General features: G+C 71.5%; 98 protein-coding genes, 3 tRNA genes and 2 pseudogenes (1 of these 103 cut by a window edge). 49 read left to right on the forward strand and 54 right to left on the reverse strand.

What is annotated here, in order from left to right:
- The first annotated feature begins 132 nt into the window (after positions 1-132).
- Together BJ964_RS41215 and BJ964_RS41220 are read left to right on the forward strand one after the other, a co-directional pair.
- Positions 133-1,167, forward strand: a complete 1,035-nt coding sequence (locus tag BJ964_RS41215; protein ID WP_188125731.1) for an FAD-dependent monooxygenase — start codon at positions 133-135, stop codon at positions 1,165-1,167.
- A gap of 147 nt (positions 1,168-1,314) precedes the next feature.
- On the forward strand, positions 1,315-2,454 hold the full coding sequence (locus tag BJ964_RS41220; RefSeq protein WP_188125732.1) for a hypothetical protein: 1,140 nt from the start codon (positions 1,315-1,317) through the stop codon (positions 2,452-2,454).
- A 25-nt stretch (positions 2,455-2,479) separates the two neighbouring features.
- On the opposite strand, the gene BJ964_RS41225 is transcribed toward BJ964_RS41220, so the two are convergent.
- From BJ964_RS41225 to BJ964_RS41270, 10 genes are all read right to left on the reverse strand, one after another.
- Entirely contained in the window at positions 2,480-3,793 is a 1,314-nt protein-coding gene (locus BJ964_RS41225; protein ID WP_188125733.1) for a DUF6114 domain-containing protein, read from the reverse strand.
- Positions 3,784-4,389 (reverse strand): DUF6230 family protein, encoded by a 606-nt coding sequence (locus BJ964_RS41230; RefSeq protein ID WP_188125734.1) that lies wholly within the window; start codon positions 4,387-4,389, stop codon positions 3,784-3,786. Before BJ964_RS41230 ends, BJ964_RS41225 begins: the two co-directional genes overlap by 10 nt.
- A 12-nt stretch (positions 4,390-4,401) precedes the next feature.
- Positions 4,402-5,217 carry an oxygenase MpaB family protein gene (locus tag BJ964_RS41235; protein WP_188125735.1) on the reverse strand — a complete coding sequence of 272 codons (816 nt, stop codon included), beginning with the start codon at positions 5,215-5,217 and terminating at the stop codon, positions 4,402-4,404.
- An 86-nt stretch (positions 5,218-5,303) separates the two neighbouring features.
- Positions 5,304-6,305 (reverse strand): nitronate monooxygenase, encoded by a 1,002-nt coding sequence (locus BJ964_RS41240; RefSeq protein WP_188125736.1) that lies wholly within the window; start codon positions 6,303-6,305, stop codon positions 5,304-5,306.
- A gap of 53 nt (positions 6,306-6,358) precedes the next feature.
- Positions 6,359-7,585: a vWA domain-containing protein gene (locus BJ964_RS41245; RefSeq protein WP_188125737.1), complete on the reverse strand. Its 1,227-nt coding sequence runs from the start codon at positions 7,583-7,585 to the stop codon at positions 6,359-6,361.
- Positions 7,575-8,753, reverse strand: coding sequence for an AAA family ATPase (locus BJ964_RS41250; RefSeq protein WP_188125738.1), 1,179 nt, complete (start codon positions 8,751-8,753; stop codon positions 7,575-7,577). The genes BJ964_RS41245 and BJ964_RS41250 overlap by 11 nt, the downstream gene beginning before the upstream one ends.
- Positions 8,750-10,246 (reverse strand): ankyrin repeat domain-containing protein, encoded by a 1,497-nt coding sequence (locus BJ964_RS41255; protein WP_188125739.1) that lies wholly within the window; start codon positions 10,244-10,246, stop codon positions 8,750-8,752. The genes BJ964_RS41250 and BJ964_RS41255 overlap by 4 nt, the downstream gene beginning before the upstream one ends.
- Positions 10,247-10,312: 66 nt before the next feature.
- Positions 10,313-10,387 (reverse strand) — tRNA-OTHER (locus BJ964_RS41260).
- A 24-nt stretch (positions 10,388-10,411) separates the two neighbouring features.
- Positions 10,412-11,941 (reverse strand): ankyrin repeat domain-containing protein, encoded by a 1,530-nt coding sequence (locus BJ964_RS41265; protein ID WP_188125740.1) that lies wholly within the window; start codon positions 11,939-11,941, stop codon positions 10,412-10,414.
- Positions 11,942-11,992: 51 nt separating this feature from the next.
- Positions 11,993-12,068: transfer RNA gene (locus BJ964_RS41270), tRNA-Arg, on the reverse strand.
- A 178-nt stretch (positions 12,069-12,246) separates the two neighbouring features.
- Between BJ964_RS41270 and BJ964_RS41275 the strand changes: the two genes are divergently transcribed.
- Complete coding sequence (locus BJ964_RS41275; protein WP_188125741.1) at positions 12,247-12,885, forward strand: GAP family protein; 639 nt, start codon at positions 12,247-12,249, stop codon at positions 12,883-12,885.
- Positions 12,886-12,918: 33 nt separating this feature from the next.
- Here the strand turns inward: BJ964_RS41275 and BJ964_RS41280 are convergent, their stop codons facing one another.
- From BJ964_RS41280 to BJ964_RS49390, 7 genes are all read right to left on the reverse strand, one after another.
- Positions 12,919-13,878, reverse strand: coding sequence for a quinone oxidoreductase family protein (locus tag BJ964_RS41280; RefSeq protein WP_188125742.1), 960 nt, complete (start codon positions 13,876-13,878; stop codon positions 12,919-12,921).
- Entirely contained in the window at positions 13,878-14,123 is a 246-nt protein-coding gene (locus BJ964_RS41285) for a hypothetical protein (RefSeq protein ID WP_188125743.1), read from the reverse strand. The genes BJ964_RS41280 and BJ964_RS41285 overlap by 1 nt, the downstream gene beginning before the upstream one ends.
- A gap of 257 nt (positions 14,124-14,380) precedes the next feature.
- Positions 14,381-14,842, reverse strand: coding sequence for a hypothetical protein (locus tag BJ964_RS41290; protein WP_188125744.1), 462 nt, complete (start codon positions 14,840-14,842; stop codon positions 14,381-14,383).
- A 156-nt stretch (positions 14,843-14,998) separates the two neighbouring features.
- Positions 14,999-16,699, reverse strand: a complete 1,701-nt coding sequence (locus tag BJ964_RS41295; RefSeq protein ID WP_188125745.1) for an ankyrin repeat domain-containing protein — start codon at positions 16,697-16,699, stop codon at positions 14,999-15,001.
- Positions 16,696-17,790: a leucine-rich repeat domain-containing protein gene (locus BJ964_RS41300; RefSeq protein WP_188125746.1), complete on the reverse strand. Its 1,095-nt coding sequence runs from the start codon at positions 17,788-17,790 to the stop codon at positions 16,696-16,698. Before BJ964_RS41300 ends, BJ964_RS41295 begins: the two co-directional genes overlap by 4 nt.
- Positions 17,791-17,822: 32 nt before the next feature.
- Positions 17,823-17,895: transfer RNA gene (locus BJ964_RS41305), tRNA-OTHER, on the reverse strand.
- Positions 17,896-17,959: 64 nt separating this feature from the next.
- Positions 17,960-18,475 carry a helix-turn-helix transcriptional regulator gene (locus BJ964_RS49390; protein WP_188125747.1) on the reverse strand — a complete coding sequence of 172 codons (516 nt, stop codon included), beginning with the start codon at positions 18,473-18,475 and terminating at the stop codon, positions 17,960-17,962.
- Between the two features lie 76 nt (positions 18,476-18,551).
- Between BJ964_RS49390 and BJ964_RS41315 the strand changes: the two genes are divergently transcribed.
- From BJ964_RS41315 to BJ964_RS41325, 3 genes are all read left to right on the forward strand, one after another.
- Entirely contained in the window at positions 18,552-19,475 is a 924-nt protein-coding gene (locus BJ964_RS41315) for an NADH-quinone oxidoreductase subunit B family protein (RefSeq protein WP_229807039.1), read from the forward strand.
- Positions 19,476-19,677: 202 nt separating this feature from the next.
- Positions 19,678-20,271 (forward strand): hypothetical protein, encoded by a 594-nt coding sequence (locus BJ964_RS41320; RefSeq protein WP_188125749.1) that lies wholly within the window; start codon positions 19,678-19,680, stop codon positions 20,269-20,271.
- Positions 20,272-20,393: 122 nt separating this feature from the next.
- On the forward strand, positions 20,394-21,560 hold the full coding sequence (locus BJ964_RS41325; protein ID WP_229807040.1) for an acyltransferase family protein: 1,167 nt from the start codon (positions 20,394-20,396) through the stop codon (positions 21,558-21,560).
- Here the strand turns inward: BJ964_RS41325 and hypB are convergent.
- Both hypB and BJ964_RS41335 read right to left on the reverse strand, forming a co-directional pair.
- Positions 21,502-22,161, reverse strand: a complete 660-nt coding sequence (gene hypB, locus BJ964_RS41330; protein ID WP_188125751.1) for a hydrogenase nickel incorporation protein HypB — start codon at positions 22,159-22,161, stop codon at positions 21,502-21,504. The genes BJ964_RS41325 and hypB overlap by 59 nt on opposite strands.
- 1 nt (position 22,162) lies before the next feature.
- Positions 22,163-22,492, reverse strand: coding sequence for a hydrogenase maturation nickel metallochaperone HypA (locus BJ964_RS41335; protein ID WP_183218721.1), 330 nt, complete (start codon positions 22,490-22,492; stop codon positions 22,163-22,165).
- A 123-nt stretch (positions 22,493-22,615) separates the two neighbouring features.
- Between BJ964_RS41335 and BJ964_RS41340 the strand changes: the two genes are divergently transcribed.
- The 8 genes from BJ964_RS41340 to BJ964_RS41375 all read left to right on the forward strand — a co-directional run bounded on the left by BJ964_RS41340 (position 22,616) and on the right by BJ964_RS41375 (position 31,729).
- Positions 22,616-24,385, forward strand: a complete 1,770-nt coding sequence (locus BJ964_RS41340; protein ID WP_188125752.1) for a nickel-dependent hydrogenase large subunit — start codon at positions 22,616-22,618, stop codon at positions 24,383-24,385.
- Positions 24,382-25,614, forward strand: coding sequence for a hypothetical protein (locus BJ964_RS41345; protein WP_188125753.1), 1,233 nt, complete (start codon positions 24,382-24,384; stop codon positions 25,612-25,614). The genes BJ964_RS41340 and BJ964_RS41345 overlap by 4 nt, the downstream gene beginning before the upstream one ends.
- The gene (locus tag BJ964_RS41350; protein WP_203832566.1) at positions 25,611-26,063 is read left to right on the forward strand and encodes a hydrogenase maturation protease; all 453 of its coding nucleotides are present in this window, start codon (positions 25,611-25,613) and stop codon (positions 26,061-26,063) included. Before BJ964_RS41345 ends, BJ964_RS41350 begins: the two co-directional genes overlap by 4 nt.
- Before the next feature lie 5 nt (positions 26,064-26,068).
- Positions 26,069-28,549 (forward strand): carbamoyltransferase HypF, encoded by a 2,481-nt coding sequence (gene hypF / locus BJ964_RS41355; protein ID WP_188125754.1) that lies wholly within the window; start codon positions 26,069-26,071, stop codon positions 28,547-28,549.
- Positions 28,549-28,800 carry a HypC/HybG/HupF family hydrogenase formation chaperone gene (locus BJ964_RS41360; protein WP_183218725.1) on the forward strand — a complete coding sequence of 84 codons (252 nt, stop codon included), beginning with the start codon at positions 28,549-28,551 and terminating at the stop codon, positions 28,798-28,800. The genes hypF and BJ964_RS41360 overlap by 1 nt, the downstream gene beginning before the upstream one ends.
- Complete coding sequence (hypD, locus tag BJ964_RS41365) at positions 28,787-29,878, forward strand: hydrogenase formation protein HypD (RefSeq protein ID WP_188125755.1); 1,092 nt, start codon at positions 28,787-28,789, stop codon at positions 29,876-29,878. Before BJ964_RS41360 ends, hypD begins: the two co-directional genes overlap by 14 nt.
- A complete protein-coding gene (gene hypE / locus BJ964_RS41370; protein ID WP_188125756.1) occupies positions 29,875-30,924 on the forward strand; it encodes a hydrogenase expression/formation protein HypE in 1,050 nt (349 codons plus the stop codon). Before hypD ends, hypE begins: the two co-directional genes overlap by 4 nt.
- Before the next feature lie 160 nt (positions 30,925-31,084).
- The gene (locus tag BJ964_RS41375; RefSeq protein WP_188125757.1) at positions 31,085-31,729 is read left to right on the forward strand and encodes a DUF6390 family protein; all 645 of its coding nucleotides are present in this window, start codon (positions 31,085-31,087) and stop codon (positions 31,727-31,729) included.
- Between the two features lie 32 nt (positions 31,730-31,761).
- Here BJ964_RS41375 and BJ964_RS41380 read toward each other — a convergent pair whose 3' ends face one another.
- The 4 genes from BJ964_RS41380 to BJ964_RS41395 form a co-directional block, all read right to left on the reverse strand.
- Positions 31,762-33,363, reverse strand: a complete 1,602-nt coding sequence (locus BJ964_RS41380; RefSeq protein WP_188125758.1) for an acyl-CoA dehydrogenase family protein — start codon at positions 33,361-33,363, stop codon at positions 31,762-31,764.
- The gene (locus BJ964_RS41385) at positions 33,360-34,787 is read right to left on the reverse strand and encodes a patatin-like phospholipase family protein (protein ID WP_188125759.1); all 1,428 of its coding nucleotides are present in this window, start codon (positions 34,785-34,787) and stop codon (positions 33,360-33,362) included. Before BJ964_RS41385 ends, BJ964_RS41380 begins: the two co-directional genes overlap by 4 nt.
- Entirely contained in the window at positions 34,784-35,422 is a 639-nt protein-coding gene (locus tag BJ964_RS41390; protein WP_188125760.1) for a TetR family transcriptional regulator, read from the reverse strand. The genes BJ964_RS41385 and BJ964_RS41390 overlap by 4 nt, the downstream gene beginning before the upstream one ends.
- Before the next feature lie 85 nt (positions 35,423-35,507).
- Positions 35,508-36,656, reverse strand: a complete 1,149-nt coding sequence (locus BJ964_RS41395; protein ID WP_188125761.1) for a PucR family transcriptional regulator — start codon at positions 36,654-36,656, stop codon at positions 35,508-35,510.
- A gap of 127 nt (positions 36,657-36,783) precedes the next feature.
- Here BJ964_RS41395 and BJ964_RS41400 point away from each other — a divergent pair, with 127 nt between their 5' ends.
- Both BJ964_RS41400 and BJ964_RS41405 read left to right on the forward strand, forming a co-directional pair.
- Complete coding sequence (locus tag BJ964_RS41400) at positions 36,784-39,003, forward strand: aminotransferase class III-fold pyridoxal phosphate-dependent enzyme (RefSeq protein ID WP_188125762.1); 2,220 nt, start codon at positions 36,784-36,786, stop codon at positions 39,001-39,003.
- Positions 39,004-40,596, forward strand: a complete 1,593-nt coding sequence (locus BJ964_RS41405) for a xylulokinase (RefSeq protein ID WP_188125763.1) — start codon at positions 39,004-39,006, stop codon at positions 40,594-40,596.
- Positions 40,597-40,663: 67 nt separating this feature from the next.
- Here BJ964_RS41405 and BJ964_RS41410 read toward each other — a convergent pair whose 3' ends face one another.
- The 3 genes from BJ964_RS41410 to BJ964_RS41420 are packed head-to-tail and all read right to left on the reverse strand — an operon-like array spanning position 40,664 to position 44,365.
- Complete coding sequence (locus BJ964_RS41410) at positions 40,664-41,698, reverse strand: hypothetical protein (RefSeq protein WP_188125764.1); 1,035 nt, start codon at positions 41,696-41,698, stop codon at positions 40,664-40,666.
- 28 nt (positions 41,699-41,726) lie between these two features.
- Positions 41,727-42,845 (reverse strand): aminopeptidase P family protein, encoded by a 1,119-nt coding sequence (locus BJ964_RS41415; protein ID WP_188125765.1) that lies wholly within the window; start codon positions 42,843-42,845, stop codon positions 41,727-41,729.
- Positions 42,842-44,365 carry an MFS transporter gene (locus BJ964_RS41420; RefSeq protein WP_188125766.1) on the reverse strand — a complete coding sequence of 508 codons (1,524 nt, stop codon included), beginning with the start codon at positions 44,363-44,365 and terminating at the stop codon, positions 42,842-42,844. Before BJ964_RS41420 ends, BJ964_RS41415 begins: the two co-directional genes overlap by 4 nt.
- A gap of 138 nt (positions 44,366-44,503) precedes the next feature.
- Between BJ964_RS41420 and BJ964_RS41425 the strand changes: the two genes are divergently transcribed.
- From BJ964_RS41425 to BJ964_RS41440, 4 genes are all read left to right on the forward strand, one after another.
- Positions 44,504-45,766: a threonine/serine exporter family protein gene (locus BJ964_RS41425; protein WP_188125767.1), complete on the forward strand. Its 1,263-nt coding sequence runs from the start codon at positions 44,504-44,506 to the stop codon at positions 45,764-45,766.
- Between the two features lie 92 nt (positions 45,767-45,858).
- Entirely contained in the window at positions 45,859-47,298 is a 1,440-nt protein-coding gene (locus BJ964_RS41430; RefSeq protein WP_188125768.1) for an APC family permease, read from the forward strand.
- A gap of 97 nt (positions 47,299-47,395) precedes the next feature.
- Positions 47,396-47,815 (forward strand): hypothetical protein, encoded by a 420-nt coding sequence (locus BJ964_RS41435; RefSeq protein WP_188125769.1) that lies wholly within the window; start codon positions 47,396-47,398, stop codon positions 47,813-47,815.
- Positions 47,812-49,143 (forward strand): dipeptidase, encoded by a 1,332-nt coding sequence (locus BJ964_RS41440; RefSeq protein WP_229807041.1) that lies wholly within the window; start codon positions 47,812-47,814, stop codon positions 49,141-49,143. The genes BJ964_RS41435 and BJ964_RS41440 overlap by 4 nt, the downstream gene beginning before the upstream one ends.
- Positions 49,144-49,197: 54 nt before the next feature.
- On the opposite strand, the gene BJ964_RS41445 is transcribed toward BJ964_RS41440, so the two are convergent.
- The 4 genes from BJ964_RS41445 to BJ964_RS41460 all read right to left on the reverse strand — a co-directional run bounded on the left by BJ964_RS41445 (position 49,198) and on the right by BJ964_RS41460 (position 51,579).
- Positions 49,198-49,719, reverse strand: coding sequence for an HdeD family acid-resistance protein (locus tag BJ964_RS41445; protein ID WP_188125770.1), 522 nt, complete (start codon positions 49,717-49,719; stop codon positions 49,198-49,200).
- An 11-nt stretch (positions 49,720-49,730) separates the two neighbouring features.
- Positions 49,731-50,369, reverse strand: coding sequence for a potassium channel family protein (locus BJ964_RS41450; protein ID WP_229807042.1), 639 nt, complete (start codon positions 50,367-50,369; stop codon positions 49,731-49,733).
- A 32-nt stretch (positions 50,370-50,401) separates the two neighbouring features.
- Entirely contained in the window at positions 50,402-50,554 is a 153-nt protein-coding gene (locus tag BJ964_RS41455) for a hypothetical protein (protein ID WP_239163860.1), read from the reverse strand.
- 161 nt (positions 50,555-50,715) lie between these two features.
- Positions 50,716-51,579 carry a M48 family metallopeptidase gene (locus BJ964_RS41460; RefSeq protein ID WP_229807043.1) on the reverse strand — a complete coding sequence of 288 codons (864 nt, stop codon included), beginning with the start codon at positions 51,577-51,579 and terminating at the stop codon, positions 50,716-50,718.
- A 155-nt stretch (positions 51,580-51,734) separates the two neighbouring features.
- Between BJ964_RS41460 and BJ964_RS41465 the strand changes: the two genes are divergently transcribed.
- Positions 51,735-53,030, forward strand: coding sequence for a diacylglycerol/lipid kinase family protein (locus BJ964_RS41465; protein WP_188125774.1), 1,296 nt, complete (start codon positions 51,735-51,737; stop codon positions 53,028-53,030).
- Between the two features lie 107 nt (positions 53,031-53,137).
- Here BJ964_RS41465 and BJ964_RS41470 read toward each other — a convergent pair whose 3' ends face one another.
- Positions 53,138-53,686, reverse strand: coding sequence for a hypothetical protein (locus BJ964_RS41470; RefSeq protein WP_188125775.1), 549 nt, complete (start codon positions 53,684-53,686; stop codon positions 53,138-53,140).
- A 165-nt stretch (positions 53,687-53,851) separates the two neighbouring features.
- Here BJ964_RS41470 and BJ964_RS41475 point away from each other — a divergent pair, with 165 nt between their 5' ends.
- From BJ964_RS41475 to BJ964_RS41485, 3 genes are read left to right on the forward strand one after another with little or no spacing between them, the layout of a single operon-like run.
- Positions 53,852-54,349 (forward strand): DUF1269 domain-containing protein, encoded by a 498-nt coding sequence (locus BJ964_RS41475; protein ID WP_188125776.1) that lies wholly within the window; start codon positions 53,852-53,854, stop codon positions 54,347-54,349.
- A gap of 1 nt (position 54,350) precedes the next feature.
- The gene (locus tag BJ964_RS41480) at positions 54,351-54,776 is read left to right on the forward strand and encodes a hypothetical protein (RefSeq protein WP_188125777.1); all 426 of its coding nucleotides are present in this window, start codon (positions 54,351-54,353) and stop codon (positions 54,774-54,776) included.
- A gap of 1 nt (position 54,777) precedes the next feature.
- On the forward strand, positions 54,778-55,686 hold the full coding sequence (locus BJ964_RS41485; RefSeq protein ID WP_188125778.1) for a YihY/virulence factor BrkB family protein: 909 nt from the start codon (positions 54,778-54,780) through the stop codon (positions 55,684-55,686).
- Here BJ964_RS41485 and BJ964_RS41490 read toward each other — a convergent pair.
- The gene (locus BJ964_RS41490) at positions 55,671-57,080 is read right to left on the reverse strand and encodes an MFS transporter (RefSeq protein WP_203832564.1); all 1,410 of its coding nucleotides are present in this window, start codon (positions 57,078-57,080) and stop codon (positions 55,671-55,673) included. The genes BJ964_RS41485 and BJ964_RS41490 overlap by 16 nt on opposite strands.
- Positions 57,081-57,137: 57 nt before the next feature.
- Entirely contained in the window at positions 57,138-57,710 is a 573-nt protein-coding gene (locus BJ964_RS41495; protein ID WP_188125780.1) for an Rv1733c family protein, read from the reverse strand.
- Between the two features lie 109 nt (positions 57,711-57,819).
- Here BJ964_RS41495 and BJ964_RS41500 point away from each other — a divergent pair, with 109 nt between their 5' ends.
- Positions 57,820-58,314, forward strand: coding sequence for a hypothetical protein (locus tag BJ964_RS41500; RefSeq protein ID WP_188125781.1), 495 nt, complete (start codon positions 57,820-57,822; stop codon positions 58,312-58,314).
- Here the strand turns inward: BJ964_RS41500 and BJ964_RS41505 are convergent.
- The 4 genes from BJ964_RS41505 to BJ964_RS41520 form a co-directional block, all read right to left on the reverse strand.
- Complete coding sequence (locus BJ964_RS41505; RefSeq protein WP_268248032.1) at positions 58,286-59,047, reverse strand: metallophosphoesterase family protein; 762 nt, start codon at positions 59,045-59,047, stop codon at positions 58,286-58,288. The two genes, BJ964_RS41500 and BJ964_RS41505, sit on opposite strands and share 29 nt — an antisense overlap.
- A gap of 8 nt (positions 59,048-59,055) precedes the next feature.
- Positions 59,056-60,276: an arginine deiminase gene (locus tag BJ964_RS41510; RefSeq protein WP_188125783.1), complete on the reverse strand. Its 1,221-nt coding sequence runs from the start codon at positions 60,274-60,276 to the stop codon at positions 59,056-59,058.
- 110 nt (positions 60,277-60,386) lie between these two features.
- On the reverse strand, positions 60,387-61,223 hold the full coding sequence (locus BJ964_RS41515; protein WP_188125784.1) for a class II glutamine amidotransferase: 837 nt from the start codon (positions 61,221-61,223) through the stop codon (positions 60,387-60,389).
- 58 nt (positions 61,224-61,281) lie between these two features.
- Positions 61,282-63,228, reverse strand: coding sequence for a phage holin family protein (locus BJ964_RS41520; RefSeq protein WP_188125785.1), 1,947 nt, complete (start codon positions 63,226-63,228; stop codon positions 61,282-61,284).
- Positions 63,229-63,277: 49 nt separating this feature from the next.
- Between BJ964_RS41520 and BJ964_RS41525 the strand changes: the two are divergent.
- A pseudogene (locus BJ964_RS41525) lies at positions 63,278-64,111 on the forward strand (YhjD/YihY/BrkB family envelope integrity protein); the annotation flags it as partial.
- An 81-nt stretch (positions 64,112-64,192) separates the two neighbouring features.
- Here BJ964_RS41525 and BJ964_RS41530 read toward each other — a convergent pair.
- Both BJ964_RS41530 and BJ964_RS41535 read right to left on the reverse strand, forming a co-directional pair.
- Positions 64,193-64,762, reverse strand: a complete 570-nt coding sequence (locus BJ964_RS41530; protein ID WP_188125786.1) for an HdeD family acid-resistance protein — start codon at positions 64,760-64,762, stop codon at positions 64,193-64,195.
- Positions 64,763-64,817: 55 nt separating this feature from the next.
- Entirely contained in the window at positions 64,818-67,409 is a 2,592-nt protein-coding gene (locus BJ964_RS41535) for a LuxR C-terminal-related transcriptional regulator (RefSeq protein ID WP_229807044.1), read from the reverse strand.
- Between the two features lie 333 nt (positions 67,410-67,742).
- Here BJ964_RS41535 and BJ964_RS41540 point away from each other — a divergent pair, with 333 nt between their 5' ends.
- Positions 67,743-68,204, forward strand: a complete 462-nt coding sequence (locus BJ964_RS41540; RefSeq protein WP_188125787.1) for a DUF7144 family membrane protein — start codon at positions 67,743-67,745, stop codon at positions 68,202-68,204.
- A 5-nt stretch (positions 68,205-68,209) separates the two neighbouring features.
- Here the strand turns inward: BJ964_RS41540 and BJ964_RS41545 are convergent, their stop codons facing one another.
- From BJ964_RS41545 to BJ964_RS41565, 5 genes are all read right to left on the reverse strand, one after another.
- Positions 68,210-70,858: a LuxR C-terminal-related transcriptional regulator gene (locus BJ964_RS41545; protein WP_229807045.1), complete on the reverse strand. Its 2,649-nt coding sequence runs from the start codon at positions 70,856-70,858 to the stop codon at positions 68,210-68,212.
- A gap of 110 nt (positions 70,859-70,968) precedes the next feature.
- Positions 70,969-72,435, reverse strand: coding sequence for an alpha-amylase family protein (locus BJ964_RS41550; RefSeq protein WP_188125788.1), 1,467 nt, complete (start codon positions 72,433-72,435; stop codon positions 70,969-70,971).
- Complete coding sequence (locus BJ964_RS41555; protein WP_188125789.1) at positions 72,432-75,104, reverse strand: MGH1-like glycoside hydrolase domain-containing protein; 2,673 nt, start codon at positions 75,102-75,104, stop codon at positions 72,432-72,434. Before BJ964_RS41555 ends, BJ964_RS41550 begins: the two co-directional genes overlap by 4 nt.
- A gap of 30 nt (positions 75,105-75,134) precedes the next feature.
- Entirely contained in the window at positions 75,135-76,823 is a 1,689-nt protein-coding gene (locus tag BJ964_RS41560) for a SulP family inorganic anion transporter (RefSeq protein ID WP_188125790.1), read from the reverse strand.
- A 78-nt stretch (positions 76,824-76,901) separates the two neighbouring features.
- Positions 76,902-77,396, reverse strand: coding sequence for a DUF1269 domain-containing protein (locus tag BJ964_RS41565; RefSeq protein WP_188125791.1), 495 nt, complete (start codon positions 77,394-77,396; stop codon positions 76,902-76,904).
- Between the two features lie 183 nt (positions 77,397-77,579).
- On the opposite strand from BJ964_RS41565, the gene BJ964_RS41570 reads away from it, so the two are divergent.
- The 5 genes from BJ964_RS41570 to BJ964_RS41590 are packed head-to-tail and all read left to right on the forward strand — an operon-like array spanning position 77,580 to position 81,404.
- Positions 77,580-77,825: a hypothetical protein gene (locus BJ964_RS41570; protein WP_229807046.1), complete on the forward strand. Its 246-nt coding sequence runs from the start codon at positions 77,580-77,582 to the stop codon at positions 77,823-77,825.
- 43 nt (positions 77,826-77,868) lie between these two features.
- The gene (locus tag BJ964_RS41575; protein ID WP_188125792.1) at positions 77,869-78,306 is read left to right on the forward strand and encodes a DUF7144 family membrane protein; all 438 of its coding nucleotides are present in this window, start codon (positions 77,869-77,871) and stop codon (positions 78,304-78,306) included.
- Positions 78,307-78,357: 51 nt separating this feature from the next.
- Positions 78,358-79,500, forward strand: coding sequence for an AI-2E family transporter (locus tag BJ964_RS41580; protein WP_188125793.1), 1,143 nt, complete (start codon positions 78,358-78,360; stop codon positions 79,498-79,500).
- A gap of 22 nt (positions 79,501-79,522) precedes the next feature.
- Positions 79,523-80,017, forward strand: coding sequence for a DUF1269 domain-containing protein (locus BJ964_RS41585; protein ID WP_188125794.1), 495 nt, complete (start codon positions 79,523-79,525; stop codon positions 80,015-80,017).
- Positions 80,001-81,404, forward strand: a complete 1,404-nt coding sequence (locus BJ964_RS41590) for a DUF2252 domain-containing protein (protein WP_188125795.1) — start codon at positions 80,001-80,003, stop codon at positions 81,402-81,404. Before BJ964_RS41585 ends, BJ964_RS41590 begins: the two co-directional genes overlap by 17 nt.
- A 23-nt stretch (positions 81,405-81,427) precedes the next feature.
- Here the strand turns inward: BJ964_RS41590 and BJ964_RS41595 are convergent, their stop codons facing one another.
- Positions 81,428-82,876 carry a hypothetical protein gene (locus tag BJ964_RS41595; RefSeq protein WP_229807047.1) on the reverse strand — a complete coding sequence of 483 codons (1,449 nt, stop codon included), beginning with the start codon at positions 82,874-82,876 and terminating at the stop codon, positions 81,428-81,430.
- A 249-nt stretch (positions 82,877-83,125) separates the two neighbouring features.
- Here BJ964_RS41595 and BJ964_RS41600 point away from each other — a divergent pair, with 249 nt between their 5' ends.
- Both BJ964_RS41600 and BJ964_RS41605 read left to right on the forward strand, forming a co-directional pair.
- Complete coding sequence (locus BJ964_RS41600; protein WP_188125796.1) at positions 83,126-83,584, forward strand: DUF6325 family protein; 459 nt, start codon at positions 83,126-83,128, stop codon at positions 83,582-83,584.
- 5 nt (positions 83,585-83,589) lie between these two features.
- Positions 83,590-83,880 (forward strand): SHOCT domain-containing protein, encoded by a 291-nt coding sequence (locus BJ964_RS41605; RefSeq protein ID WP_188125797.1) that lies wholly within the window; start codon positions 83,590-83,592, stop codon positions 83,878-83,880.
- 70 nt (positions 83,881-83,950) lie between these two features.
- On the opposite strand, the gene BJ964_RS41610 is transcribed toward BJ964_RS41605, so the two are convergent.
- From BJ964_RS41610 to BJ964_RS41625, 4 genes are read right to left on the reverse strand one after another with little or no spacing between them, the layout of a single operon-like run.
- Positions 83,951-84,385, reverse strand: coding sequence for an RDD family protein (locus tag BJ964_RS41610; RefSeq protein WP_188125798.1), 435 nt, complete (start codon positions 84,383-84,385; stop codon positions 83,951-83,953).
- Positions 84,382-84,819, reverse strand: a complete 438-nt coding sequence (locus BJ964_RS41615; RefSeq protein ID WP_188125799.1) for a hypothetical protein — start codon at positions 84,817-84,819, stop codon at positions 84,382-84,384. The genes BJ964_RS41610 and BJ964_RS41615 overlap by 4 nt, the downstream gene beginning before the upstream one ends.
- Positions 84,819-87,515 (reverse strand): cation-translocating P-type ATPase, encoded by a 2,697-nt coding sequence (locus tag BJ964_RS41620; RefSeq protein WP_229807048.1) that lies wholly within the window; start codon positions 87,513-87,515, stop codon positions 84,819-84,821. Before BJ964_RS41620 ends, BJ964_RS41615 begins: the two co-directional genes overlap by 1 nt.
- A gap of 33 nt (positions 87,516-87,548) precedes the next feature.
- Positions 87,549-88,046, reverse strand: coding sequence for a DUF6069 family protein (locus BJ964_RS41625; protein ID WP_188125801.1), 498 nt, complete (start codon positions 88,044-88,046; stop codon positions 87,549-87,551).
- Positions 88,047-88,234: 188 nt separating this feature from the next.
- On the opposite strand from BJ964_RS41625, the gene BJ964_RS41630 reads away from it, so the two are divergent.
- On the forward strand, positions 88,235-89,482 hold the full coding sequence (locus BJ964_RS41630; RefSeq protein ID WP_188125802.1) for a polyamine ABC transporter substrate-binding protein: 1,248 nt from the start codon (positions 88,235-88,237) through the stop codon (positions 89,480-89,482).
- A 2,071-nt stretch (positions 89,483-91,553) separates the two neighbouring features.
- Here the strand turns inward: BJ964_RS41630 and BJ964_RS41635 are convergent.
- The gene (locus BJ964_RS41635) at positions 91,554-92,087 is read right to left on the reverse strand and encodes a DUF6817 domain-containing protein (RefSeq protein ID WP_188125803.1); all 534 of its coding nucleotides are present in this window, start codon (positions 92,085-92,087) and stop codon (positions 91,554-91,556) included.
- A gap of 67 nt (positions 92,088-92,154) precedes the next feature.
- On the opposite strand from BJ964_RS41635, the gene BJ964_RS41640 reads away from it, so the two are divergent.
- The 4 genes from BJ964_RS41640 (at position 92,155) to BJ964_RS41655 (ending at position 94,376) form a co-directional block, all read left to right on the forward strand.
- Positions 92,155-92,502: a S24/S26 family peptidase gene (locus tag BJ964_RS41640; protein WP_188125804.1), complete on the forward strand. Its 348-nt coding sequence runs from the start codon at positions 92,155-92,157 to the stop codon at positions 92,500-92,502.
- Between the two features lie 16 nt (positions 92,503-92,518).
- Positions 92,519-93,082, forward strand: coding sequence for an RNA polymerase sigma factor (locus BJ964_RS41645; protein WP_188125805.1), 564 nt, complete (start codon positions 92,519-92,521; stop codon positions 93,080-93,082).
- The gene (locus BJ964_RS41650; RefSeq protein WP_188125806.1) at positions 93,079-93,831 is read left to right on the forward strand and encodes a hypothetical protein; all 753 of its coding nucleotides are present in this window, start codon (positions 93,079-93,081) and stop codon (positions 93,829-93,831) included. Before BJ964_RS41645 ends, BJ964_RS41650 begins: the two co-directional genes overlap by 4 nt.
- A 71-nt stretch (positions 93,832-93,902) precedes the next feature.
- Positions 93,903-94,376 carry a carboxymuconolactone decarboxylase family protein gene (locus tag BJ964_RS41655; protein WP_188125807.1) on the forward strand — a complete coding sequence of 158 codons (474 nt, stop codon included), beginning with the start codon at positions 93,903-93,905 and terminating at the stop codon, positions 94,374-94,376.
- 83 nt (positions 94,377-94,459) lie between these two features.
- Here BJ964_RS41655 and BJ964_RS49395 read toward each other — a convergent pair whose 3' ends face one another.
- Positions 94,460-95,161, reverse strand: a complete 702-nt coding sequence (locus BJ964_RS49395) for an arsenate reductase/protein-tyrosine-phosphatase family protein (protein WP_188125808.1) — start codon at positions 95,159-95,161, stop codon at positions 94,460-94,462.
- Between the two features lie 119 nt (positions 95,162-95,280).
- Between BJ964_RS49395 and BJ964_RS41665 the strand changes: the two genes are divergently transcribed.
- Complete coding sequence (locus tag BJ964_RS41665) at positions 95,281-98,439, forward strand: penicillin acylase family protein (protein ID WP_188125809.1); 3,159 nt, start codon at positions 95,281-95,283, stop codon at positions 98,437-98,439.
- A gap of 199 nt (positions 98,440-98,638) precedes the next feature.
- Here the strand turns inward: BJ964_RS41665 and BJ964_RS41670 are convergent, their stop codons facing one another.
- Positions 98,639-99,001 (reverse strand): VOC family protein, encoded by a 363-nt coding sequence (locus BJ964_RS41670; protein WP_183218778.1) that lies wholly within the window; start codon positions 98,999-99,001, stop codon positions 98,639-98,641.
- Between the two features lie 80 nt (positions 99,002-99,081).
- On the opposite strand from BJ964_RS41670, the gene BJ964_RS41675 reads away from it, so the two are divergent.
- Positions 99,082-100,053, forward strand: coding sequence for a helix-turn-helix transcriptional regulator (locus BJ964_RS41675; RefSeq protein WP_188125810.1), 972 nt, complete (start codon positions 99,082-99,084; stop codon positions 100,051-100,053).
- A 131-nt stretch (positions 100,054-100,184) separates the two neighbouring features.
- On the opposite strand, the gene BJ964_RS41680 is transcribed toward BJ964_RS41675, so the two are convergent.
- The gene (locus BJ964_RS41680) at positions 100,185-103,262 is read right to left on the reverse strand and encodes an NACHT domain-containing protein (RefSeq protein ID WP_188125811.1); all 3,078 of its coding nucleotides are present in this window, start codon (positions 103,260-103,262) and stop codon (positions 100,185-100,187) included.
- Positions 103,263-103,320: 58 nt separating this feature from the next.
- On the opposite strand from BJ964_RS41680, the gene BJ964_RS41685 reads away from it, so the two are divergent.
- The 7 genes and pseudogenes from BJ964_RS41685 (at position 103,321) to BJ964_RS49645 (ending at position 112,847) form a co-directional block, all read left to right on the forward strand.
- Positions 103,321-104,355: a hypothetical protein gene (locus BJ964_RS41685; protein ID WP_188125812.1), complete on the forward strand. Its 1,035-nt coding sequence runs from the start codon at positions 103,321-103,323 to the stop codon at positions 104,353-104,355.
- Between the two features lie 153 nt (positions 104,356-104,508).
- Positions 104,509-105,252 (forward strand): SDR family oxidoreductase, encoded by a 744-nt coding sequence (locus BJ964_RS41690; protein ID WP_188125813.1) that lies wholly within the window; start codon positions 104,509-104,511, stop codon positions 105,250-105,252.
- 281 nt (positions 105,253-105,533) lie between these two features.
- On the forward strand, positions 105,534-107,003 hold the full coding sequence (locus BJ964_RS41695) for a pyridoxal phosphate-dependent decarboxylase family protein (RefSeq protein WP_229806719.1): 1,470 nt from the start codon (positions 105,534-105,536) through the stop codon (positions 107,001-107,003).
- On the forward strand, positions 107,003-108,283 hold the full coding sequence (locus BJ964_RS41700) for a lysine N(6)-hydroxylase/L-ornithine N(5)-oxygenase family protein (RefSeq protein WP_188125815.1): 1,281 nt from the start codon (positions 107,003-107,005) through the stop codon (positions 108,281-108,283). The genes BJ964_RS41695 and BJ964_RS41700 overlap by 1 nt, the downstream gene beginning before the upstream one ends.
- Complete coding sequence (locus BJ964_RS41705; RefSeq protein WP_188125816.1) at positions 108,280-110,481, forward strand: GNAT family N-acetyltransferase; 2,202 nt, start codon at positions 108,280-108,282, stop codon at positions 110,479-110,481. The genes BJ964_RS41700 and BJ964_RS41705 overlap by 4 nt, the downstream gene beginning before the upstream one ends.
- Positions 110,478-112,259, forward strand: a pseudogene (locus BJ964_RS41710) (penicillin acylase family protein); the annotation flags it as partial. The gene BJ964_RS41705 and the pseudogene BJ964_RS41710, both read left to right, overlap by 4 nt.
- Before the next feature lie 12 nt (positions 112,260-112,271).
- A complete protein-coding gene (locus BJ964_RS49645) occupies positions 112,272-112,847 on the forward strand; it encodes a GNAT family N-acetyltransferase (RefSeq protein WP_407650864.1) in 576 nt (191 codons plus the stop codon).
- A gap of 125 nt (positions 112,848-112,972) precedes the next feature.
- Here BJ964_RS49645 and BJ964_RS41715 read toward each other — a convergent pair whose 3' ends face one another.
- Positions 112,973-114,565, reverse strand: a complete 1,593-nt coding sequence (locus BJ964_RS41715; protein ID WP_188125818.1) for a cellulase family glycosylhydrolase — start codon at positions 114,563-114,565, stop codon at positions 112,973-112,975.
- Between the two features lie 281 nt (positions 114,566-114,846).
- On the opposite strand from BJ964_RS41715, the gene BJ964_RS41720 reads away from it, so the two are divergent.
- Positions 114,847-114,856 carry the 5' end (the start) of a M4 family metallopeptidase gene (locus BJ964_RS41720; protein ID WP_188125819.1) on the forward strand. 3,035 nt of this gene lie beyond the right edge of the window, so only the first 10 of its 3,045 coding nucleotides appear in the window; its start codon is at positions 114,847-114,849; its stop codon lies off the right edge, out of view.

Raw genomic sequence — 114,856 nt, forward strand, 5'->3', positions numbered from 1 at the left:
CCGCGCGCACAGTTCACGTACATCCAGCGGCGGCCGGATATCGAGTTCCCGCAGCATCGCCCGGCACCGTTTGCGTAGCCTGCGATCGTTCATCCCGAATCCGTTCACGACCGCGAAGGATATCGAACATTGATGACGAGGGTTCTCATCGTCGGCGGCGGAGTCGCCGGCGCCGCCACCGCGCTCGCCCTGCGACAGGTCGGCATCGCCGCGACCGTCTACGAGGCACACGAGTCCGGGGGCGACGACGCCGGCGCGTTCCTGACCGTGATGGCCAACGGCATGGCGGCCCTCGACACGATCGGCGCCGCGCAGGCCGTGATCGACGCGTCGTACCCCGCTGCGGCGGTCGAGTTGTTCGACGCCTCCGGGAACCATCTGCAGCATCGGGCGATCGAGGGTCCTGCCCGCACGCTGAGCCGGGCCACCCTCTACCGCGTGATGCAGGATCTGGCGATCGACCGGGGCATCCCGGTACTGCACGGCAAACGCCTGGTCGCCGCGGACGCCACCGACGGCGGCGTCATCGCGCGCTTCGCCGACGGCGACGTCGCAGAGGGCGAACTGCTGATCGGTGCGGACGGCATCCACTCACGGGTCCGGCAGCTCATCGACGCCGCGGCGCCGACGCCGCGGTACACCGGCCAGCACGTGGTTTACGGGTACGCCGCGGGCAACCCGGCGGGCGGCGCCCCCGATGCCTACCACATGGTCTTCGGCAGCCGGGCGTTCTTCGGCTTCACCGCCCCCGGCGACGGCCGGACCTGGTGGTTCGCGCGGATCCCGGGGGACAGCGTCCCCGGTGGGACGACCGTCGAACAGTGGCGCGAACTGGCCCTCGCGGCGGTCCGTGACGACGCCACCCCGGCGGCGGCGATCGTCGAGGCGACCGGCACGGACGTGGTCGGCGGCGAATCCTACGACATCCCGACGACGCCGAACTGGCACAACGAGCGCATGGTGCTGGTCGGCGACGCCGCGCACGCCGCCTCGCCGGCGGCGGCGCAGGGCGCATCAATGGCGCTGGAGGACGCGGTCGCCCTGGCCACGGCGATGCGCGAGCAGGCCGATCTGACGGCGGCGCTCACGGCGTACGAGAAGAAGCGTCGCGCCCAGACGGAACAGACCGTGGCTGCCAGCGCTCGGATGGGCCGCAATTCCGGCTGATCGCCCGGACACCTCGAGGTCGGGTGCCCGCCACGGTCGGGCATCCGATCTTGTATGCGCGATCGGGATTCTGGACCTGCCGTTGCCGGATCCAGTGCCGGACGGTGCGCAGTGGATCGAGGCGTACCGGTGGTGGGCGGGGGCACGGTGAGCGAGTACCAGTACTACGAGTTCGTGGCGCTTGACCAGGCTCTGACGGCGAAGCAGCAGGGTGAGCTGCGGGCGGTGTCGTCCCGGGGACGGATCACGTCGTCGAGTTTCGTCAACGACTACCAGTGGGGCGACCTGAAGGCCGATCCGGCAAAGTGGATGGAACGGTACTTCGACGCGCACCTGTATCTGGCGAACTGGGGCACGCGGCGGATCATGCTGCGGTTGCCCAGGGCGGCGCTGGCCCCGGAGACGGCGGAGGCGTTCTGTGTCGGCGAGTCGGCCGGCTGCTGGACGACCCGTACCCATGTGATCCTCGATCTTCGTAGTGAGGACGAGGACGGTGACGAGGAAGGGTGGGACGAGGAAGGGCGGCTCGCGGCGATCGCGCCGGCCCGGGCGGAGCTGGCCGGCGGTGATCGGCGGCTGCTGTATCTGGCCTGGCTGCTGTGTGTGCAGAACCGTGAGTTGGGCGACGACGAGCCGGAGCCTCCGGTCCCGGCCGGGCTGGCGAAGCTGAGCGGGCCGTTGCGGGCCTTGGCCGACTTCCTTCGCCTCGACCCCAACCTGCTGGACGTGGCGGCATCGGTGAGCCGGCCGTTGACCGAGAAGGAGCCTTCCGCCGCCGTGTTGCGCAGCTGGGTGAAGGGCCTGCCCGTGGCGGACAAGGACGAGGTGCTGCTACGGGTTCTGCGTGGTGAGGCCGGGTTGCTGCGGTCGGAGTTGCTGCGGCGGTTCCACGGTGTGACGGACGAAGAGCATTCCGGAGCAGGGCGGACCGCCGGGGACCTGCTCGCCGCCGCCGAGGATCGCTGGGCTGGGCGGCAGCAGCAGATCCGGAAGCGTGAGGCGGCCGAGCAGAAGCGTCGTGAGGAAGCGGCGGCCGCGGCCCGTGAGCAGCGCCTGGACAAGCTGGCACGGAACCCGGTCCGCGTTTGGGATCAGGTGGACGAGCTGATCGCGACGAAGCGCCCGAAGGACTACGACACGGCGGTCACCCTGCTGCTGGATCTTCAAGCGCTGGCGGTACGGGAAGGCGAGATCTTCGAGTTCGCGCAGCAGATGATCCGGCTACGGGAGCGGCACGCCCGTAAGCCGAGCCTGATCGACCGTTTCGACCGGGCCCGGCTCGACTGACTCGGCCCCGTTCGCTGTCGAAATCTCAGTCGGGCCGGGTGGCGCTGCCGCCGGAGCGGACTTCGGCGGACAGGTCGCTGCCCCGGACCGTGCCGGCGCGGATGAAGACCTGGCCGGCCTTGACGTCGTTGCCGGAGAAGGCGGGCAGCCAGATGTTCAGGGGCAGCCAGGTGGGGATCAGGTCGGCGGTGATCTCGACCGGGAGCAGCGGGACGTTCAGGTACGGGACGGTGATCAGGCCGCCCAGGTGGGTGGCGTAGATGTCGACGTCGTCGATGTCCAGGTCGATGCCGAGTTCCAGGCGGGCGCCGGGGTCGGTGGTGCGGATCCGGTAGTTGCCGGCTTTCAGGTTGTCGGCGTGGAAGACCAGGGCCTTGACCGTGCCGTCGCCGGTGGTGGGCAGGTCGACCGTGCCGCGGAAGGTGAAGCCGGTGGCCGTCAGGGTGTCGGCGGCCACCTCGGGGACGTTCCTCCCGTACCGGATCTCCAGCAACTCGCCGGGGTTCGCCATCGCCGGCGCGGCCGTGACGGACGCCGACGCGGAGGCCGAAGGCGACACCGATCCCGACGGGGACTTCGAAGTGGAGCCGCTCGGCGACGGCTGCGGCGGTGTGGAAGTGGGGGTGGGCTGCGACGGGCTGGTTGACGGGTTCGGGCAGGCCAGCCAGAGCCGTTCCGGGATCCACCAGGGGCGGGTCGCGCCGGGCACCGGGACGCAGGACACCTCCGGAGCCGCCGCCCGCGCAGCGGCCGCGGGACGGTGCGCCGCGACCGTTGCCACCAGGCTCGCGGCCACCACCACCGGCAGCGTCACCATGAGGTTGGTCCATCGGCCCTGGGCCGGTGCACGGTGCGAACCGTCCGGCCGGCCGGGCCGATTCCGCTCCGGCCCGGCCGGCGTGACGGCATCGCGCCGCGGAGGCGACGGCTCCTCGCCGGCCGGGCGCGGACCGGGGCGCCAGCCGAAGCCCATCGCGGCGCCGAGCAGGGCGAGCAGGGCGCCCAGCCCGCCGCCGCCCAGGTTGGTGGTCACCACCGAGACCAGGGCGCAGATGGCGGCGACCACCGACACGAAGGCGCGCTGGGCCGGGGCGAACCAGAGGAACAGCCCGGCCAGGACGAGGATCGCGCCGATGGCGACGCCGGACACCGCCGCCATCCCGACGTGGATCATGACGGGGAGCGGGGCCAGCGGCAGGGCGGTGATCACCGTGCCGCCGAGCAGGAGGGCGGCGCCGCCCCAGAACGGGCGGGTCCGCCGCCAGCGCCGGAGGGCCGGGCGGGCGGGGACCCGTTCGTCCACGCGGTTGCTGAGCTCGCGGAGACCGGTCAGAAGCATTCGTCCACACCGGACGTGACGTTGACCTCCAGGTCACCGGCGAGCTCGATGGTGGCGCCGTTGGCTGACCACGCCGTACTGCGTACGTCCTCGGTTCTGAGAGACCCGGCCTGGAGGCCGAACCGGCCCGCCGGGCCGGACACCCCCGGAACCCGGTCCAGGGTGGACGCGTCGCGGCCGGCTTCGACGTCCGTGACGACGCCGCCCCCGCCGAGCAGCGAGTCGGCGTCGGCGACCACGTTGGTGCCGGTGATCGCCTCGGTGGTGCCGCCCAGGACCTTGAGCGAGATCTTGCCGACCACCGGCACGTCGACGACCGCCGAGGTGCAGACGTCGCGCATGCTGGCCCGGCCGACGCCGGCGAGCATGACCGGGTGGTGGGTGCCGTCGACGCTCTGGACGGTGTCGAGGTAGGCGGCCACGTCGGTGCCCTCGACGCTGCCCGCGCGGACCTTGATGTACTGGCCGGAGACCCCGAACGAGGCGGCCAGCGCCCCCTCGGCGATGCCGACGGTGAGACCGCCGAGGACGGCCAGGGAGGGAAGCAGCAGCCAGCAGGCCCGGCCCCAGGAGGTACGCCCTTCGTCTGCGTTCATTCTCCAGCTGTCCTATCGGCCGTCGGCGGTCAGGGGGTTGCGCCGCCGGGCCAGCCGTCGTCGCAGGTCGTTGAGGTAGTAGTCCTTCACCACGTCGCGCAGCCGCAGGGGCAGGCGTGGATAGACGACCTTGGTGGTGGCGAGGAACCCGTCGAGGATCCGCTGCCGCCCAGGTGACCAGGTGTAGCCGAATCCGGCCCGGATCGGCTCCGGCAGCAGCCCGATGGTGACCAGGCGGTTGAGCGGTTTCGCGGGGCGCAGGACGGCCGGGATGTTCTTCGGTCTCATGAGCGCGGCCGCGATCTCCCGGGCCTGGTCACTGACGTGGAGCGTGGTGACGGTGCGGTGCCAGTACGCGTCGAAGGTGGCGCGGTCGGCGGGCCAGGCGTCCTCGGGGCAGCCGATCGAGGTGGCGAGCACCGCGTACTGGCGGTAGCACTCGTCCAGTTCGGACGGGCTGAGCGGCACGAATATGCGCTGGTAGAGCAGGATCGCGGTGTCGTACAGGGTGGCGTTGACCCAGACCTGGAGGTCGGGGTCGTCGGCGTGGTAGCCGGGGCCGGTCACCCTGCGGTGCATCCCGGCCACGGCGCGGCTGATGGCCCGGCCCTCGTCGACGGTGCCGAACAGCACGCCGAAGATGTAGCTCATCGTGGTGCGCAGCCGGTCGAGGGGGCGTTCGGCGAAGTTGCTGTGGTCGTACACGCCCGCGGCGACGCCCGGGTGTGCGATCTGTAGAAGCGTGGCGCGGCCGCCACCGGCGAGCAGGAGCCCCTCTCGGGCCACCCGCCGAATGACAGCGGCGTCATCGAAGAGACCGTCGTCCATGTCGAGACGGTAAACTCTTATTAACTTGTTGTGAAGAGTGCCGAGCTTATCGCGCGATTATTCGTCTTTGACAACCGGCAGGCTGGTTAACTTAGTGACTGGATGATGTCCGCGGCCGGAGCCGGGCGGGCCGCCGCGAAGCCGGTACCGGCCCACAGGTTGAGCGCCCCGGCATCGCCCTGCTCGGCGGCCGCCGCCCGGATCGGCGCGGTCAGATGATGAACGGCCGGATAGCCGACCGGAGCGACCGCCGAATACTCGTCGGTGAACCGGTTCCGCAGCGCCCGCGCCGGCTGGCCGGTGAACGCCCGGGTCACCACGGTCTCGTGGGCGCCCGCGGACAGCATGGCGGCACGCTGCGCCGGCCGGGTGCCGGCCTCCTCTGCCAGCAGGAACACGGTGCCCGCCTGCACCGCGGCCGCGCCCGCCGACAGCAGTCCGTGCACATCCGACGCGGATCCGGTGCCACCCGCCACGATCACCGGCACATCCGTCACCGACCGGATAGCGGCCAGGATCTCTGGGGCCGTCGTGACGCCCCGGTAGGTGGCCGGGCTGGTCGTGGAGGCGTGGCCGCCCGCCGTGCCGGCCTGGGCGATCAGCAGGTCGGGGGCCACGGCCAGGGCTGGAGCGGCTTCCGCCGCGGACGTCACGGTCACCGCGACGAGGCTTCCGGCAGCCTGCAACGCGGCCACCACCAACCTGTCCGGTACGCCGAACGTGAAGCTGACCAGCGGTGGCGCGTACGCGGTGGCGAGGTCCACCTTGGCGTCGAAGTGGTCGTCGTCGCGCAGGCGCAGCGGGGGCAGGTCCACCCCGTACCGGTCGGCCTCGGCCTGGAGCAGGCGACGGTAGCGCTCCAGGGCGGCGACGTCGGACGGCGGGCGCGACGGGACGAAGATGTTCAGCCCGTACCCGATCCCCGCGGACCGCACCGCGCGCAGGTCGTCCTCCACCGCCTCCGGCGTCCGGTATCCGGCGGCCAGCAGGCCGAGGGCACCGGCCCGCCCGGCGGCGATCACCAGAGCAGGGGTGGACGGGCCGCCGGCCATCGGGGCGACCAACAGGGACGGGATCGGAGCACGCATCCGCCGACCCTATTACGCCTGCTCAACACCGGGTCAACGCCCGCAGGCAGCCGTCACCGGCCGGGGGCGCCGACCTCCAGCGGGATACGGATCGTCTCGATCCAGGACGGCGGGTCGCCGCCGCCCTCGCCGATCACCCCGGCGATGACCCGGACCTGGCCGGGCTGGACCTCCGGCCACGGGGTGTAGCCGTCGGTCAGGACGATGACGATGTGTGGTCGCTCCGGGCCCTTCAGCGCCTGCTCGATGCCGACCCGCATGTCGGTGCCACCGCCACCCGCCAGGACGACGTCACCGATCGTGGCGGCACGGCGCACCGCATGGACGTCGGCGTCGCAGGCCAGCACGGCGACCCGGTTGCGGCCGATGCCGACCGCCCGGAGCACCCCGGCGACCTCACCCAGCACCGCGCGGAGTTCGTCGTCGCCCATCGATCCGGAGGTGTCGACGACCACCGCCACCCGCGGCATCGGGCGGCGCAGGCTGGGCAGCACCACCCGGGGAACGGCCGCCCCACGCCGGGACGGGCGCTGATAGGTGTAGTCGACCGCCCCGGAAGCCCACGACGCGGCCTCCCGGACGGCGCCGGTGAGAGCCCGCCGCCAGTCGACGGTGGGTTCCAGGATCTCGTCCGCCCAGCGGCGCCAGCCCGCCGGGATCCGGCCCCGGGCCTTGGCCTGCGCTCGCAGCTCCTGCGCGGTCTGCCGGCGGATCGCGGCGGCCTCGACCGGACTGACCCGGGCCGCATCCGACAACTCCCACGGCTGCGGGCGGCCGTGCGCTCCGGAGCCGCACTCGTGGTGCCGGTGACCCGCCGGGATGCCGGGCAGGTACTGCTCGAACAGCTGCCCCTCGGGAAGCCCGAACATCTCCGGGCGCATGGCGCCCGACGGCAGCGACGACAGATCGTCGTTGATCTCGCAGTCCTGGGCGATGTTGACCCGCTGATGATCGTGCCGGTACTCGGGAACGAGCAGCGTGGCCCGCGCGTGATGGTCCCGCAGCAGATGGGCGGCCTCGTGCACCCAGACGGCGGCGAGCTCGTGGACCGGCGTGGCCTCGACGAACCCCGGATTCACGTAGCAGCGCCAATGCTTGTCCACCCCCATCGTGGGGACGTCGAGGCTCGGCACCACGGTCAGGCTGTAGAGGGCGGACGCCAGGTAGGGCTGGCTGCCGGCAGCCCTGAGCCGCGCGGCCAGCAGTTTCGTCCGGTCCAGCCGCCGCGCCGCCTCCCCGTGAGCCGGCGCCGAGCCGGTGGGGTTCTGGTCAGGCGCCACCGGTCAGCATCCCGGAAGCGGTGAGGACGTCCAGGAAGGCGTCGATCGACGACGGGACCGGCCACTTCGGATCGCGCATGCGGGCCAGGTCGAAGGCGGCCCGGGCGGCCACGTCGGGCACCCCGGCGTCGACGGCCTTCGCCAGCACGGTCCAGCCCGCCTCCCAGCGGTCCCGGGTCACCGAAGCCTCGATGGCGGCCACGACCGCGGTGAGGAACGCCAGCTGGCGGTCACCCCGGTCGGGCAGCGCGAACGCGGCCGGGTTGGCGAGGACCCGCTCGGGGTCGGGCAGGTCCAGCTCGTCGAGGTAGGTGGTCAGCTCCAGGCCGGGACCGTCCCCGACCGCGCCGATGATCGCGGTGGCCAGCGCCTCCCGCCCGGTGCCGGCGCAGAAGTGGAAGACCAGCAGGCGCAGGGCCATGTCCCAGGTCCGCGGCGACGGCCAGGCGCCACCACGCGCCTCGGCGTCGGTGGGCAGGTGGTGGGTGAGACCGGGGCGGGCGGTCAGGAACCCGGCGATCACACCGCGGGCCCGGGCCAGCGCGCTGGGCGCCCGGTCCAGCGACACCGCCGGTACGTCGATGCGCGGCCACACACCGGACAGTCCTCGGGCGACGACCCGCGGATCGTGCGCCCAGTGCAGGTGGATGAACCGGTTGGCCAGCGGTGGGCTGAGATGCCAGCCGTCGGCGGCGCTGGACGGCGGGTTCGCGGCGGCCACGATCCGCACCTCGTCGGGCAGGACGAGGCTGCCGACCCGCCGTTCCAGCACGACCCGGAGCAGGGCGGCCTGCACGGCCGGCGGCGCCGACGACAGCTCGTCGAAGAAGAGCAGGCCGCGCCCGTGCCGGGCGAGCCGGACCGCCCAGTCGGGCGGCGCCATCGGCACACCCTGAACGGCCGGGTCGTCGCCGACGATGGGCAGACCGGCGAAGTCGGACGGCTCGTGCACGCTGGCGATGACCGTCTCCATCGGCGCGTCCAGGCCCTCGGCGAGCTGGGCGAGGGTCGCCGACTTGCCGATGCCCGGCTCGCCCCAGAGCAGCACCGGAAGGTTCGCGGCCACGCACAGGGCCAGCGCGGCGGCCCGGTGATCGGTGACCGGTTCGGTCCGGGTGACCCTGATCTGGCGCAGCAGCTCGTCGGCGGCGTCGAGCCCGGTCGTCATGCCTTCTTCTCCTTGAGATAGCCCAGCGCGGCGGTGAGGTCGGGAGTCATGTCCCGTGCTCTGATCGTCTTGAGGTATCGCAACGGCGAGACGCCCTGCACCGGCAGGCGCGGATCGGCGCCGGCGTCGACCAGGGCGATGATCAGCTCGATCGGCCACCGCCGGGTCAGCGCCTCGAACAGCGGCGTGATGCCCTCCCGGTCACGGGCGTCCACGTCGAGGCCGGCGGCCAGCAGCCGGGGCAGCACCGCGGGATCCCCGAACGCGCCCAGCAGGTGCACCAGGGTCCGGCCGCCGCCGTCGCACAGCCGCGGCTCGAGCCCGGCGTCGAGCAGGGCGGTCACCACACGCGAGCCACCCGACTCCAGCCGCAGCCACAGGTCGCGGCGATGCTCACGCAGGGCTTTCGGCAGCCACCGTGCGAGGCCGCGCCAGCCCAGGTCGGCTTTGAAACAGCCGCCGATCTCCCCGCCGAACGCCCGGAGGGACAGCTCACGCTGCCATTCGTCGTCGCTGTGCTCGGGCAGCGCGAGCCGCCCGCCACGGACCGACACCCAGTGCCAGACACCGCGGCAGCGGACCCGGAACACCCGCTCGTCGAGAAGCCCGGCAGGCACGAGCGACGGGTCGGGATCGCCCGTCACCCCGGGGGCCAGCACGTCGCGAACCAGCGGATGCAGGTCGGCAGGATCCAGGCGGCCCGTCTCGATCAACGCCCGGTCGATCGGCGGGCGCAGCACGTCGGCCAGCAGACGCAGCTCGGCCCGGCCCGTCTCCTCCGGCCGGCTCGCCGGGACGATGACCCGGATCCGGTCACCGGACGCCAGCAGGTGCAGCTCGCTGGAGTTCCAGCGGCCCAGCAACCCCCACGACGCGCGGCCGAACTGCGCCGAGACCCGGCGCAGCTCGCGCGCGGCCAGCACCGGATCCATGCTGCCCAACAGCGAGAGGTGCCACCGGCGCCGACCGTCGTCGAGCTCCCAGCCGGCCGCGGTCCAGGCCGCGACCACGTCGCTGTCGGCGAGACCGGCGACCCCGGTGAGCGGCAGCTCGGCGGCCCGGCGGACATCCCACAGGTACGGCGGAAGCGGGCAGATCAAGCGCCCCTCGACGTCGCCGGCCCGCACCGCGTCGAGAGTCAGACGGTTCGCCCCGTTCTCGATGTCGGGCGTCCGGACCACCAGGACCATGGTGTCCGGCTCGACCGGCCCGTCGCCGGCCAGCAGATAGGTCCGCCAGCCTGCGAGATGGACGGTGCCGCCCATGGCCCGCGGGAGATGCCAGCGCAGCAGGTCGGGCGCGAACCCGGCGAGCAGCTCGGCGACCGGCCCGGCATCGTCGAAGGCGACGTCGATCAGGGCCGCCTCGCACGCCGCACGCCAGTCGCCACGCTCCCGGGCCGCGGTGCACTCGGCGATCATCCAGCCGGGAACCGCATATCTCCGGATGCGCTCCCCATCGGACAGCTCGAGCCGGTCACGGTGCAGGCTCACCGGAACGCCCCCACCCCATGACTCGTCCCGATCACGCCGGCTCCTCCCCCGTGCCGAAATCCCAGGTGGCGGGGCCGACCGGATTCGAACCGGCGTCCTCCCGGTTGATGCCGGGCGCGACGACCTCTGCGCTACGACCTCGCCGCGCCGGAGCATACGCGAGCCCTACGACATTTCCGCCGGGCCACGATCCCGCCCGCCGACAGCAGGCGCGGGCATGGTGGGGCGTCGGGCCGGCGAGGCGGCCCACTCCGCCGGGCCGGTCAAAGAGAGCTGAGGGTACGCGCCAGCAGCGTTCAACGCATGGAGCAACTCAGCCGGCGCGGAGTGAACCAGCGCCTCGCACATCGGCGTCCAGCCCCGCCGGCTGACGGCGTTGATGTCGAGACCTTCGGCGAGCAACCGGGGCAGCAACTCCTCGTGGTCGAACAGGTGGATCCGGTGCAACAGGGTCCGCCCCTGACCGTCGCGGATGTGCGGGTCGAGCCCCGCGTCGAGCATGGCGAGCACCACCCGGCTGCCCCCGTGCTCCATCCGCCGCCACAGGTCCCGCCGGTGCTCGAGAAGGCCGCGTGGCACGGCGCCCTCACCTCCGTACCATGCGGATTCGGCCCGGAAACATCCGGCGAGCGACCCGCCGAAGGCGCGGAGCGCCTGCTCCCGCATCCGATCGGCGTCGGTGTGGTCGAGCAGGTCGAGATCGTTGCCGCGAAGGCCGATCCAGTGCCACTCCCCGCCACAACGAACCCTGACCCGTACGTCGTGGGCGTCCCGCCGAGGCGGAGCAGAACCGGCCGGAACATCCGGGAACAGCGCCGCCCGAACCAGCGGATGCACCTCCCGAACCGGGATCAGCCCTCGCGCGACCAGGCCGATCTCCACCGGCTGCCGCAGAAGTACCGGATGCAGACATGGTCGCGCCGGAGTCATCCCCGGCTGAGGTGGGTCCGACAGCGACCGGGTGATCCCGTTCCGCTCCCCCGCCACCTCGAGACGGACACACCGCGACGGCCGCCGGTGACCGTCCGCCCACACGGGAAACGACCAGCCCCGGAACCGGTCGGCGATCCACCGAAGCGTGCGCGCGGCCACCCACGGATCCGCGCCGTCCAAAATGGCCCGACCGTCCCGTGGCCAGGATCGGGCGTCCGCCTGGTCGATCAACCACCCGGCCGAGGCCCACAGATCGATCGCCCCCGCCCCACGTGGCCTCGCGGCTCCACCCGCCCCGGCCCCGGCCACCGTAAGGAGACCGGCTGCGCCGCCCGCCGCTGGCGCCGCCAGATCACGCAGCTCGGTGGATCGGCGGGCATCCCACAGGTAGGGCGGAAGCGGAAAGACCGGCCCCTCCTCCAGATCCCCGGCACGCGCCGCTTCGAGGGTGAGCCGCTGGGTCCCGGTCACCCACCGGGGCGAGCGCACCACGAGGACCCAGGTGTCCGGTGTGATCGGACGGTCCGGGGCCAGCAGGAACCGCATCCCGGCGGCCAGGGCGGCGTTTCCGCTGGCCGACCGCGGCAGATGCCAGCGCAGCAGGTCGGGCGCGAACCCGGCCAGCAGCCCGGCGACCGGACCGGCGCCGGTGAACGCGACGTCGATCCGGGCCGCGGCACAGGCGGCCCGCCAGTCGCCGCGCTCCCGGGCCTCCGCGCACGCGGCGATCATCCAGTCGGGGACCGCGTAGCGGCGGACCATCCGCCAGTCTCCCAGTGCAGAAATCGGTCCACCCCCGTGTCGTCGCTGAGGTGGCGGAGCCGACCGGATTCGAACCGGCGTCCTCCTGCGTGCGGTCAAGGCGCGACGACCTCTGCGCTACGACTCCGCCGCGCCGGAGCATACGGCGACCCACCGACATTTTTCGGCGGGCCGCCCTAGCGCGAGCAAGGGCCGGGATTTGAATGCCCCGCCGCGCCCGGGGGGTGATCCGAAAGGACCTGATCGGGCAAACGACGTCCGGGACAGGCTCCGCTTGGGAAGGATGAGGCCGAAAGGAGGAAGCCGTGAATTGGCTGAGCGTCCTGCTGCTCTCGGTGGTGATGATCGCCGGCCCGCAGATCATCAGTGCCGTCTTCCTCGCCTCCAGCCGGGAGGCGAGGCGCAGCTCGCTCGCCTACCTGGCTGGGGCCGGGCTCGCCGGGCTCATCGGGCTGACCGTCTGGCACTTCGCCTTTCACGTCGTACGAGGTACGTGGGGCGGCCAAGGCAAGCATGACGGTACTGCCCGCCTGGTCGACTGGGTGGTGTTGGCCGTGCTGCTGGCGCTGATGGTGATCGTCTTCGCCCGCCGCAAACGGAGCCAGCCGCCGAAGTGGATGAGTAGATTGCAGGCGGCCAGCCCTCGCTTCGCCTTCGGCTTGGGTTTTCTGTTGTTCATCGCCATGCCCAGCGACGAGGCCACCATGGTGGCGGTCGCCGGAAGCCTCGACAGCCACGACAAGCCCTGGTGGCACCTGCTGCCGTTCCTGGCTCTGACGCTGCTGTTCCTGGCGTTGCCGCTACTCGTCCTGCTCGCGTTCGGTCAGCGCGCGGTGGCGGTGCTGCCGAAGGTCCGGGACTGGGCCAACGAGCACTCGTGGCTGGTGAGCGAGGCAGTCATCCTGATCTTCTTGACCATCGTCGTGTCCGATCTGCTCAAGTGACCCGCGGGTTCAAGTTGGCCGGCCACCCGCCTGTCACGGCACAATGACCAGCCTGCTGCCCCGTAGGTCGGTGCGTTGCCAGGCGGTCTCGATGTCGCTCAGTGGGACCTTCACCACGTCGAAGGTCAGCTCGCCGGATCGGGCCCATGTCACGACCTGGCCGTACACCTCCTGCATGGTCTGTGGGCCGAGTCCTTTGGCCGCGCCGTAGATCTCGACACCGGAGGTGCGCAGGCTCTCCGCGGCGAGAACGAGCCCGGCGCCGGCGGACTCTCCGATCTGGATCAGCCGCGTCGGCTTCGGGAACGCGAATGATCGCGGGATCAGCGATCGCAGCAGGATCTCGGTGGGCCGGCCCCAGAGGTAGTCCAGCACGACGTCGTAACCATCGCCCTTGGCATCGAGGTACGCCTGCGCCAGCGCCTCGTCCGGTACGGCTGTGTTGATCACCTCATCGGCGCCGAGGGCCCGCACCTCACGCAGTTGGTCGTCGTCGCGGCCGGTCGCGATGATCCGGCCGGCGCCGAGCAGCCGGGCCACCTTCACCGCGAGTCGCCCGGCGACCCCGGTGGCGCCCTGCACGAGTACGGTCTCGCCCGGCACGAAGCCGGCGGCGGTCTTGATGGACATGCCGGTGATCGCCGTGCCCAGCACGGTCGCGATCGCCGGATCGATGCCCTCCGCGATCGGCATGTAGGCGCCCTTGGGCACCACCGTCTTCTCGGCGAGCGCGCCGAAGGGCTGGCGTGGGTTGCCGAACCCGACGAGGGTGCCATCCGGCAGCGTGCCGATGCCGTCGAAGGCGGGAATCGCCGGCAACTGTGCGGTGTACTTCTCGCTCGCGTAATGCGTGCCGGCCGCGATGCGCTTGTCGACGTTCTCGACCGCGACCGCCTTCACGTCGATGACGACCTCATCGTCGCCGGCCACGGGATCCGGGAAGTCCTCATAGCGAGGGATGCCACCGATCTCGTGCAGCACCGCCGCCTTCATCACAGCTCCCGGCCGAAGAACGCCGCGACCCGGCGCTGAACGACCGCCAGGAACCGGGGAGGCCGGGCAGGTGTGTGGTTCCACCTGTTGTTCAAGGAAGGTCGGGCCACGTCGCCGCCGCGATGCGCACGGCCGCGGATCGCCGTGCCCTGGTGTCCAGCCAGCCGCTCGGCGTGCGCGGGGACTCCGGGAATGCGGTGTGCAGCCCAGTGCAGCAGGCTGCCGACCGAGCGCTTGTCTGTCATCACCATGCCCCTCTCTATCAGCGATAGAGAACGACTCTAGCACCGATAGAGTGACGGTGGGAGGTACCGAATTGGCGCTGAGTACTCTGCGCTGGACGGAAGCCGGCGCACCGCGGCAACGTGGCGATTCGCAGCAATGCCAACGGAGCTCTGCCCCCAGCCCGACGAAGCGTGTCGCGGCGGTCGGCGTGGATGAGTACCGGAAGGCCCGGCTCGCCTGTGGTGAGCCGGGCCTGGTCGACCTGTTCGATCCGGCGTCAGCCGAATATCTGGCGGACCTTCTCCTGTCGTCTGCGTTCGCGGAGCAGGCGCCGGCCGGTGAACACCGCCGCAGCCAAGCACACCAGCATGATGACCGACAACACGACCGCGAGATTGCGCGAGCCACTGCTGTCGGCGTCCTCGACATCCGACGTCAACCGCGCCGGGTCGTACCGGATGCGTACCCGGTCCGACGTATCCAGCTCCAAGCTGCAGCTGTTGCAATCGGCGGTGATCGTGTCGCCCTGGTGGACGAACTCCACCGTGGTGGACTTGACCTTGCCGGCCCGGTCCACCCCGACGACCACGGCCTCCGTGCTCACCCCACGGGTCTTCATCGTCCAGGCCTCTACGCCCGCGATGCCGCCCTGCAGGCACATGAAGACCGTCAGCAGGCTGAACCCGACAACCACACGGATCAGGTTCTGCTGCCTCGCATCAGTCACCGCTGCACCCACTCACTCCCACATCACAGCATGCCGACGCCAGCGATGGCCATGGCGAGCCCGGCGGCGAAGAGCAGGGCCGAGACGAACAGCCGGAGCCTCACGGACGTTGTCGCATCACTTTCGGTACGCCGTACGCCCGGGTCCGTCGCCACTGTGGAAGGTCGGTCACGCCTTCTTGCGGACGTACTCGAGGGCGGCCACGAACTCGGGTGGGAGATCTTCGTTGTAGTTCAGCACGTCGTCGAAGTAGTCGATCACCGACATGTCGTACTGGTTGGGCAGGTGCGGGTCGGCGCCCGCGTCCACCAGGGCCCGGATCAGGTCGGCCGGCCACTGGTGCACCACCGCGATGTAGAGCGGTGTGCTGCCCTCCAGGTCCTTGGCGTTGACGTCGAGCCCTTCGGCGATCAGCCGGGGCAGCAGGCGGGCGTGGTCGAAGGAGCGGACCCGGTGCATCAGGCTGCGGCCACGGCTGTCCCGCAGGTGCGGGTCCATGCCGGCGTCGAGCAGTTCGAGAACAACCCGGGTGCCGCCGTGGATCATGCGCAGCCACAGGTCCTTGCGGTATGCGCGGATCCGTTTCGGGAGGCGGCCACCGGCGCCGCGCCAGGCATGCTCGGCCGCGAAGCAGCCGGTCACCGCGCCGCCGAAGGCGCGCATGGCGCGTTCCCGTTGCCGTTCCTCCGCGGTGTGCGCGGGCAGCTCGAACCGCCCACCGACCAGGTCGAGCCGGTGCCACTCGCCCCCGCAGCGCACCCTGATGATCTCCACCCCCGCCGGCGACCGGGACGATCCGCCCACCGAAGCAGCGGGCGAAGCGGACCCCGGGACACCCGGCGAAGCCGTCACCGGGTCGCCTGGCGAAAGGGTGGACGAGGCGGCCGGTTGGGCCGGGGAACGAGGCGGGGCGCCGGAGGCGGTCGTGGAGGAGCGGGCGGGGAACAGCGCGGCCCGGACGAGCGGATGCAGATCGGCGGGCGTGAGCCGGCCCGCCCGTACCAGGTCGAGGTCGGGCGAATACTGGGTCAGGTCCCGGTGCAGGCGCGGGGCGTGCCGCATCGGGTCGGACCAGCCGCCGCCGGACTTCTTCCAGGCGACCCGGATCCGGCCGTCGGCGACCTTCACCCGCAAATACCACCGGTAGTCGGCCCACAGCGCCCAGGTGGCCTGCCCGTACTTCGCGGTGAGCTGTTCGGCGTCGAACGCCGCCCGCAGCGGATCGACGCCCGCGAGGTCGTCCTGGCGTGCCCAGCCGTTCCCGTCCTCGTCGGTGACCAGGAGCCCGGCCGTGGTGAACGCCGCGGCCAGGGTGGGCGCCAGCCGCACCCGCTCGGCCAGGGCCGGCGTGTCGTCCCACGTCCCGAGTTCGGCATCGGGCAGCGGGTCGCCGGCCGGTGTGAAGCCGGGCATCCGCTCCGCCGAGCCGCCCAGCGCGAACCGCAGCTCACCGGCGTGGCGGGCGTCCCAGAGGTAGGTGGGCAGCGGAAGGTAGCTCTCCTGCCCGAGGTGGGCGCCGCGCACCGCCTTCAGGGTGAGCCGCTGCGATCCGATCAGCGACACCGGCGCGTCGACCACCAGGGTGAGCGTGTCATGGTCGACCGGACCGTCCGGAACCAGTACGTACCGTCGCTGGGGCGCGAGCGTCGTGTAGCCCCCGAGGGCGCGGGGCAGGTGCCAGCGCAGCAGGTCGGGCGCGAGATGGCGGGCCGGCTCGGCGCCCTCGTCGTCGAGGTCGACGTCGATCCGGGCGGCCTCGCAGGCGGCCCGCCAGTCGCCGCGCTCACGCGCCTCGGTGGATTCGGCGATCATCCACTCCGGTACGGCGTAGCGGCGGATCCGAGCCCACTCGGTCAGCGTGCCACTCATCGGTAGACGCTCACGATCGCGTTGATGTCCTCGTGTGGTGGGGTGGTGGTCTTCGGGGCCTGCCGTCGCATGCGCCGGGGGACGCCGCCGTTGAGGCCCAGGTGGTCGAGGTGGGCGCCGGCGGCCAGCAGGAGCCGGGCGCCGCGGCCGGTGACGCCGGTGAAGCGCACGTCGAGCCGTTTCAGGGCGCTGCCGGGCAGGGCCTCGGCGAGCAGGGCCGCGCCGGTGTCGCCGACCTCGTTGGGGAGGCCGCCGAGGGCGCGTTCGGACGGTGGCCGGGCCAGGTCGAGGGCGGTCCACGCGCGCAGGTGGGCGGCGATCGGGGCGACGTCGGTGATGCCGTTGCCACCCAGTCCGAGGGTCATCGCGTACCCCGACAGCTTTTCCGTCAGAGCGGCGGCGCCGGCATCGCCGAGGTGGTTGACGGCGAGGAACAGCTCGCGGACGCCGCCCTCGCGGACGAGTCTGGTGAGGACGCCGACCGCGTCGGGGCCGAGGCCGTTGCCGCCGAGGAAGAGGCGCTGCATGCCGGGCGGCCGGGCGGCGAGGGCGTCGGCGAGCGGTTCCAGGCCGGCGGCGGTGAGACCGGTGTTGACCAGGTCGAGCGTACGCAAGCTGGTGTTCTCGGAGAGTGCGGCCGCGAGCCGCGCCACCCCCTGGTCGCCGATCGGGTTGCGTTTGAGCCAGAGGGCGCGGACCGTGCCGTCGGCGGCGAGCTGGTCGGCGAGGGCGCCGGCGCCGTCCGCGTCGATCCGGTTGCATCCGAGGTAGAGGGTGCTGATCCGGTGGCCGGGGGCGAGCGCTCCGGCGACCGCGCGGGCGCCGTCGGCGCCGAGCCCGTTGGTGCCGAGCAGCAGGTGGGTGCGGTGTGGGGAGGCGGCCGCGACGGTGGTGACGCGGGCCGCCTGCTCCGGGCCGAGGCCCTGTTTGCACAGGTCGACGCGGCCGTCGGGGCGGAGCAGGCCGCGGGCGAACTCCTCGGGCGCGGTGATCGGCTCGGGTGCGGCGAGGCGGCCCAGGATGCCGTCGAAGTCGCCCGGATCGGCCAGGCCGCGATCCGGATCGCTGATGGCCGGGCATCGAATGATCATGCCGACGCCTCCCCGCGGTGGTGGTCAGGCGGCGAAGCCGGCCGGATTCGAACCGGCGTCCTCCTGCTCGATGCCAAGGCGCGACGACCTCTGCGCTACAACTTCGCCGCGCCGGAGCATACGCGACCCCACCGACATTTCCGTGCCGGACCGCGCGCTCAGGGCGGCGTCAGAGCGGCGGTTCGCCGAAGGCCGACCTGATCCGGTGAAAGTCGCGCAGCCGCGGCTCGGTGGCGCCGGACACCCACCGGCTGACCGTCTTGGTGGACACCTCGAGGCGCCGGGCCGCCGCCTCCAGCGTCAGCCCCTCGGCCCGCAGCCGCGCCGCGAACCAGGCGGCGAACGACGTCGGCGCCGGCACGGCCACCCGGGCCCCGTGGGCCGGCCGCTGCGGCGCCTTCGTCACGGTGGGGGCGGACGGCGCGGTCGACGAGCTGAGCACGTCGATCTCGGCGCCGGACGGGAAGATCCGCAGCGACACCTGGATGGAGGGGCTCACCCCGGCGGCTTCGAGCAGCACGTCGGCGACGCGTTCGCAGAGGTTGCGCACGTCCTCGTCGGACACGCGCGTACCGGTGAGCTGCCGTCGCAGGAAGGCCCGGACGTCGGGCAGCGCCGACGGGCGGGCCGGGAAGGCCTGCGCGACCACGGTGAGCGGGAGGATCTCGACATCCGGGGACGGCACGTACCGATGGTACGGAAACCCGCGATACCCGAACGAGTGACAACGGATGCGGTGGTTCCGCCCCTACGCTGAACCGATGCTGCACGTCCTCTGGATGAACGGCGGGCTCAGTTGCGACGGCGAGTCGGTGGCGATCACCGCGGCCACCCAGCCGAGCATCGAGGATCTGGTGCTGGGCGCGCTGCCCGGGGTGCCGCCGATCGAGTTGCACTGGCCGTACCTGGACTTCCAGAACGGGCCGCCGTTCATGGAGTGGTTCCACCGGGCGGCCCGCGGGGAGCTGGAGCCGTTCGTCCTGGTGGTCGAGGGGTCGATCGCGGACGAGTCGAACAAGACGGCCGGCTACTGGACCGGGTTCGGCAACGATCCGCGGACCGGGCAGCCGATCACCGCGGCCGACTGGCTGGACCGGCTGGCCCCGCGGGCGTCGGCGATCCTGGCGGCGGGCACCTGTTCGGCGTACGGCGGGATCCACGGGATGGCCGGGAACCCGACCGGGGCGATGGGTGTGCCGGACCACCTGGGGTGGGACTGGCGGTCCAAGGACGGGGTGCCGGTGGTGTGCGTGCCCGGCTGCCCCACCCTGCCGGACAACCTCACCGAGACGCTCATGCATCTGGTGATGCACGTGGGCGGGGACGGTCCGCCGCTGGAGCTGGACGAGGAGCTGCGGCCGCGCCGGCTGTTCGAGTCGACCGTGCACTCGGGATGCGACCGGGCCTCCTTCTACGACCAGAGCGACTTCGCGGCCGGGCAGGGCTCGCCGGCGTGCCTGGTGAAGGTCGGCTGCTGGGGTCAGGTGGTGCGGTGCAACGTGGCGAAGCGGGGCTGGATCAACGGGGTGGGCGGCTGCCCCAACGTGGGCGGCATCTGCATCGGCTGCACGATGCCGGGATTCCCGGACAAGTTCCGGCCGTTCACCGAGGACCCGCCGGCGCCGGTGTTCGTGCCGCTGGAGCAGACGCTGCGGGGCTACACGCTGCGGGTCGCGGGCGAATGACCGGTTCACCCGAAAGGCGGAGCGCCGTGACAACCCCCGGACAGAACTGTCCGGTCAAGGCTGTGAACAGGGAGAACAGGACCCGGAGGGCCGGTCAGAGGTGGGTGGACAGCCTTGGGTCTGGCCGCGTGGCGCCGGGCTCCGGCAGCGTCAGGACCGCGCCGCAGTCCGGCGTCTCACGGATCCCCCTAGGAGCGGCACAGTGTTCTGGCGACGAATCTCCGCGCACCGGGCTTTGGCGGCACACAATTCCGGCCGGTGGACCGGCGTCCACGTGCTCCACCGGCGGTCGCCCAGACGGCCGTCGCCGTGCGCCGTTCCCGGCCAGTTCCCGGAGCCGGTCTACCGCGAGCCGGAGAGCGCCTGGTGGGAGGCGCAGGAGGAGGGCGGGCCGGTCACCGTGGTGGTGCTGTCCGACGGCGACGCGGCCGGGGTGCTGGACGGGCTGGCCGGTCTCGCGGAGGGGCGGCTGCTGTTGGTGGTCGGCTGGGCGGACGCCGACACCCTGATCACCGGTCTGGCCCGGCTGCTCCCCCGGCGCCGGATGATGGTCCTGCCGGCCCACCACGGCGAGGACTGGCTGCGCGGCAACGCCGCGATAGTGGCCGGCTCGCTGCTCGACGGTGTGCTGCCGATCCTCGTCACCCACACCGCGGCCCTGCACGCGATCGCGGCCGATCTCAGCGGCCGGCTGCACGCCGACCGGGTCCTGCGGGTCCAGCACACGCCGTTCGGCGCCGGCCTGCTGCCGGTCTGGCGCCGTCGGGAATCGTTGCATCCGTACGTGGAAATGTGATCTGTTCGTCGCCGAGTCCCGTCGGCTGATCTTTATCCGGTATCGTCTCGCGACCGTCCACCGGTGCAGCCGCGCCGGTCGGGACCTCCTCGCGACGACATGGCGGATTGAGTTTGACCAGCGTGACATCGGTTCCCGTGACGGGGCCGTCCCGTACCCCGCTGAACCGCCTGCCCTCCCTGACCGGACTGCGCTGGGCGGCGGCGTTCCTGGTGTTCGGGTTCCACGTCGGCACCCTCAACCTGATCGAGCCGGACACGTGGCACCGCCGCTGGGACTACGTGTTCGGGCTGGGCGCCTCCGGTGTCTCGTTCTTCTTCGTACTCAGCGGCTTCGTGCTGGCCTGGTCGGCGCGGCCGGGCGATACGAGGCGGGCGTTCTGGTGGCGCCGTTTCGCCAAGGTCTACCCGAACCATCTGGCCACCTTCGCCGCCGTGCTGCTGGCGATGTGGGCCTGGGGCGACCGGATCCAGCCGAAGCCGGTGCTGGCCAACCTGGCCCTGTTGCAGACGTGGACGTGGAAGGACGGCTACCAGTACTCGGTCAACTCGGTGAGCTGGTCGCTGTGCTGCGAGATGTTCTTCTACCTGATGCTGCCGTTCGTGCTGCCGCTGCTGCGCCGGATCCCGACCGGGCTGCTGTGGGTGATGCTCGGCGCGGTGCCGTTGGTGATGCTGCTGATCTCCAACCCGCTCGGCACCGACGGCACGTGGCTGAGCGGCGTCGTCCCGTTCCGGCAGTTCGTGCCGGAGGACTACCACTGGTGGTTCACCCAGCTCTTCCCGCCGGTCCGCAGCCTGGAGTTCCTCTGCGGCGTGATCGCCGGCGTGCTCACCACCCGCGGTCACTGGCGGGGCCCGGGCCTGCGGATCTCCACGTTGCTGTTCGTGGCGGTGTACGCCGTCTGCACGGCCTGGGTGCCGGGCGACTACTGGCTGGCCACCCTGACCGTGGCCTACGTGGTGCTGATCGGCGGCGCGGCCCGGGCCGACCTGGCCGGTGAGCCGTCGCCGTGGCGGTGGCCGGTGCTGGTCTGGCTGGGTGAGGTGTCCTTCGCGTTCTACATGGTGCACGTGGCGCTGATCCAGAACGTGCTGCGCCTGCTGGAGCGCCACGGCGTGGGCTGGGATCCGCTGCCCGCCCTGGGCGTGATCGCCGCCTCGGTCGCCGGGTCGCTGCTGGTCGCCTGGATGCTGTTCACGTTCGTGGAGAAGCCCGCGATGCGGCTGCTCACCCGGCGCCGCCGGACAGCCACGCATACCAGTCCGGTAGGCGCGAGCCCCGGGTAGCGGAGACCGTCAGGACCGTCGCGCCCGGGTTGACCGCGGCGATGTGCCGGCGGCAGGCGTCCACGTCGAAGTCCACGTACGGCAGCAGGTCGGTCTTGTTGATGACGACCAGGTCGGCCACCGCGAACATGTACGGGTACTTGAGCGGCTTGTCCGCCCCCTCGGTGACCGACACGATCACCACCCGCGCGTGTTCACCGAGGTCGAACAGCGAGGGGCAGATCAGGTTGCCGACGTTCTCCACGAACAGCAGCGAGCCGGGCGGCGGGTCGAGGTCGTCCAGCGCCCGCCGGGTCATCGCGGCGTCCAGGTGACAGCCGGCCCCGGTGTTGACCTGCACCACCGGGGCGCCGGCCGCGCGGATCCGGTCGGCGTCGAGCGGGGTCCGCTGGTCGCCCTCGATCACCGCGACCGGCTGCCGCAGCTCCCGTACGGTCCGTTCCAGCAGGGTGGTCTTGCCCGAGCCGGGTGAGCTCATCAGGTTGATCGCCCGGATCCCGCGGGCGGTCAGCAGCTCCCGGTTGGCCCGTGCCAGGTCGTCGTTGCGGGCCAGCACCCGCTCCTCGAGGGTGACCGTGACGACCGGCCCGTCCTCACACATGTCAGGCCACCTCCATCGACACGATGTGCAGCTCCCGGCCGGTGGTGACGGTGACGTCGGCGCTGCCGCACGGGCACAGCGGGATCATGTCGGGCAGCCGCTGATCGGTGCGGCAGGCGCGGCAGAACACCACGGCCGGGCGCAGGTCGAGGTCGAGGGCGGCCCCGTGCGCGGCGGTGCCGGTGGCGGCCAGGTCCCAGCAGAGCCGCATGGCGTCCGGCAGGACCGCGGTGAGCGCCCCGATCCGGACGGTGACCCGCCGCACCGGCCGTCCGGCGGCTCGGGTGCAGACCGTGTCGACGATGTTCTCGGCTATCGCCAGCTCGTGCATGGCGCTTCGTCTCCCGCGTTCAGTGACGCTGTACCTCGGTCAGGTGGCGCGGATTGACAGTCTTACACGGCCGGGAGAACGCTGTTAGCGGCGTCACACCAAAGTGAAACAGCGGAAGGCGACATGGGCTCAGAGCCAGGCGAACTGGTCGACATGGCCTGGGATCCGATCACCCGGATCGTCGGCAGCCTCGGCATCTACACGAAGATCGACTTCAATCAGCGGGTGGTGGCCGAGTGCCGCTCGACCAGCTCGATCTTCCGCGGCTACTCGGTCTTCATGAAGGGCAAGGACCCCCGCGACGCGCACTTCATCACCAGCCGGATCTGCGGGATCTGCGGCGACAACCACGCCACCTGCTCCTGTTACGCGCAGAACATGGCGTACGGCGTGAAGCCCCCGCCGCTGGCCGAGTGGATCGTCAACCTGGGCGAAGCGGCCGAGTTCATGTTCGACCACAACATCTTCCAGGAGAACCTGGTCGGGGTGGACTACTGCGAGCGGATGGTCGCCGAGACCAACCCGGGGGTGCTGGAGCTGGCCAACCGGACGGCCGCACCGCACGCCGGTGAGCACGGCTTCCGCACGGTCGGCGACATCATGCGCTCGCTGAACCCGTTCACCGGCGAGTTCTACCGGGAGGCGCTGCAGGTCAGCCGCCTGACCCGGGAGATGTTCTGCCTGATGGAGGGCCGTCACCCGCATCCGTCCACGTTGTTCCCCGGCGGGGTCGGCACGCAGGCGAGCAGCCAGCTGATCACCGACTACCTGACCCGGCTGATGCGCTACGTCGAGTTCATGAAGAGGTCCGTGCCGATGCACGACGACCTGTTCGACTTCTTCTACACGGCGCTGCCCGGCTACGAGCACGTCGGCGAGCGCCGGGTGCTGCTGGCCTGCTGGGGATCGTTTCAAGATCCAGAGCACTGCGATTTCCGGTACGCCGACATGGCCGCGTGGGGACGCAGGATGTTCGTCACGCCCGGCATCGTGGTCGACGGAAAACTGGTCACCACCGACCTCGTGAAGATCAACCTGGGGATCCGGATCCTGCTCGGCTCGTCCTACTACGACGACTGGGAGGACCAGGAGATGTTCGTGACGGCCGACCCGCTGGGCAACCCGGTGGATCGCCGCCACCCGTGGAACCAGCACACCAACCCGCGCCCACAGAAGCGCGACCTGGACGGAAAGTACAGCTGGGTGATGTCGCCGCGCTGGTTCAACGGCAAGGAGTACCTCGCCCTGGACACCGGCGGCGGCCCGCTGGCCCGGCTCTGGAGCACCGCGCTGGCCGGGACCGTCGACTTCGGCTACGTCCGCGCGACCGGCGACGGTGTCCGGATCAGCCTGCCGAAGACCGCGCTGAAAGGTCCGGTCGAGTTCGAGTGGCGGATCCCCCGCTGGAGCAACACCCTGGAACGCAACCGGGCCAGAACCTACTTCCAGGCGTACGCGGCCGCCTGCGCCCTGCATTTCGCGGAGCGGGCGCTCGCCGAGATCCGGGCCGGGCGGACCCGCACGTGGGAGCCGTACGAGGTGCCCGACGAGGGGATCGGCTGCGGCTTCTCGGAGGCGGTCCGCGGCGCCCTGTCGCACCACATGGTCATCCGGGACGGGCGGATCGCCAACTACCACCCGTACCCACCCACCCCGTGGAACGGCAGCCCCCGCGACAGCTTCGGCACCCCCGGACCCTACGAGGACGCCGTCCAGGGTCAGCCGATCTTCGAGGAGAACGACCGCGACGACTTCAAAGGCATCGACATCATGCGTACGGTCCGCAGCTTCGACCCCTGCCTGCCCTGCGGCGTGCACATGTACCTGGGCGGCGGAAAGAAGATCGAGGTGCTGCACTCCCCCACCCAGTCCGCCGGGGTGACCGTCTCATGAGCCTGGACAGTGTTCGGGCGGTCGCCGACACCGTCCTCTACGAGGGCTACCTGCTCTACCCGTACCGGGCGGGGGCCGCCAAGAACCGGTCCCGCTGGCAGTTCGGGGTGCTCGGGCCACCGCACGCCGTGCCGGCCGCGTTCGCCGAACCGCCGGAGATGTCGATGCAGTGCCTGCTCACCCCGGACGGGGCCGGCTGGGTCACGGTCCGCCTGCGGTTCCTCCAGCTCCAGGCCCGGGAGGTGCAACGGCTGCGCGGCGACGGCGAGCATGAACCGGCCGAGCGGCTCCGGGTCGGCGGCACCACCCTGCTGAGCTGGGACGAGGCCGTGGAACGGGAGATCACCCTGCCGGACCTGCCGGTGCACGGCGACGCCGAGTTCCCGGTGAGCGTGCCCGGCGGTGAGGACATCGAGCCGGTCCACGACGGCGACGGACGGCCGGTGGGGCGGGTGGTCCGCCGCCGGTGGCCGCTGACCGCCCGCGTCCGCACCTCGGTACAGGCCGACGACGGGCTGCTGCGGCTCACCGTCTCCGTCACGAACGAGCACGCGGAGCCCGTACCGGAGAAGGAGAGCGCGACCCGGCACTCGCTGATCGCCGCGCACCTGACGGTGGAGGCACACGATGCGGACTTCGTGTCGGTGCGCGAGCCGATCCCGGCGGCGCGCCGCTGCCGGCAGGACCGCTGCTGGCCGGTGCTGGCCGGACCGCCCGGCGAGACCCGGCTGCTGCTCGGCGCCCCGATCATCCTGTACGACCACCCGCGGCTGGCCGAGCGCAGTCCCGGCGACCTGTTCGACGGATGTGAGATCGACGAGCTGCTGACGATGAGGGTGCGAACCATGACCGACCAGGAAAAGGCCGAGGCCCGCGCCACCGACCCGCGCGCCGCCGCGATCGTCGACCGTTGCGACGGCCTCGGTGACGACGATCTGCTCGGCCTGCACGGCACCCGCATCGACACCGAAGCGAATATGCACGGCACCCGCATCGACGCCGGGACGATCACGCACGGCACCCTGGTCCGGCTGCGCCCGGCCCGCCGCGCCGACGCACAGGACCTGTTCCTGGCCGGCCGGATCGCCCTGGTCAACGAGGTGGTCACGGACGTCGACGGCGGCACCCACGTGGCCGTCGTCCTGCTCGACGACCCGGCCGCCGACCTGCACGACGGCTACGGCCGCTACCTGTACTTCGCCCCGGACGAGCTGGAGCCGGTGTCGTGATCCTGATCGCCGGCATCGGCAACGTGTTCCTGGGCGACGACGGGTTCGGGCCGGAGGTGGCGCGGCGGCTGGCCGCGGGCCCGCTGCCGGACGGGGTACGGGCCGCCGACTACGGCATCCGCGGCCTGCACCTGGCCCACGACGTCGACGGCCACGACACGCTGATCCTCGTCGACGCGCTGCCCCCGGGCACTCCGGGCGCCATCGAGGTCCTCGAAGTGGACCCGGCCGACGTCGGCGCGGGCGGGTTCGACGGCCACGCCATGGACCCGCTCGCCGTGCTGGCCGCGGTGGCCCGGCTCGGCGGCGTCCTGCCCCGCACCTACGTGGTCGGCTGCCGGGTCGTCACCGTCGGCGAACGCATCGGCCTCTCCGCCCCGGTCGCCGCCGCCGTCGGCGAGGCGGTCGCCACGGTCCACGCCCTGATCAGCACACCGGCACGGGGGTGACCGGGGTGTGTCTCGGGATCCCCGGGCGGGTGGTGGAGATCCTGGCGGGCGCGGCCGGGCAACTGGCCACCGTCGACGTGGTCGGGGCGCGGCGGCCGGTCAACATCGGCATGCTGGAGACCCCGCCGGAGCCCGGCGACTGGGTGCTCATCCATCTCGGATTCGCCGTGGAGGTCATCGACGCGGAACGGGCCGGGCATGTCCTGCGCGGCCTGGAACTGGCCGGGCAGGCCCGGACGGTCCGCCGCCGGTTCGCGGTGTCCGGGCTGGTGCAGGGCGTCGGGTTCCGGCCGTTCGCGTACACCACGGCCACCGGGATGGGCCTGGCCGGATCGGTGACGAACACCGCCGACGGGCTGGCCGTCGAGGTGGAGGGCTGCCCGGACGCGGTCCACGAGTACGGCATGCGGCTGCGCGAGGGCCCACCGCTCGCCGTGATCACCGCGGTCGAGGAGCTGGAACAGGAGGTACGCGGCACGACCGGGTTCCGGATCGAGGCGTCCACCGGCGGGCCGGCCCGCACCCTGGCCGCGCCGGACCTGGCGATCTGCGACGACTGCCTCGGCGAACTGCGCGATCCGGGCGGGCGGCGTTACCGGCACCCGTTCATCAGCTGCGTCAACTGCGGGCCCCGCTACACGATCATCACGGGGCTGCCGTACGACCGGGCGGCCACCACGATGGCCCGGTTCCCGATGTGCGCGCGGTGCCGGGCCGAGTACGAGGATCCGGCCGACCGGCGGTTCCACGCCCAGCCGATCGCCTGCCATGACTGCGGCCCCCGCCCGGAGCTGGTCCTCGGGCCGATGACGATGACCGGCGCCGACGCCCTGTACGAGACCCGCGCGCTGCTGGCCGCCGGGCGGATCGTGGCGGTCAAGGGGCTCGGCGGCTACCACCTGGTGTGCGACGCCCGCAACGCGGGCACGGTCGCCGAACTGCGCCGGCGCAAACGGCGGGGCGGCAAACCGTTCGCCGTGATGGCGGCGGGCGCGCGGACCGCGTACCGGATCGGGGTTTTCACCGACCGCGACCGTGACCTGCTCACCGGAGCCCGCCGCCCGATCGTGCTGGTCCCGCGCGAGCCCGGCGGCGGGCTCGCGGATCAGGTGGCGCCGGACAGCCCGGACGTCGGCGTGATGCTGCCCTACACGCCGCTGCACGTGCTGCTGTTCGGGCTGCCGGGCGACCCGCCGGGTCCGGACGTGCTCGTGATGACCTCGGGAAACGTGGCCGGCGAACCGATCGTGACCGACGACGCGGAGGCGGTGCGAAGGCTCGGCGGGCTGGCCGACGCGTGGCTGCGGCACGACCGGGAGATCCGGGTGCCGTGCGACGACTCGGTGGTGCGCGGCGACGTGATCCTGCGGCGGGCCCGCGGTTACGCGCCGATGCCGGTGCCGCTGCCGTTCCCGGTCGGGCCGTCGCTGGCGGCCGGCGCCGATGCGAAGAACACGTGCGCGGTCGCCTCCGGACGGTCGGCGTGGGTGAGCCAGCACATCGGCGACATGGACGACCTGTCCACGGTCGAGACCCTGCACACGCTCGCGGCGCATCTCGGCGAGATCGCCGGGGTGGAGCCGGAGTCGCTGGTCACCGATGAGCATCCAGGCTACCGGTCGGGATGCTGGGCGCGGGCCAACGCGGGCGGCCGGAAGGTGCGGACCGTGCAGCACCATCACGCGCACATCGCGGCGGTGATGGCCGAACACGGTCTCGGCGTGGACGAGCGGGTCATCGGGATCGCGTTCGACGGGACCGGCTACGGCACCGATCGCGCGATCTGGGGTGGCGAGATCCTCATCGCGGGCTATGCCGGCTTCGAGCGGGCCGGGCACGTCGGTTACGTTCCGCTGGCCGGTGGGGATGCGAGCGTACGCCGTACCTACCGGATGGCCCTGTCGCACCTGCGGTCGGCCGGGGTGCCGTGGGATCCGGCGCTGCCGCCGGTGGCCGCCTGCCCCGAGGCGGAACGGGAGATCCTCGCCCATCAGCTGCGTACCGGGCTGGCGTGTGTGCCGACGTCCAGTGTGGGGCGGCTGTTCGACGCGGTGGCGGCGATCGCCGGGGTACGGCAGACCGTGACGTACGAGGGCGAGGCGGCACTGGTCCTGGAAGGGCTCAGCCGGCAGGCGTGCGGGACGGCGTACCCCTGGAAGATCGACGAGGCGGGCGTCGCCGATCCCGGCCCGCTGATCCGCGCGGTCGCGTCCGACGTGCGGGACGGGGTGCCGGCCACCCTGATCGGCGCCCGGTTCCACGCCGCCGTGATCGACCTGATCGTCACCCAGGCGCAGCGCTGCCGGGAGCGGACCGGCCTCGATGTGGCGGCGCTCGGCGGCGGCGTCTTCCAGAACGCGGTCGTGCTCACCGGCGCTGTCCGTGAGCTGCGCGAACACGGTTTCACCGTGCTGTGGCCGCAACTGCTGCCGCCGAACGACGGCGGCATCGCCCTGGGGCAGCTGGCCGTCGCGGGCGCCCGCTGATGTGCCTCGCGGTGCCCGGGCGGGTGGTGCGGGTGAGCGTGGTCGACGGCACGCCGATGGCCGAGGTCGACTTCGGCGGTGTGCGCAAGGACGTGTGCCTGCAGTACGTGCCGGACGCGGCACCCGGCGAATACCTGATCGTGCACGTCGGTTTCGCCATCCAACGGCTCGACGAGGAGTCGGCGCGCCGCACCCTCGACGAGTTCACCCGGCTGGGCCTCCTGGAAGAAGAATTTGGTGAAGTACCTTGACGAGTTCAGCGACCCGGACCTGGCCCGCAGCCTGCTGCGGCAGATCCACGCCGCGACCACCCGGCCGTGGGCGCTCATGGAGGTGTGCGGCGGGCAGACCCACTCGATCATCCGGCACGGCATCGATCAGCTGCTGCCGGAGGGCGTCGAGATGATCCACGGGCCGGGCTGCCCGGTCTGTGTCACCCCGCTGTCGGTGATCGACAAGGCGCTGGCCATCGCCGCCCGGCCGGGGGTGATCTTCTGCTCGTTCGGCGACATGCTGCGGGTGCCGGGCAGCGGGCGGGACCTGTTCGAGGTGCGCGGCGCGGGCGCCGACGTCCGGGTCGTCTACTCGCCGCTGGACGCGCTCGGCATCGCCCGCGACAACCCGGACCGGGAGGTGGTGTTCTTCGGCATCGGGTTCGAGACGACCGCCCCGGCCAACGCGCTCACCGTGCACCAGGCGCGCCGGCTCGGGATCCGCAACTTCTCGCTGCTGGTGTCGCACGTGCTGGTGCCGCCCGCCATCTCGGCGATCATGGAGTCGCCGCGGTGCCGGGTGCAGGGGTTCCTGGCGGCGGGGCACGTGTGCAGCGTGATGGGCACGTCCGAGTACCCGTCGCTGTCGCAGAAGTACGGTGTGCCGATCGTGGTCACCGGGTTCGAGCCGCTCGACGTGCTGGAGGGCATCCGGCAGGCGATCGTGCAGCTCGAACAGGGCCGCCACGAGACCCGCAACGCCTACCCGCGGGCGGTCCCCGAGACCGGCAACCCGGTGGCCCGCCAGATGCTCGCCGACGTCTTCGAGGTGACCGACCGGGCGTGGCGGGGCATCGGCACGATCCCGGGCAGCGGCTGGCGGCTCACCGAACGGTACCGGGACTTCGACGCCGAGCACCGGTTCGACGTGACCGGGGTGCATGCCGCCGAGTCGGCGCTGTGCCGGTCCGGGGAGGTCCTGCAAGGACTGATCAAACCGCACGAGTGCGCGGCGTTCGGCCGGGTGTGCACGCCGCGGCAGCCGCTCGGCGCGACCATGGTGTCGTCGGAGGGGGCCTGCGCGGCGTACTACACGTACCGGAGGGTCGCCGGATGATCTCCTTCGAGGATTGGTCCTGCCCGGTGCCGCTGCGCGACACCCCCAACGTGGTCGCCGGGCACGGCGGCGGGGGCGCCATGTCCGCCGACCTGGTCCGGCATCTGCTCATCCCCGGGTACGGGGACGCCGGCGGCACCGCCGACCGGGACTGCGCGGTCGTCGAGGCGGGCGGGGCGCGGCTGGCGTTCACCACCGACGCGTACGTGGTCCAGCCGATGTTCTTCCCCGGCGGCTCGATCGGCGACCTGGCCGTCAACGGCACCGTCAACGACCTGGCGATGGCCGGCGCCACCCCGCTCTACCTGTCGGCCGCGTTCATCCTGGAGGAGGGCACACCGCTCGCCGACCTCGGCCGGATCTCGGCGGCCATGGGCGCGGCGGCCACCGCAGCCGGGGTACGGCTGGTCACCGGCGACACCAAGGTGGTCGGCCACGGCAACGGCGACGGGGTGTACCTGACCACCAGCGGGGTGGGTGTCGTGGCGGACGGCGTGGAGATCGAGCCCCGCCGGGCCGCGGTCGGCGACGCCGTGCTGATCAGCGGCGATCTCGGCCGGCACGGGGTGGCGGTGCTCAGCTGCCGGGAGAACCTGGAGTTCGGGACCACGGTGGCCAGCGACACCGCGCCGCTGCACGGGCTGGTCGCCGCCATGCTCGCCACCGGCGCCGACCTGCACGTGCTGCGCGATCCGACCCGGGGCGGGCTGGCCGCGGCTCTCAACGAGATCGCGGCGGCGGCGCGGGTCGGGGTGGAGCTGACCGAACGGGACCTGCCGGTGCCCGACGGGGTGGCCGACGCCTGCCACCTGCTCGGCCTCGACCCGTTGCAGGTCGCCAACGAGGGACGGCTGGTGGCTTTCGTCCGCCCGGATCACGCCGAGGACGTGCTGGCGGCGATGCGCGCCCACCCGTACGGGACGGGCGCGCGCCGGATCGGGACGTGCGTGGCCGGGCATCCCGGGATGGTGGTGGCCCGGACCGCGCTGGGCGGCACCCGGGTGATCTCGATGCCGATCGGCGAACAGCTGCCCCGGATCTGCTGACCCCGCATGAGCGAGCTTGCGAGCGAATCATTCAGCTCAGTCTTGAACTCATGGCGGCGCCGGAGCGCAGCGGAGGTGACGGCATGAGCGAGCTTGCGAGCGAATCATTCGGCTCAGTCTTGAACTCATGGCGGCGCCGGAGCGCAGCGGAGGTGACGGCATGAGCGACGCCGGGGCCACCCTGTTCGCGCGCTACGCGTTCCCACCGAACGAGCTGGGCTACTGCGGGCCGGACGGGGTGGCGCCCGCCGAGCTGGGACGGCGGGCCCGCGACTTCGAGGGCGCGTGGGCGTACCTCTGCTTCATCGCCTCGTCGGCGGGCATCGCCGATCCGCTCGACGAACGGGTGGTGGCGGCCTACTGGCTGGGCGGGACGCTGCTGGACCTGGTCGACGGCGACGCGCTGGCCGACGTGCTCCGGTCCCGGTTCGCCGGGCAGTACCGCGGGTCGCGGGCCATGGCCCACCACAGCTTCCACGTCTTCGAGGTGTACCCGTGGCTGTCGCTGCTGCGCCGTACCGGCAGCTCGCACGCGGTGTCGGTGCTGGACCGCTGCCGGATCCGCACCGGAATGGTTTCCTCGATACACGGCTTGCACGCGGTCGTCCGCTCGCCCGCCCTGGCGTGGCGCGACGGGACCCTCGCCGTCGGGGACCTCCACAGCGAACAGGTGCGATGGGAGCGGTCGCTGCTGCCGGAGCTGGCCGTCGGCGACCGGGTCACCCTGCACTGGGACTGGGTCTGCGACGTGGTCACGCAGGCGGACGACACCCGCCTGCGTGACCAGCTCCGCGGCTGGCTCTGAGCGCTCTTACGCGCGCCGCGATCTTGGTTCTCCTACGCGCGCGCCGCGATCTTGGCGACCGGCAGGCCCGGGTCGAGCGCGCCGTATTCCAGCGAGCGGTCCGGGCCCAGCCGCGACGCCACGAAAGCGTCCGCGATCTCCGCCGGGGCCTCCCGGATCAGCACCGCGCCCTGCAACCCCAGTGCCAGGGCCTCCACCACACGGCGCGCTGACGCCGGATCTCCCGCGGCCTTCGCGACCAGCTTCCGGGTCGCCGCCACATGACGATCAAATTCCGGGTGTACGCCCAGAGCGCTCGCGAGCTCACGATCCACCGCCCCGACCGACTCCGGCTCCCGGGCCATCGCACGCAGCACGTCCAGCGCGATCACGTTGCCGGAGCCCTCCCACACGGCCATGACAGGCTGTTCCCGGTAGCGCCGGGCCAGCGGGAACGCCTCGGTGTAGCCGTTGCCGCCGAGACATTCGAGCGCCTCGTAGGCGTGGTTCGGCCCGCGCTTGCAGACCCAGTACTTGCCGACCGCGGTGGCCAGCCGCCGGAACGCCACCGACTCGTCGTCGTCACTGTCGTACGCGGACGCCAGCCGCATCGCCGTCCACGTCGCCGCCTCCGCCTCCAGCTGGAGGTCGGCGATCACCGCGGTCATCGCCGGCTGGTCGATGAGCACCGCCCCGAACGCACTGCGGTTCCGGACGTGCCAGGCCGCCTCGGCGACCGACTGCCGCATCCCGGCCGCGCTGCCCAGCACACAGTCCAACCTGGTCTGCGCGACCATCTCGATGATGGTGCGGACCCCGCGGCCCTCCTCACCGAGCAGCCACCCGACGGTGCCGTCCAGCTCGATCTCCGACGACGCGTTCGACTTGTTGCCGAGCTTGTCCTTGAGCCGCTGGATCCGGAAGACGTTGCGGTCGCCGCCGGGCAGCACCCGCGGCACCAGGAAGCAGGACAGGCCGCCGGGCGCCTGGGCGAGCACCAGGAAGGCGTCCGACTGCGGGGCCGAGCAGAACCACTTGTGCCCGGTCAGCCGCCACGTCCCGTCGCCCGCGCCGACGGCCCGGGTGCTGTTCGCCCGTACGTCCGAACCGCCCTGCTTCTCGGTCATCGCCATGCCGAAGATCGCCGACGTCTTGCCGGCGCGCAGCTCCGGGTCGTAGTCGCGGGAGAAGACCCGGGGCAGCCACTCGCCGGCCAGCTCGGGCGTGAACCGCAGCGACGGCACCACCGCGTGGGTCATGCTCACCGGGCAGGCGTGCCCCGGCTCGATCTGCGCGAACAGCATGAACGTGGCGGCCCGGGCGACGTGCCCGCCGGGCCGCGGCTCGGCCCAGCAGCTGGTGTGCGCGCCGTTCTCGATCGCGGCGCCGATGATCCGGTGGTAGCCCGGGTGGAAGTCGACCGCGTCCACCCGGTGCCCCCACCGGTCGTGGCTCGAGAACACCGGCGGATGCGTGTTCGCCAGCTCCGCGTCCCGCTGGAAGTCACCCCGCCCCACCAGCGCGCCGACCCCGGTCAGGTGGCCGGTGGCCCAGCCCGCGCCGTAGCGGCCGACCGCCTCGGTGAGCGCCGGATGGGTCAGGTACTCGTTCACGTCCACCCGCGGCGGGGCCTGGTTCACGACGTCGTGGGTCACGGCTTCTCCTCCAGCAGGAAGGCGAGGTGTTCGCGGGCGGCGTCGGCGGCCGCGGTCCGGGCCGCGCGCAGCGCCACCTGGTCGCGTTCCAGCCGGCCGGGCAGCGGGTCATTGAGCCGCGGGGTCAGCGCGATCGTGCTCAACCCGTGCGACCACCCGTCCCGGACCTGCTGCAACGTCTCCCGGTAGCGGTGCGGGCGGCCCCGGTAGGCGGCGGCCAGCTCCGGGTTGAGCCGCCGCAGGTAGCGCTCGACCACCACGTCGGCGGCGCCGTAGCCGGGCTGGGTGCCGGGCGGCCGGGTGGCCAGGACGATCGCGTGGGTGGCGCCCCGGGCGGCCGCGCTGACCACCGGCACCGCCTCGACGATGCCGCCGTCCAGCCAGCGCCGGCCCCGCCACTGGACCGGGTCACCGGCGAGCAGCGGCAGCAGCCCGGACGCGTGCAGGCTGTTGACCAGGTCGTCCCGGTCGGCGAAGTCGGACAGCGCCTCGGCGCGGCCGGTGTCCACATCGGTGGCGACCATGGCGAGGCGGCCCGCCCAGTCGGTGCCGGACGCCGAGCCGATGTCCAGCAGGTCGTCGACGTGGGAGACGATGCGCAGGCCGTCGATCACGGGGCGGCCCCGGGCGATCCGGCGGACGTCGATGAACTCGGGCGAGGCGAAGACCTCGGCGTACGACTCGGCCATCGCGTTGGCGGCGCCGACGGCCAGGGCGGCGGCGTTCACCGCGCCGGCCGAGGTGCCGACGATCATGTCGATGTGTTCGAGGACGCCCTCCTGCTCGATGACGGCGGCCATCGCGGCGGAGACGATGCCGCGCATGCCGCCACCCTCGATGACCAGGGCCACCGTGGCGCCGTCGTCGGTGTCGCCGGTGCGGCGCCGCTCCTTGAGCACCTCCTGGATCGTGGGGGTGCCGATGCGGCCCAGCCGTACGCTCGCCCTGTCGGTGGCCTTTGCCGCCCGCTCCTCCTGCGCGACCGTCCCCTCGGTCCGCTCCGGCTTCCGCTCCGGGGCCACGATCGTCCCCTGCGCGACCGCGACCAGGGTCTCGGTGCCGTCGTCGGCGATCGCGACCAGCTCGCAGCGGCAGGCGGCGCGGCGGCCCTCGGCGCGCATCACCATGCCGTTGGCGCGCAGCGTGCGGCCGCGCGCCGGGGCGATGTAGTCGACCGTCAGGCCGGAGGTGACCACGTCCGGGCCGAGGGCCGCGCCGCCGGCGAAGGCCAGCGCGCAGTCCGCGGCGTACGCCACGATCCCGCCGTGCACGGCGCCGTGATGGTTGGTGATCTCCGGGCGGATGTCGAGCTCGACGACGGCGCCCTTCTCGCTGAAGGAGATCAGCCGGGTGCCGAGCATCCGGGTGACGGATTGATCGGCCAGCACCCGCTGGGCGGTCCTCAGTGCGGTGGTCGTGCTCATCGCATTCCTCCAGACATCATCGGTACGCCGAGCGCGCGGAAGCAGAACGAGCGGATCCCGTCGACGACCGCGGTCTGGGTCTCCTCGGACGGCTCCGGGCTGTCCGGGCGGATCCAGCCGACCAGGGCCTCGGAGATCGCGCCCATCACCGCCGAGGAGGCGAGCCGCGGGTCCTGCGGGACGAACTCGCCACCGGCCAGACCGTCGGAGATGATCTGCTCGCCGATGTCGGCGTAGGACCGCCGGTAGACCAGCCGCTCCGCCTCGACCACCGGGCTGACCGGCTCGAACAGCAGGGCCCAGGCCATCCGACGGCCGTGCAGGGCGCGGGTCGAGAAGATCCGGATCAGCTCGTCGATCCGCTCCGAGGCCCGCTGCCCGGCGTCCGAGACGGCGAGGCGGACCAGGTCGATCTCGTGGGTGGCGGCGCTGCGGAACACCTCGGCGAGCAGCCGGTCGCGGCCGTCGAAGTACGAGTACACCGATCCGACGCTGGCCTGACAGCGGGCGGCGATCGCGGCGACGGTGGCGGCCTTGAAGCCGTCCGCCGCGACGAGCGCCCGCGCGGCGCGCAGGAACCCGTCCCGCTTGTCCTCAGCGTTCTTCCTGGTCAATGCGGTTTGCCGGTATGGCATCCGGAGGCCCCCAAGCTATGAATCCGGATTCAATGCAAGGCAAGAAGTGAACCACGATTCAAAAGAAGGCCGCAAGCGGCCCCGGTCACGCCGACCGGGACTGGTAGGTGAGGACCAGCAGCAGCTCGAAGCGGGCGCGCGGGTCGTCCAGGTCGTCGCCGAGCAGCTCGCGGAGGCGGTTGAGGCGGTAGCTGACGGTCTGCGGGTGCACGAACAGCTCGGCCGCGACCGCCGAACGCGAACCCCAGTGCCGCAGCCAGCTCTCCAGGGTGACCAGGAACGCCTCCCGCTGGCCGGCCCGCAGCCCGGCCAGCGGTGCGAGCCGCCGGGCGGTCAGCACCGGCAGCGCGGCCGGCTCCCCGCGCAGCGCCAGGACCGCGAAGTGGTCGTCGGCGAAGACCGGCTCGGCGCCGGGCGTGACCAGTTCGGCGGTCCGCTCGGCGAGCCGCACCGCCTGCGGCGCCTCGGTCCAGTGCAGGGCCGGGCCGACCACCGCCTCCCGGCCGTACAGCGCCTCGGTGAGCGCCGCCCGCTCGGCCCGTGGCCCGCCGCGCAGCAGCAGCACCGCATCCCGGCCGCGCTCGGCGACCACCCCGTCCGCGCCGAACCGGAACCGGGCGTCGCGGGCCTGGTCCGGCGGCAGCAGCACCGGGACCACGGTGTCCACGCCGGGCCAGCCGATCCCGGCGGCGGCCTCCCGGACCACCTCGGGCGAGCTGCCGCCGGTGAGCAGCAGGTCGGCCACCTGGCGGCGGCGCCGGTCCCCCTCGCCGGCCTGTTCGCGCAGCTGGCGGGCCAGACCGTCGGTGCAGGCGGTGGCCAGCTCGTCGATGAACGCGCTGGTGGCGTCGGACAGGTCGATCACCTCGGCGACGCTGACCGGCCGCAACTCGCCGAGCGCCTCGGTGGCGGTACGCAGCAGCAGGCGGGAGGCGATCCGCAGGGAGGCGAGCAGGGTCTCCGGCCCGCGGTTCTCCCGGGCCTCGGCCGCGCCCAGGGCCACGAAGACCTCGCGGATCCGGGGCGGCAGCGCGGGCTCCCGGGTGCCGGCCAGGTCGAGGAACCGGTCCAGGGCCACCTTCACGGCGGTACGCACGTCGCGTTCGAACTTCTCCCCGGCCCCGGCGCCGGGGCTCTCCCGGACCGCCGTGGCGATGTCGCGGACGGCGGCGGGCAGGCGCGGGCGCATGGCGACGGCCAGATCGGTGGGCAGGTTCTGCCAGGGGGTGTTCATCGTCCCCGATTTTGTCACCCGGTGATAAACCGACGATGGATTCTTGCTGGTTCGCCGATGATGCTTCGTCCGGGGCTCGGGACGACGATGGACCCGTAACTCCCCCGCACGGATCGGAACCCCGCCTGTGAAACACCGTCTGTCCCGCCAGCACGTGGTCGACATGTGCCGGACGATGCTCGACCGCGGCTATCTCAAGGCGACCGAGGGCAACGTCTCGGTCCGGATCCCGGGTCACCAGCTCTATGCCGTGACGCCGAGCAACTACGACTACGACCGGATGCGGGTGGAGGACATCTGCATCGTCGACTTCGACGGCAAGCACGTGCCCGACCCCGGCGGCGCCGGCGGCCTGGTCCCGTCGATCGAGTGCGGCATGCACGCCAACGTCTACCGCGACCGGCCGGACGTGAACGCGATCGTCCACACCCACCAGCCGTATGCGTCGGCCCTCGCCTTCCTGCGCAAGCCGATCCCGGCGCTCACCGACGAGCAGGTCCGCTTCCTCGGCAAAGAGGTGGCGATCATCGACTACGCGCCGTCCGGCACCGGCTTCCTGGCGAAGAACGTGCGGAAGAAGGTGGCGAGCGGCGACAACGCGTTCATCATCGCCAACCACGGCGTGGTGGCGCTGGGCACCGACCCGGATCGCGCGGTGTTCAACATGGCGCTGCTGGAGAAGGTGTCGATCGCCTACCTGATGGCGCTCACCTCGGAGGCCGGCAAGGTCTACACGATTCCGGACACGATCCGCGAGATCGCCTTCAGCAAGCTGAAGAAGGACGAGAAGCGGATCGCCGCGCAGATCACCGAGGCGGTCGAGCCGGTCCGGGTGCCGGAGGACGAGGAGCTGCCGTCCGCCGAGACCGAGGCCCCGCAGCAGTACGAGACGTCCGCGGACCTCGGCTACTCGATCAGCGAATACCTCGACGTCGACGACACCCTGCGCCGGCTGAAGGCTCTCGTGGCCCAGCCGATGCGCGGGCTGCGCCACGACGCCCTGCTCGACACGCTGAACTACTTCGAGACCAAGTGCACCGCCAGCAAGGAGATCACCGAGCGGGCCAAGAAGCGGATCCCCGGCGGCGTCCAGCACAACCTGGCGTTCAACTACCCGTTCCCGCTGGCGATCGACAAGGCCGAGGGCGCCTACCTGACCGACCGCGACGGCAACGTCTACATCGACTTCCTCCAGGCCGGCGGCCCGACCATCCTGGGCAGCAACTACGCCCCGGTCAACGAGCGGGTGGCCGAGGTGATCCGCGAGTCCGGGCCGGTCACCGGCCTCTTCCACGAGTACGAGCTGAAGCTCGCCGACATCATCCACCAGTACATGCCGCACATCGAGATGTACCGGTCGCTGGGCTCCGGCACCGAGGCGGTCATGGCGGCGGTGCGCGCGGCCCGGGCGTACACCAAGAAGAGGATGGTCATCAAGGTCGGCGGCGCCTACCACGGCTGGTCCGACACCATGGTCTACGGCCTGCGCGTCCCCGGCTCGTTCCGGATGAACGCCAAGGGCATCCCGTGGGGCGCCACCGGCCGCACCCGGGAGGCGTTCCCGCACGACCTGGGCCTGCTCAAGCGCAAGCTGATCGAGAACAGGCTGCGCGGCGGCACCGCCGCGGTCGTGGTGGAGCCGCTCGGCCCGGAGTCCGGCACCCGCCCGGTCCCGAAGGGCTACAACGCCGCCGTCCGCAAGCTGTGCGACGAGTTCGGCGCACTGCTGATCTTCGACGAGGTGGTGACCGGCTTCCGGACCGGCCTGGGCGGCGCCGCCGGCTACTTCGGCGTGACGCCCGACCTGACCGTCCTCGGCAAGGCCGTCTCCGGCGGCTACCCGATGGCCGGCGGGGTCGGCGGGCGAGCCGACGTCATGGCGGTCTTCGGCTCCGGGCTGGACGGCAAGCACGGCGCCCACATCCAGGTCGGCGGCACCCTGTCGGCGAACCCGCTGTCCTGCGCGGCCGGCTACTTCGCCATTCAGGAGATGGCCCGCACCAACGCGCCGGTGATCGCCGGCAAGGCCGGTGACCGGCTGACCCGCGGCCTCCAGCGCCTGATCGACAAGTACGGTCTGCCGTACGTGGCCTACAACCAGGGTTCGATCGTGCACCTGCAGTCCAGCGGCGTGCTGATGCTCGACATGCGCAACCCGGTCAAGCTGTTCAAGGAGAACAAGGGCCGCAAGCAGGTGATGGAGCAGATGGGCGCGGCCTACGCCGCCCACGGCATCATCACGCTGGCCGGCTCGCGGATGTACACGTCGATGGCCGACACCGACGAGGTCATCGACGACGCCCTCGCCCGGTTCGACCAGGTCTTCGCGCTGGTCGAGGGAGTGTAAGTGGCCATTCCGCCGCAGATCCTGGCGATCGACCTGGGGACCTCGGGGATGAAGGCCGCGCTCGTCGCGGCCGACGGGACGGTGACCGGCTGGGCCGAACGGCCGGTCCCGCTGGTCGTCCTGCCCGGCGGCGGCGCCGAACAGGACCCGGTCGCCTGGTGGGACGCCCTCGCCGAGGTGGTCGCCGACCTGGGCCGCGACTTCCCGGATCATCTGCGCGCGGTGACCACCATCTGCTCGTCGACGCAGGGCGAGGGCACCATCGCGGTGGACGCGGCCGGCGAGCCGCTCACCCGGTGCATCAGCTGGCTCGACATGCGTGGGGCCACCCACCTGCGGCGGCAGTTCGGCGGGTTCCCGGCGGTCGACGGCATCTCGGTGCGCCGGATCGCCAACTGGCTGCGGCTCACCGGCGGCATGCCGTCGGTGACCGGCAAGGACCCGGCCGCCCACATGCTGCTGATCCGCGACGACATGCCGGACGTCTACGCGAGGACGAAGACGTTCCTCAACGTCCTCGACTGGATCAACCTGAAACTCACCGGCCGCACGGTGGCGACCGTCGACTCGATCCTCACCTCATGGGTCACCGACAACCGGAAGGCCCCCGCCATCCGGTACGCCCCCGCGCTGGTCGCCGCCAGCGGGATCGACGCGGACAAGTTCCCGCCGATCGTGGCATGCACCGAGGTGATCGGCACGCTATCCCCCCTGGCTGCCGATCACCTCGGCCTCCCCCGATCGGTGCAGGTCGTGGCGGGCGCCATCGACAACACGGCCGCCGCCATCGGGGCGGGCACCACCCGGGACAACGAGCCCCACCTCTACCTGGGCACGTCGTCCTGGATCGCCGCGCACGTACCGCGAAAGAAGACCGACGTGCTCACCGGCATCGCGTCGATCCCGTGCGCCATCCCGGACCGCTACCTGATGACCGCGCTCCAGGCGACCGCCGGCGCCAACCTCACCTGGCTTCGCGACAAGATCGTGGAGTACGACGACCCGATCGTCAGCGCCGGCCACGTGAGCCGCGACGAGGGCACCATCTTCGACGCCTTCGACAAGATCATCCCGACGGTCCCGGCCGGCGCGAACGGCGTCCTCTACACCCCCTGGCTGTACGGCGAACGCGCACCGGTCGACGACCCGAACCTGCGCGCCGCGTTCCTCAACATCTCCCTCGACACCACCCGCTCCGACCTGCTGCGGGCCGTCTTCGAGGGCGTCGCGCTGAACACCCGGTGGCTGGCCAAGGCGGTCGACCGGTTCCTCGGCGCGCCGGTGGAGTCGATGGTCATCACCGGCGGCGCGGCCCGCTCCGACTCGTGGTGCCAGATCTTCGCCGACGTGCTCGGCCACGAGATCCGCCGGGACGCCAACCCGGTGACCGTGAACGCCCGGGGCGCCGGCTGGATCGGCGCGGTCGGCGCCGGGATGATCGCGTTCGACGACATCCCGGCGCTGAGCCGCAACGATCACGTCTTCACTCCCGGGCCGGATCACGCCCGCTACGGCGAGATCTACGACATCTACCAGGATCTGCACAAACGCCTCGCGCCGGTCTATCGGCGGCTCAACCGCCCGGCCGGCTGACCTCCGGAGTGACGGCCCGCCGCCACGGGCCGTCACTCCGGTCAACAACGCCAGGGTCAGCGCCGGGTCACGGGTAGGAGGTGGGCGGCGGGCCACTGGGCGGCGGGCCACCATACGGCGGGCCACTGGGCGGGCCACCATACGGCGGGCCACTGGGCGGGCCACCATACGGCGGGTTACTGGGCGGGCCACCATACGGCGGGTTACTGGGCGGCGGGCCACCGGGCGACGGGGCCTGCGGGCCGGGCGGGTTGATCGCCGCGTCCAGGCCGTCCAGGATCTCCTCGATCTGCGGCCGCAGGACCCGCCAGTCACGGCCCGAGGCGAGCGCCTCGTTCTCCGCGTCGACGGCCGCCGTGAGGTCGCGCAGCAGCACCGTGATCCCGGTGGCCCGGGCCTGGCGGGCGGCGTCCGAGGGCTGGGTGGACAGCCGGCCCCAGCCGGCGATCAGCGCGGCCAGGTCGGCGCGGACCCGCGGCCAGGTGTTGGCCCGCTGAACCGGGTCGGCGGAGGCCAGCACGGGCGTCAGCCGCGCCTCGGTGACCATGCGGGTCTCGGCGGACAGGGTGCCCGCATCGGCGTCCCAGGTCGCCGTGCGCCGGGAACGGCTGATCAGCAGCACGGCGGCGAGTCCGGCGAACAGCAGGAACAGCAGGACCCAGCCCCAGACGCCACCGGAGTCGTCCTCGGCGGCGATCGGCACCACCTCGGCCGACGACGAGGTGGCCGCCGGTGTCGGTGTGGTCTCCTCCGGCGTCGGCGTGGTGGTCTTGGGCGGCACCACGGTCACCGTCACCTCCACCTTGGTGGTGGACGGCTTGTCCGGTGTCTTCTCGGTCTCCTGCGGCTGCTGGCCGGTCCTGGTCGGTTCCGGTTCGCCGGTCGGTTCCGGCTTCTCGGTCGTCTTGGTCGGTTCCGGCTTCTCGGTACGGGTCCGTGTCGGTTCCGCCGTATCAGCGGGCTCCTCGTCGGCGGTGCGCTCGATCGACGGCAGGGTGGACGGCAACGTCCGGTTCTCCCCCTCGCCGCTGCACGCCGCCGTCGCCAGCAGGCAGAGAAGCGCGGCCGCCACGGCGGCCGGCCGGTGTGCCCGTTGCATCATGTGTCCACTCCCCATATCGAACAGCCGGTCAGGCGACGATCCGCATCTCGCGGCTGGTGTTGTTGAAGCGGCGGCCACCGCTCTCGGTGACCGTGACGATGTCCTCGATCCGTACGCCGAATCGGCGGGGCAGGTAGATCCCCGGTTCGATGGAGAAGCACATTCCGGGTACGAGCGGGCGCGTCTCACCCTCGACCAGGTACGGCGGCTCGTGGGTGGTCAGGCCGATGCCGTGGCCGGTGCGGTGGATGAAGTACGGCCCGTACCCGGCGTCCTCGATGACCGCGCGGGCCACCCGGTCGATGTCCTCGCAGGTCGCGCCGGGCCGGACGGCCTCGAAGGCGGTCTGCTGGGCGTGCCGCACCACGTCGTGGATCTCGCGTTCCACACCGGTCGGCTCGCCGACGTGCACGGTACGGGTGGTGTCCGAGCCGTACCCGTCCTTGAGCCCGCCGAAGTCCAGGACCACCATGTCGCCCTCGAGGATCACCCGGTCGCCCATCTCGTGGTGCGGGTCGGCGCCGTTCGGGCCGGACCCGACGACGGTGAAGTCGACCTGGCTGTGGCCGTGTTCGCGGAGCAGCCCGGCCAGTTCGGTGCCGACCGCGTGCTCGGTCCGGCCGGCGAACCGGGCCGAGACGATCTCCTCGTACGCGGCGTCGGCGGCCGCCCCGGCGCCGGCCAGCCGTTCGATCTCGTCGGCGTCCTTGACGGCCCGCAGCATCGGCAGGGTTCCGGTCATCGACGTGAACCAGGACGCCGGCACCTCGCGTTGCAGGGCCAGCAGGTGCAGGGCCCAGGCCGAGTCGGAGATGGCGTAGCGGCCGTCGGCGGCGAGCAGCCGGGCGGTGGCCGCGTACGGGTCGGCGCCGTCACGCCAGTCGCTGATCGTGACCGCGCTCGCGCCGGGCGCCGCCTCGGCGTCCGAACGTTCCAGGGTGGGGACGATCAGGCGCGGCTCGTGGTCCCGGTCGAGCACCAGCATGGTGATCCGCTCGGTGATGGCGGTGGGCCGGTAGCCGGTGAAGTACACGAGATCCGGGCCCGGCGTGACCAGCAGACCGGTGAGCCCGGCGCCGACGGCCTGGGCGACCGCCCGTTCCATCCGGGCGGTGAAGTCCTTCGTGGTGAACGGTCGTGGCGTCATGCCGGGGCACCTCCGGTGGTCGCGACCGGGCGGGTCGGGATCGTGTGGCTGGTCGCGGCCGCCGCGGCGGCCAGGTGCACGGCGCCCGCCGGGTCACCGCGGTGCCGGCCCATCAGGACGGCCAGCGCGACGCCGGCCGCCGACAGCAGCGCCAGCAGCAGCGCCGCACCGGCGAGGCCGGCGGCCAGGGCGTCACCGGCGGATTCCCCGGCGGTGGCGTGCGAGTCGGTGACCGCGGTGAAGACCGTGGAGGCGGCCGCCACCGCGAGCGAGCCGCCGACGTACCGGGCCATGTTGGAGATGCCGGAGGCCTGACCGACCTCGTCGGGCGAGACCGCCGAGGTGGAGGCCGACGAGGCCGGCCCGTTGGCGAAGCCGAGGCCGACCGACAGGACCATCAGCGGGATCACGAACGTGGCGTAGCTCCAGCCGGCGGTCACCAGGATCATCACGCCGGCGCCGGCCGTCGCCAGGGCGAAGCCGAGGGCGACCGCCTGCCGCGAGCCGATCTTCACGGCCAGCGGGGTGATCAACGGCGTCACCGCGATCATCGCGGCCGCCGCGGGCAGGGTGGCCAGGCCCGCTTCCAGGGCCGTCATCCCGAATGCGGCCGGGTCCTGGAAGTAGAGGCTGAGCAGGTACATCAGCGCGTTGATGATGCCGGCCACGAGCAGGATGGCGAAGGTGGACCCGACCAGCACCCGGTTGCGGAGCAGCCGCAGGTCGACGAGCGGGGCGGTGGCCCGGCGCTCGGCGGCGACGAAGCCCGCCCCGCCGAGGACCGACAGCACCAGGCAGCCGATCGTGGGAGCGGACACCCAGCCCCAGTCGCCGCCCTCGCTGAGCGCCAGCACCAGCGGCACCAGCGCGACCGCGACCAGTACGGTGCCGAGCACGTCGATCGAGCGGGGCCGGTCCGGGTCGCGTGATTCGGCGACCCCGGCCAGGGTGACCGGGATGCAGACCGCGGCGATCGCCGCGTCGATCCAGAACAGTCCCTGCCAGCCGGTCGTGCCGACCAGGACCCCGCCGACGAGTGGGCCGACGGCCGCGCCGATGGCCGACGCCGCGCCCCACAGGGTGATGGCCTTCATCTGCCCGGTTCCGGACGATCCGACCGACAGCAGGCTCATCCCGCAGGCCAGGATGGTGGAGCCGGCGGCGCCCTGGATCATCCGGCCGCCGATCACCCCGGCCGCTCCGCTGGACAGCGCGATCAGGGCGCAGGACAGCACGAACAGGACCAGGCCGCCGAGGAAGATCCGGCGGCGGCCGAAGACGTCGCCGAGCGCGCCGGAGGTGACGATGACCGCGGCGCCGACCAGCATGTAGCCGGTGACGGCCCACTGGAGCACGTCGATCGGGGCGCCGACGTCCTCGCTGATCGCCGGCAGCAGGATCGTGACGGCGGAGGTGTTCGCGTTCACCACCAGCGCCGAGACGCACGCGGCGAACAGCACCCCGCGCCCCGCCGCCTTGCCGGCGTCGGTTCTCGGGGCTTCGTGACCTGTCGGGGGCATCGTGGTCCCTTCGCATCGGCGCCACGTCTGCCGCCAATCTCCCGTCCGGGCGGGGCCGCGGACATCGCTCGTGCCGGATGAATCTCATCCCGCAGCGGTGAGGCGACCGCGGCGGCCCCGCACCTAACTTCGGGCGACATGAGTGACTCGTCGATCTCCGACCGGGAGCTGCAACAGTTCCTGCTGTTCCTGGGCAGCGCGCTCACCGCGGCCGGCGAGGCGGTCAACCAGATCGAGGAGCATCTGCTGCGGGTGGCCCGGGCGTACGGCGCGGCGCACGCCCGGTTCAGCGTGCTGCCGACGTACGTCGTCATGTCCCTGGAGCCGGGCCGCCCGGCGACGCTGGAGCCGACCCGCGCGCTGCGTGGCGGGCTCCGCCTGGATCAGACCGCGGCCCTCTACGAGGTGCTGCGCGAGGCCGAGCAGGGCCTGACCTCGCCGGTCGAGGGCAGTCGCCGGATCCAGGAGATCGTGACGATGCGGCCCCGGTTCCGGCCGGCGTTGCAGATTCTCGGGTACGCCGTGCTGACCGCCGGGATCTGCCTGATCCTCCAGCCGACGTGGGTGGACCTGCTGCTGTCCGTCCTCTTCGGCGTGCTGGTGGGCGGCTTCAAGCTGATCGGCGCCCGCTGGGCCAGCCTACAGATGATCATGCCGGTGGCGGCCGCGTTCGTGGTGGCGGCGCTGACTTTCATGATCGCCGGAGGCACCTGGCTGGACGCCGATCTGCGCGCGATGGTGGCCCCGCTGGCCACCTTCCTGCCCGGCGCCATGCTGACGATGGCGGTCGTCGAGGTGTCGGCGGCCGAGATGGTGACCGGGGCGAGCCGTCTGGTGGCCGGCCTCCTCCAGTTGCTGCTGCTCGCGTTCGGGATCATCGGCGCCGCCCAGCTGGTCGGGCTGCCCCGCGCCGAGCACCTGGTCAGCGCGCCGCAGAACTCGATCGGCGCGTGGGCGCCGTGGCTGGGCGCGCTGGTCGTCGGGATCGGCAACTACCTGGTGCTGTCCGGCCCACCCCGGACGCTCGGCTGGCTCTGCCTGGTCCTCTACTCCGGATGGATCGCCCAGTACCTCGGCGGGCAGGCGTTCGGCGGCTACCTGAGCGGCTTCCTCGGGGCGGTGGTGCTGACCGTCGTGGCGTACCTGGTGGAACGGGTCCCGTCCGGGCCGCCCGCCCTGGTCTCGTTCCTGCCCGGCTTCTGGCTGCTGGTGCCGGGCGCACTGAGCCTGATCGGGATCACCGAGTACCTGAGCCAGGACGCGGTACGCGGCGCCGAGGACCTGATCGGCGCGCTCGGCTCGATGCTGGCCGTCGCCCTCGGGGTGCTCTGCGGCCATCCGATCTATCGCGGTCTCGCCCGGGCGCTGGGCGCCTGGAACCTCCGCGAGGAACGCATGTGACCGCGAACCGTTCCCCAGGGGTGAGGCGGCGACCATCCATTCGGGCCGATGATCCGCGGAAAACCCCTCGATCGGAGGCAGCGTTGAGCGCGATGGACGTGCCCGCCACAGAACCGGTGGGCGACAAGGGTGCGAAGCCGAAGACGGCCCGCAACATTCAATACATCTCCTGGGTTGCTCTGGCGCTGATGACCACGAGCTCGGTGGCCAGCCTGCGTCCGTCGCCCACGATGGCCGTCTACGGACTGGCCAGCATCTTCCTCTACATCGTCCCGGCGATCGTCTTCCTGCTGCCGACCGCTCTGGTCTCGGCGGAGCTGGCCTCCGGCTGGGAGGGCGGCGTCTACAAGTGGGTCAGCGAGGGCATCAACAAGCCGGCCGGGTTCCTGGCGGTGTGGTGCCAGTTCGCCATGACGATCTTCTACTACCCGAGCCTGCTCGGGTTCGTGGCGAGCACGCTGGCGTACGTCATCAATCCGGACCTGGCCTCCAGCGGCGTCTGGACCGCGATCGTCATCATGGTCTGCTACTGGTCCGGCGTGTGGGTCTCGTCCCGCGGCACCAGCGGCGTGGCCGGCCTGGCCAGCGGCGGCCTGATCATCGGCACCCTGATCCCCGGGGCGCTGCTGGTGATCCTCGGCATCGCGTTCCTCGGCCAGGGCAACGAGTCGGCCGCGCCGATGACCGCCGACAACCTGATCCCGGCCTGGGCCGGCCTGTCCAGCCTGGTGCTGATCGTGAACAACTTCCTGTCGTACTCCGGCATGGAGATGAACGCGGTGCACGTCGGGTCGCTGAAGCAGCCGGGTAAGGAGTTCCCGAAGGCCATGTTCCTGGCCATGGGCCTGGTCCTGCTGATCTTCATCCTGCCCGCGCTGGCGATCAGCTGGATCGTGCCGGCCGAGCAGCTGTCGCTGACCGCCGGCGTGATGCAGGCGTTCGACGCGGTGTTCGCCGCGTTCGACTCGCAGTGGCTCACCCCGATCCTCGGCGTCATGCTGGTCGCCGCCTCCCTCGGCGGCATGCTCACCTGGCTGGCCGGCCCGTCCAGGGGCCTGCTGCTGATCTCCAAGCAGGAGGGCTACCTGCCGCCGTTCCTGCAGAAGCTGAACAAGCACGGCGTGCAGCAGAACATCCTGGTCACCCAGGGTCTGGTCACCACGCTCATCGCGCTGGCCTACGCGTTCATCCCGGACGTCTCCAGCGCGTACTGGATCTTCTCGGTGATCACCACGCAGGTCTACCTGATCATGTACCTGCTGATGTTCGTGGCCGCCGTCCGCCTGCGCCGCAGCCACCCGGACCACCCCCGCGGCTACCGCGCCCCGATGCTCACCGGCCTCTGCGGCGTCGGCTTCGCCGCCTCGCTGGCCGCCCTGCTCATCGGTTTCGTCCCGCCGTCGCAGTTCGGCTCCGGCAGCGTCGGCGTCTACCTGGCCGTCGTCGCCGGCGGCGCACTCGGTCTCGGTCTGCTCGTCCCGTTCCTCTTCTACAAGCTGCGCAAACCCTCCTGGAAGGAAGCCTCCGCATGATCAAGGAACACAAGGCGCTGACCGTCTCCGTCGTGGCGCTCGTCGCCCTGGCCGGGTTCGGGCTGATCAACCGCTACCGGCGTAAGGGGTTCCTCGGATGATGCAGGACAGCAAAGTGCTCGCCTGGATCTCCGGCGGGGTGCTCGTGCTGATGGCCGGCATCGGCCTGTTCACCTACCGCGGCGTCAAACAGAGCGTCGAGGCCGAGGCGAAGGCGGACCAGCTGGTCGCCGAGCTCACCGCGGCCGGGCTGCGCGTGCCGACCACCGAGCAGATCGTCCACGTGCTCGGCGACGACGGCGGCGCGGTCTGCCTCGACCCGGGTGACGCGCTGCGCCGCGGGATCCTCTACGGCCAGCTCACCAACGGCGCGGGCGGCCCGGGACAGCGGCCGGTGATCGCCGGCAACAACGTCGTCAAGGGCCAGCTCATCATCATGAAGGTCTACTGCCCCGACCACCTGGAGGAGTTCCAGGAGGTCGTCGACGATCTCAAGCTCGCGGAGGTCGACGCGTGAGGGAGAAGATCGATTCCTTGATGGGGCGGGCCCGTACCGATCTCGGGGAGCTGGTCGCCATCCCGTCGGTGGCCGACCCACGCCAGTACCCGCCCCAGGAGTGCCTGCGCGCGGCCAACTGGGTGGTCGACCGCTTCGCCGAGGCCGGCTTCACCGGCCTCGGCCTGCACGAGACCAGCGACGGCAGCAAGGCGGTCTTCGGGGTACGCCCGGCCGCCGACCCGAACGCGCCCACGGTCCTGCTGTACGCCCACTACGACGTGCAGCCCCCGCTGGACGAGGCGGCCTGGCACACCCCGCCGTTCGAGCTGACCGAGTCCGGCGGCCGCTGGTACGGCCGGGGCGCCGCCGACTGCAAGGGCAACATCGTCATGCACCTGACCGCGCTGCGGGCGCTCGGCGACGACATCGGGGTCAACCTGAAACTGATCGTCGAGGGTTCCGAGGAGCAGGGCACCGGCGGCCTGGAGGACTTCGTGCTCCGCAATCCGGAGCTGCTGCGCGCCGACGCCATCCTGGTCTGCGACACCGGCAACGCGGCGGTCGGGGTGCCGGCCGCCACGGTGACGCTGCGCGGCCTGGCGAACGTGGTGGTGAACGTGGAGGCGCTGGCCGGGGAGGTGCACTCGGGCATGTTCGGCGGCCCCGCCCCGGACGCGCTCGCGGCGCTCATCCACATCCTGGCCACGTTGCGCGACGCCGACGGCAACACCACGGTCACCGGGCTGGACAACGGCCAGACGTGGAGCGGGGCGCCGTACCCGGCGGAGCAGTTCCGCTCGGACGCGGGGCTGGTCGAGGGCGCGTCGCTGCTCGGCGACGGCACGGTCTCGGACATGGTCTGGGCCCGGCCGGCGGTCACCGTGCTCGGCATCGACTGCCCGCCCGTGGTGGGCTCGGCGGCGGCCATCCAGCCGCACGCCCGGGCCCGGCTCAACCTGCGGGTGCCGCCCGGCACGGACGCCGTCAAGGCGCAGGACGCGCTGGTCGCGCACCTGCAGGCGGCCGCGCCGTGGGGCGTTCGGGTGACGGTCGAGCGGGAGGCGCTCGGCCAGCCGTTCGAGGCCCGGTCCGGCGGTCCGGCCTACCAGGCGCTGGCCGCGGCGATGCGCCAGGCGTACGGCCGGGAGATGGCGTACCTGGGGCAGGGCGGGTCGATCCCGCTGTGCAACGTGTTCGCCGAGACCTATCCGGAGGCCGAGATCGTCCTGATGGGGGTGGAGGAGCCGCTCGCGCTGATCCACGCCCCGAACGAGAGCGTCGACCCGGGTGAGATCGCCCGGCTGGCCCACGCCGAGGCGCTGTTCCTGAGCAGTTATCGCAAGTAGACGGGAACACACCGGGGGCCGGGTGCGATGCGCACCCGGCCCCCGTCCGTCTTGTCAGGCGGCGGCCCGCGATCGCAGCCCCGCGATCGCGCCGACGACCAGGCAGATGCCGGCGAAGACCAGGGTGGTCGCGCCGATCAGCAGGAAGGTGGCCAGACCCAGGCCGGGCCAGACCAGGATGGCGATCGCGGCGAGCAGCACGAACACGCCGAGCGCGATCCGCCAGCCGACGCCCGGCTCGTGCCGGCCGAACGCCACCACGATCTCGCCGAGGCCGTCCAGGATCCAGCCGATCGCGACGATCAGCAGCAGCAGGCTCAGCGAGTCGGTGGGGTTCTGCACGCAGAGCACACCGACCAGGGTGACCAGCACGCCGAAGGCGCCGGCCAGGACCCGCTGCAACACCGGCGTCTCCCGGGCGATGATCGCCAGGACCGTCCGGGACACCCCCATCACCAGCAGGTTCAGCCCGAACAGGAAGGCGACCACCCGCAGGGTGGCTTCCGGCCAGGCGAACGCGACCACACCGATCACCGCCACCACGATGCCGGCGATCAGCCGCAGCCAATAGCTCATCACGGTTCTCCTCACTCGTCTCGCTCACGGCTGTCGTCGCCGCTGTCCCAGTTGCGGGGCCGCCAGTTCTCGACCACCTTGGCTACCGCGGTGACCAGGAACAGCGAGCCGGTCAGCGCCTCCACGACGGCGATCGTGCGGGCCGGATCGGCCGCCGGGACCAGGTCGCCGTATCCGGTGGTGGTCATGGTCACGAAGCTGAAGAACAGCGCATCGGAGATGACCGGGTCGCCCTTGTCGCCGAACAACGGCCCCGGCTGGATCACCCCCAGGCACTGGTACGCGAACCCGAACGCCATTCCGATCAGCAGATAGGCGGCCAGCGCCCCCAACAGGGTCTGCTGGTCGACACCGTGCTGGGTGCTCAGATGCCGCACGATGGCGAACGGGGCCAGCAGATAGAGGACGCTGGCGGCCAGGAACGTCCAGCCGAGCAACGGCGAGTTACGGCTGAGCACGATATTGAGCAGCGCCGCGACCAGGGCCAGCAGGAACAACCCGGCCGCGGCGTACCGCATACCGCTGCGGGCCCTGGAGACCCGCAGCGCCTGCCACACCGTGATGGTCTGCACCAGCAGGAGCACGGCCAGCTCCCAGCGGTCCCGGACCAGCAGCGCCAGCACGTACGTCCCGATGATCAGGAGCAACACCAGCCCGTAGCCTGTCCGCGGCCGGGACCCGATCATATTGGCCGTTCCGGCTCCTCGGACGCCGGCAACCGCCGCACCTCGATCAGACGCAGCCCGAGGCCGTGGATCCGGGAGATCAGCCCCACCACGGCGGACTGATCCGGCAGCGAACCGTGCAGGACCGTCTCGGGCGGTTCCACGCTCACCGTCAGATCCTGCAGCTCTGTAAGAAGTTCATCGGGAATCACCCCGGAAACCCTGACCTGATAAGTCGGCTCAGGCATCGTCCCTCCTTTTCCATCCCCTCCGGACCAGCCTGTCGGTGCGCTCGGCCGGGCGCGTCATTCCTCACGGATGACGGTCACGGTCAAGCGGCGGTCTCCGACTCGGATCCGCGCACCCGGGCATGGAAAAGTCCGAGCTTGAACAACCGCTCGAGCCGCCGCACCGTGAACGGGTGCGACATCGGCAGTTGGGCCAGCTCGACCCAGAAACCGCGCAGTGACTGACCCTGGCGGACCAGCTCGTCCAGGTCGGTGGTGTGCTCGGTGTGCCGGCCGGAGGCGAGCAGCACCAGTCCGGACGCGCCGGACGGACACAGGTGGGCGCCGTGCCGGTCGGACGAGTACTCCCGCAGCCGCGACAGCGTCGGCCCGAGCAACGGGATGCGTTCCGAGTAGGCGACCGACAGCTGGTACCAGAGGCCGACGTGGTGCAGCCGGATGTGGCCCAGCTCGTGGCCGAGGATGAACCGCAGCCCGTCCCGGTTGTTCTCGTACAGGTTCACGAACAGCTCGTTGGCGAGCACCACGTAGTCGTGGCCGGTGGCCTGGGCGGCGAAGGCGTTCAGGGTGCCGTTGCCGTTGGCCAGGAACAGCTGCGGCCGGCGACGCAATCCGAGCTTTCGGGCGAAATCGTCCATCGTCTCGTAGAGGCTGCCGTATTGTTTGGGCGAGAGCTGGACCGCGGTACCCCGGATCGACGCCCGCTGCGTCTCACGGATCACGATGAGCGCCGGGACGAAGAGCAACAGTCCGATGAAGGCGGATCGGACGGTCACCGCCCAGCCGCTGTCCTGGAGTCGTTCGGGTAGAAGCGGCAGCGTGATCGCCGCCTGCACGATGGCCCAGATGATGATGATGTTCAGCACCACCATGAAGACGTAGAACGGCAGCTCGGCGGGATGCCGAAGCCTGGGGGGTACGGCTCCCTGCCGTGATGACGTCGACACTGAGGTCCTCCTGTCCTGTGTCCTGCTGTTCATCCCGGATGTCCGGTGACGATCCACCGCGCTGACACGCCCCGCCTCATCCCGCCGGAATGAGGACCGGCGACCGCGCCCCGGCGACGCTTCGGAACAGACCTGTACGCGAAGGGAGTTCCGCCATGTCATCGACCCGGCGCAATCTCGCTCGGCTCGCTTTCTGCGCCGCCGCGGCGGCCGTGGTGCTGGTGCTCGCCGTCGCCGGCGTACGCGCCGGCCTCGCCCTGATCCTGGCCGCCCTCCTCGGCAGCGCCGCCGGCCTGGGCGCGGCCTGGTGGTTCCTCACCCATCGCGGCGTGCAGCGGTGGCTGGCCGGCGTGGTGGTGGTGCTGGCCCCGCTCACCGTCACCGTCTTCTACGCCCAGCAGCGGCTGCTCTGGGTGGTGATCCTGTTCGGTGTGCTGTGGGCGGCGGCGGTCGCGGCCGGGCGGCGGGCGCTGGCCGAGCCGGGTGACGGTCCGCAGGAGTTCGAGACGCCGGCGCCGCGTCACCCGTACCTGATCATGAATCCCCGCTCGGGTGGCGGGAAGGTGGAACGTTTCCGCCTGGCCGAACGTGCCCGCGAGCTCGGCGCGCGAGTGCATGTCATCGATGAACCGGACGTGGATGTCGCGGAACTGGCCCGGCAGGCGCTGCGCGACGGCGCGGATCTGCTCGGCGTCGCCGGCGGCGACGGCACCCAGGCGCTGGTCGCCGGGATCGCGGCCGAGCACGGCGTGCCGTTCCTGGTGATCTCGGCGGGCACCCGCAACCACTTCGCGCTGGATCTGGGCCTGGACCGGGACGACCCGTCGACCTGCCTGGACGCGCTCACCGACGGGGTGGAGGTGCACATCGACCTGGGCCTCATCGGCGACCGGACGTTCGTCAACAACGCCTCGTTCGGGGCCTACGCCACCGTGGTGCAGAGTCCCGCCTACCGCGACGACAAGGTCGGCACCACCCTGGACCTGCTGCCGGAGACGCTGGCCGGGCAGAACGGCCCGCAGCTGGAGCTGCACGTCGACGGGGTGACCGTCACCGGGCCGCAGGCGGTGCTGGTCAGCAACAACCCGTACGCCACCGCCGACATCGCCGGGCTGGGCCAGCGCCCCCGGCTCGACCAGGGCGCCCTCGGGGTCCTCGCGGTCACCGTGCACGGCACGGCCGACGCGGCCCGGCTGGTCGGCGGCCGCGGCCGGTCCCGGTCGGTGCTGATCCGCACGAGCACCACGGCGGTGGTGGAGGCGACCACGCCCGAGGTTCCGGTCGGCGTCGACGGCGAGTCGATCCTGATGCCCTCGCCGGTGACCTGTGCGATCCGGCCGGCCGCGCTGCGCGTGCGGGTGCCCCGCCGCCGGCCCGGGGTCCCGCCGATGCTGCCCGAGATGGACTGGACACGACTGCGGCGGCTGGCCTGGGCCAGCCGCCGCGATTAGAGCCGGCGGGTCACCGCCGCCGGGCCGTCCGGCGGGTCACCCGGCGCGCGGTGCGCCGGGCGGTCGGCCGGGCCACTCTCCTGGTTGCGAACATCTCCACCACTCCCCTAGTTGTAGTTCGCGGCCGCGGCCGTCTCGAGGTCGTGCAGGACCTTGGCCTCCTCGGCGGCCAGCAGGCCGATCCCGACCAGGTCCAGCGGGCTGATGAACCCGTCGGACAGCCGGAAGCCGCCGGCCCGGGCGATGGCGTCGCGCAGCGGCACCGCCCAGTGGTGTTCGATCAGCAGCAGAGCCGCGGCGCTGTCGTTCGGGATGTCGCCGAGCACGTCCCACGCCCGCGGGTCGTCGAGGACCGCCACGCCGTCGATCGCCGCCTCGGCGCCCCGCTCGGCGCCGGCGATCAGGCCCTCCTCGCCGTCGATGCCCAGACCGATCAGGGCGCCGACCTTGCTGCCCAGTTCGACCGCCTCCTCCTGGGTGAGGTTGCTCAGGTGCTCCACCTCCACCTCGCCGTCGGCGTCCTTGTAGACCGCGAGCGCGTCGATCACGCGTACGGTGTCGCTCTGCCGGAGTCGTTCCAGCTCAGCGATGATCTCGCCGTGGAAGTTCGGGTGATTGAAGCCCAGCACGATCAGCTGGACAGGTCCGATGGACATCGTTCTTCCGCTCCTCCACTCGACCGTTCAGGCGTGGTCACGCCCGATTCCGATACTCCGGCCGGTCGGTCCGGGGCCGCCTCATCCGGTACGGGTGAGGACGCGACCGGCCCTCACCGGGTCCACTGGGGCCAGACCTGAGCATCGAGGAAGGGAAACAACGACATGGCAACCCTCGTCGCCATCGGCTACGACGATGAGACCACCGCGACCGCCGCGTCGCTGGAGGCACACCGCCTGGCCAAGGACCTGATCATCCAGCCTGACGCGATCGCCGCGATCATCCGCGACAAGGAGGGCAAGTTCCACGTCACGACCAGCCATCACGAGGTGGCGGCCGGCACCACCTGGGGCATGTTCTGGGGATTCTTCTTCGGGCTGCTGTTCTTCATCCCGGTGCTCGGTATGGCCGTCGGCGCCGGCCTGGGCGCGCTGACCGGCAAGCTCGGCAAGAACGCGATCAACAAGGAGTTCCAGACCCAGGTCCGGGACCTTCTCCAGCCGGGCACCTCGGCGCTGTTCCTGGTCGTCGAGAAGGTCACCCCGGACAAGGCGATCCAGGCGCTGTCCCAGTTCGGCGGCACCGTGCTCAAGTCGTCGCTGTCCAAGGAGGCCGAGGCCGAGCTCCAGGACGCCCTGCACGGCACCGAGCAGTCCGCCTGACATGCACAGAACCCCGGGGCTCGTCACGTTCGCGACGGCCCTGTGTGTCCTCGCCGCCGGCGCTGGTTGCGCCGGCGGCGGGGCCACGGGCGCCTCGGCCGAACCGGCGGTCTGCGAGAGCTTCGCGGCCGTCCAGAACACCGTCACCCACATCAAGGACGCCAACGTCTCGGAGAACGGGCTGACCGCGCTGCGCCCGTACGTCTCCGAGCTCATCGAACAGCTCACCCAGCTCGCCGCCGACGCGAAGGCGCAGTTCGGCCAGCAGGCCGACCAGCTGCGGGCATCCGTCGACGTCCTGTCGACCAGCGTGGACACGGCGCGCGACAACCCCGACCTGACGAACCTCGGCGCCGTCCGCCAGGCGGTCGACGGGGTCCGGGACACCGCCCGGGCGCTCGCCGACTCGCTGAAGAACACCTGCTGACGTGCTCCTGCGCCGCCTCGACGACCTCCAGCGGCGCCGGCCCGTCCTCGGGTTCACTCACGCGGTGATCTGCAAGTACCTGGACGACTTCGGTCTCCGGGAGGCCGCGCTCATCACGTACTACGGCTTCCTCAGCCTCTTCCCCATCCTGCTGCTGGGGGTCGCCGTGGTGTCGCGGGTGCTGGCCTCCCGGCCCGAGCTGCGCCAGGAGCTGGTGGCGGAGATCGTGCCGCCGGGACTGCAGCCGGGCATCGAGACGTCGATGGCGGACCTGTCGGCGTCGCGTACCGCCCTGATCGCCGGTGTGGTCGGTCTGGTGTTCTCCGGGCTCGGGGTGGTGCTCTCCGCGTACGAGACGCTGAACCACCTGGCGGCCGTCCCGATCCGGCGGCGCGCCGGCGTCGTCTCCCGCTACCTGCGCGCGGTGGCCGGCCTGATCGTCATCCTGATCGGCGCGGTGGCCGCCGGCGCCCTGAACGTCGCCTCGGCCGGCGCCGTGCCCGAGCTTCTCGGCGAGGTCGCCGTCGTCTTCCTCACCCTGATCGTGCTGACCCGGCTGCTGCTGATGCGCCGGGCGCCGCTGCGTTCGGTGTGGCCGGCCGCGGTGATCGGCGCGGTGGCGGTGACCACCGCGCTGGCCGTCGCGGCCGCGGTGCTGCCCGGCCTGGTCCAGCGGGCCGGCCGGGTCTACGGCGCGTTCGCCGGCGCGGCCGGCGTCTTCACCGTGCTCTACCTGCTCAGCAACGTGCTGGTGATCGCCGCCGAGGTGGCCGCGGTCCGGCACGCCCGCCTCTGGCCGCGGGCCCTGGACCCGGCCCGGCCGACCGAGGCGGACGCCCGGGCCATGACCCTGCTGGCCCGCGAGCAGGAGCGGCTGCCGGCCACCCGGATCGACTACGAGCTCGGCTGAGTCCTGGGCAGGAAGAACGCCGCCACCAGGCCGATCACCCCGGCGCCGGCGACCGCGGTCATCGCCAGCAGGTACGCCCGCCCCGGCGCCGAGCCGTCCACCCCGGCCACCAGGATGGTGCCGGTCAGTGCCGCGCCCAGCGACGAACCCAGGTTGGAGACGCTGCGCGACAGCCCGGAGATCTCCCCCTGGAGGTCCTCGCCGAAGCTCGACTGGACCACGTTGACCGACGGGGTGAGCATCCCGCCCAGGCCGAGACCGATCACGAACAGGCCGGGCACCATGGTCCACACCGAGCCGGAGCCGGAAGTGCGGCCCAGCGTGAGCAGCAGGACGATGCCGGCGATGGTGACCACGAAACCCGCCATGATCAGGGTGCGCTGCGGGCGGCGCTTGGCCATCGGCTCGGCCCCCAGCGAGGAGATCAGCACACCGGCCGTGGTGGCGGTGAACACCCCGCCGGTCTCGATGGCGTTGTAGCCGCGGACCACCTGGAGGTAGGTCGACACCACGAACGACGTGCCCATCACCATGAGCCACTGGGTGTTCTGGGTGATCAGGCCGAGGTTGGAGGCACGGTTGCGGAACAGGCGCAGGCTCAGCAGCGGTTCCCGGCCGGACCGCTCGCGGCGTCGGCAGGCGACGAAGAACCAGGTCAGCACCAGCGCACCGGCGGCGATCAGGACGATGCACAGCCGGATGTCGTTGTCGGTGGCGAGGATGCCGAGCACGATCAGGATCAGGCCGGCCGCGGAGAGCACCGCGCCGCCCACGTCGAAGGGCCGGGACCGGTCGGCGGGCAGCGGGTCCTCGACGGCCCGGCGGCTGAGCATGACGATCACCAGGACGATCGCGGCCTGCGCCACGAACGCGGCGCGCCAGTTCACGGCGGACGCGATGAAACCGCCGATGAGCGGGCCGGCGACGGCGCCGACACCACCCATCGCGCTGATCGCGCCGAACGCGCGGGCCCGCGCGCTGACGCCCTGGAAGAGCAGGGTGGTGAGGATGTAGACGGGTGGGATCAGCAGCGCCGTGCCGACGCCCTCGAACACCGAGTAGCCGATGATCAGTACCGGCAGGCTGGGGGCGACCGAGCTGATCAGCGCTCCGGAGCCGAACATCAGCAGCCCCAGGATGAGACACCATTTGCGGCCGAAGACGTCGGTGAGCTTGCCGCCGGGGATCATCAGAGCGGCCATCACCAGCAGGAACAGGGTGATGGCCAGCTGCACGCCCTGGACGTCGGTGTGCAGGTCGCGGCTGATGTCGCTGATCATCACGTTCATGTTGGAGCCGGCGAAGGAGCAGATGAACTGCGCCAGCGCGAAGGCGATCAGCGCCTTTCGCAACCCGGCCGGGAACCGCGCGGCCCTGGACTTCTCTTGGGTCATGGGACCGAGCCTGCTGGGCCGCGCCCGAACAGGCATCCTCCCGAACGCATGAGGTGACTAGGAACGAAGGTCGCGGCTCCAGCGCGGGCCGACCTCGAGCCACTCCTGCTGCCACGCCTTGGCCCGGTGCCGGTCCAGCAGGATCAGGCCGATCTTGCGCGTCCCGTTCAGCGCCGCCGCGGCCAGGGCGATCATCACCACCGCGACCAGGCCGGCCTTGGCGACCGGATGGTGGTCGGACGGCGCCTCACGCTGCTGACCACTTCGGGTCACCCAGATCGTCATCCGCTCACCGGCCCGCTGGGTGGGCGCCACCCCGACCTCGCCGGCGCGGCGGGTGCCGTCCGGCGCGATCCACTTCGCCTGGGCCGTGCCGGGGGTGGGCGCCGCCGTTCCGCCGGCCGCCTCCCCGGTCAGCGACGGTGGCACGCTGGTCAGCTCGGCCGACACCTGGAAGGCGTTGCGCCGGTCGCGCATCGCCTCGGCGGTCGCGGAGTCGTAGGCGCCACCGGCCGCCCACCAGGCCAGCACCGGTCCACCCAGCAGGAACAGCACGAAAAGGCCCAGCAGCATGCCGGCCTCGACACGGTCCGAGGCCCGCCACAAGGGGTTGTTCTTCCGGACGAACATCTGTCACCCTCCCTGCCACTCCGGCCGATCATCCGTTGCCACCCGGCCGAAACGGTTCACCCGCACCGGATGAGGATGGGCACACCCCGGTTCGGCGACGCTTTGGTACATGAGCCGTCCGATCTGGGTACGTCTGGTCCACGAGAACGAGGAGGCCACCGCCTCCGGCATCTACGGCTTGATCGTCGGCGCCGCGGTGCTGGTCGCCGCGCACCCCACCACCGCCACCCGGGCGGTGGTCGCCGTACTGGTCACCCTCACCATCTACTGGCTGGCCGAACGCTATGCCCGGCTCGTGGCCGAGCGCATCCACGCGGGGCACCGGCCCCGTTGGGAAACGGTACGCCGCCAGCTCACCAGCGGCTGGGAGATCGTGACCGCGAGCGGCCTGCCGCTGCTCGCGCTGATCTCGGCCCGCCTGGGCGGGGCGACGATGGATACCGCGGTGCTCTCCGCCCTGATGTGCACCACCCTGCTGCTCTGCTTCTCCGGCTGGCTGATCGGCGTCAACGGCCGGCTGCAGCCCAAGGAGCGGCTGGTGTCCACGCTGGTCTCCGGCGGGTTCGGCGCCGCGCTCATCGTCCTGAAGACAACCCTGCACTGACCCGCACGTGCACCACCCGGCCGAGGTGCCAGCCGTCCGGGCCGAGATTGCGCTCCCGGACCTCGATCTCGCCGCGGTCCACGCTGATCACGCTCCACGAGCAGGCCGAGCCGCGGACCCGGTGGCTGGTCGTGGTGCCGGCCACCACGAAGACCTGGTGGCCGAGCACCCGGACGTCCGGGACGTGGGTGTGGCCGGCGAGCACCAGGTCGACACGGGCCGCGCGGACCGCGGCCAGCAGATGCCGCCGGCCGAGCAGCGCGGCGGTCCCGGTGGCCAGCGGCGGGTGGTGCAGCGCGAGCACCCGCACGTCGCCCGGGGGCGCCGCGCCCAGGACGCGGACCACCTCGCCGGCCTGGCGGGAGGTGATCCGCCCGTTCTTCCACCGCCATCGCGGCATCGACTGCAAGCCCAGGGCGGTGATTCCCGGGACCTTCCGGACCGGTTCCAGGTCCGCGTCGATCCAGCTCTTCCAGCGATCGTACGGCTGGAGCGCGCGACGCCAGTCGGCCAGCGGCACGTCGTGATTGCCGGTGACCGCCAGCACCGGTCCGGGCAGCCGGTCGAGCAGCTCACGGACGTGCCGGAACTCCCGCTCCCGGGCCCGCATGGTGAGGTCCCCGGTGACCACCGTGAGGTTCGGCCGGACCGCCGCCACGTCGGCCGCGATGCTCTCCAGAGCGGCCCGGTCGTGGGCGCCGAGGTGCAGGTCGGACAGATGCGCGATGATCACCGGGGGCCTCATCGGACGGCGTCCCGTTCGATCGGGCAGGCCAGGCAGCGGGGCCCGGACCGGCCCCGGCCGAGTTCGCCGCCGGCCACGGTGATCACTTCGATCCCCTGGCGGCGCAGGTAGGTGTTGGTGGTGACGTTGCGCTCGTAGCCGACGATCACCCCGGGTTCGAGGACCAGGAAGTCGCTGCCGTCGTCCCACTGTTCACGCTGGGCGGCCCGAAGCTCCCCGCCGGTCTCCAGCACGTACGGCTTGGCGATGTCGAGGGTCTCGGCGAGGGTGGTGAACAGGTCGGTGTTGCGGTCCACCCGCAGCCCGTCCGGTCCCTCGCCGGGCTCCACCGTCCACGACCGCGGCGGCCCGTCCAGGTAGGGGTACATCACGAAGGTGTCCCGGTTGACCATCGTCATGAGCGTGTCGAGGTGCTCGACGCCGGACGAGCGCGGCAGCTCGACGGCGATCACCCTGGTCGCCGTTCCACCGGCGAACAGGGCCCGGGCCAGGTTCTCCACGCCCATCGCGGTGGACCGCTCGCCCACCCCGGCCATCACGGCGCCGCCGCCGAGCACGTGGATGTCGCCGCCCTCCAGGGTGGCCGGCTGGTGCGGGCGGTCGTCGCCGCCGTACCAGACGGTGATGTCGGCGAGGGCGAACATCGGGTGGAAACGGTAGACGGCGGCGCAGTGCACGGTCTCGCGCATCCGGGCCGGCGAGGCCATCGGGTTGATGCTGACCCCGTCGTGGATCCAGGCGGAGTTGTCCCGCTGGAACAGGTGGCCGGGCAGCGGGTCGAGCACGAAGTCGTCGGCGTTCATCAGCTCCCAGCGGAGGCTGTTCACGGTGAACCCGGCCAGCTCGCTCTTGAGCACCCCGCCGATCAGGTAGTCGGCCAGGCGGTCGCTGTCGGCCTGCTCGGCCAGCCGCCGCAGCGGACCGGCCAGCGCCGGCCCGGCGGTGTCGCCGGTGATGACACGGTCGAGGATCCAGGAGCGCGCCCGGGGAATGGCCAGCACGTCGGTGAGCAGGCTGCCGAGATAGTGCACCCGGACACCGTGACTCCGCAGTGTCGCGGCGAAGGCGTCGTGCTCCTCCCGCGCCCGCCGGGCCCACCGGATGTCCCCGCGCAGCAGGTCGGTGTCGCCGGGGCGCAGACGGCCGAGTTCGACACCGGGGCGGTGGAGGATCACCTGCCGTAATCGGCCGATCTCGGAGCCGACGTGGAAGGACATGCGCTACCCCCGGGAACTACGGTTCGGACAGCCGTGCCGGAAGCCTCTGGCAAACCGGCTGGTCTGGGCATCACTCCGGCCGGATGAACATCGACTGTACGCCTCGCGCGTCACGGTCCAGCGGGCTCGAAACGTCCCAGTTCGTCCTGGCCCTTCTGGATGATGCCGTAGCTGGACTCGGGCACCGGCTGCCAGGCGCCCGACATCTCACCGAGCGGCTCGGAGACGATCAACCGGGTCTCCTCGGACAGCGCGCGCAGGCTCGCGAGCTCCGGGTGCAGCGCCCGCAGCGCGGTCATGTCGGTGCTGTAGTAGAGCGAACGGCTTTGGCCCACGCTGGAGTACCGGAAGGTCCAGATCCGGTCGCCGTCGGTGGTGCCGACCGTCATCTGGAGCGGGTCGGGCACCCCGTGCCGGCGGGCCACCGACTCGATCAGGCCGGCCATCCGCTCCACGGCGGCGACCGGGCGGTCCCGCAGCCCGTACGTGATGGCCAGGTGGAACATCACCTCGGAGTCGGTGGAGCCGGCCATCGACGGGTACAGCTCGGGGTCCACGGCGAGCACCAGGTCCCGTTTGAGCCGGGCGAACTCCCGGATCGAGCCGTTGTGCACCCACAGCCAGTTCTGGAACCGGAACGGGTGGCAGTTGCTCTGCTGCACCGGGGTTCCGGTGCTGGCCCGGATGTGCGCCAGGAACAGCGGCGAACTGGTGGCGTGGGCGAGTTCCCGCAGGTTGACGTCGCTCCACGCCGGGCCTACCGCGCGGAACAGCGCCGGCTCGCCGACGGCGTCGACCGGGTACCAGCCGACGCCCACGCCGTCGCCGTTGGTGGTCTCCACCCCCTCGCGCGAGTGCTGGCTCTGGTCGATCAGCGAGTAGCGGGGGCGGTAGAGCAGGTCTTCGAGTCGGATGGGCGTACCGGAGTAGGCCAGCCAACGGCACATGACAGGATCCTCCAGGGTCGGTGTCGGCCATCCTGGCCGTACCGCCCGGGTGCGGGGCTCACCCCTCGCGGATGAGGTCCGCCGACTTGCGGCAGCCGACCCGCTCCAGCCAGCCGACCAGCACCCGGTGCACGGCGTCGGCGCCGATCAGCTCGGCCGGGACGGTCAGGGTCCGCGGGTGGATGAGCATCGGCCGGCTCTGCGCCCCGCCCATCCCGCCGTGACAGCCGATCAGCTCCTCGAACGCGGCGACCTCCTGCGACACCGGGTCGAACAGGCTGTTGATCAGCAGGTCGCCGGTGTTCGCGAGGCCGTCGTGGCGGCGCAGGTCGTCGGCGGCCCGCGGGCCGAACCCGAGCAGCGGGTCCAGCCCCTCGACGTGGTCGTCGGAGAGCCGCCGCCGGCCGCCCCGGCCCAGCACGATCGGCCCGTCGGCCCGGGAGCGGACCATCACCCAGCCGATCCCGGGATGCCCGGTCAGCCCGGCCAGCAGCGCGGGATAGCGTTCCTCGATCTCCTCGAGCGGCACCCGGCCGGGCACCCGGGCGAAGTAGACCAGCGCCAGGTTGCCGCCGGCCGCGACCACGATCTCCTCGCCGGCCGGCCGCCCGGGAACCTCGTCGTACCGCGGGGTGTCGCGGCTCAGCCCGGCCCGCAGCACCTTGGCCCGGCCCTTCTGCTCGTTCTCCTCCGGGACGGCCACCCCGCCGGCCGCGGTCAGCCGCCGGATCAGCTCGTCCAGGCGGACGCCGTAGCGCTGCTCGAAGGTGGCGCCCTGGCTCTGCCCGTGATCGGAGAGCACCACCAGGTGGTACGGCCGTGGCGCGGCCGCCGCCACCTCCTCCAGGGTGGCCAGCACCCCGTCGATGCCCTCCAGCGCGGCCAGCGACTCCGGGCGGGCCGGGCCGGCGTGGTGCGCGATCTCGTCGTAGTCGACGAAGTCGCAGAACACCACCGGGGCGCCGCGCATCATCTGCTCGGCGAGGACGGCCAGGTTCAGGTGCCGCAGCAGCACGTTGGTGGCGCCGCGCAGCAGCACGTACCGCCAGTCCCGGTGCATCCGCGGGATCACCTGGCGCAGCCGCTGCCGCCGGGCCTGGTACAGCTCCTTGACGATCTCACCGACGGTCAGCACCAGCGACCGGGTCAGGCCGAACGGGTCGAGCAGGTACGCGCTCAGGTAACGGGCCGGGCCGTTCTGCTTGGCCGGGACCGTGCTCATGGTGAGCAGCGAGGTCGGGGCGTCGCCGGAGAAGACGTTGCTCACGCTGACCCCGCCCTCGGCCAGCAGCCCGCGACCGTCCGAGCAGCGGGACTCGACCAGGGCGCTGTCGGCCGGCTGGTTGGTCACCACGAGACGGCCGGTGCTCTTCTCGTACCAGCGGAAAGCCGGAACCTGATCGCTCGCGCCGTGCAGCAGCCCCGCCTGGCTGGCCGGCGTGGTCGCCGGCAGCTGGGCGTGCCATTCGGTCAGCGTGTGGCTGCCGGTGCTCAGCCACCGGCCCAGCGTGGGCAGGTTCCCGGCGTGGATCGCCCACCGGGCCAGCGGCGCGGACAACCCGTCGACCTGGATGAACAGGACGCCCGGGATGTCGGTCGGCGGCACGCTGCGCCGGAAGTGCCGGTTCACCCGCAGCAGGTGCCGGGTGGCCACCCCCGGCTGGCCGGCGGTGATCACCCAGAGGCCGATGCTCATCAGGACCGCGCCGAGCCAGGACGCCCAGAAGGCGGGCCAGAACCCGGCCACGTGCACGCCCGGGGTGAGCCACAGCGCCAGGTAGACCAGCAGCGACTGGGCGACGAGCCAGCCGAGCACCACGCCCGGCCACCCGATCGCGGACAGCACGCGGACCAGCGCCGGGCGCAGGGCCGCGCCGAGCAGCCCGACCAGGATCGCGACGGTCAGGACGGCCCAGCCGTCGTCGGCCGTGATCCCCGGCAGGACCCCGATCACGACACCGACCACCGCCGTGCCGAGCAGCACGGTCACCAACACGCGCACCATGGGTGTCAGTGTCGGCGTGGCTCATGGGGGACGGCCCCATCCGTACCGGATGAGGCTGACCGGCCGCCCGCGCCCCGACCATGAGCGGGTGACAGAGCCCGACCGCGCCTTCACTCCTGGACGGATCCTCGCCGCCGTGCCGGACCGGCTGCGGCCCCGCGCGGCGCTGCTGCTCGGCCATCAGACCGGCCTCGTGCTGCTGCGCACCGCCGGCGAACTGGTCCGGGTGCAGATCTTCGACCGGTCGATGACGCTGGCCGCGCAGGCCTTCACGTCGATCTTCCCGCTGCTGATCATGATAGGCGCGCTGGCCGGCGGGCAGGCCCGGGATCACCTCGACAGCCTGGTACGACTGCCGGAATCCAGCACCCGCCTGCTCGACGAGGCGCTCGCCGGCAGCCGCAGCAACGCGTTCGGGGTGTTCGGCAGCCTCATCGTGATCCTGTCGGCGACCGGGCTGGCCCGGGCGCTGGTTCGCGCGTACCGGGCGATCTGGGCGGTGCCCGGCCGCCGGGTCGGCGCGAAGGCCACCGCCTGGCAGATCGGCAGCGTGCTGATCCTGGTCGGCTTCCTGCTCGTGGTACGCCTGCTCGGCGGCCTGGCCGGGCGGGCCCTGACCCCGGTGATCGCGGGCACGCTGCTGGCCCTGCTCGCCGACGTGGCGCTGGCCGCCATGCTGCCGCGCATCCTGCTCGGCCCGGCGGTGGGCCGGCTCCGGCTGCTGCTGACCGGCGCCGTCTTCGGCGCGATCATGCTCGCCGTCCGGCCCGCCGGGCACGTCTACCTGCCCCGGGCCCTGGAGTCCAGTTCCCAGCGGTACGGCACGATCGGCCTGGCGTTCACCTACATCGGCTGGCTGTATGTGCTGTCGTTCTGCCTGCTGCTGTCCGCGGTGGCCGGCGGGATCCTCGCCGACCTCGGGGCGGAGCGCCTCACCCGGGTGACCGGCCGGGCCGGCCGCTGGTCAGGACGATTTACGCAGGTAGAGGGCCAGTCCGACCTCGGCCAGACCGGTCAGCAGGCTGCCGGCGCCGGTCAGCAGGACCAGGGTGCCGAGCGACAGCGACGGCGTGAGCACGAAGACGATTCCGATGATCATGGACAGCGCCCCGACGATGATCAGGGCGGCCCGCATCGGACCGCGCGCGGCGACCGCGCCGAGCAGCAGGGCCAGGCCGCTGAGGATCCAGGTGGTCGCGAAGATGACCGCGAGGACGGCCAGGCCGGTCACCAGGTTCCGCAGGCAGAGTAGGCCGCCGATCATCACGATCACGCCGACGATCCCGGACAGCAGGTGCCGGCCCACACCGGCGCCGGTCGGCAGGAAGGCGCCGATGATCCGGGCCAGGCCGCCGAAGAACAGCCAGATGCCGGTGAGCGCGGCCATGATCCGCAGGGAGATGTCCGGCCAGATGAGTACGGTGAGGCCGAGCGCGATCGCGAGCAGGCCGGTGATCAGCAGCGTCCACCAGGGGAACGGCTGCCGGCGTACCTCGACGATGGGGTCGGGCCAGGTTTGTTCCACGTCGGTCATGGGGTGAGCGTGGGAGACGGCCGCCGCCACGGCATCACCCGACGCGGATGAGGGTTCAGAGCAATCCGGCCTGGCGGGCCAGCACCACCGCCTCACGGCGACGGCCGGCGCCCAGCTTGCGGTAGATGGACCGCATGTGTGCCTTCACCGTGTTGACCGAGATGCTCAGGTGGACGGCGATCTCCCCGGCCGTGAGCACGGTCGGCAGGTACTGCAGGACGTCGAGCTCACGCTCGCTGAGCGGCCCGGACGCCTGTCCCGTGCCGATCATCGGGATCTCACCGGTGATCTCGCCGAGGACGCCGTCGCCGGCCGGGCCGCGCAGCTCGGTCAGCCACTGCTGACGCTCGGCCAGCACCAGCACCCGGTGCGCGTCGTAGTGACGGAACGGCCGGCGGATCCGCTCCGGTTCGGCGGCGGCCAGCGCGCGGGCCAGCGCCTCGCTGGCCACGGCGCTGCGGCCCTGGGTGTCGGCGGCGAGGGCGGACAGCAGCCAGGCGCCGACCGCGGCGATCCGGTCCGCCCCGCCCCGGACGCGGGCGAGCAGCGGTTCGGCGGCGGTCGGGTTCCCGGTGGCGAGGTAGGCGCGGGCCAGGCAGACCTGTTCGGCGGCGGTCAGGTCGGCCTGGCCGGCGTACCGGATCAGGACGCCGGCGGCGTCGCCGAGCGCGAGCCGGATCTCCGCCCCGGCCAGGGCGATCAGCCGGTCCGCGAAGGGCGCCACCATCGGCGGCCCGGCCTCGGCGCGGATCTGTGCGAGCAGGGTACGGGCGCCGGCCGCCTCGCCCCGGTCCAGTGTGAGCCGGACCCGGACCAGGCCGGCCAGCACCGACATGGTGACCTCCGGGACCTCGCCGAGGGCGTGCAGTCCCTGCCGCAGCGCCTCCTCGGCCTCCGGCTCGCGGCCCCGCTCCGTCTCGATCAGCGCCCGGGCCAGGTAGGCCGGCGCGGCCGTGGTCCGGTGCTCCGCGTCGATGCGGCCGGCCAGGGCGATCGCCGTCTGGGCGTGTTCCTCGGCCTCGCCGGGCGAGCCCTGCAAAAACGCCAGGCAGGCCAGCATCGCGAACGCGTTGACCTCGATGTACGGCGTGCCGGCGGTCCGGGCCGCGGTGGCCGCCGCCCACAGGTACCGGTCGGCGTGGTCGAGGCGGCCGGTCCACAGCCAGGCCACGCCCTTGTTGTTCAGCGCCGCGGCCCGGTACTGCAACAGCGACGGCGCCTCGTCCCAGGTCAGCCGGGACAGCTGGGCGAGCAGGGCGGTGGAGGCGCCGGCCAGGTGCGGCATGTCGCCGTGCCATCGGATGACGGCGCCGGTCTCCAGCACGGCGAGCGCTGTCTCGGTCTCCGCCCGCAGCGGCGACGCCGGCCGCTGGGCGGCCAGTGCGCGGGCGTGCGCCATCCGGCGGGGCACGGCCGCCAGCTCGCCCCGGGCAAAGGAGAGGATGACCGCGCAGACCGCCATCTCCGGGCTGGTCGGCAGCAGGACCGGCGGGATGCGGCCGAGCAGTTCGAGGAACTGGGGACGGTCCGCCGAGGTGTAGAGCGGAACGCCGCGCTCGACGACCAGGGCGGCCAGCAGGTTCCAGTCCTCGGCGGCCGCCGCGTGGGTGAGCGAGGTCAGCGCGTCGCCCTGGCCGGCGTGCCAGCGGGCCGCGGCGCGGTGCAGCCGGGCGGGCGCGTCCGGCCACAGCTCGCCGAGCCGGTGGCGCAGCGCGGCACGGACCATCGGGTGGTACCGGAACCAGCGGCCGCCGGCCGGTTCCAGGAACAGCTTCTCCCGGACCAGTCGCTCCAGCATCCGGTGGCCGCCGACACCCCCGGTCAGGGCGTCCGCCAGCTCGCCGCAGATCCGGTCCGGCAGGCTGGTCCGCAGCAGGAAGGTCCGGACCTCGGCGGGCTGGGCCTCCAGCACCTCCCGGGTCAGGTACTCCGCCACCGCGTCCTCGCCGCCGTTCGCGGTGTCGGCGGCCAGCCGCAGGCCGGCGCCCCAGCCCTCGGCGCGGCGGACCAGCGCCGCGAGCCGCTCCGGCGGCAGCGCCCAGCCACGCTGGGCCAGCAGCTCGGCGGCCTCCTCCAGGCTGAAACCGAGGTCGGCGGCGCGGATCTCGGTGAGGTCGCCGCTCATCCGCAGCCGGTGCAGGCGCAGATCCGGCTCGCGACGGCTGAGCAACACGAAGCGCAACCGCTTGGGGGTTGCACCGAGTAGTCCGGCCAGGCCGGTGAGCACCCGCGGGTCGGCGACCTCGTGCAGGTCGTCGAGCACCACCACGACCGGCCCCTCGGCCGCGGCCACCGCCTCGGCGAAGGCCCGGCGCGGGTCGGCCTCGGAGCCGTCGGTGACGGTCACCCCGGCGGCGCTCAGCGACCGGTTCAGATCGGCCCAGAAGGCGTACGGGTCGTCGTGCCGCTCGCTGAGGGTGAGCCAGGCGACCGGCCCGGAGAGCGAACGGGCGGTCGCCCAGGTGGCGGTGAGCACGGTCTTGCCCCAGCCCGGTCCGGCGCAGATCAGGGTGACGGCCCGGCGGACCCCCACATCCAGGGCCTCGACGAGACGACCCCGCCAGACCAGGCCGGTGGGCAGGCGGGGCGGGAGGTTGTGGTCCACGGCTATCGGAACGGTCGTACGGGTGGTGACCTGATCTCGCATATCGCCCCCAGTCGTTCGCAGCGCACGGTGGACCGGACCGCCCGCGAAGCGGTCATCCCCCCGTGCTGGCACAGCCATCGGATTCCAGCCGATCGAGCGTGGCCCCAAACGCGCTCAGTGGACGGGAACGAATCAGGGCCTACCGAAACACACGGCGTACGCATGGGGCAACCATGCGTATTCGCACCAGGGGCGGAAGAATGTCGTTTCCGCAGCGTGCAAGTTGCATGTGCGCTGCGGATCTCATCCGCCGCGTGCGAGGCGGGAGACCGTCCCCGGCCAGCACTCTGAGCTTCCGGAACACAAATCCGGATTCACAGGAGGGACTCGACGATGACACTTGATCACCGCGGCGATCCGGTACGGCGTGCGGCGCCCACCCGGGAATCGCCCGCTCCTGAAGCCGACACCTGGATCGGGCTGGTGGTGTTCGCCGGGATCATGCTGCTCTCGCTGGGCGTCTTCCAGGTCATGGAGGGCTTCACGGCGCTGCTGCACGGCCAGGCGTACCTGGTGACCCCGGAGGGCATGCTGATCGAGCCGAACCCGGAGATGTGGGGCTGGATGCATCTGTTCTTCGGTCTGATCAGTGGGGCGGCCGGGGTCGGCGTCCTACTCGGGCAGACGTGGGCGCGCGCCGTCGGCGTGATCTTCACCGCCGTCGGCGCGGTGGTCCACTTCCTCTTCCTGGCCGCCGCACCGTTCTGGTCCGGCATTCTGATCTGCCTTCAGGTGGTGGTCATCTACGCCCTCTGCGCGCATGGCGGCGAAGTCCGCCGCGGCCGCCACGAGTAGACCGCTCAGATCAACCGCAGGGCGCGTGCCCGGCGTACCGCTTCATTGCGCCGGGACGCGGACAGTTTTCGCAGGATGCTGCGGACGTGGGTCTTCACCGTGTTGACCGAGACGTACATCGAGGCGGCGATCTCCTCGGTCGGCAGCATCTCGGCCATACCGCGCAGCACGTCCAGCTCCCGCTTGCTGAGCTGCTCCACCACGACCGGGTCGGTGACCGGGCCGTCGGTGGTGGCCGCGCCCGGGGTCAGCGCCCGGTACTGCACGATCAGCCGGTCGTCGTCGCGCAGCAGCCGCCGCAGTTCGCTCCACACCTGGTGCACCGGCCGCCGGTACGACTCCGGCCCGGCCACCCGCAGCGCCCGCCGCAACGCCTCGCGCGCTCCCGCGGTGTCGTCCTGGCCGTCCGCCAGCATGGCCAGCAGCAGCCACGCGTCCAGCGCGACCGGCGCGGGAACCCCGGCGGCGTCCGCGACCGTCCGGGCCACCTGGTGCGCCGCCCCCGCCTGTCCCTGGGCCAGCAGCAGCGCGGCCCGGGCCACCGCCACGTCCGCGGCGGGCGAGTCGGCGTAGCCGTCGAGCAGGCCACTCGCCTCGTTCGCCCGGCCGCCCGTGATCAGCAGGCGGGACAGGTTCATGGTGATCTCCCGGCTCAGCCAGCGCGGCGTACCGGAGACGCCCTCGCGGGCCGCGGCCAGCACGTTGGACGCCTGCCGCAGCTCTCCACGGGTCTGCAGCCGGCGGGCCCGGACCAGGGCGTACGCGGCCGGGCCGGCCCCCGTCGTGCCGTTGGCGCAGAGGTGCTGCGCGGCCCGCAGCCGGCGGTCGGCGGTCTCGATGTCGTAGCGCTCCAGCGCCACCCAGGCCAGCGCCACCTCGGCGGCGGCCGGCCAGCGGTCCTTGCCGAGCCCGCGCCGGGTGGCCAGCTCGATCGCCTGGCGGGCGCTCGCCTCGGCCCGGGCCAGCCGGCCACGGTGCGCCTCGAGCAGCGCCAGGTTCTCCAGGGAGGAGATCCGCACCGGCTCGGCGCCGGCCGCGGTGACGGCGGCCGCCTCGGCCAGCACCGTGGCCGCCTCGTCGACGTCGCCGCTGCCGCTGCGGGCCATACCCTCGGCGGCGAGCATCAGCATCCGCAGCTCGGGGTGCCGGGCCAGCCGCTCGGCGGGCGCCACCGACAGGAGGGTACGGGCGACCGGCGCGAGATGGGCGACCTGCTCCGGGTCGGCCCCGTCGGCGAGCAGCAGCAGCCGCATCAGGAAGCAGGAGGCGGTCAGGCCGTCGCCGTCGTCGGCGCCCCGCACGCTGAGCAGCTTGCTCGCGTGGGTGAACTGCTCGGCGGCCCGCGCGTGGTCGCCGTCGCCGTAGGCCATGGCGGCCCGGATCAGCACCGTCTCGGGCTCCTCGAGGTGTGCCGGCATGCCCGCGAACAGCGCGCCCAGCCGGCCGCCACCGCCTTCGATGACCAGCGCGCCGAGGGCGAGGTCCTCGATCACCATGGTGGCCGCGCCGGCCCAGTCCCCGGCCTGGACGGCGTGCCCCACGGCCTCGGCCAGCTGCCCGTGCGCGACCAGCCAGGCGGCGGCCCGCTGGTGCAGCACCGCCACCTCCTCCGGCTCGGTCCAGGCCAGCTGGGCGCGCAGCAGCTCGGCGAAGAGGCGGTGGTAGCGGTACACCTCGGCACCCTCGCCGACCGGCTGGATGAAAGCGTTCTCCCGGGTGAGCGTGGCCAGCAGCCGGGCGGCGTCGGGCCGCTCGGTGACCGCGCCGGCCAGGTCCGGGGTGAAGGCGTCCAGCACGCTGCTCTCCAGCAGGAAGCGCCGCACCTGCGGGGGCTGGATCCGCAGCACCTCGCCGATGAAGTACTCGGCGATCGTGGACTCGTCGCCCGAGATGGTCTGCACGAGCCGGCCCGGGTCGGTGGTGCCCTGCATGGCGCAGGCGCAGAGCCGGATCCCGGCGGCCCAGCCCTCGGTGTGCTCGAGCAGCACCGCCGTGTCGTCCGCGCCCAGGTCGACGCCGTGCAGCCGGAGCAGGGTGGTGGCCTCGGCCGGGGTGAAGGCGAGATCGGCGGTACGCAGCTCGTGCAGCTCACCGGCGAGGCGGTACCGGTAGAGCGGCAGCGGCGGGTCCCATCGTCCGGTGAGGACGACCCGCAGGTTGTCCACGTGGCTCAGCAGGAACTCCAGCCCGGACGCCCACTCCGGCCCGGGCAGCTGGGAGGCGCCGTCCAGGATCAGGACGATGTCGGTGGGGTGGTCCGCGACGGCCGCGGCCAGGCGGCCCAGCACGGCGCGGGTGACGGCGCCGTCGGCGATCGAGGGCACCTGCACCCCGGCCCGGCGCAGCCCCTCGGCGACGTACGTCCAGAAGGTCGACGCCTGCTCGTCACCCTCTTCAAGGGTGATCCAGGCGACCGGCCGGTCACCGGCCCGGGTGCGCGCCCAGGCGGCCAGCAGCTGCGTCTTTCCGCTGCCGGCCACGCCGGTGACCAGGGTGACCGGGCCCGTGACCCCCTCGGTGACCCGGTCGAGGAGCCCCGGCCGGGCCACCATGAACGGTGGCGCGGCCGGGACCACGAACTTGGAGGCGAGCAACGCGCTGGCCTGGTCCGATCCATATGTCCTGGGTGGATCCACGATCAGTTCTATCGACACGTGCTACCTCCAAGAGCCACCCCGTTTGATCTCTCGTTCAGACTTTCTCGCTCACCCGCTCAGCACATCGTTCGGATCGGATAATCCGGTGACCCTCGGTGTCGCCTTCGTTAACGGAACGTAAGCAGATGAAAGTCCCACGGGGAAAGGTCCACATATAGCCCGGACTCGGCCAGTTCGTCGCCGTCCCTGGTGAACACCCGGCCGTCGAGGAGGTCGGCCAGCTCCCAGGAGCGTCCGGCGAGGTCCGGCCACGGCGCCTCCACCCGCGCCTGGGCCGGCCGGTCCCCGAAATTGATCACGACGAGGTGCCGCCGCTCCTCGTCGTGCCATGACCAGGCCAGCAGGTCATGGTGGGACTGGTTGTCCGGCCAGCCCCGGGTGTCCACGGTGTGCCACTCGCCCCCGCGGACCGTGGCGGCGGCCGTCAGCAGCCGCCGGTGGAAGTCGCGCGACTCCGGGTCGTCCGGCTCGTCCGGGAACCGGGCCAGGAAGACCGGCAGCCGGGTACGCCGTCCGTCGAACTGGCCGTCGTGCCAGAGCGTGGCGCCCGGCAGCGTGGCGATCGCCACCGCCGCGGCCCGGCCCCGCGGGCGGGGCAGCGTCGCGGCGGCCCGCGGCTCGTCGTGGTTCTCCAGGAACCGCACCAGGCCGTCCTGGAAGTCGCGGCCCGCCGCCAGATGCTTGCGCAGCGACCCGGCGTCCTCGTGGACCAGCCGGTCGTAGAGCCGCTTGTCGTAACAGAAGTCGAAACCCTGCTGCTGCAGGGTCCACTCCATGTCCCAGTACGCCTCGGCGATCAGCGCGAGGCCCGGGTGCCGGGCACGGACCCGGGCGAAGACCTGCGGCCAGAACTCCTCCTCCGGCGCCGGCCCCACCCACCGCCCCCAGGTACGGGCGAACACCTCGTTGGTGAACAGCATCGCCATGTCGCAGCGGATCCCGTCGCACTGGTCGCCGATGTCGCCCAGCACCCGCGCCGTGGCGTCGCGCAGCCCCGGGGCGAACGCGTTGAGCTGGGCCACGTCCGGCCACGGCGGGAAGAACGGGTCCCGGCCGTGCGCCACCACGTGCTCACCCGCGCCGAACCAGCCCCGCGGGTCGGCGGCCAGATCCTCGGCCGAGCCCCGGACGAACCACTCCGGGTTCAGCGAGACCGCCGGATGGTCGGGCGCCACGTGGTTGGGCACGTAGTCGAGGATCAGCCGGACGCCCCGCCCCCGCAGTGCCGCGCGGGCGGCCGCGAGCCCGGACGGCCCGCCCAGCCGCTCGTCGGCCCGGTAGCGGCGCACGCAGTACGGCGAGCCGACCACGTCCTCCGGCGCCAGGTCGGGCAGCGCCTCCCGGAACGACCGTTGCAGGTCCTCGTTGTGCTGGGCCAGGGCCAGCCCGGCGGGACTGCGCTCCCAGACGCCCATCAGCCAGACCGCGTCGATCCCGGGCACGGCGATCTCGTCCCACACCTCGCCGGGCACGTCGGCGAGTGTGACCGGGCGGCCGAAGCGCCGGCTCAACCCGGTCAGCCACGGCCAGGTGCCGATCTCGTAGATCACCGGCGTGTCCGGCCACTCGCTCAACGGTCCTCCTCCTCGACCTGTGCCCGCCGCAGCACCCCGGTCATGCCCTCGAGGAGCAGGTCCGGGCCGGACAGGCCGGCGAAGATGTTCGGGAACACGGCCACCAGCCCGGTCCAGCCGGTCTGATGGGTGGCGCCCAGGCCGGCCCCGTTGTCGCCGTGGAAGTACTCAGCGAAGGTGATCAGGTTCTTCCAGTGCTCCGTGGTGAAGACCTCCTGGCCACCGTAGCAGGGCCGACGGCCGTCCGGGCCGGGCAGGAAAATCCTGGTCAACCGGCCGGAGATCTCCCGCGCCACCTCGAACAACGTCATCTTCACCCCGGAGCCGGTCGGGCACTCGACGGTGAGCTCGTCGCCGTAGGCGACGTACAGGTTCAGCAGGGACCGGACCATCAGGATGTTGGCCGGGAACCAGATCGGCCCACGCCAGTTGGAGTTGCCGCCGAACATCCCGCTGTCCGACTCCGCCGGCTGGTACGACACCCCGAACGTCTGGTCACCGACCCGGACCTCGAACGGGTGCTCGGCGTGGTGCTTCGACAGCGACCGGATCCCGTACGGGCTGAGGAACTCGTTCTCGTCGAGCAGCCGGGTCAGGATCCGCCGCAGCCGCTCCTCGTCGAAGAGCGCCAGCAGCCGCTCACCGTGCCGGCCCTGCATCCGGCCCCGGGTCAGCACCGAGTTGACACTGGGGTGCCGGTCCAGGAAGTCCTGGACACCCTCGATGAGCTGCGGGTACCGGGCGGTGGTGCCGCTGTCGTACACGGTCGCGGCGGCCAGTGGGAGCAGGCCGACCAGCGAGCGCACCCGCAGCCGCTGGGCGCCGCCGTCGGGCAGCCGCAGCAGGTCGTAGAAGAAGCCGTCCTCCTCGTCCCACATGGCCGCGCTGCCGTGCTCGTGGTTGACCGCCACCGCGATCCAGGCGAAGTGCTCGAAGTACTGCTGCGCCTGCTCCAGGTAGACCGGGTCGCGCTGGGACAGCTCCAGCGCGATCGACAGCATGCTCTGGCAGTAGAGGGCCATCCACGCGGTGCCGTCGGCCTGGTCCAGGTAACCGCCGGTGGGCAGCGGGGCGCTGCGGTCGAACACGCCGATGTTGTCCAGCCCGAGGAAGCCGCCCTGGAAGACGTTGTTGCCGTCGTGGTCCTTCTGGTTCACCCACCAGGTGAAGTTCCGCGCCAGCTTGTGGAAGATCGCCTCCAGCCAGTCGTGGTCGCCCCGGCCGCTGCGGGCCTTGTCCAGCTCGTAGACCAGATAGGTGGCCCAGGCGTGCACCGGTGGGTTCACGTCGCTGAAGTTCCACTCGTACGCCGGGATCTGGCCGTTGGGATGCAGGTAGCGGCGGCTGAGCAGCAGATCGAGCTGGTCCTTGGCGAAGGCCCGGTCGACCACCGCCAGCGAGATCGACTGGAACGCCAGGTCCCACGCCGCGAACCAGGGGTACTCCCACTTGTCCGGCATCGAGATGACGTCGTGGCAGATCATGTGGAACCATTCGCCGTTGCGGATCCCCTTGGCGTCCAGCGGGTCCCGGCCGTGTTCGGAGAGCCAGCGCTCCACGTCGTAGCCGAAGTACTGCTTGCTCCACAGCATGCCGGCCAGCGCCTGCCGGGTCACCCGCCGCTCGTCCTCGCCGAGCCGCGGGTCGAGCAGCACGTCGTAGAACTCGTCGGCCTCGGCCCGCCGCCGGTCCACCAGCTCGTCGAAGGCCGTCGCGTCACCGGCGGACGGCTGGTCGGAGAGCCGGAACCGGACGGTGACCGAACCGCCGGCCGGCACCTCGACGGCCACGTCGGCGGCCACCTTCGTGCCGGTGCCGTCCGGGTTCACCGCGCCGGTGTCGCCGTCCACCACGTACCGGTGGAAGGCGTCCTTGCCGTAGCGGCCGGTGCCGGTGGTCTCGTTCTCGGTGAACAGCAGCGGGTGGTCACCGAACACCTCGAACCGGCGGGTGCCGAGCCGGTGGTGGACCGCCTCGACGCCGCCGTCGACGGCCCGCAGCGCCGGCTTCGGCTCCGGGCGGTCCCACGACCAGGTGTTGCGGAACCACAGGGTGGGCAGCAGGCGCAGCGGCGCGGGCTCCGGGCCCCGGTTGTGCACGGTGATCCGGCCGAGGATGTCCTCCGGGCCGTCCTTGGCGTACTCCACGACGACGTCGAAGTACCGGTCCTGGGCGAAGATCCCGGTGTCCAGCAGCTCGTACTCGAAGTCGTTGCGGCCGCGGTTGCGGTTGGAGACGATCAGATCCTCGTACGGGAACGGCGCCTGCGGGTACTTGTAGACCATCCGCTGGTAGGAGTGGGTGGGGGTGGCGTCGACGTAGAACCAGTACTCCTTGACGTCCTCGCCGTGGTTGCCCTCGGAGTTGGTCAGACCGAAAAACCGCTCCTTGAGGATCGGGTCCCGGCCGTTCCACAGCGCGACGGCCAGGCAGACCGCCTGCTCCTCGTCGCAGAACCCGGCGATGCCGTCCTCGCCCCACCGGTACGCCCGGGATCGCGCGGCATCGTGACTGAGATGTCCCCAGGCGTCGCCGCCCGGGCTGTAGTCCTCGCGGACCGTGCCCCACTGCCGTTCGCTGAGGTACGGTCCCCACTTCCGCCACGGCACGGCGTTGGTGTCGGCGTCGTGGAGGCGCCGCTGCTCGGCACCCGTCTCGTTGATGGCCATACCGCCAGGCTCGGCCCCCAGGGGCCTCGGTCACTTCCCCCGCCGCGAGTGAAAGGCGGCCACCGCGTCCTCGATCGTCGGGTAGAAGTGTTCCGGATCGATGGTGCGGGTCAGCTTGTACCGGTCGATCTTGGCACGCACCGGGTCCTTCATCTCCGCGAACACCAGCGAGATCCCGTTCGCGTTGAGCTCCTCGTCGAGGTCCTCCAGCATGTCGGCCGCGGTGGTGTCGATGTCGGTGATCGGCTCGGCTGCCACCACGATCCACTGCGGCGCCGGATCGGCATGCGCCAGGTGCCGGATCTCCTCACGGAACGTGCGGGCGTTCGCGAAGATCAGCGGCGCGTCGAAACGGAACAGCACCAGCCCGGGGAACCGCACGCCGTCCGGGTAGGAGCGCACGTCATGGTATCCGGCCACCCCGTCCGGGCGGCCCAGTTCGGTCGAGTACGGCCACCACAGCCGCCGGAAGACGTTGAGCACCGACAGCGCGACCGCGACCGCGATGCCGGGCAGCACGCCCAGCAGCGCCACGCCCAGGAACGCGGCCAGCGCCAGGCTGAACTCCACCCGCCGCTGCCGCCACAGCCGCCGCATGCCGGACATGTCGGCCAGCGACAGCGAGGCGGCGATCACCACGGCCGCCAGCATCGCTTGCGGCAGGTTCCGCAGCAGCCCGGGCGCGAGGACCAGCAGCAGCGTGATGGCCGCCGCGCCGACCACCCCGGTCAACTGGGTACGGGCGCCGGACTGGAAGGCCACCGCGGTCCGCGATCCGCTGGTGCTGACCGGGAAGCCCTGGAACAGCCCGGCCGCCAGGTTGGCCGCCCCGATGCCGGCCATCTCCTGGTTGCCGCGCACCTCCTGCCCGGTACGGGCGGCGAAGGCGGACGCCGTGGAGATGGTGTCGGTGACCGACACCAGGGTGATGCCGAGCGCGCCGGCCGCCAGGATGCCCAGGTCCGACCAGTCGATGTGCGGGATGGTCAGCGGCGGGAAGCCCCGCGGCAGCGGCCCGACCACGTCGACGCCCTGGTCGGCCAGCCCGAACACCGACGTCACCACGGTGGCGCCGAGGACCGCGACCAGGATGCCGGGGACCTTCGGCAGAAAGCGTTGCAGCAGCAGGATGACGGCCAGGCCGCCGGCGCCGATGATGAGCGCCACCGGCAGCGTCTCCCCGGCCGCGACACCGCGCACGAAGCCCACCGCCTCGCCGATCAGGCCGTCGGCGTCGACCGAGAAGCCGAACAGCTTCGGCAGCTGCCCGATCAGGATGGTCAGGGCCAGGCCGTTGATGTACCCGATCTGGGTGGGATGCGACAGCAGGTCGGCCACGAATCCGAGTTTCGCGACCGCGGCCACCGTCATCATCACCCCGACCAGCAGGGCCAGCACCGAGGCCAGCGCCACCGCCCGGGCCGGGTCGCCGTCCGCGACGATCAACGGCAGGACCACCGCGGCGATCATCGGGCCGAGCGACGAGTCCGGGCCGAGGACCAGGATCTTCGACGGCCCGAAGACGGCGTACGCGAGCAGGCACAGGATCGAGGTGTACAACCCGGTGATCGGTGGCAGGCCGGCCAGCTCGGCGTACGCCATGCCCTGCGGCACGAGCAGGGTGGTCAGCACGATCCCGGCCACCAGGTCCTTCGGCAGCCAGGCCGGCTTGTACCCGGCGGCGACCCTCAGTCCCGGCGCCCAGTCGCCGATCGCCATCTCTGGTCCTCCCCGTCCTCTCACCCTCATATACGACGGACGCCACCCGATCTCGGGCGGCGTCCGGGTCCGGAAACGTTACTGCTGTTCGCCACCGTGCAGGGCGTCCTGCAGCTCGGCCTCGGCCTCCTTCGACAGCGACGACTTGAGCACCGTGCCACCGAACTTGCTGAGCGCCTCCACCGCCTTGTCCGGGGTGACCGCCTCGACCACCAGGAACAGCGCCGACGTGCCCGGCTGGAGCTCCTCGCGGATGCGCTCCTGGAACTCCTTGTTGATGGCGCCCTTGGTCAGCTTGCCGGTGAGGGCGCCGAGGCCGGCGCCGACCGCCATGCCGAGCACCGGGATGAAGAACAGCATCCCGAAGAGCAGACCCCAGAACATGCCCCACGTGGTGCCGCCCGCCACGGCGTGGTGGTTCGTGGTGACGTGGAACTTGCCCTCCTTGTCGCGGATGATCGTCGCGATCGCGTCCGGCTGGATGATCAGATCCTTGGCCAGCCGATTCGCCTCCAGCGACGCCGCCGTCGCCGTGGTCTCGTCGGAATAACCGATGGCTACCAGAATCGCCATGGCTCTCTCCTTCCGTACCCGTGTGGTGTCACTGTCGTGCCGCCGCAAACGGGGCACTGCGGCGTCCCGATCAGTCAGCCACGGACACGGTCGGCATTCCTCATTCCGAGCGGATGAAGTCATCCGGGGTCACGTCGTGAAAGGTGGCTGCTACAGACAGTCACCGGTGGAGGGGGCGCAGTCATGCAGGAGCGGTACGAGATCCGGGTCCGGGGGTTCCTCGGTCCCCTGCTACGCATGGCGCTGGGCGATCTGCGCTGGCGCACCCTCCCGCGGCAGAGCACGATCCGCGGCAAGCTCTCGGACGCCGACCTGGAGAAGCTGCTCACCCGTCTGGACCGGTCCGGCGTGGAGGTCGTCTGTCTCCGCCGCCTGACCGGGGTTTCATCCGCCACGGATGGCGTGGCGGTCACCGGTCCCGCCACATGATCGGACCATCACCGGAGAACCCCGTTGACGAGGGAGAATAACCATGACCAACACAGAGCCGCTACAGGCGGAGAACTACGCGCCCGCCGGGCGGCGCCAGCCGACCGGTTGGGTGGGGATGGTGGTCTTCGCCGGCGTCATGATGCTGATGCTCGGCTCGTTCCAGGCGATCGAGGGGATCGTCGCCCTGTTTCGCGAGGACTTCTTTCTGACCACCTCCAACGGCCTTGTCGTGCCGGTGAACTTCAGCACCTACGGCTGGACGCACATCGTGATCGGCCTGATCGCGGTGGGCACAGGGCTCGGCCTCCTCGCGGGCCAGATGTGGGCTCGCGTGGTCGGCGTCATCATCGCCGGGCTCAGCGCGCTGGCCAACCTGGCGTTCCTGCCGGCCTACCCGGTGTGGTGCAGCATCGTGATCGCCCTCGACGTTCTGGTGATCTACGCCCTGACCGTGCACGGCCGTGAGGTCAAGTACTGACGGCCGCCCGGCCGGGACCGAACGAGGAGGCGGTCCCGGCCGGAGCGGACCATGACCCGCCTGGTCGCCCGGCAGCCGCGGCTCTTGCCGCGGCTCGCCGCGCGTAACCACCAGAACGGCCAAGGCGGCCAGGCGGGCCTGCCACGCGGGGTGATCGTTCTGCTCGGCACCGCCTGCCTCGTGGTGGTGGTGGCCGGCCTGCGCGGGGTGTCGGATCTCGTCGGACCGGTCTTCCTGGGACTCATGCTCGCGGTGACGGTCAGCCCGCTCACCGAGTGGATGCGCCGCCACGGCGCACCGTCCTGGGTGGCCATGACCGTCACCACGCTGGTCGTCTACCTGGGACTGTTCGCGCTCGGCGGGGCGCTGCTGGTCTCGGTGTCCCAGCTGATCGACCTGCTGCCGCAGTACCAGGCCCAGTTCGCGGGCATCCGCGAGGACCTGGTCCAGGGCCTCAGCTCGCTCGGCATCCAGGTCGAGCAGGTGCGGACCGCGGTCGCCGGCGCCGACGCCGGAACCGTGCTGGACCTGGTCGGCTCCCTCTTCGGCGGCCTGGCCTCGGTCCTGTCCAACTCGATCTTCCTGCTGGCCGTGCTGCTGTTCATGTGCATCGACGCGGTGGACTTCCCGGCCCGGTTGCAGGGAACCGTCGCGGAACGCCCGCAGGTGGTCGAGGCGCTGCGCTCGTTCGCCCACGGCACCCGGCGCTACCTGCTGGTGTGCACGGTGTTCGGGCTGATCGTGGCGGTGTTCGACGTGGCGCTGCTGTGGTGGCTCGGCATCCCGCTGCCGCTGCTGTGGGGCCTGCTGTCGTTCATCACCAACTACATCCCGAACATCGGTTTCATCATCGGGGTGGTGCCACCGGCCCTGCTCGGCCTGCTCCAGGGCGGCCCCGAGCTGATGCTGGCCGTGATCGCGCTCTACTGCGTGGTCAACTTCATCATCCAGTCGATCATCCAGCCCAAGATCGTGGGCGACGCGGTCGGCCTCTCCGCCACCGTCTCGTTCCTGTCGCTGATCTTCTGGGCCTGGGTGCTGGGCGCGCTCGGCGCACTGCTGGCCATCCCGCTGACCCTGCTCGCCAAGGGCCTGCTGGTGGACATCGACCCGTCGACCCGCTGGATCAACGACCTGCTCTCCGGTGGACCCCCCGCCGAGAAGCGGACCCATTCGGGACGGCCCCGTCCCTGACCCCCGAGGAGGAAGAACCCCCATGACCACGTTCACGGTATGGAAGTTCGACGACCCGCAGCGCGCGGAACAGGCCGCCGGCATCCTCCGGCACGCCCGCGACGAGGGCCTCGTCAAGATCATTGACTACGCGGTGGTCAGCTGGCCGCAGGGCGCGGCCGCCCCGGAGACCCACCACGAGCACGAGAGCGGCCACCGGTACACCGGCTGGGGCGCCTTCTGGGGCATCGTGATCGGCGGCCTCTTCCTCGTCCCGGTCGCCGGCGCGGCCGTCGGCGCGGGCATCGGCGCCCTGGTCAAGGCCACCGAGGGCACCGGCATCGACCGGCAGCAGCTGGAGACCATCCGGGCCGAGATCACCGAGGGCACCTCGGCGCTGTTCCTGGTCACCGACCAGGGCAACCTGGACCGGCTCGGCGAACGGTTCCACGGCCTGCACAAGCAGCTGATCGCCACCAACCTGACCGAGGGCGAACGGGACATCCTCCTGGAGGCGTTCGGTGGCGCGACGCCCTGACCCGGCGTCGCGCGCACAGACCGGGCGGGAGGCGCGCAAGCGCGTCCCGCCCGCCGCGCACGCCGCATACGAACCGGCCGCCGGCCGGGAGGACCCGGTCGGCGTGCTCACCGCCGAGGAGGGCGACCGGCTTCCGGAGCTGCTGCCGATCCGGCACGGGCGGATGATGGCGTCCCCGCTGGCCTTCTACCGCGGCACCGCGCTGCTGATGGCCCGGGACCTGGCCACCGCACCCTCGACCGAGCTGGACACCCACCTCTGCGGGGACGCGCACATCTTCAACTTCGGCCTCTACGCCTCCCCGGAACGGCGTCTCGTCTTCGACCTCAACGACTTCGACGAGACGCACCCCGGCCCGTTCGAATGGGACGTCAAACGCCTGGCCACCAGCCTGGCGCTGGCCGGCCGGGAGAACGGGTTCAAACGCCGGGACCGCGCCGCGATCGTGGCGTCGTCGGTGCGCGCCTACCGGGAGGCGATGACCCGCTTCGCGGCCATGCGAACGCTGGACCTCTGGTACGCCCGCGCCGACCTCGACGAGTTGCGCGAGCAGCTCGGCGACAAGCTCACCCGGACCCGCCAGGAACGGCTGGCCCGGGTCGGGGCGAAGGCGCGCACCCGCACCAGCCTCCAGGCGTACCGGAAACTGACCGCCGAGGTGGACGGGCGCCGGCGCATCGTCGCCGACCCGCCGCTGCTGGTGCCGGTCGAGGACCTGGTGCCGGACGTGACCCGCAAGCAGCTCGAGGCACAGATCATCGACCTGATGGCCGGGTACCGCGACAGCCTCGCCGACGACCGGCGGCGGCTGTTCGACGCCTTCCAGTTCGTCGACATGGCCCGCAAGGTGGTCGGTGTCGGCAGTGTCGGCACCCGCTGCTGGATCGTGCTGCTGACCGGCCGGGACCCGGACGACCCGCTGCTGTTGCAGGTCAAGGAGGCCGGGCCGTCGGTGCTGCGGGGGCTGGTGCCGCGGCCCGGCGGGACGGAGATCGACAACGAGGGCCGCCGGGTGGTGGCCGGTCAGCGGATCATGCAGGCGGCCAGCGACATCTTCCTGGGCTGGCACCGGGTCGAGGGGTTCGACGGGAAGACCCGCGACTTCTACGTACGCCAGCTGCGCGACTGGAAGGGCGGCGCCACGGTCCAGGAGATGGACGCCGGGGCGCTGACGGCGTACGGGAGCCTGTGCGCCTGGACCCTGGCCCGGGCCCACGCGTGCGGCGGGGACCGGATCGCGATCGCCGCGTACCTGGGTTCCCGCGACCGGTTCGACAAGGCGCTGGCGGAGTTCGCCGAGTCGTACGCCGACCAGGTCGAGGCCGACCACGCGGCCTTCACGGCAGCGGTCCGTGACGGCCGGTTGGAGGCCGTCACGGACGTATGAGCCGAACTTCCCGCCGCCCGTCCTCAGCCGAGGGCGGGCGGCGGCGTCCGTACCGCCTCGGCCTGCCGGCGCGCGATCAGCGTGACCGCCACCTCGTACGCCGCCAGCAGCACCACGATCACCAGCAGCGACGTCCACGAGGACAGCACCAGGGCCAGCAGGATCGCCACGACGAGCCCGCCCACCCGTACCGGATCGAGATGCGCGGCGATGAAGCCGGGTCCCCGGGCCACGACCACCGCCGAACCGGCCCGGACCTGCCGCCAGCCGGCCGCCGTGCCCCGCGCCGTCGAGCGGCGCAGCCACACCGGGAACCGGCCCGGCCCCGCCAGGTACGCCAGCAGCGCGATCGCCGAGCCGATCAGGATGAGCTGGACCGCCCGCTCCCGGAGCAGGCTGAACACCGTGGTCATGGCCGCGTCCACCCCGTCGTGGTAGACCCCGGCCGGCACCGTCTCGAGGATCTCCCGGCGCACCGCGCGCAGCACCGCGGTGACCGTCACGGCCGCCGCCACCAGCCAGAGCCCGAACTGCACCGCGGTCCGGCGGCGCTGCGGCGACACCACGAACGCGGCCAGCAGCAGCAGGATCGTCCCGGCCACGAACAGCGCCAGATACCGTTTCGCCGAGTCGACGGCCTGCTGGACCTCCCACAGCTGCCCGGAGTCGTAGACGGTGAACGTGGCGAAGTTGGCCGGCAACGTCACCCCGAGCGCCTCCTCGACCCGCAGCCGCAGGTTCTCCGGGATGGCGCCGCTGCTCAGGTCGGGCAGCGTGACCTGTTTGCCGAAGAGGGTCGGCAGTTGGTCGCTGAGCTGCCGCAGCACCTGGTTGATCAGGGGCAGCAGGTCGATCTGGACACTGTCCTCGCTCGCCGTGACGACACTGCTCTCCCCCTCGATGACGGCGACCATCCGCTGGTGCAACTGCCGGTTCAGCTCCACCCAGATCACCTGGAAGCGGTCGCTGCCCAGCACGTTCTGCACCGTCTTGCGGACCTGCTCGCGGATCTGCCCGGTGAGCGGCCCGGCCACGAACGCGGCCTGCTCCGGCAGCACGGCACGCAGCCGCTGTTCCACGTCGAGCACCCGGAAGACCTCGGTGGTGGCGTACTCGGCGACCGCCGCGTTCACCTTCGGGTCCTGCGGCAACGGCGCGACGGTGGCCACCCACCGGTCGGTGTTCAGCGTGGTCCTCGCCGCCCACAGCCCGACCACGCTGGTCACCAGCGCGAAGGCGGCGACGGCGGCGAGCACGGCGGCCACGCCCCGGCGGATCGCGACACCGCGCGGCCGCCTTCGGCGCCCCTGGCCTTCGAGCTGGGCACGCAGAGCGGTCACCTCCGCCCGGAGCCGCTCGATCTCCTCGGAGTCCGGTACGCCGACCCGCGCCGAATCCTCCACCCGCTCGTCCTCCGGGCCGGTACCGTCCGGGGAACCGGCCGGTGGTGATTCGCTCGCCGGAATGTTCATGGTCTGCTCCTCGCCAGCGGAGAAAATCGACGGCCGGCGTTCTACCGGCCCCTGCCGACGGTTCCTCGCGCGCCCCTGAAGGCACCTCATCCGGCGTGGATGAACCCCGTCCCACGGCGTACCGGCGGTCCCGGCGCCCTCCGGAGTTCACCCTCGGCGGATGACGTGGCCCGGCCCGCGGCCCAGCACGCTGAACACGTTGACATCGGGCGCGTACGAGCTTGGGAGAGCGATGAGCGGGAGGCTGAGATGAGCGAGGTGGAACTGGGCGAAATGGGCCCGGTCGACTACCTGTGTGTCGAGTTCCCCGAGGGGAGCCTGAACGGGACGGCGCTGCCGCTGCTGATGGACCTGGTGGACCGGGGGATCATCCGCGTGCTGGACATCCTCTTCGTCCGCAAGGAGCACGGCGGCGGGGTGACCGCCTTCGAGCACAAGGAGCTCGACCTGAGCGGCTTCGGCGCCTTCCAGGGCGCCGCGTCGGGCATCCTCGGCGGCGACGACCTGCACGACATCGCCGGCATTCTGGAGGAGGGAGCGGCCGCGATCATCCTGGTGTACGAGAACCTGTGGGCGGCACCGCTGGCCACCGCACTGCGCCGCAACGGGGCGCATCTGGTGGCGGGCGGGCGAATCCCGGTCCAGGCACTGCTGCAGGCCCTCGACGAGACCGAGGAGGCCGTGGCGGCCTCCCTCCAGGGAAGGTGATCGCGATGCCCGGACTGTTGCGTGGCATGGCACGGACCGCGGTGGTCGCCGGCACGGCGACCGCGGTGTCCAACCGGGTCTCCCGGAGGCAGGCCGGCCGGTGGGCCCAACAGGCTCCTCCCCCGCAGCAGCAGTACTACGAGTCGGCGCCGCCGCCTCCTCCCCCGCCGCCGCCGCCGGTGGACGACACCTCGGCCCAGCTCGAACAGCTCCAGCGGCTGGGTGAGCTGAAGGCTCAGGGGGTGCTCACCGAGCAGGAGTTCCAGGAGCAGAAGGCCCGCATCCTGGGTCGCTGACCAGCGACCCGGACCGGCCCGCGCCGGTCACCGTCAGGCTTCGAGCCACGGTGGCCGGCGCGTTCCATGTTCACTGTGTCGTCGATGCCGGGGTCGCCCGCACCACCGAGGTGCGGGCGACCTTGTCGTGCAGGCCCTGCCGCCGCCGGTCGATCAGCAGCCACAGCGCCCCGATCGGGAAGTACGCCAGCATCAGGCCACGCAGGAACGAGGCGAACCAGCCCGGCGTACGCCCGTCGGCACGCACCACACGCAGGCCGAGGAACGCCATCCCGGGGGTCCGGCCGGCCAGCATCCAGAAAACCGCGCAGTAGAGCGCCAGCACCGCGGGCAGCAGCGCCAGATAGGACGACACGACCAGCCGGGCCAGCTCCCACGCCCCGGAACCGACGATGGCGGCGATGACCCCGAAGACCAGCGCCGCCCCGCCCGTGAACACGGCCACCACGACCGCGTCCACCGTGTACGCCAGGAACCGGCTCACCAGCCCGGCGTACTCGTTCATGTTGAGGGATCGATGAGCTGGCCGCGACCGGTCATCCGCAGGGTGATCCGGTCCACGGCGGCGTCACCGGCCGCCGCGCCCGCCCGCACCCGGCCCACCACGTCGCCGACCATGCTGTCGCGCTGTCCCCGGACCAGGGCCCGGATCCGGTCCGGCTCGCGTTCCAGCAGTTCCAGCACCCGGGCCAACTGGATCTCCACGACCCGGTCGACGATCCGCGAGTGGGCCAGCGCGGTGATGGCGTTCTCGATCACCCGGTTGCGTTCGGAGGCGCCCAGCTCGGCGAGCTCGTTGAGATCGTCGAGCCGGACCTCCTTGATCCGCGCCCGGGCCTCGTCCCGGAGCCGGGTCAGTGTCTCGCCGGCCCGCTCCCCGGCGCGGATGGCCGCGCCGATCGCCACGTCGCCCAGTTGCAGCAGCCCCGGCGTGCCCATCACGCCACCGCGGCGGTCTGTCTCGCGGCCCGCCGCCGGAAGACCGCCTTACGGATCTCGGTCGGCAGGATCACGATCGAGCCGGCCACCAGGCAGATCAGCCACTGACCCAGGTCCAGGCTGGTGGTGTTCAGGATCCTCTGGAACAGACCCAGCTCGGTGCCCAGCACGATGGCGGCCGCCGACATCCCGGTGGTGATCAGGAACCGCCGGTCGTCGAAGGTCTCCAGGCTGAACACCGACCGCAGTTCACTGCGCGCGGTGAGCGAGAAGGTCAGGTTGGCGATCGAGAAGGCGGTCAGGCCCATGGTGCGGCCCGGGTCCAGGCCGTACCTGTCGTCGGCCCACCAGATCACCGCGAGGGTGACCACGCCCATCACCAGGCCGACGAAGCTCAGCCAGCCCAGCGAGCTGCGGCTCAGCAGCGGCTCGTCGGACTTGCGCGGCTTGCGCTGCATGATGTCGGCCTCGGCCTTGCCGTAGCCGAGCCCCACGGCCTGGAACACCTGCGTGGTGAAGTTGAGCCACAGGGTCTGGAGGGGCACGAACGGCACGCCGGAGGCGATGTTGAAGATGCTCGACGCGAGGAACGTGACGACCATGCCGATCAGTACGCCGATCTGGAAGAAGATGTACTTCTTCAGGTTGGCGTAGAGGGCCCGGCCCAGCTCGACGGCCTTCACGATGGTGGCGAAGTCGTCGTCGGTGAGGATCATGGCGGCGGCCTCTTTGCTGACCTCGGTGCCGGTGATCCCCATCGCGATGCCGATGTCCGCCTTCTTCAGCGCCGGCGCGTCGTTCACGCCGTCGCCGGTCATCGCGACGATGTGGCCCTTGCGCTTGAGCACCTCGACGAGGCGTACCTTGTGCTCCGGGGTGACCCGGGCGATCACGCCGATCCCGTCGATCTCCCGGTCCACCTCCTCGTCGCTCATCGCGCCGAACTCGGCGCCGGTGATCGCCCGGCCGCGGATGCCCAGCTTGCCGGCGATGGCCGCGGCGGTGACCGCGTGGTCGCCGGTGATCATGCGGACCTCGATGCCGGCCGCGTGCGCCTGGGTGATCGCGGCCTGGGCCTGCGGGCGGGGCGGGTCGACGATGCCGATCAGCGCCAGCGGGGTCAGGTCGTCGAGCAGGGTGAGCAGGTCGGCGGCCGGGTCGAAGGTCGCCGGGTCGAAGTCGCGGCGGGCGGTGGCCAGCACCCGCAGCCCCTGCCGGGCCAGGCGGGTGTTCTCGGCCAGATATTTCACGCCCATCTCGTCGGTCACCGTCGAGCGGGCCAGCACCTGGTCCGGCGCGCCCTTGACGAAGCAGCGGATCACCTCGGCTCCGTCCGGGCCGGTCATCCGGTGGAAGGTCGCCATCATCTTGTACGCCGCGTCGAACGGCAGCTCGGCCACCCGCGGGTACCGTTCCCGGGTGGTCACCGAGTCGATGCCGCCCTTCTCGGCGAGCACCACCAGCGCGCCCTCGGTCGGGTCGCCGATCAGGTTGCCGTCGTTGACCACCGCGTCCGAGGCCAGCACCATCGGCAGCAGGTATTCCTCGAGGTCGACCTCTCCCTCGCCGGCCACCCGCTTGATCACGCCGTCGATCGAGTAGCCGCCGCCGGAGATGGTGTAGCGGTGCCCCGGGATGGCCATCTCGATCGCGGTCATCTGGTTGAGCGTCAGCGTGCCGGTCTTGTCGGAGTTGATCGCCGAGGTGGAGCCGAGCGTCTCGGTCGAGCGCAACCGCTTCACGATCGCGTTGGACTTGGCCAGCATCTGCGTGCCGAGCGACAGGATCGTGGTGACCACGGCGGGCAGACCGGTCGGGATGGCCGACACGGCGAACGCCACCGCCGCGGTGAACACCACGGTGAACGCATTGCCCCGGGCCAGGTTGATGATCACCGAGGCCACCAGGGCGAAACCGGCGATCACCAGGATCTGGTTGGTGAGCTTGCTGAGCTGCCGGGTGAGCGGCGTGTCCGCGTCCTTCTCGGTCTGGAGCATGCCGGAGATCCGGCCGACCTCGGTGGTCATGCCGGTCGCGGTGACCAGCAGCTCGCCCGTGCCGCGGGTGACGTTGGTGTTCATGTAGGCCATGTCGGACCGGTCGCCCAGCGCGGTGTCGGCCGACTGGACCGGGTCCACGTCCTTGGCCACCGGCAGGCTCTCACCGGTCAGCGCCGACTCGTCGATCTCCAGGGTGGCCGCGCGCAGCAGGCGCCCGTCGGCCGGCACCACGTCGCCGGCCTCCATCACCACCACGTCCCCGGGGACCAGCTCCTCGGCGGGCACCTCGGCCAGCGCGCCGTCCCGGCGTACCTTGGCCTTGATGATCATCATCTTCTGGAGGGCGTCGATGGCGGCCGCCGCCTTGCCCTCCTGCTGCAGGCCCAGCGCCGCGTTCAGCAGCGTCAGGGCGATCAGCATGATGCCGGTGCCCCACTGCTTGAGCGGGTAGAGGCTACCGATACCGGCGGCCAGCAGGACCAGCTGCATCGGGTCCGCGTACTGCCGGAGGAAGGCGCGCCACCACGGCTCCTTCTTCGCCTCGGCGAAACGGTTCGGGCCGTACCTCTCGCGCCGGATTACCACCTCCTCGGCGCTCAGGCCGCGCTGCCCGTCGACCTTCTCGGCCGCGAGGGCCTCAGGAACCGACAGCACATGGAACGCGGGCTCCTCACCCGCGTCCGGTGGAGACGTCATGGTCGCCATATCATCCCTCCGGGGTGAAGATCCTCAGCGGTACGGACGGGGGTAGGGCCGGGGCGCCGGATGGACGGCCACCGGCACGATCGCGGTCTTGGCGGTTCCGGCGACCAGCGAGCCGATCGCGACGCCGAGAATGAAGTTGAGCCCGGCCGTGAAGATCCGGGAGCCGAGCGACTCGTCGGTGACGAACGGCGCGAGCATCGCCACCACGGTGGCCAGGGCCATGACCCAGCCGAAGAACCGCATCGGCCGGGGCGTGGTGATGATCAGCACATGGATCAGGCCGGTCGCGGCGAGCGCGGCCAGCGCGGCGCCCAGGGCGTACCAGCCGGTGGAGGCGTCACCCCAGGCGCCCTGGCCTTTCGGGGCGAGCACGTCGACGTTGAACAGGCCGCGGCCGAGCAGGACGCCGGCGATCGCGATGAGGGCGGCCACAGCCGCGGTGGCCGCGCCACCGGCCCACAGTTTTCCAGCGTTCACGGTGGGACTCGGCCGGGGGTCAGTCGGCGCGTTATAGCCGGTCATGTAGTCCTCCTCAAGGACGCGGGCTACCGTCCCGAGCGTCGCCACGGCGGCTTCCCGGCACCTCATCCGGCATGGATGAACGTCCCGTCAAGATCAACTGATCGGCCGAATTCATCACATGGTTACCGGCTGGTCATCGACGTAACGTTGCTGGTCAGAACCCCGCCGCCCCCGGTACGAGGAGTCCGATGTTCCACCGCACCACCGCCGACCCGTCCCTGCGCCGCGGCATCACCCAGCAACGCCTCGGCCGTCGCGACGCGCTCCGGATCGGTGGCCTGTCCGCGCTCGGCGCGGCACTGGCCGCGTGCGGTGTCCCCGGCCAGGTCCAGCCGGAGGCGAACCCGGGCTCCACGCTCGAGACCTTCTGGGAGGGCCGGAAGCAGAACGGCACGGTCGACTTCGCCAACTGGCCCCTCTACATGGACCCGTCGAAGCCGGAGCTCGCGAAGTTCACCAGGCGGACCGGCATCACGGTGAACTACGAAGAGGTCATCCAGGAGATGGGCCCCTGGTTCGCCAAGGTGCAGCCGCAGCTCTCGGCCGGCAAGCCGATCGGCTACGACCTGATGGTAATCACCAACGGCATCCAGTTCGGCCGTTTCCTCTCAGCCGGCTTCCTGGCGCCGCTCGACCACACCCGCCTGCCGAACTTCGCCGAGAACGCCGCCGCGAAGTACACCGAGGAGTCGTTCGACCCGGCCAACGTGTTCAGCGTGCCGTGGGCCTCCGGGATCACCGGCATCGCCTACGACCCGGACAAGGTCGACGGCCCCGTCACCAGCCTCGCCGACCTGTGGAACCCGCGGTACAAGGGCAAGGTCGGCATGATGTCCGACGTCACCGAGCTGGCCAACTTCGGCATGCTGGCGGCCGGCATCACCCCCGGGCGGTCCACCGAGGCCGACTGGCGCCAGGCCGCCGCCAAGCTGCGCCAGCAGAAGGACGCCGGCATCGTCCGCAACTACTACGAACAGGACTACCTCGACGCCCTCGGCAAGGGCGAGATCTGGATCTCGCAGGCCTGGTCCGGGGACATCTTCCAGAAGAACATCTCCGACGGTACGAACTTGAAGTTCGTCATCCCGGACGAGGGCGGAACCATCTGGACCGACAACCTCGCGATCCCGGTGACCGCCGCCAACCCGGTCGACGCCCTCATGCTGATCGACTTCTTCTACGAGGTGGAGAACGCGGCGTCCCTGGCCGGGTACATCAACTACGTCTGCCCGGTCCCGGCCGCCCAGGAACAGCTGCGCAAGGACGCCGCCACCCAGTCCGGCGACGACCGCACCTACCTGGAGGCGGTCGCGAACAGCTCCCTGGTCTTCCCGAGCGACGCCGACTACGACCGCCTGCACTACTACGCCAGCTTCAACACGGCCGAGGAGCAGCAGACCTTCGCCAAGATCTTCGACCCCATCGTCCTGAGCTGATCCCGCCAGGTCCGCCTTCCGGCTCCATTTTCCGGTACGCGTGTCCCCGTGCCCGTCTCATCAGGACCGTTCCGTCCGGTCGGCGCGCGCTCACTGCCCACTCCGGCCCGTGCCGCGCCCGCCGGGCGTAGATCGGTCGGCCACCCCCACGGGTGCCGCCACTCGCGCCGGGCGGGTGGTTGCGCTTCGTGCATGCCAGGCAACCTGGGCGTTGCTCCCAGCCGTCACGCCGCTCGCGCCAGCCGGGTAGTTGCGGTGGTGCTCGCCAGGCAACCGTGCCGCCGCTCCCGGCCATCACGCCAGTCGCTCCGGGCGCGCGGTTGCGGTCACGCTTCCCAGGCAACCGTGCCGCCGCTCCCGGCCATCACGCCAGTCGCTCCGGGCGCGCGGTTGCGGTCACGCTTCCCAGGCAACCGTGCCGCCGCTCCCGGCCATCACGCCAGTCGCTCCGGGCGCGCGGTTGCGGTCACGCTTCCCAGGCAACCGTGCCGCCGCTCCCGGCCATCACGCCAGTCGCTCCGGGCGCGCGGTTGCGGTCATGCTTCCCAGGCATCGGGGCTGCCTGCTCGCGGCCGTCACGCCGGGCACCCTGAGTGGGTGGTCGCAGTTTTGCTTCCCAGGCAACCGTGCCGCTGCTCCCGGCCGTCACGCCGCTCGCGCCACGCGGGTGGTGGCGCTTGATACCGGTCGCGCCACGGAAACCCGCCGAACGTCACCAACCGTGACCGCGATCTTGGGCGCATGAGGGTGCCTGGTACATCCGTGCTGTTCTGGAGCCTGTTTCTCGGTTGTGGGTGGCCGCGATGTCGAGTCACGCAGTCGGATGGCTGCGGCGTCATCCCGACTCGCCGGCGATCTTGGGCGATGGCGGCTGTCGGGCCGATCTTGATTCCTGGCTGTTGTCCGGCGGCCAATCATCGCCCATGATCTATTTCTGCTGGAAGACCTTGGGGTATCGGATACATCCGGGAGTCTTCTTCTTGGCTGCCTACGGCCGAATCCGCAATCCCTCGCAGCAGGACGCGCCACCCGGAGCGATCTTGAACGATTTACCACCCGGGGCGGTGGTAAATCGTTCAAGATCGCACAACAGCGGCACGCAAAGCGGGCGAAACGGGCGACTGTCTCCAGTGAAAGCCCCATTTCCGCCCAGCGCGGCGGACGGCGCCCCCATTTGGCGGTTCGCCCGACCGGGCGCTTGACGGAGAACCGCGAACGCCCAAGAAGGAGACTCCCGGATGGCCACAATGGCGCAAGATCCCGCGCTCGGTGACGATCACCCAAGATCTACATCGATGCCTGCGGATGACTCGCGCGGCCGACGGTGACCGGCCTAACCTCGCGGCGAAGACGGGAAACACGCAAACAGGCGACTTGACATCCACCCCCGGCAACAACCGGGAAAGAGACCCTCTGGCCACCTCGATCTTCCACAAGAGCCGGTGAACCGGGTCCCTCGCTCACGCGGAGTTCCAGCCGGCCGGGCTTTCGGCGGTGAGCGCACACGAAAGCCGCCACGTGGGCGGCCATCGCCCCGATAGGCCACGTAGGCGACCACGACACCACCACCATGCGCGCCCACCCTCACGCAAGCGCGACCACCCACCCCGGGCGACCGACGCCACGGCCGGGAGCGGGCAGCCCTCGTGTCTGGGAAGCAAGACCGCGACCACCCACCCCGGGCGACCGACGCCACGGCCGGGAGCGGGCAGCCCCGTGCCTGGGAAGCAAGACCGCGACCACCCGCCCAGGGCGGCCGGCGCTACGGCTGGGAGCGGGCAGCCCCGATGCCTGGCCAGCAAACCGCGACCACCCGCACCGGGCGAGCGGCGCTACGGCCGGGAGCGATCCGGGAGCACGGCCGGCAACACCGCGACCGGCCGCCCGGCGTGACCGGAAGCAGGGCCGTGACCGGCGGCAGATCAGGAAGTGGCGGTCGGCCCGGCCTGCCCGGGCACCGATCTCAGCCCGGCGGGCGCGGCACAGGCCGGAGCAGGCGGTAGGCGCGCGCCGACCGGAGGGGACGGCCCTGATGAAGGCGGGACGAGGACACGCGTACCGGGAAAGATCTTCAGGGGTTGAGGAGGCGGTGGGCCTCGGTGGCGACGGCGGGTGAGGTGACCGGCTCCCAGGCGGCGAAGAGGTCGGCGAAGTAGGCGCGGTTGGCGGTGAGCAGTGCCGGGTCCTGTTCCATGACGTCCAGCTCGTTGACGATGGTGAGGTCCACGAACGGGGTGACCTGGTCCTCGTTGAGGCGGGTGACCTCGCCGGTGAAGCGGTCCGCGACCGTCCGGTTGGTGGCCAGGTCAGGCCACGTCCGGTCGCGGTCGCACGACCCGTACAGATAGACGAGCTCTTCGGCGGCGGGGCCGATCAGGTCGCGCAGTGCCTCGCGTTCGCCCCAGAAGAGCAGGGCCAGGTCGAAGCCGTCGGTGCCGTACACCGCGTGGGTCAGGCCGGCGGACTGCGTGGCCGTCGTGTGCCCGAGGGCGCCGAGCCGTTCCTGGACCCGGCAAAGGTGGGCGTACAGTGTGCCGCCCGGATGCCGCACGGTCTCCGTCCCGTGTGAGCGCAGCCATGCCCGTACCTCTGCTTCGGTCTGCATGGAGAAGCACCCTAGTAAGGATGATCCTCAATGCGCCATGAGCACGAAGTAAGCCGATAATCACACTATGGGGGCGTTGGACGCGGTAGCGGCACGGGTGGCGCAGGGGCAGGCGGCCGAGTTCCGGCCGCGCGGGAACTCGATGGTGCCGCTGGTCGGCAGCGGTGATCCGGTTCGGGTCGAGCCGGTGCGGCCGGAGACCGTGGAGGTCGGTGACATCGTGCTGGCCCGGGTCGCCGGCACCACGTACCTGCATCTGGTCTCCGCTGTGGACCACGCCCGCAAGCGGGTGCAGATCAGCAACAACCGTGGCCGGGTGAACGGCTGGACGAGCCACGCCCGGGTGTACGGCATCTGCGTGCGCGTCGCCGGTGTGCCACGCCCGAGAATTGCCGGGAAACAGCGGGCCGGGTGATGGACAGGTACCGGATGTGAGGACATTGAAACCGGACCGGGAGTCGCGCTTCCGTGCGCTCTACGCCGACACCTATGCCGATGTGCTGCGGTTCGCCCAGCGCCGCGTGCATCCCAGCCACGCCGAGGACGTCGTGGCCGACACCTTCCTGGCCGCCTGGCGCCGGATGGACGTGGCGCCCCGCCGGCACGGCGACGCGCGGGCGTGGCTGTTCGGGATCGCCCGCAACTGTCTGCTCAACACCCGGCGTGGGCTGGGCCGGCAGGATGCCCTGGCGGTGCGGCTGGCCGAGGTGCGCCCGGTCGCCGGGGGCGCCGAGGACGCGGCGATCACCTGGCGCCTGGATCTGGCCACGGCGTGGCGCGGGCTGAGCGCCGCCGAGCAGGAGACCCTGGCGCTGACCGTGTTCGACGGGCTGGACTCGAAGCAGGCGGCGCGGGTGCTGGGCATCACCGCCACGTCGTACCGGCTGCGGTTGCTGCGGGCCCGCCGGGCTCTGCGCCGTGGCCTCGGACCCGATCCCGCCGAGGAGTCGCTGACCATCCTCGGACTCGACCCACGGATGGAGACCCGGCCGTGAACAGCATCGACGAGACACTGCGCACCATGGACGCCGCCGAGCCGGTCACCGGCGAGCAGCACCTCCGGGCCGCGGACACCCTGGAGCGGATCCTGGCCGCGGAGCCGGAGCCGGACCGTCCCCGCAGGAGCAGGGCGCGGCTCATCCTGGTGACCGCCGCGGTCGCGGTCCTGGCGGGCGGGCTGACACAGCTGCCGGACGGCGATCGGGCGTACGCCTCCTGGACCCCGGCCCCGACGGCCCTGACCGACGCGGAGATCACCGTGATCGGCCCGGAGTGCCAGGAGGCGCTGCGGGACATGGACGAGGCGCGGCTGGTGCTGGCCGAGCGGCGCGGCGACTTCGCGATGCTGCTCTACCGCACCGAGAACCCGGACATGTCCGGCTCCTGCCTGGTGCGCAACGTTCCCGGCAGCGACGACGTGGACGATGTGATCGCGGGGAAGGCCGGTGGCAGCGGCCCGGCGCAGGTGGTGTCCGGGAGCGACTTCACCCAGGGGGCGATCGCCGATTTCCGGGGCGCGTCGATCACCGACGGCGCGGTCGGCTCGGACGTGACCGGTGTCACCGTTCACGCTGGAAAGCTCACCGCTCAGGCCACCGTACGTGACGGCCGCTATGTCGTCTGGTGGCCCGGACCGGCCTTCATCAGCGATGATGAGGGCGACCCGACACTGATGATCACCTACGATCTGACCCTGCGTAACGGCACGATCGTCGCCGACGCCCAGCCGGCGCGCCCGCGCTGACCCCGGCCGTCACAGATCCGGGAGTCCTGGTGTCTGGAGGTCGTCCCAACGCGACGGCGAAGGAGCCGACAATGGAAGCTCGTCTGGATCTGCTCAGCAACCCGGTGGCCGGCCGGATCATCAAGCACTTCACTGCGGCCGGCCTGGCGGTCAAGGACGCGGGCCTGCCGGCCGCGACCCGGGAGCTGGTACTGCTCCGGGTCAGCCAGATCAACGGCTGCGCGTTCTGCGTCGACATGCACAGCAAGGACGCCGCGCACGCCGGGGAGACCGCGCAGCGCCTGCACCTGGTGGCGGCCTGGCGGGAGGCGACGGTGTTCACCGACGCCGAGCGGGCCGCGCTGGAGCTGGCCGAGGAGGCCACCCGGATCGCGGACGCGGCCGGCGGGGTCTCCGACGAGGTGTGGGAGAACGCCCGCAAGCACTACGACGAGGACCAGTTGGTGGCGCTGATCGCGACGATCGCGACGATCAACGCGTTCAACCGGTTCAACGTCATCGTGCAGCAGCCGGCCGGCTGGTACCAGGTCGGCATGCACTCGTGAACGCCGCGGGGGCTGTTTGAAGCCCTTTCAGACAGCCCCCGCGGGCTGGAGGCGCGGTCAGTGAGCGTACCGATCGGAAGCGGTCATCGAAGCTGGCCCTTCAGGAAGTGGTGGACGCGGGTGTCGATCTCGGCGGCCGTACGGGTGAAGGCCGCGTAGTCGTCCCCCGGGTCGGGCAGGCTCCAGTGCCGCGCGCGGCCTCCGAAGTCGGGGCAGTTCTCCCGGGCCCGGTCGCAGAGGGTGACGACGTGGTCGAAGCGGCGCCCGGTGAGCGTGTTGAGGTGCCGGGTCTCCGGCGGCGCGTCCTCGATGCCGAAGCCGTCCCGCAGCACCCGGGCGGTGTGCGGATGGACCCGCGGTTTCGGCCGGACGCCGGCGCTCAGGACGGTCACCGCGCCGGCCGTGCGGTGGCGCAGCAGGGCCTCGGCGATCGGTGACCGCGCGCTGTTTCCGGTGCACACGAAGAGCACCGAGGCGGGCCCGGCGACCGGCGGGGAGCCGGCCGTGGTCAGCGCCGGGTGCAGGGCGGACGCCGTGGCGGTGAGTTCGGTGGCGCAGCGGGCCAGGTCCAGGTGGTAGTAGGTGTCCCGGGCGTCGTGGGCGCTGCGGGTGGCGGTGACCAGCCCGCCGTCGCGCAGCAGCCGCAGGTGGTAGGAGACCAGGTTCTGCGGTTGGCCGACCCGGGCGACCAGTTCACGGACCCGCAGGTCGCCGCCGGCCAGCTCGGTGAGCAGCCGCCAGCGCAGCGGGTGCCCGGCGAGGCGCGGGAACGGGGGTACGTCCATGACCGCACGTTACATCAAGACGATTTGACCTATCGACCGAAACCTGGCGTTCACATTCGTCTATGTCTTAATATCCCGAGAAAGTTTCGCGTCCCTGGCGTACCCCGAAGGGAACCCCCATGCGCCGACGCCTCACCCCCGTCCTCGCCGCCCTCCTCATCGCCTCCGCGGCGGTGGCCGTCGTGACCGGCCCACCGCCGGCCACGGCCGCTTTCGCCACCGACGACTACTGCCTCGGTGAGTGCTCCGACATCCTGCCGCCCGGGCAGAACGGGGACGCCGACCTCGCCACGATCCTGGCCCACCAGGCGTTCGGCACCATGCCGGCGAACGCCTCGAACCAGCTCGCCCCCTACGCCAACCTCACCTACGGCTACACCGGCCTGACCCCGCAGCAGATCGGCACGTTCTTCAACGACGCCTCGTACGGCGTACCGGCCGCCCAGGTGGCCAGCACGGTCACGCCGCGCTCGGACGTCACGATCGTCCGCGACAAGGCCCTCGGCATCCCGCACGTCACCGGCACCACCCGCGCCGGGACGATGTTCGGCGCCGGTTACGCCGGCGCACAGGACCGCCTGTTCCTGATGGACCTGATGCGCCACGTGGCACGGGGCAGCCTGACCGGCTTCGCCGGCGGCGCCGCCGGGAACCGCGATCTGGAGCAGAGCGTCTGGCGCAACTCCCCCTACACCGAGGCCGACCTCCAGGCGCAACTCACCGCGCTGCGCGACTCCGGCACGCGCGGGGCCCAACTGTACGACGACGTCGGGCAGTACCTGGCCGGCGTCAACAAGTACATCGACGACTGCATGGCGGCCCGGGACTGCCCCGGCGAGTACGTGCTCACCGGCCACCTCGACTCGGTCACCAACGCCGGCGGTCCCGAGGACTTCGTGATGACCGACCTGATCGCGGTCGCCGGGGTGATCGGCGGGCTGTTCGGCGGGGGCGGCGGCACCGAGATGCAGTCCGCGCTGGTCCGGGTCGCGGCCCGGGCGAAGTACGGCAACACCGTCGGCGACCAGGTGTGGCAGCAGTTCCGGTCGCAGAACGACCCGGAGGCGGTGCTCACGCTGCACGCGGGACAGTCGTTCCCGTACTCCTCGGGCGACCCGAACGCGGCCGGGGTGGCCATGCCGGACGCCGGCGCCACCCCGGAACCGCTGATCTACGACCGCACCGGATCCGCCGCCACCGGCGTGACCGGGGAGAGCGCGATCGCCGGGTCGCTGAGCACGCTCACCATCGACAGCGCCCACCGTGGCATGTCGAACGCCGCCGTGGTCAGCGCCGCGAACTCGGCCACCGGGCATCCGGTCGCCGTCTTCGGCCCGCAGACCGGCTACTTCGCCCCGCAGCTGCTCATGTTGCAGGAGCTGAAGGGGCCGGGGATCAGCAGCCGGGGTGTCGCGTTCAGCGGCCTCAACCTCTACACGCTGCTGGGCCGCGGCCCGGACTACGCCTGGTCGGCCACGTCGTCGGTGCAGGACATCACCGACACGTACGCGATCCGGCTGTGCAACCCGGACGGCAGCGCGCCCACCACGGCGTCGTCGAACTACCTCTACCACGGCACCTGCACCGCCATGGAGACGCTGAGCCGGACGAACTCGTGGGCGCCGACGACCGCCGACTCCACCCCGGCCGGGTCGTACCGGCTGACCATGCTGCGCACGAAGTACGGCCTGGTCACCTGGCGCGGCACGGTCGGCGGGACACCGGTGGCGTTCACCAGTCTGCGGTCCACCTACGGGCACGAGGCGGACTCGGCGATCGGCTTCCAGATGTTCAACGAGCCGGCCCAGATGGGTACGCCGGCCGCGTTCACGAACGCGGCGTCGACCATCGCCTTCGCGTTCAACTGGTTCTACGTGAACTCGGCGGACACCGCGATGTTCACCTCCGGCAGCGAGCCGGTCCGCCCCGCCACGGCCGACCCGAACCTGCCCACCTGGGGTGACGCCGCGAACGAGTGGACCGGGTTCCGGCCGGCGAGCGCCCACGTCCAGGCGGTCAACCAGGACTACTTCGTCAGCTGGAACAACAAGCAGGCGGCCGGCTACTCGGCGGCCGACGGGAACTTCAGCTTCGGCGCGGTGCACCGCGGCGACCTGCTCGACGCGCCACTCAAGGCGGGCGTCGCGGCCGGGACGAAGTACGACCGGGCGTCCCTGCTCAAAGTGGTGGAGAAGGCCGGGCTCACCGATCTGCGCGGCTCCTCGGTCCTGCCCGACATCCTGCGGGTGATCGACACGGCCACCGTCACCGACAGCACCCAGGCGGCCGCGATCGCCAAGCTGCGCACCTGGCTGACCAACGGCGCGCTGCGCAAGGAGACCGCCTCCGGCAGCAAGGCCTACACCGACGCGGACGCCATCCGGATCTTCGACGCCTGGTGGCCGAAGCTGGTCCAGGCGCAGTTCTCCAGCGGTCTGGGCACCGGGCTCTCCGACGCGCTGGTCGACACGCTCCAGATCAACGAGTCGCCGTCCGGTGGCCAGACCGGGCCGGTCTCCGACCTGCCGCATTCGGCCAACGCGGCCCAGGGCCACAAGGGCAGTTCCTTCCAGTACGGCTGGTGGGGCTGGGTCGACAAGGACCTGCGCGCCGTCCTCGGTGACAGCGTGCCCAACTGGTCCACGAAGTACTGCGGCGGCGGCACCGTCAGCGCCTGCCGTACCGCCCTGCTGACCAGCCTCTCCGCGGCCATCGCCGAGCCGGCCGCCACCACCTACCCGGCCGACGAGCACTGCGCGGCCGGCAACCAGTGGTGCGCGGACGCGATCGTGCAGTCCCCGCTCGGTGGCATCACCCACAACCTGATCGCCTGGCAGAACCGGCCCACCTACCAGCAGGTCGTCTCGTTCCCGGCCAAACGCGGTGACGTCATCACCAACCGGGCGGCCGGGAAGGCGGTCACCGCGTCGAGCGTCCAGTCCGGCAACGCGGCGGCCAACGCGGTCGACGGCAGCTTATCGACCCGATGGGCCAGTTCCTGGTCCGACAACCAATGGATCAGGGTCGATCTGGGTGCGTCGGTTCCGGTGGGGCGCGTGCAGATCTTCTGGGAGTCGGCGTACGCGTCCGCGTACCGCATAGAGACATCGACCGACGGCAGCACCTGGACCCAGATCGGTGCCGTGGCCGGAGGCAACGGCGGCGTCGACAACGTCGCATTGACTCCGGCCACCGCCCGCTACGTCCGCCTGACCGGGATCACGCGGGCAACCCAGTACGGACTGTCGATCTATGAGCTGGAGGTCTACTCATATTGACGCTACACATTGACGCCTTACGTTGACGCTGCATGCTGACGCCTTACGTTGACGCTGCATGCTGACGCCTTACGTTGACGCTGCATGCTGACGTCTCACGTTGACGCTGCAAGCTGACGTCTCACGTTGACGCTGCAAGCTGACGCCTTACGTTGACGCTGCATGTTGACGCCTCACGTTGACGCCTCACGTTGACGCTTCACATTGACGCCGAGATGCAGAACGGGTGGCCGGCCGGGTCGAGCAGCACCCGCCAGCGGTCCGGCTGCGGCTGGAAGTCCGGCTTGGTGGCGCCCAGTTCGAGGATCGCCGCCTCGCCGGACTCCAGGTCGTCGACGCCCAGCTCCAGGTGCGACTGCTTCGGCACGTCCCCGTGCGGCCAGGTCGGTGGCACGTACTTGTCGACCTTGACGAAGCCGAGTCCGTTGCCGGGCTCGCCCAGGTAGACGAACTCGTCGGAGGAGAAGGCGACCTCCATGCCGAGCAGGGTGCTGTAGAAGCCGGCCAGGGCGGCGGGGTCGTCGCAGTCCAGGGAGAAGCCGACGTATTTGGCGAGGGCCATGATGGTGCTCCTTTCGTCGGCTCCGACCCTGCCAGCCATGACTGACATCCTGTGTCAGTCTTCTGTGGCAGGCTTCCGGCATGCGTGCCAGCCGGTTGCTCTCCCTCGTCCTGCTGCTCCAGGACCGCGGGCGGCTCACCGCGCAGCAGCTCGCCGACGAGCTGGACGTGTCGGTGCGGACCGTCTACCGCGACATCGAAGCGCTCGGCGCCGCCGGAGTGCCGGTCTACGCCGAACTCGGCGCCAACGGCGGCTACCAGCTCGTCGACGGCTACCGGACCCGGCTCACCGGGCTCACCCCGCAGGAGGCCGGCGCCATCCTGCTGGCCGGGGTGCCGGAGGCGGCCGCCGAACTCGGCCTGGGCGCGGTCCTGACCACCGCCGAACTGAAACTGCGGGCGGCGCTGCCGGCCCGGCTCGCCCGGCACGTCGACGAGATCCGCGACCGGTTCCACCTCGACGCGGCCGGCTGGTTCCGGGAGACCGAGACCCACCCGTACCTCGCGGCGCTGGCCGACGCGGTGTGGAATCGGCGGCGGGCCCGGATGCGCTACCGCCGCCATCGTGCCCCGCACGAGGTGGACCGGCTGATCGACCCGCTCGGCATCGTGCTCAAGGCGGGAGTCTGGTATTTCGTGGCCCGGGTGGACGGGTCGGCGCGCACGTACCGGGTGGCCACGATCCTGGACCTGACCGTCCTGGACGAGACGTTCGAGCGGCCCGAGGGCTTCGACCTCGCCTCGACGTGGGCGGAGTGGGCGATCGACTTCGAGCGCCGCCTGCACCGCGGCGTCGCCACGGTCCGCTTCTCCCCCGCCGGCCTGGAACGCATCCCGTATCTGATGACCCGTGCCATGGCCCGCAACGTGTCGTCCGGGCTGGGCTCGCCCGACCCGGACGGCTGGACCACGATCACCCTGCCCGTCGAGTCGGTACGGCACGCCCACGCCGAGTTCCTGCGTCTGGGCGCCGACGTCGAGGTCCTCGAACCGGCCGAGCTGCGCGAGATGATGCGGGCCAGCGCCGCCGCCATGACCCGCCTCTACGACTGATCGCCGCGCCGGGCTCGGTTCTCGCCACGGATGGCCTCTACGGCCGATCGCCGCATCGCAGCTCGGCGATCCACACGATTGCCTCTACGGCTGATCGGTGCGCCGCAACTCGGCGATCCACACGATTGCCTCTACGGCTGATCGGTGCGCCGCAACTCGGCGAGGCTCGCGGCTGCATCCTCGTCGCCCGCGTCCGCCAGCGGGCGCAGGTATCGGATCGCCTGATCCACATCGCCGCGACGGGCCAACAGACCGGCGAGCCGCCGGGCGACGCTGAGATCGCCGCGGTCCGCTCGCGGGCGGAGAAGACCGATCGCCTCCTCGACGTCGCCCCGCTCGGCCAGCAGGTCGGCCAGCCGTCCAGCGGGCTCCGCGTCAAGGCCGGATGCCCAGGGCCGTAGCAGGTCGATCGCCTCCCCGGCCCGCCCCCGCTCCGCCAGCAGACCCGCAAGCCTCAGGGCGGCCTGCACATCGCCGAGCGCCGACCTCGCCCGCAGCTCGTCCTCCCGGCCCTGCCGGGCCAGCAGTTCGGCCAGCCATCTGGCCGCTCCCACCTCGTCCGCGTCGGCCCGCTCACGCAGCTCGTCCAGGCGTCCCTGCTCACAGAGCACCTTCGCCAGCCACGGCCCAACGTGCAGGTCACCCGCGTCCACCAACGCCCGCAACTCGTCGACGCGCTGCTGCTTCGCGAGAATGGGCGCCCACTGCAACGTGGCGATCACATCGCCAGCGCCGTCGAGCAGGGGCAGCAACAACTCCAGCGCCTCCTCCTCCGCACCCCTGTCGGTCAGCAGGCCGGCCGCCAGCCGGGCGGCATGCCGGTCGTTCGGGGCGAGGTCCCGCAGGATGCGGATGGCCTCGTCCACCTCGCCACCACGAGCCAGGGCATCGGCCAGGTGCCGGCTCGCCACCCGGTCGCCACCGTCCGAGCGGGCCCGCAACGCGCCGAGATCGCCCTGCTCCACCAGGAACAGGGCAAGAGCCACGGCGGCGTCCCGGTCACCGGCGTCGGCGCGCGCCCGCACCTCGTCCACACCACCCCCCTGCCGGAGCAGCACCACTAGCAGCCAGTGGTCGGCGTTCGCGTCTCCCGCCTCCGCCCGTGCACGCAGTTCGCCGGTGCGCTCACCCAGCACCAGTAGGTCGACCAGCCGGTCAGCGGCGGAGGCGTCCCGGTCGGCGAACCCACGAAGGACGCCGATCGCCCCGTCCAGATCGCCGCGGTCGGCCAGCAATTCGGCCAGCGTCCGGGCCGCCGCCACGTCGCCGGCGGCGGCCCGCGCCCGGAGAACACCCAGGTGCATCGGGTCGGACAGGTGCTCCTGGAGCAGCACGTGCCGGAACTGGTGGATCGCGCCGGAGCGGCGGAGGACCCCGTGCCGGTAGGCCTCGGCCAGGAAGTGATCCAGGCGCCACGGCAACCAGCCCTGAACCGCGAGGCGGGCGTGGGCCAGCCGCCAGCACACCCAGGTCCAGCCACCGGCGGCAAAGGCGGCGGTCGAGCCGTAGAGCAACGCCGCCGTCACCCCGACCGGCACCGGCGGTGTGCCCGTCGCCGCTGCCGTGGCGGCGAACACCGAGCCGGCTGCCAGGGCATGTCCGACCGCCGTCACCGTCGGCCCGGCCTCGCGCAGCTTCGTCGGCCCCCGCAGGGTGATCCAGACGTACGCGAGCACCGTGGCGGCGAGACCGGCCAGCAGGGCAGCGGCGTTGTATGCCGTCATGAGCCCGATGAGATAACCACCGCCGAGGCCGTAGACGAGCGAAACTTTGAGCGGCTTACGAAGCCGGACCACACCCTCGTGCTCGCCCGGGAAGATCACCCGCAGCCATCCGAACGCCCCGCACAGGAAGCCCGCGATCGCCCCGGCGACCGCGACCTGGACGGAGAATCCGGCGGCCGCCGCGAGCACGCCACCGACCGTTCCGACGGCTGCGGCCACCGCGACCGTCGTCCTCCTTCGCGCTCGCTGCGGCAGGGCCGCGAGCAGGCCCGGATCCAGCTGCCACCAGCGCACGTCGCGGGTGTACGCGGCGTACAGGTGATAGGCCAGGCAGCTCAGCCAGCGCCGTCGCCGTGCACCCGGGTAGGCGGCCGTCAGGAACGCGTCCATCAGCCGCCCGGCGATCTCCGGCCGGGAGCCGAGGGCCAGCAACTCGGCCGGGTCGGCGCCCGGCTCCTGGTAGGCGGTCCGGGCCAGCGACACCATCAGCGGTGTGGACAGCGTCCGCACCAGCGGATCCCGATCATCGGCGGCACGCAGGTGGGTGAAGACCCGCTCCCACCGGGAGCGGCCCGACTCGGGGTAGGAGAGGTAGGCCACCGCGGCGTCCACGTCGACGGCCTCCAGTTCGACCACCGCCGCGGTCGTCAGGATGTGGCCGGCGCGCTCGTACTCGCCGATGCGGGAGGTCAGGACCAGGGGACGGCCCGCCGACGCGTGGTCGTCGAGTGCCCGCAGCGCCGGGCCGATCGCCGGGCCGGGCAGCTCGTCCAGGCCGTCCAGCAGCGGCAGGACCCGGTTCTGCTCGACCAGACGGCGGGCCACCGTGAGCGGGTCGCCGTGCCGGCCCAGCACCGGCCGATGATCCTCGGCGAGCCGGCGGGCGAGAAGATCGTCGAGCGGCCCGGCCGGATCCCACTCGCTGATCGGCACCAGCAGCGGGATCTGCTCACCGGCGGTGCGGGTGCGCAGCAGGCCCAGGGTGAGCAGCAGGGCGAAGACGCTCTTGCCGGCGCCCGGTTCGCCGAGCACCACCAGCTGGCGGCGGGGCAGCGCCCGGAACGCGGCGACGATCTCGGTGTTCAGCTCGTCGGTGCGGCCGGTCAGCGGGAACTCACGCCAGTCACCGGCCGCGGCCGAACCGAGGACCGCCTGCCGTCCCGCCGCCGGGCGGCCCGTCGACGACCAGCGGACCAGCACCGGGGCCGGGCGGGTCACCTCACGGCGGACCGCCTCGCCGGCCCACGCGTTCTCGATCGGGGCGAGCAGGTCGGCGGCCACCCGGTCCAGGTCCGGACCGGGTCCGGCGCGGTGGCGGGCCCGTTCGATCCACACGACGGCCGCGACCAGCGCCGCGACGGCCGACCACACCGCCCACGGCCACCACCACCAACTGTCCGGCGGGTTCACCGTGTTGGTGGCCATGTTCCCGGCGAGCGCGAGCGCGACCCCGGCCAGCAGGGCGGCGATCGGCGACGGTCTCACGATATGAGTATCGATGCGTGGGGCAATTTCGTCGTACCCCGCTGCTAGCGTGCCCCGCATGCCGATCAAGCCCGTGCACGGTGGGGATCCGATGCCCCTGGAGAGTCCTGACGACGTGGCCGCTCTCGTCGGGCATCTGGAGCGGCGGGATCGTCAGCCGGCCTGGCTCGGTGACCACTTCTCCTACCTCGCCGGCACGCGGCCGGACTGGTTCCGGCCGTTCCAGGAGACCGTGGTCATCGACAATCACCTGCCGTTCTGGGAGGTGCTCTACGACGACGCGTGCGTGCTGCTCGCCGGCGCCTCCGACCGCTGCGTGGAGACGCTGGCCGGCCGGCTGCGTGATCGCTGGTCCCACTACGACATGTGGGCGCTCGCCGCGATCGGCACGGACGCGGCCCGGGTCGTGATCGCCGACCTGGTGCGCGCGGGCGCGGACCGGCAGGATTTCGAGGACTCCGGAATCTGGGTGCCATCCACCGGCCCCGCGGAGTACCGGTTCACTTCTCAGCGCCGGGTCGTGGTGCTGGAATTGGGCGACTTCCCCGGCGCCGACAATCCGGTCGGCCTGCCGGTCGAGCGGATCGTGCGCGACCCGGCCACCACCCCGGTGGTCTGGCACTACGCGTCGTTCCGGCTCGGCCAGATCCCCGGGCTGCCATCCTTCCCGGCCGAGCGGGTCCATCTGGCCGCGCCCGCGTCGGCGTGCCTGTGGACGGTGTTCGCCGACATCGGCGCCGACGGCCGCTACTTCGGCGAGGAGGTGCGGTTCGAATCCGGCGACGACGACCCGGACGAGGACTACGCGGGCGACGCCCCCGGCTTCGGCCTCGGCCGGGCGGTGCTGCGCCCCTACGGCCCCGACCTGATCTACAGCAACGGCACCGTCCACACCTCTCCCGGCGTGGTCGGCACCGCGGGCGGCCCACCGATCGGCCTGTACCCGAACCCGTCCTGCCCATCCTGCAAGCGCTTGATGTTCCACGCCCTCACCGTGGAGACCTACATCCGCGAACACGGCGACGGTTTCCGCAGCCTCTACCTCTGCGAGGACTGCCACAAGGTCGCCTCCACCGCCACCGCCTGGAACTAGAGGTGAGTCACCACGACATCGCCAGCGTGAGGTTCCACCCCGGACCGGAAACCGGAGTTTCATGCCGCTAGTCCAGCACCGGGTTCGGCATGCCGGGGACCGTACCGGTCGACGGGTCTGTCACATCGCGGCGGGCCGGGTCGTCGTGATGGCATGAAGCGGATTCTCGTCACCGGGATCACCGGCACTCTGGGGCGGCCGGTGGCCGGCATGCTGCGGTCGTTCGGCGCGGAGGTTCGAGGGCTCAGCCGCCGGCCCGGGCAGGATTTTCAGGGGGATCTGGCCGACGGCTCCGGGCTGGACGCGGCGCTGAGCGGCGTCGACACGGTGGTCCACTGTGCCAGCGACACCCGGCGGCTGGGGCGCGGTGATCTTCAAGGTCTGCGGAACCTGCTGGCGGCGGCCGGGCGCGCCGGGCGGCCGCACGTGGTGTTCGTGTCCATCGTGGGTGTCGACGAGATTCCGTACCCGTACTACCGGGTCAAGCTGGCCGCCGAGGGCCTGGTCGAGGAGTACGGCGGGACGATCCTGCGGGCCACCCAGTTCCACGAGTTCGTCCTGGGTGGGGCCCGGATCGCGGCGCGGCTGCCGGTCGTGTTCGCCCCGGATGTGCCGGTGCAGCCGATCTCGACACGTGACGTGGCCGCCCGGATCGCGGAACTCGCCGACGGTCCTCCCGCGGGACGGGTCGCCGATCTGGGCGGGCCCGAGGTGCTGCGGGCTCCGGACCTGTTCCGCGACTGTCTGCGGGCCTCGGGACGGGACCGCCGGATCGTTCCGGTGCGGCTGCCCGGGGCCACGTTCGGGGCTTTCCGGCGGGGCGCCCACCTGGCCCCGCAGCATCGGTCGACGGGTGAACACTGGGCCGACTTCCTGCGAGCCCGAACCGGCGGGTGACCACGTGACCGACCGTCAGGTGAGGGTGCAGCTGTCCTGTTCTGATCTTCTACATCGACGATGCCAACTCCGAAAGAGTGGGCATCGTGCGTTATATGGCAATCGTCACTCGGCGGTCGTCGAAGCGGTCCTCACGAGGACATGTGCAGGTCGCGCCGTGCCCGAGGGGCCTGTGGGCACAGTGTCGAAAGTCCCACGGCGCCCGGGGCAAGTTTCCTTCCCGTGCCCGGACAGTTAGCCTCCCCTCTAGTTAGGTAAGGTTTACCTTATTGGAGGCCTCGTTGGAGCGGTCCGATTCCCCGCATCTGTTTTCCGGCTCCACCCTGGACGGTTACACGTCCGGTGTGTGGCACGCGTCGGCGCTGCTCGCCGACCGGGTGAAGGCAGTGCGGCAGCCGTACTCCGGCGCAGGCGTCGCCGAGTTGCAGGAACAGGTCGACACCGTCGACCTCGACCGGCCCCTCGGTGACACCGGTGCGGCTCTGCACGAGGTCGCCCGGCTCTACCTGGACAACGCCGTCTGGTTCCACGAGCCCACCTACGTCGCCCACCTCAACTGCCCGGTCGCCATCCCCGCGCTCAGCGCGGAGGTGCTGATCTCGGCGGTCAACTCCTCGGTGGACACCTGGGACCAGAGCACCGCGGGCACCCTCATCGAGCGCCGCCTGATCGACTGGACGGCCGGGCGGATCGGCTTCGGCCCGGGCGCCGACGGCATCTTCACCAGCGGCGGCACCCAGTCCAACCTGCAGGCCCTGCTGCTGGCCCGCGAGGAGATCCTGGCCGGTCCGGTCGGGGACCGGGCCACCGCGATCCCGAGGCTACGGATCTTCGCCACCACCGAGAGCCATTTCAGCGTCAGCAAGTCGGCCGGCATCCTCGGCATGGCCGCCGACGCGGTGGTCGGTGTGGCCACCGACGGCACCGGCCGGATGGACCCGGAGGCGCTCGCCGCCGCCGTCGACGACGTGCGCCGCGACGGCGGGATCCCGATGGCCGTCGTCGCCACCGCCGGCACCACCGACCTGGGCCGCATCGATCCGGTCGACGCCATCGCGGCGATCTGCGAGAGCCGGGGCATCTGGTTCCACGTCGACGCCGCGTACGGCTGCGGTCTGCTCGTCTCGCGCCGCCGGAACCTGCTGGACGGCATCGAGCGGGCCGACTCGGTGACCGTCGACTTCCACAAGAGCTACTTCCAGCCGGTCAGTTCCAGCGCGATCGTGGTGCGCCGGGGCGAGACGATGCGCCGGATCGCGGTGCACGCCGACTACCTGAACCCGCGCACCGCCGCCGTGCCGAATCAGGTCGACAAGAGCCTGCAGACCACCCGCCGCTTCGACGCGCTGAAGCTGTGGATGACGCTGCGGACCATGGGCGCCGAGCAGATCGGTGCCATGTTCGACGCCGTCATCGACCGGGCGCACGAGGTCTACCTGGAGATCTGCGACGACCCGGACTTCGAGGCGGTGGCCGCGCCGACGCTGAGCACGGTGCTGTTCCGGTACCGGCCGGCCGGGACGACCGTCGCCGAGTGCGACGACCTGATGCCGCGGCTGCGCCAGCGGCTGTTCTACGGCGGCCGGGCGATCGTCGCCGGCACCACCATCGGCGGCCACTACTGGCTCAAGTTCACCCTGCTCAACCCGAACACCACGATGGACGATCTGCGCAGCGTGCTGGACCTGATCCGCGGGATCGGCGCCGAGATGACCGGCGAGCGCGACGGGGCCGCGGCGGTGATGGCCTGATGCGCACGTACGACTTCGCCGCGATCGGCGTCGGCCCGTTCAACCTGGGGCTGGCCGCGCTCACCGAGGACCTCACCGACGTCGACGGGATCTTCCTGGAGCAGCGGGCCGAGTTCGACTGGCATCCCGGTCTGATGATCGACGGCGTGACGATCCAGGTGCCGTTCCTGGCCGACCTGGTCACGATGGCCGATCCGACCTCGCGCTTCTCGTTCCTCAACTACCTCAAGCAGGTCGGCCGGCTCTATCCGTTCTACATCCGGGAGAGCTTCTACCCGCTGCGCGCCGAGTACAACGAGTACTGCAAGTGGGTGGCCCGGCAGCTGCCGTCGATCAGGTGGAACACCCGCGTCGACACCGTCACCCACGACGGTGAGGCCTACCTGGTGCACACGAACGGTGGGACGTTCCGGGCCCGCAAGCTGGTGCTCGGCATCGGCACGGCGCCGCGCGTCCCGGCCGCGGTGGACCAGGGGCCTTACGTGCACAGCTCCGGCTACCTGCCCGAGAAGGCCGGGCTCCAGCAGCTCGACTCGATCACGATCATCGGCAGCGGGCAGAGTGCCGCTGAGATCTACCTCGATCTTCTCAACGACATCGAGACGTACGGCTACCACCTGAGCTGGATCACCCGCTCCCCGCGGTTCTTCCCGATGGAGTACACCAAGCTCACGCTGGAGATGACCTCGCCGGAGTACATCCGGTACCACCAGCGCCTGCCGCTGGAGACACGCGACCGGCTCGGCCGTGAGCAGCGCAACCTTTACAAGGGCATCAGCGGCGACCTGGTCGACACCATCTACGACACGCTCTACACCAAGAGCCTGGCCGGGCCGGTGTCCACGACACTGCTCACCGGCACAGCCCTTTCCGGCGTGATCTGGGACGGCGAACGCTGGACGCTGGCGCTGGAGCACCAGGAGGAGGGCAGCTCGTTCACGGCCACCACCCGGGGACTCGTGCTGGCCACCGGCTACGCCCCACGGGTGCCGTCCTTCCTGGACCCGGTCCGTGATCGGATCAACTGGGACGCCCGCGGCCGGTTCGACGTCACCGTCGGCTACGCCGTCGACCGCGAGGGTGACGAGATCTTCGTCCAGAACGCGGCCGAGCACACGCACAGCGTGACCGACCCCGACCTGGGCATGGGCGCCTACCGCAACAGCGTGATCCTGCGGGGCATCACCGGGCGTGAGATCTACAAGGTCGAGGAGTCGATCGCCTTCCAGCAGTTCGGGGCCCCCACGGCCGACATCCCCAAGGCACTGGTGACATCGTGAGACTCGTACCGCTGAATCTTGATCGTGATCTTGATCTTCTCTTCGCCTGGGTGACGCATCCCCGTGCGCACTACTGGGGCCTGCAGGGTGCCACCGTGGAGCGGGTGCGCGAGGAGTACCAGGGCTTCCTGGACAACCCGCACTACGACGTGTGGCTCGGGCTGGACGACGACGATGCCCCGCTGTTCCTCGCCGAGACCTACGACCCGGCGCACAGCGAACTGGCTCCGCACTACGACGTGCGGCCCGGTGACATCGGCATGCACGTGCTCGTCGCGCCGCCGACCCGCAAACGCTCCGGGGTCACCTCCGCGGTGATGCGGGCCGTCATGGACCTCTGCTTCGCCGATCCGCGGATCGAGCGGGTCGTCGTCGAGCCGGACGTCCGCAACGACGCCATCCAGCGCAAGAACGCCGAGGTCGGGTTCGTGCCGGAACGCGACGTGCCGCTGCACGGCAAGACCGGCCGGCTCAGCTTCTGCACGCGCACGGCGTACGCGATGAGCGTCCCGCACCTGCGGCCGGAGGCCATCGAGTTCGCGCACCGGCGGCTGATCGCGAAGGCCATCGCCGAGTTCAGCCACGAGCGCCTGATCTCGCCCCTTCATGACCCTTCGCAAAACAGGTACCGAGTCGGCGAGAACACGTTCACCGCGAAGCGCTACCCGCTCGAGCACTGGGTGATCGACCCCGACTCGCTGGACGGGCCGCTCGACGCGCTCGACTTCATCGCACGCCTGCGCGAGACGCTCGGCATCCCGGAGAAGTTGCTCGGCACGTACCTCGAGGAGATCTCCGCGACGCTGGCCGGCAGCGCCTGGAAGTACGCGCATCGCCGGGAGAACGCCGAGGACCTCGTGCACGCGAGCTTCCAGACCATCGAGGCGGCCATGACCGAGGGGCACCCCGGGTTCGTGGCCAACAACGGGCGCATCGGTTACGGGCTCGGCGATCACGAGGCCTACACCCCGGAGTCCGGGCGGCCGGTCCGCTTGCGGTGGGTCGCCATTCGCAAGGACCAGAGCATCTTCGTGTACGAGGGAAGCGAGCGCGACCATTACCGGGCCGAGCTGGGCGACCTGCTGGACCGGTTCGAGCAGCAGCTCCGTGGCCACGGGCTGGACCCGGCCGGGTACCGCTACCTGCCGGTGCACCCGTGGCAGTGGGAGCACAAGGTCACCGTCACGTTCGCACCCGACGTGGCCCGCAGGGCGATCGTCCCGCTCGACGCCGGACCTGATCGTTATCAGGCACAGCAGTCGATCCGGACGTTCTTCAACCTGGACCGGCCGGAACGCCACTACGTCAAGACCGCGATCGCCGTACAGAACATGGGCTTCCTGCGCGGGCTGTCGCCGAAGTACATGCGGGCCACGCCGCCGATCAACGACTGGGTCGCGCGGGTCGTGGAGGGTGACGAGGAGCTGCGCGCCTGCGGATTCGGCGTGCTGCGGGAGCTGGCGTCGATCGGGTACATCGGCGACGCCTATCACCGGACCGGGACGCCCAGCGCGTACACCAAGATGCTCGCGGCCCTGTGGCGGGAGAGCCCGCTCCCCCGCCTCGCCGAGGGCGAACGGCTCGCCACCATGGCCAGCCTGCTGCACCGCGACCGCGCCGGGAACTCGCTGGCCGCCGCCCTGATCCGCGAGTCCGGCGTGGCACCGGCGGCGTGGGTGGCGACCTACCTGCGCGCCTACCTGCGGCCGATCGTGCACTGCCTGCTCAAGCACGATCTGGCGTTCATGCCGCACGGCGAGAACCTGATCCTCGTGCTCGAGAACCACGTACCTGTCCGCGTGTTCATGAAGGACATCGGCGAAGAGGTGGCGGTCATGAACGATCAGCCGCTGCCGCCCGAGGTCGAGCGGATCCGCATCGACGTCAGCGACGAGATCAAGGAACTGGCGATCTTCACCGACGTGTTCGACGGGTTCCTGCGGCACCTCGCCGGGATCCTCGACTCGGACGGGGTGCTCAGCGCCGCCGAGTTCTGGGCGCTGGCCGGCGACTGCGTCCGCGAGCACGCCAAGGACCACCCGTCACTCGGCGGGCGGCTCGACCTGCTGCGGCCCACGTTCCGGCACTCCTGTCTGAACCGGCTCCAGCTGCGCAACACGCTGCAGATGGTGGACCTCACCGATCAGGCCAGCTCGCTGATCTTCGCGGGCGAGCTGGACAACCCGATCGCGGCATGAGGGTCTACCGCGACGCCTACGGGATCCCGCACCTGCGCGCCGGCTCGGTCCTCGACCTCGCCTGGTTGCAGGGGCGGGTGACCGCTTCCGATCGGGGCCGTCAGATCACCGTCGAGCGGCTCCGCTCCGAGGGGCGTCTCGCCTCCGTCGCCGGGGCCGCCGAGGTGGGGTGGGACCGGTTCGCGCGGCGGGTACGGCTCGACGAGACGGCGCGACGGTCATTCGCCGAACTGGACGATGCGACCCAGCGGTGGTTGCGGGCGTACGCGGCAGGTGTCCGCGCCGGTGGCATCGAGTGGCAGCCGTGGTCGTCGCTCGGCGTTTTTCAGGTGCAGCACATTCTGTTCGGGACGTTCGGCAACAAGATGTGGCGGGCGCACGTCGAGCGGACCCTCGGCCCGGACGCCGTCGCGTGGTTCGCCAACGAGGGGCCGGGCGGCTCCGGCAGCAACGCCTGGACGATTCCGGGCGAGATCGCCGGCGACCCGCACCGGCTCCTCGAACTGCCCGGCGTCTACCAGCAGATCCGGCTCGCCTGCCCGGCCTTCGACGTGGCCGGGCTCACCTTCCCGGGCGTCCCCGGCGTGCAGCACTTCGGCCACACCGGATCGGTGGCCTGGGCCATCACCAACGCGATGGCCGATTACCAGGACCTCTACATCGAGGAACTGCGCGCGACCGGGGACGGGTTCGAGGCTCGCGGCGCGACCGGCTGGGAGCCGGTGGTCACCCACCAGGAGACGATTTTCGTACGGGACGAGCTCCCGGTCGTGGTCGATGTCCTGGAGACCGCGCGAGGGCCGGTCATCGATGGGAACCTGAGTCTTCGTACGCCGTCGTTGTCCGCGTTCGACCTGGGTTTCGACGCCCTGTTGCCGCTGCTGCACGCGTCCACCGTCGACGATGTGGCCGACGCCCTGTCCCGCTGGGTCGAACCGGTCAACAGCGTCCTCACCGCCGACAGCACCGGCCGCACCCTGCAGCTCACCGTCGGCCGGGTGCCGCAGCGCGACGAGCGCAACCGGATCGTGCCGGTCCCCGCCTGGGAGGCCCGCTACGCGTGGCGGCCGGAGTGGGCGCCGATGTTCCGTGCCGAGGTGACCACCGCCGTCAACGCCAACGACCGGCGGCCCGACACCGAGCCGTACGGCGTGGACTTCGCACCGCCCGCCCGCGCCCGCCGGATCCGTGAGCTGCTCGAATCCGGGGTGCCGCACGAGTCGATCCACATGGACACCGCGCTTCCCGCCGACTCCGCCGAGGCCGGGCGCCGGATGGCCGAGCGGTCGGCCGTCGCCCGTGCGTTGTGCGACCTTCCCGCGCTGGGGCCGCTCTTCTCGCCGTCCGGTCATGATCCGCTGTTCGCGCCGTGGACCGATCCCCGTGCGCGGATCGGGCTTGCTCTCGACGGGGTGCTCGCAGGGCTCGGCCTCGATCCGGCTCTCGTCGCCGCGCCGTCCCCACTATCAGGTTCGCCGGATTCTTTCTGGGGTGCGCGGCATCTGCTGCACCCGCTTCCTCTGCCCGGGCTGGACGTCGGCGTGCCGGAGGTCCGGCTCGGTGGCTCAGCCGGCTGCGTACTCAACACGTCCAGCATTCCCGGGGTCAGTGACCTGTGCTGGCGCGGGCCGGTCGCCCGCTATGTCTGGGACCTCGCCGACCGGCGGCGCAGCCGGTGGGTCGTACCGTTCGGCGCGTCCGACGACCCCGCGTCGCCGCACTTCCTCGACCAGCTGCCGCTCTGGGCGGACGGGGCGCTCGTCCCGCTGGTCACCGACTGGGAGGACCTCATGGAGGAGCACTTGATCGTATTCGCGGAGAAGCTGCCCGGCCTGGGCGAGCTCACCATGGTTCCGCTCGATCCGGCCGCGCACGCCCCGGTCGTGCACGGCTGGGTGACCAAGGAACGCAACCGGTTCTGGGGCATGGGCGAGCACTCGGTCGCCGACGTCGAGGAGATCTACGGTTACGTCGACAGCCTGGAGAGCCACCACGCCTACCTGCTGCTGCTCGACGACGGCCCGATCGGGATCTTCCAGACGTACGAGCCGTCACACGACCCGGTCGGCGAGTGCTACGACGTGCAGCCCGGTGACTTCGGCCTGCACCTGCTGATCGACGCCGAGGGCCGCGATCTGCCACACCTGACCAGCGCCGTCTTCCCGGCCCTGCTCCGGCACCTCTTCGCGGCGGACCCGGCCCGCGCACGCATCATCGCCGAACCGGACATCCGCAACGACCGCATGATCAGCCGCCTCCGGCGGGAGGGTTTCACCCTGGGCCCGGAGATCGACCTGCGCCACAAGAGGGCCCAGCTGACCTTCCTCGACCGGGTACGTTTCGAGGCCGCGTTCGCACCGCGGTGATAGCCGACTGGGGCCCCGGGCGGCGACTGCGCACGCCCCGCGTCCGCGGACCGCGGATCGAGGCTCTGGCCGACGACGCCGTTCGCGGTGCCGGCCAGAGCCTCGATGGGGCTGTCAGCACCGGCTTATGAGCACACCACGCCGTTGAGCTTTACGGCGGTCGGGGCGCTGGCCGTACCGTTGGCGGTGAAGCCGACCGTGACCGAGGCGCCTGCGGCGAGCGACGGTGCGTAGCTCGGCGCGGCCGCGGTGACAGTGGTTCCGGTCTGGGTGACGGTTGCGTTCCAGCCGCTGGCGAGGGTGACGCCGGACGGCCAGGTCCAGGTCACCTGCCACGGGTTGACGGCGGCGTTGCCGGTGTTCTGGACGGCGAGCTTGCCTTGGAAGCCGCCCTGCCAACTGTTGTCCTGGGTATAGGTGGCCTTGCAGGCGCCGGCCGGAACCGGCGGGGTCGAGGTCGACGCGGACGTCGACGGTTGCGGGCTGGTGCCGCCGCCGGCCGGCGGGATGAGGTACGGCGAGATGATCGCCTGTTTGGCCTGGTTGATGGTGGTCCAGTCGTCGTTGGCGATGCCACCGGTGTCGCCGGAGTTCGGGTTCCAGGACCAGTAGGTGAAGGACATGCCGTTGACGCCGGTGCCGGTGTACTTGAGCAGTTCCTGGAGCCAGATCTTGTCGACGTCGGCCTGCAGGGTGCTGCCGAACTCACCCATCATGATCGGGGCGATGTTCTGCTTGTAGAGGTAGCCCCAGTACTTGTCCCAGATCGCCGGCATGTTCGCGGGGTAGGTCGGGTCGTCGAACCAGGTCTGGTGGTAGACCGAAGTGGCGTATTCGTGCGGTGAGTAGACCAGGCGGTTGGCCACGTCGAGGCGTACCGGGTATTGGCCGGCTTTGGAGAGGTTGCCGCCCCACCAGCCGCAGTCCTCGTCGTTGCTGGTGTCGTTGTCCCAGACGTTGTTGAGGCCGCCGCTGGGGCAGCTGACGCCTTCGACGAAGATCAGCCAGTTCGGTTGGACGGCGAGGATGGCGTTGCCGGCGCGTTCGGCGGCGAGTCGCCAGTCGCGGGTGGTGTCGCCGCAGCCCCAGCAGGCGCCGGTGGCGGCGGGGTTGGTGCCTTCGGCGTGAGGTTCGTTGTGCAGGTCGGCCCCGATGACGGTGGTGTTGCCGGCGTAGCGCTGGGCGAGGGATTTCCAGTCGGCGATCCAGGTGCTTTCGGGTACGGCGGTGGTGTACCAGAGCGGCGACTGTCCGGCGGCTGTGGGGCGGTGGCGGTCGAGGATGATGCGCATGCCTTTGTCGCCGGAGTAGGCGATCACTTTGTCGAGGATCTGCAGCGGGGAGAGTCCGACGAGGTCGGGGTTGGTGAAGTCGTTGATGCCGGTGGCGGTGGCGCCGGGTTTGAGGGCGTCGTCGGAGAACGGGACGCGCAGGGTGTTGTAGCCCAGCGAGGCCATCGTGTCGATCTGACTCTTCCACGGGTTGCTGGACCACAGGCCGTGGAAGGTCTTGTTGTCGGTCTCCATGCCGAACCAGTTGATCCCGGTCAAGCGGACGGTCGCGCCGGTGCTGTCGATGATCTTGTTTCCGCTGGTGTGCAGGTAGCCGGTTCCGGTGCCGCCGGTGGCGGCGGCCGCCGGCTGGGCGAGAGCGATGGCCGTGGTGACGGCCGCGGCTGCGAGGGCGGTGGCGCCCGCGAGCCATGGGCGGTGTTTCACGAGGGAACTCCTTTGGGGACGGGAGGGATTCCGCAATCGTTACATGGGAGCGCTCCCACAAACAATGCCCATCAATGGTTCCGGTACTTCCGTCGTTGCCGCTTCGCGCTGATTACCAGCGGCGACGCACACCGTCCAGATGATCCGGGTCTGCCGACGCGTGAGCAGCTAACAGCATGTGCTGTCGGCATCGCGCCCGCGATCGTCGATACCGGGTCCACGGCGGACGGACCGGGCACGTACCTTCCAACATCATCTATCTGAGTCGAGGGGTGTGGTCGGTGGCACGAA

It is taken from the genome of Actinoplanes lobatus, from assembly GCF_014205215.1.
GTDB classification, from domain to species: Bacteria; Actinomycetota; Actinomycetes; order Mycobacteriales; family Micromonosporaceae; genus Actinoplanes; species Actinoplanes lobatus.

What these genes read in the sequence shown, in the direction of transcription:
- BJ964_RS41240 (WP_188125736.1), bottom strand. Translation starts at nt 6,305, where the DNA reads ATGCGTGCTCCGATCCCGTCCCTGTTGGTCGCCCCGATGGCCGGCGGC.
- BJ964_RS41665 (WP_188125809.1), top strand. Translation starts at nt 95,281, where the DNA reads ATGCGCCGACGCCTCACCCCCGTCCTCGCCGCCCTCCTCATCGCCTCC.
- hypE (WP_188125756.1), top strand. Translation starts at nt 29,875, where the DNA reads ATGATCTCCTTCGAGGATTGGTCCTGCCCGGTGCCGCTGCGCGACACC.
- BJ964_RS41625 (WP_188125801.1), bottom strand. Translation starts at nt 88,046, where the DNA reads ATGACCGGCTATAACGCGCCGACTGACCCCCGGCCGAGTCCCACCGTG.
- BJ964_RS41215 (WP_188125731.1), top strand. Translation starts at nt 133, where the DNA reads ATGACGAGGGTTCTCATCGTCGGCGGCGGAGTCGCCGGCGCCGCCACC.
- BJ964_RS41555 (WP_188125789.1), bottom strand. Translation starts at nt 75,104, where the DNA reads ATGGCCATCAACGAGACGGGTGCCGAGCAGCGGCGCCTCCACGACGCC.
- BJ964_RS41615 (WP_188125799.1), bottom strand. Translation starts at nt 84,819, where the DNA reads ATGGGCACGCCGGGGCTGCTGCAACTGGGCGACGTGGCGATCGGCGCG.
- BJ964_RS41700 (WP_188125815.1), top strand. Translation starts at nt 107,003, where the DNA reads ATGCGCACGTACGACTTCGCCGCGATCGGCGTCGGCCCGTTCAACCTG.
- BJ964_RS41360 (WP_183218725.1), top strand. Translation starts at nt 28,549, where the DNA reads ATGTGCCTCGCGGTGCCCGGGCGGGTGGTGCGGGTGAGCGTGGTCGAC.
- BJ964_RS41515 (WP_188125784.1), bottom strand. Translation starts at nt 61,223, where the DNA reads ATGTGCCGTTGGCTGGCCTACTCCGGTACGCCCATCCGACTCGAAGAC.
- BJ964_RS41620 (WP_229807048.1), bottom strand. Translation starts at nt 87,515, where the DNA reads ATGACGTCTCCACCGGACGCGGGTGAGGAGCCCGCGTTCCATGTGCTG.
- BJ964_RS41495 (WP_188125780.1), bottom strand. Translation starts at nt 57,710, where the DNA reads ATGTTCGTCCGGAAGAACAACCCCTTGTGGCGGGCCTCGGACCGTGTC.
- BJ964_RS41470 (WP_188125775.1), bottom strand. Translation starts at nt 53,686, where the DNA reads ATGTCCATCGGACCTGTCCAGCTGATCGTGCTGGGCTTCAATCACCCG.
- BJ964_RS41235 (WP_188125735.1), bottom strand. Translation starts at nt 5,217, where the DNA reads ATGGACGACGGTCTCTTCGATGACGCCGCTGTCATTCGGCGGGTGGCC.
- BJ964_RS41280 (WP_188125742.1), bottom strand. Translation starts at nt 13,878, where the DNA reads ATGAAGGCGGCGGTGCTGCACGAGATCGGTGGCATCCCTCGCTATGAG.
- BJ964_RS41445 (WP_188125770.1), bottom strand. Translation starts at nt 49,719, where the DNA reads ATGAGCTATTGGCTGCGGCTGATCGCCGGCATCGTGGTGGCGGTGATC.
- BJ964_RS41605 (WP_188125797.1), top strand. Translation starts at nt 83,590, where the DNA reads ATGCCCGGACTGTTGCGTGGCATGGCACGGACCGCGGTGGTCGCCGGC.
- BJ964_RS41560 (WP_188125790.1), bottom strand. Translation starts at nt 76,823, where the DNA reads ATGGCGATCGGCGACTGGGCGCCGGGACTGAGGGTCGCCGCCGGGTAC.
- BJ964_RS41265 (WP_188125740.1), bottom strand. Translation starts at nt 11,941, where the DNA reads ATGGTCCGCCGCTACGCGGTCCCCGACTGGATGATCGCCGCGTGCGCG.
- BJ964_RS41640 (WP_188125804.1), top strand. Translation starts at nt 92,155, where the DNA reads ATGGGGGCGTTGGACGCGGTAGCGGCACGGGTGGCGCAGGGGCAGGCG.
- BJ964_RS41490 (WP_203832564.1), bottom strand. Translation starts at nt 57,080, where the DNA reads ATGACCCAAGAGAAGTCCAGGGCCGCGCGGTTCCCGGCCGGGTTGCGA.
- BJ964_RS41420 (WP_188125766.1), bottom strand. Translation starts at nt 44,365, where the DNA reads ATGCCCCCGACAGGTCACGAAGCCCCGAGAACCGACGCCGGCAAGGCG.
- BJ964_RS41480 (WP_188125777.1), top strand. Translation starts at nt 54,351, where the DNA reads ATGCACAGAACCCCGGGGCTCGTCACGTTCGCGACGGCCCTGTGTGTC.
- BJ964_RS41685 (WP_188125812.1), top strand. Translation starts at nt 103,321, where the DNA reads ATGCCGATCAAGCCCGTGCACGGTGGGGATCCGATGCCCCTGGAGAGT.
- BJ964_RS41610 (WP_188125798.1), bottom strand. Translation starts at nt 84,385, where the DNA reads ATGAACGAGTACGCCGGGCTGGTGAGCCGGTTCCTGGCGTACACGGTG.
- BJ964_RS41690 (WP_188125813.1), top strand. Translation starts at nt 104,509, where the DNA reads ATGAAGCGGATTCTCGTCACCGGGATCACCGGCACTCTGGGGCGGCCG.
- BJ964_RS41340 (WP_188125752.1), top strand. Translation starts at nt 22,616, where the DNA reads ATGGGCTCAGAGCCAGGCGAACTGGTCGACATGGCCTGGGATCCGATC.
- BJ964_RS41655 (WP_188125807.1), top strand. Translation starts at nt 93,903, where the DNA reads ATGGAAGCTCGTCTGGATCTGCTCAGCAACCCGGTGGCCGGCCGGATC.
- BJ964_RS41500 (WP_188125781.1), top strand. Translation starts at nt 57,820, where the DNA reads ATGAGCCGTCCGATCTGGGTACGTCTGGTCCACGAGAACGAGGAGGCC.
- BJ964_RS41565 (WP_188125791.1), bottom strand. Translation starts at nt 77,396, where the DNA reads ATGGCGATTCTGGTAGCCATCGGTTATTCCGACGAGACCACGGCGACG.
- BJ964_RS41570 (WP_229807046.1), top strand. Translation starts at nt 77,580, where the DNA reads ATGCAGGAGCGGTACGAGATCCGGGTCCGGGGGTTCCTCGGTCCCCTG.
- BJ964_RS41630 (WP_188125802.1), top strand. Translation starts at nt 88,235, where the DNA reads ATGTTCCACCGCACCACCGCCGACCCGTCCCTGCGCCGCGGCATCACC.
- BJ964_RS49395 (WP_188125808.1), bottom strand. Translation starts at nt 95,161, where the DNA reads ATGGACGTACCCCCGTTCCCGCGCCTCGCCGGGCACCCGCTGCGCTGG.
- BJ964_RS41670 (WP_183218778.1), bottom strand. Translation starts at nt 99,001, where the DNA reads ATGGCCCTCGCCAAATACGTCGGCTTCTCCCTGGACTGCGACGACCCC.
- BJ964_RS41390 (WP_188125760.1), bottom strand. Translation starts at nt 35,422, where the DNA reads ATGCCATACCGGCAAACCGCATTGACCAGGAAGAACGCTGAGGACAAG.
- BJ964_RS41540 (WP_188125787.1), top strand. Translation starts at nt 67,743, where the DNA reads ATGACACTTGATCACCGCGGCGATCCGGTACGGCGTGCGGCGCCCACC.
- BJ964_RS41250 (WP_188125738.1), bottom strand. Translation starts at nt 8,753, where the DNA reads ATGACGACCGGGCTCGACGCCGCCGACGAGCTGCTGCGCCAGATCAGG.
- BJ964_RS41230 (WP_188125734.1), bottom strand. Translation starts at nt 4,389, where the DNA reads ATGAACGCAGACGAAGGGCGTACCTCCTGGGGCCGGGCCTGCTGGCTG.
- BJ964_RS41585 (WP_188125794.1), top strand. Translation starts at nt 79,523, where the DNA reads ATGACCACGTTCACGGTATGGAAGTTCGACGACCCGCAGCGCGCGGAA.
- BJ964_RS41410 (WP_188125764.1), bottom strand. Translation starts at nt 41,698, where the DNA reads ATGATGCAACGGGCACACCGGCCGGCCGCCGTGGCGGCCGCGCTTCTC.
- BJ964_RS41465 (WP_188125774.1), top strand. Translation starts at nt 51,735, where the DNA reads ATGTCATCGACCCGGCGCAATCTCGCTCGGCTCGCTTTCTGCGCCGCC.
- BJ964_RS41530 (WP_188125786.1), bottom strand. Translation starts at nt 64,762, where the DNA reads ATGACCGACGTGGAACAAACCTGGCCCGACCCCATCGTCGAGGTACGC.
- BJ964_RS41535 (WP_229807044.1), bottom strand. Translation starts at nt 67,409, where the DNA reads ATGCGAGATCAGGTCACCACCCGTACGACCGTTCCGATAGCCGTGGAC.
- BJ964_RS41635 (WP_188125803.1), bottom strand. Translation starts at nt 92,087, where the DNA reads ATGCAGACCGAAGCAGAGGTACGGGCATGGCTGCGCTCACACGGGACG.
- BJ964_RS41520 (WP_188125785.1), bottom strand. Translation starts at nt 63,228, where the DNA reads ATGGTGCGCGTGTTGGTGACCGTGCTGCTCGGCACGGCGGTGGTCGGT.
- BJ964_RS41425 (WP_188125767.1), top strand. Translation starts at nt 44,504, where the DNA reads ATGAGTGACTCGTCGATCTCCGACCGGGAGCTGCAACAGTTCCTGCTG.
- BJ964_RS41285 (WP_188125743.1), bottom strand. Translation starts at nt 14,123, where the DNA reads ATGACAGACAAGCGCTCGGTCGGCAGCCTGCTGCACTGGGCTGCACAC.
- BJ964_RS49645 (WP_407650864.1), top strand. Translation starts at nt 112,272, where the DNA reads ATGGAGGAGCACTTGATCGTATTCGCGGAGAAGCTGCCCGGCCTGGGC.
- BJ964_RS41675 (WP_188125810.1), top strand. Translation starts at nt 99,082, where the DNA reads ATGCGTGCCAGCCGGTTGCTCTCCCTCGTCCTGCTGCTCCAGGACCGC.
- BJ964_RS41395 (WP_188125761.1), bottom strand. Translation starts at nt 36,656, where the DNA reads ATGAACACCCCCTGGCAGAACCTGCCCACCGATCTGGCCGTCGCCATG.
- BJ964_RS41430 (WP_188125768.1), top strand. Translation starts at nt 45,859, where the DNA reads ATGGACGTGCCCGCCACAGAACCGGTGGGCGACAAGGGTGCGAAGCCG.
- BJ964_RS41385 (WP_188125759.1), bottom strand. Translation starts at nt 34,787, where the DNA reads ATGAGCACGACCACCGCACTGAGGACCGCCCAGCGGGTGCTGGCCGAT.
- BJ964_RS41300 (WP_188125746.1), bottom strand. Translation starts at nt 17,790, where the DNA reads ATGATCATTCGATGCCCGGCCATCAGCGATCCGGATCGCGGCCTGGCC.
- BJ964_RS41595 (WP_229807047.1), bottom strand. Translation starts at nt 82,876, where the DNA reads ATGAACATTCCGGCGAGCGAATCACCACCGGCCGGTTCCCCGGACGGT.
- BJ964_RS41575 (WP_188125792.1), top strand. Translation starts at nt 77,869, where the DNA reads ATGACCAACACAGAGCCGCTACAGGCGGAGAACTACGCGCCCGCCGGG.
- BJ964_RS41225 (WP_188125733.1), bottom strand. Translation starts at nt 3,793, where the DNA reads ATGCTTCTGACCGGTCTCCGCGAGCTCAGCAACCGCGTGGACGAACGG.
- BJ964_RS41375 (WP_188125757.1), top strand. Translation starts at nt 31,085, where the DNA reads ATGAGCGACGCCGGGGCCACCCTGTTCGCGCGCTACGCGTTCCCACCG.
- BJ964_RS41415 (WP_188125765.1), bottom strand. Translation starts at nt 42,845, where the DNA reads ATGACGCCACGACCGTTCACCACGAAGGACTTCACCGCCCGGATGGAA.
- hypB (WP_188125751.1), bottom strand. Translation starts at nt 22,161, where the DNA reads ATGTGTGAGGACGGGCCGGTCGTCACGGTCACCCTCGAGGAGCGGGTG.
- BJ964_RS41295 (WP_188125745.1), bottom strand. Translation starts at nt 16,699, where the DNA reads ATGAGTGGCACGCTGACCGAGTGGGCTCGGATCCGCCGCTACGCCGTA.
- BJ964_RS41315 (WP_229807039.1), top strand. Translation starts at nt 18,552, where the DNA reads ATGCTGCACGTCCTCTGGATGAACGGCGGGCTCAGTTGCGACGGCGAG.
- BJ964_RS41580 (WP_188125793.1), top strand. Translation starts at nt 78,358, where the DNA reads ATGACCCGCCTGGTCGCCCGGCAGCCGCGGCTCTTGCCGCGGCTCGCC.
- BJ964_RS41510 (WP_188125783.1), bottom strand. Translation starts at nt 60,276, where the DNA reads ATGTCCTTCCACGTCGGCTCCGAGATCGGCCGATTACGGCAGGTGATC.
- BJ964_RS41475 (WP_188125776.1), top strand. Translation starts at nt 53,852, where the DNA reads ATGGCAACCCTCGTCGCCATCGGCTACGACGATGAGACCACCGCGACC.
- BJ964_RS41335 (WP_183218721.1), bottom strand. Translation starts at nt 22,492, where the DNA reads ATGCACGAGCTGGCGATAGCCGAGAACATCGTCGACACGGTCTGCACC.
- BJ964_RS41600 (WP_188125796.1), top strand. Translation starts at nt 83,126, where the DNA reads ATGAGCGAGGTGGAACTGGGCGAAATGGGCCCGGTCGACTACCTGTGT.
- BJ964_RS41345 (WP_188125753.1), top strand. Translation starts at nt 24,382, where the DNA reads ATGAGCCTGGACAGTGTTCGGGCGGTCGCCGACACCGTCCTCTACGAG.
- BJ964_RS41435 (WP_188125769.1), top strand. Translation starts at nt 47,396, where the DNA reads ATGATGCAGGACAGCAAAGTGCTCGCCTGGATCTCCGGCGGGGTGCTC.